The organism is Citrobacter sp. 21OH12SH02A-Citro, assembly GCF_027919895.1.
GTDB classification, from domain to species: Bacteria; Pseudomonadota; Gammaproteobacteria; order Enterobacterales; family Enterobacteriaceae; genus Citrobacter; species Citrobacter braakii.
In genome coordinates this window covers 3104892-3218481 of record NZ_CP114801.1, presented here as the reverse complement: position 1 = coordinate 3218481, position 113590 = coordinate 3104892, and the positions used below count along the sequence as shown (strand labels likewise).

The following is a 113590-nucleotide window of genomic DNA, read 5'->3' as shown; positions in this document are numbered from 1 at the left end:
ACAAAGCGCATCACGCCAAAAATATCACGGACGACCATATCAGCGACAATAAGCTGGTGACTTTGCTGGGCTTCTTTGCGTTTATAATTGGCATATGTCATCAGGCACATGCCGATAATGGCAAGCACAACAATCATTTCAAGAAGGGTGACGCCTGCCTGACGTTCGTAAATATTAGCGTTGCGCTTACTTATCATCTATTAAATCCATTTAGCAAAACTGCCCCCTTCAGGGGGCAGAACAAGTACAACATAAAATATAAGCGTATTAGCGACTGCCCAGGATTAAAGCATTATCTGATTCACCGGCATCACAGAAACCTTCGGCAGATATGGTTGTCGGACTCAAAGTGTTTCCTGCAAGGCTTTTCAGAATTGAGGCACTAGTGCCCTCGGCCATGTCGAGAGGATCAGCCGAACCCAGTTGTGCGCCCGCTGCTGCCGTACCACTTGCAACGTAATCCCATTGTGCACCTACCTGTGATGCAAGGTTACGACAGTCTTCTATTTCCAGTCCGTTAATAACAATATAGAAACCTTTATTTACAGTAGCGCCGGCAGTGATGGTTGATGGGCCGATTTCAAAAGCATCGCTGGAAATTCCGTTAAAAGCTTCAGATACGTCAATTTTACCCATTCTCACCAGGTTAACAATTGGCGCATCATTGCCTGTTGTGCCGGCGATATTTGCTTTCGTCAAATCAACAATACTACCTGTCGGGACCGGATAACTAGCCTCGTCTTTATACGCTTCGGTCATTGCAACACGAACGGAGTTCGTATTTTCAATGACATTAGAAATATCCTGCGCTTTAAACGCACGCTGTGCCAAAACAACCACGCCTGCGGCAATAATACCAATAATGCCCAGTACAATGATAATTTCAAGCAGCGTTACGCCTTTCTGCTTTTTCAATTCACGATACTGTGCTGCCTTTTTTTTCCATGAATGAATCATGCTTTTCATGTCTATCAATCCTTAGATATTGCTGGTTACTGAAAAATTAAAAAATTAACCCCGCACACATTGTGCCAAAACATTATATGCGGCATTTTTAAGAAAGCACCAGAAGCTAAAAGTTGTGATGGGATAATTAGGAAAAAGGGTGACTGGTCAGATGAGTTGTTTTTGAATCATTTTTCCATATATATATTTTATATATAACAAATATCATAAGGTTTTTTTGAGTTGTTTTTAGATAACGTTACGGTAATTTCCCTTTTCCAGAGAGTAAAATATATTGATGGGGTTAATATATTAAAATTAATATGGATTGGCTTTTATCTATTTTGGGTTAAAAATTGAGTTTAGCGGCAGAATAATATTTATCAAGTTAATCGTTTCTGTAACTTACTTATGTAAGCGCCTGGGCTTGCCTTCATACAACTCGAATTATTTTGGCTATAAATAGATTGATTCACGCGATCAATTTAAACCTGCGTTGGTGAAAATATTACCTGTGTGAAGAAAAGACGTTGAAAGCGGTGAAGGGGGCTGGCGGGAGTGTTCCCGCCAGCGGTTTGATGGCTGTGATTACTGCTTCGGTTCGGCAACCACTTTGCTACCGATACCGCGGTTGTTGTATTCCCACATGCGGTTGAAGTTGGTGTCGTTCAGGTTGCGCTGGATTTCACCTTTGTCATCTTGTGCACCGGTATTACCGGCAAAAGGACGCTTCGAGATAACACTGTCAGCCCATGGTTTTGCCATGTTAAAGCCTTCGTTGATCACGCTGTCGCGGATAACGACCTGACCGTTTGTGTTCGAATCAACATCCAGCGAGCGGCCCAACTGTGCCACGCCATCACCACTCGCCGTGAAGCGGCTATTTGTGGCGAGGAAGCCGTAGTAGATGTTTGACAGCGTCGCTGGTGCAAACACATAGGCTTCCTGCTGCGTACGGGAGTTCACAACGCGGAAATCGGTGTTATCGAACACCACGGCGCCGCGACCGGAAACAATATCCACATCCCCTTCAATGTAGCTGTTGGTTACCAAAGTACGCGGTTGACGATCGTTTTCCAGACGGTTTTGTACGCCGCTGTTAGTCACGAAAAACGTATTCTGGCGACCGAGGATGTTGACCTTATTGATCTGCACTTTATCGCCATCGGTACGTAGCGCAACGGCCGGGTGATTACCCGCATCAACGCTGTCACCCAGATTGTTTTCGATGGTCAGGTTCTGCAATTGCAGACCGTTATTTTGCGACCAGACGACGGCAGAACACATCACGCCAATATTTGTGCCGCGCTTGTTCTGGCAATTATCAAACATATACCACGCCGGTTTACCCGGCATGTATTTACCGCCCGGGTTCACCGTACGACGCCAGTCTGCGGTGCTCATGTCACCATCAATAGCCTGGCCAATTTTTACATCCAGCGGTTTTTCGCCCATGCCGTACAGCGTCAGACTTCCCGTTGCTGCCGGGATATATACCGTGCCCTGATACTCGCCCGGCATAATCGCAATGTACTGACGTTTGTTAGTACGTTTGATGATTGCCGCATCAACCGCAGCCTGAATGCTGGTATGGGTGACGCCCTGAGTCCCAGCCGGGCCAACCACGAAGTCAGGCTGTGCAGGCAGAGAAATAGCAGAAGGGCTCCACGGCGCGGTGTTTGGCGTCAGCGCGGAAAAATAGTGCGCAGCAACGAAGTTTTTCGCTTCATTGGCCGACAAGATCGGGCGCGAAGAGGTACCTGGCGCGGTCTGATCGGAAGGAATTTGATCGGGCGGCGTAGAGCTACAGGCGGTCAGCGTCACGCCAAAAGCCATTGCCAGCGCCAGACGGGAAACTGATGATATGTTCACAGGTTGCTCCGGGCTTTGAAAGTTATCCATTGAAGCCTGCTTTTTTATACTAAGTTGAGCGAAACGGGAAGGTTAAAAGGTAAAAAGTTGTTTTTATCGCCGCAATGCCCGGCGCGGAGAGTCCTTATATCACAAATACATAACAATTACGGTCCTTCAGGTTGACAACATCCGTATAATCAAAAATAAATGTCTATACAACCTATGACAAGTGGTGAGTCGAATGCAGCAATTCTTCCCTGATGATGTTATCTGGCGCAATGTTCGTCTGGCGACCATGGATCCCGAACGTAACACCCCGTATGGGCTGGTGGAGGGTCATGCGCTGATCGTCCGTCAGGGGAAGATTCGCGATATCGTCCCGGAATCATCGCTCTATCTCACACATGACAATACCTTTGATATGCAGGGCAGGCTAATTACACCTGGCCTGATTGACTGTCATACGCATCTGGTCTTTGGTGGAAACCGCGCAGGTGAATGGGAGCAGCGGCTAAACGGTGTCTCCTACCAGCAGATAAGCGCCCAGGGCGGGGGTATCAATGCCACGGTATCAGCAACCCGCAGCGCCAGTGATGAGCAACTCTTACATCTAGCGCATCAGCGTATGGAACAGCTGATCAAAGAAGGCGTTACGTTGCTGGAAATAAAATCCGGTTACGGCCTGGATTTGCAGACAGAAGAGAAAATATTGCGCGTGGCAGCGGCGCTGGCGGCGGAGAATATCATTGAAATAAGCCCCACGCTGTTGGCTGCCCATGCGACTCCAGCAGAATACCGGGATGATCCTGACGGCTATATTACGCTGGTGTGCGAGACCATTTTGCCCCAGCTGTGGGAACAAGGGCTGTTCGAGACCGTCGATCTGTTTTGTGAAAGCGTGGGTTTTTCGTTGACGCAGAGCGAGCGGGTGTTTCAGGCCGCGCAGGCGTTGGGCATCCCGATTAAAGGCCATGTTGAACAGCTGTCATTGTTGGGTGGCGCACAGCTGGTAAGCCGCTACCACGGGTTATCCGCCGATCATATTGAATATCTCGATGAAGCGGGCGTAGCGGCGATGAGCCAAAGCGGTACGGTCGGCGTGCTGCTGCCCGGCGCATTCTATTTCCTTAAAGAGCAACAGCTTCCGCCGGTGGCGTTGCTGCGTCAGTATCAGGTACCGATGGCGGTGGCGACAGATTTTAACCCAGGTACCAGCCCGTTTATCAGCCTGCACTGGGCGATGAATATGGCCTGCGTTCAGTTTGGCTTAACGCCGGAAGAAGCATGGGCGGGCGTCACCCGTCATGCGGCCCGGGCGCTGGGACGTCATGCCACTCATGGTCAATTGAAGGCCGGGTTTGTGGCCGATTTTGTGGTGTGGGATGCAACTCTCCCGGTCGAGATCCTGTATGAACCGGGGCGTAACCCGCTCTACCAACGCGTATTCAAAGGACAAATAGTATGACTCACTGGCAACCTGTTTCACCTGCGCTGTGGCAGGGACGTGATGATCGCGCCGAATCGCCGAATGCGCTGCGCCTGTTTCAGACTATCACGCTGAGCCCGACATTTAGCCCAGAAATGTATCGCGAGAAGATAGCGCTGCTTGGGTTTGCCTGCGACGAAGGCGTGAAACGTAATCAGGGCCGGACGGGAGCCGCCGGAGCACCTGATGTGCTGCGCAAGGCGCTGGCGAATTTAGCCAGCCACGATGGGCATCATCGGCTGGTGGATCTGGGAAATATTGTGGCCCAGGCCCCCGACCTTGAGGGCGCGCAGCAGGCGCTACGCAATGCGGTGCAGCGCTGTCAGCAGGAGAATATACGTACCTTTGTTCTGGGAGGAGGACACGAAACCGCATTTGCGCACGGCGCAGGCGTGCTGGATGTGTTCCCGCAGGCGAAAGTGGGGATTGTCAACTTCGATGCGCACCTCGATTTGCGCCATGCCGAGCAGGCTACTTCCGGTACACCGTTTCGCCAACTGGCGCAGCTTTGCGATGAACAGCAGCGGGAATTTCACTATGCCTGTATCGGTGTCAGTCGGGCGGCAAACACCCTGGCGTTATGGGATGAGGCGCAGCGGCTCGGTGTGACCGTGGTTGAGGATCTGTACTGTGCAAAGGCGCAGGCGCAGGCGCAGTTAGCGCAGTTTGTCGCCAACCTGGATGTTATCTATCTGACTATCGATCTCGACGTGCTGCCGGTGTGGGAAATGCCCGGCGTGTCGGCACCCGCTGCGCTGGGCGTACCGTTGGCGACGCTGCTGAGTCTGATTGAACCCCTGTGTCGTAGCGGTAAACTGCAGGCGGTGGATATGGTTGAATTTAATCCACGCTTTGACGATGATGGCAGAGCGGCGCGCGTTGCGGCGCGATTAGGTTGGCAAATCGCGCACTGGTGGCACTGATATACCTGATGGCGTTGCGCTTATCAGGTTCGGGTAATGTCTGTAAACTGTACCCACTCACATTCTCAGCTTAAGGAAGGCTTACGCATGCTCCCATCCCGTTCTGCTCCGGCACCTTTTTACGAAAAGGTCAAACAGGAGATCAGCGAAAAGATTGCCAGCGGTATCTGGCAACCTCACGATCGCATTCCCTCTGAGGCGGAGCTGGTGGCGCAGTATGGTTTCAGCCGCATGACCATCAACCGGGCGCTGCGTGAGTTAACGGATGAAGGGTTACTGGTTCGTTTGCAGGGCGTAGGGACGTTTGTCGCCGAGCCGAAGGGCCAGTCTGCGCTGTTTGAAATTCGCAGCATCGCGGATGAAATCAACGCCCGTCAGCATCAGCACCGCTGCGAGGTGATCACGCTGGAACGAACCCAGGCAAGCGCGCAGCAGGCTTTGGTGTTAAACGTCAAAGAAGGCACCTCCATTTTTCACTCTGTCATGGTGCACTACGAGAACGAACTGCCGGTGCAGATTGAAGATCGCTGCGTGAATGCCGAAATTGTGCCAGCGTATCTGGCGCAGGATTACAGCCAGACTACGCCGCACGCTTATCTGTCGCTGATAGCCCCTTTAACGGAAGGCGAGCATATTGTTGAAGCGGTCCGCGCCAGTGCCGAAGAGTGCGCGCTGCTGAATATCAAAGAACACGATCCCTGCCTGTTGATCCGCCGTAAAACCTGGTCTGCGTCATCCATTGTCTCTCATGCCCGTTTGCTCTTCCCGGGTTCCCGCTATCGCCTGCAAGGGCGGTTTATGTCCTGAAAAGCGTGATTGCTGCCGCAGTATAATAAAATTGTATCTTTTTTGTTAAAAGCACGCTTGCGACAGCTTGTATAGACAAGTATATGTTACTTATCTGTCCGATCGTTCGCGAGGAGTGCTCTACCATGTCTCATAGCAAGTACCGTCAGCAGGATATTCGTGCCCCACGCGGCACCACCTTAACGGCCAAAAGCTGGCTGACCGAAGCGCCGCTGCGCATGTTAATGAACAACCTGGATCCCGATGTGGCGGAAAATCCGCATGAGCTGGTGGTATACGGCGGGATTGGTCGCGCCGCGCGGGACTGGGAATGTTATGACGCCATCGTCAACGCGCTGACCAAACTGGAGACCGATGAGACCCTGCTGGTCCAGTCCGGTAAACCGGTTGGCGTTTTCAAAACCCATGACAATGCGCCGCGCGTACTGATTGCCAACTCCAACCTGGTGCCACATTGGGCTACCTGGGAACACTTCAACGAGCTGGACGCCAAAGGGCTGGCGATGTATGGCCAGATGACCGCCGGGAGCTGGATCTACATCGGCAGCCAGGGCATCGTGCAGGGGACTTATGAAACCTTCGTTGAGGCCGGGCGTCAGCATTATCAGGGTAACCTGAGCGGACGCTGGGTGCTGACCGCCGGGCTGGGCGGCATGGGTGGGGCGCAACCGTTAGCCGCAACGCTGGCAGGTGCTTGCTCGCTGAATATTGAATGCCAGCAAAGCCGGATCGATTTCCGTCTGCGTACCCGCTACGTGGATGAGCAGGCGACATCGCTTGACGACGCGCTGGCGCGTATCGAAAAGTACACCCGTGAGGGTAAAGCGGTCTCCATTGCGCTATGCGCTAACGCCGCCGACGTTGTGCCGGAACTGGTGAGGCGCGGTGTGCGCCCGGATATGGTCACTGACCAGACCAGCGCCCACGATCCGCTGCATGGTTATCTGCCGTCCGGCTGGAGCTGGGAAGCGTATCAGGAGAAAGCGGTGTCCGATCCGCAGGGCACGGTACAGGCGGCGAAACGCTCAATGGCAACGCACGTCGAGGCAATGCTGGCGTTCAGCAAAATGGGCGTGCCGACGTTTGATTACGGCAACAACATTCGCCAGATGGCCAAAGAGATGGGCGTGGAAAACGCCTTTGATTTCCCCGGTTTCGTCCCTGCTTATATTCGCCCTCTGTTCTGCCGCGGCATTGGCCCATTCCGTTGGGTGGCGCTTTCCGGCGATCCGCAGGATATTTATAAAACGGATGCCAAAGTGAAAGAGATCGTGGCTGACGATAAACATCTGCACCACTGGCTGGATATGGCGCGTGAGCGGATTAACTTCCAGGGATTACCGGCGCGTATCTGCTGGGTCGGTCTGGAATGGCGTCAAAAACTGGGGCTGGCGTTTAATGAAATGGTGCGCAGCGGCGAAGTGTCTGCGCCGATTGTTATTGGCCGTGACCATCTGGATTCCGGCTCCGTCGCCAGCCCGAACCGCGAAACCGAAGCCATGCGCGACGGTTCTGATGCAGTATCCGACTGGCCGCTGCTGAACGCGCTGCTTAACACCGCCAGCGGTGCAACCTGGGTGTCACTGCATCACGGTGGCGGGGTAGGAATGGGCTTCTCCCAGCATGCCGGGATGGTGATTGTTTGCGATGGCACTGATGAAGCCGCAGCGCGTATCGCCCGGGTATTACATAACGATCCGGCTACCGGGGTGATGCGCCACGCCGACGCCGGGTATGACATTGCGGTGGAATGCGCCGTCGAAGAAGGGCTGAATTTGCCGATGGTCGCGGCGACGCAGGAGAAACGCTGATATGAACACCATGACATTAACGCCGGGTCATCTGAGCTTTGCGCAACTACGCGACATCTGGCAGCAGCCGGTCAAACTGAGCCTGGATGCCGGGGCGATTGATGCTATCAACGCAAGCGTCGCCTGCGTCAATAATATTGTCGCTGAAGGCCGTACGGCGTATGGCATTAATACCGGCTTTGGCCTACTGGCTCAGACCCGTATCGCCACGGAAGATTTGCAGAATTTACAGCGTTCGCTGGTGCTTTCCCATGCGGCAGGCGTTGGTGAGGCGCTCGATGACGCGATGGTTCGCCTGATTATGGTGCTGAAAATCAACAGCCTGGCGCGGGGTTTTTCGGGTATTCGTCTCAGCGTGATTGAAGCGCTGATTGCGCTGGTGAATGCCGAGGTGTATCCGCTGATCCCGGCGAAAGGGTCAGTGGGCGCATCGGGCGACCTGGCACCGCTGGCGCATATGTCTCTGACGCTGCTGGGCGAAGGTAAAGCGCGCTGGCAGGGGGAATGGCTTCCGGCGACCGAAGCGCTGAAAAAGGCCGGGCTGGAGCCGATTACGCTGGAGGCGAAAGAAGGGCTGGCGCTGCTCAACGGTACCCAGGCTTCCACAGCCTTTGCGCTGCGCGGGTTAATTGAAGCCCAGGAGCTGTTCGCGTCTGCGACGGTGTGTGGGGCGCTGACCACCGAAGCCGTTTTAGGCTCTCGTCGTCCGTTTGATGCCCGTATTCATGCCGCACGAGGACAGCGTGGGCAGATTGATGCCGCAACGCTGTACCGCCACGTGTTGACCGACACCAGCGCGCTTTCCCAGTCGCATCATAACTGTGAAAAAGTGCAGGATCCGTATTCTTTGCGCTGTCAGCCGCAGGTGATGGGGGCGTGCCTGACGCAAATGCGTCAGGTAATGGAGGTCTTGCTGGTAGAAGCCAACGCGGTTTCCGACAACCCGCTGGTGTTTGCCGAAGAGGGCGATGTCATTTCCGGCGGCAACTTCCATGCTGAACCGGTGGCGATGGCGGCAGATAATCTGGCGCTGGCGATTGCGGAAATCGGGGCGTTATCAGAGCGACGCATTGCGCTGATGATGGACAAACATATGTCGCAGTTGCCGCCGTTCCTGGTGAAAAACGGCGGGGTGAACTCCGGCTTTATGATTGCTCAGGTAACCGCGGCCGCGCTGGCGAGCGAGAACAAAGCGCTGGCGCATCCGCACAGCGTGGACAGCTTGCCGACCTCCGCCAACCAGGAAGATCATGTGTCTATGGCGCCGGCAGCGGGCCGCAGGTTGTGGGAGATGGCGGCGAATACGCGCGGCGTGATTGCCGTGGAGTGGCTGGCGGCGTGTCAGGGGATTGACCTGCGTGAAGGGTTAACCTCAAGCCCGCTGCTGGAGCAGGCGCGCCAGGCTCTGCGCGAGCAGGTTGCCCACTATACGCAGGATCGCTTTTTTGCTCCGGATATTGAATGTGCAACCGAACTGTTAGCCCAGGGGACGTTGTTGAAATTGTTGCCTGAATTTCTGTAGAGAAGCCTTGTTTAGTAGGCCGGATGCGGCGAAACCGACATCCGGCACAACACAGCTTAACTGAACATTGCCGTAATCGAGGCGCTGGCGAGCGAGTGGAAGTGAACGTTAAAGCCAACCATCGCGCCGCTGGCGTCCTCATCGACATCAATACGCTCCACATCCAGCGCGTGAACCGTAAAGATATAGCGATGGGTTTCCCCCTTCGGCGGCGCAGCACCGCCATAACCTGCTTTCCCAAAATCCGTACGGGTCTGAATCACCCCATCCGGCAGCGCAACCAGCCCGGAGCCGAAGCCTTGCGTGAGTACGCGGGTATCTGCTGGCAGATTTACCACCACCCAGTGCCACCAGCCGGAGCCGGTTGGTGCATCAGGATCGTAGCAGGTCACGACAAAGCTTTTAGTCCCTGCGGGCACGTCATCCCACGCCAGATGCGGGGAAATATTATCCCCGTCATATCCCATGCCGTTAAAGACGTGGCGATGCGCAAGCTTTTCGCCATCGCGCAGATCGTTACTGATTAGTTTCATGCTGACTCCTCTCGTTAGCCAAAAAGTGTAGCCAGGAACCGTATGTAGCGTGGCGAAATATTCTGGACTGTTTTGCGTTCAATCAAGGGGGGCAAATCCGGTCTCGTGCAAACCAAGGTATGTGAGAATGTCGGCAATAGCGTTCTTGCTGATAATGTCACGACCAACAGAAGTTAAATCAGCCAGCGCTGCCTTATCCTCTCCGGGAAGTCGGGTACTTTATTCGCACTGGTGACCAGTCCAGCCAGTTCGGCATCGAGTAAACTCCAGATACTCCTTCTCGGCGGTGTCAGGGAAAATCTGGCGAATAATCCAGCCCTGATAGGCGTAGAGACCGTCCGCCACGCCTGATACAGCATTAGCCCGGACGGCGTAGTCGCTGTCGCTGCTGGTGTCGACGTTCTCATCGGGTAGCGCGTTCTGAATATCGCGTAACTGGCGGTCGGTACTTTCCGCAACGGTCGGGACGGGAAATGTCATTAAATAATCCTTACTGGGTGCCGGAACGTGTGCGGGGTGCCGGTGCTGTCGGTTAAACCCACTGCATGAGCGGTTATTGTGTGGTGTTGAGTATTCAGGGAGCGGCTGCGGCACGAAAAATCAAAGGGAAGCGGAGGAAAGGACCCGGCCATATTGACCGGGTTAATTATCTTACTTAACCTGACGGGCGTTGTCTGCTTTCCATTCCTCATATGTTGCTTCGAGGAACCACAAGCAGCGAGCGCCCTTATCAGTGCTTAACAACGCAGGACGTGTCCGCTGATAAAAATCCTCAACGGTTGCTGGAGCTTCAACAGGCACTCCGCAGACAATATCAGTCCCGATCATGTGCGGCCATTTTCCCGCGTCAATGACGCTGAGCGCATCAAGAGCGCCGGTTGTATTTGCTGTTAGGGCAGCAGATAAAGCATCTTCCAGTTTAATGGCCTGCTTAACATCTGCCGCAGCCGCGAGTTCTGGCGTTTTATTCAGCCACGCTTGATCGCCCGCAGCCACGCCTTTCAGCGCATCGGGCCAGTTCACTTCGCCAGCTGCTGAAGTGGCCACAATAAACGGAAGTAGTAGCAATAATGCGAGCCGTTTCATCGTACAACCTCAAGCGGGCCGTCTTCACGTCCATGAACATCGACGGAACCTTTGATATCAGCGCCGCCGTCATCTTTGAGCCATAAATAAGCTGGAATAGCCATTTTCTTAAAACTCCATTTAAGGAAAATCTCATAAAATCCTTTCAATTTAATCACTTACGTGACAAATTCACGCTATCGCTTACTAAAACACCCGTCAATTTTTGCTCAGCATCGACATAAAACGATTTGCAATTTCTTTGATGCAAATAAAAAAAGGCCGGAATAATCCGGCCTTCATGTCTAAATATTGTTACTTCATCAGTCATCGAATAATCCGGGCTGTTTCACTTTTCCACGTCCGGACCGGGCGCTGATTACTCGCTAAAAAATGTTGCACTGCGCACAGCCTCGTTTACGGCCTGGGTCAGACGACGCAACTGATCGGGCTGAATAATGTACGGCGGCATCAGATAGATCAGTTTGCCAAACGGTCGTACCCACACGCCCTGTTCAACAAAGAACTTCTGTAACGCCGCCATATTCACCGGATGCGTGGTTTCGATCACGCCGATGGCGCCGAGTACGCGCACGTCGGCTACCCAACTGGAGTCTGCCGCCGGGGCGAGTTCTGTCCGCAGTTGCGCTTCAATAGTCGCTACCTGTGAGCGCCACTCGCCGGTTTCGAGTAACGACAGGCTGGCGGAGGCGACGGCGCAGGCCAGCGGATTACCCATAAAGGTTGGACCGTGCATGAAGCATCCGGCTTCACCGTTGCTGATGGTTTCCGCGACCTGACGCGTGGTCAGGGTGGCGGAAAGGGTCATCGTTCCGCCGGTTAACGCTTTGCCGAGGCACAAAATGTCCGGAGTTATGTTGGCGTGTTCACAGGCAAAAAGCTTGCCTGTACGACCAAATCCGGTGGCGATTTCATCGGCAATCAGCAGGATACCTTCACGGTCGCACATCTTACGGATGCGCTTTAACCATTCGGGATGATACATGCGCATGCCACCAGCGCCCTGCACAATCGGCTCAAGGATCACCGCCGCAATCTCGTGGCGATGCGCGGCCATCAGGCGGGCAAAAGGCACCATATCCAGTTCGTCCCACTCGCCGTCCATGCGGCTTTGCGGGGCGGGCGCAAACAGGTTCTCCGGCAGATAACCCTTCCACAGACTGTGCATCGAGTTGTCGGGATCGCAGACCGACATCGCGCCGAAGGTATCGCCGTGATAACCGTTTCGAAATGTCAGGAAACGCTGACGGGATTCGCCTTTGGCTTGCCAGTATTGCAGCGCCATTTTCATTGCTACTTCTACGGCGACCGAACCTGAATCCGCGAGAAAAACGCACTCCAGCGCCTCTGGCGTCATCGCCACCAACTGGCGGCACAGCGCAATGGCCGGGGCATGGGTAATGCCGCCAAACATCACATGTGACATGGCATCAATCTGCGTTTTCATCGCGGCGTTCAGCTGTGGGTGATTGTAACCGTGGATCGCCGCCCACCAGGACGACATGCCGTCTATCAGCCTCTCACCGCTGGCTAAAATCAGTTCGCAACCTTCGGCACGCGCCACCGGATAAACCGGTAACGGGGAGGTCATGGAGGTGTAAGGGTGCCAGATATGGCGTTGGTCAAACGCAAGATCGTCCGTTGTCATAATCGACTTGTAAACCAAATTAAAAAGATTTAGGTTTACGAGTCTACACCAAACTCATAACGAAACGTATACCAATATGGCTCATTCTTCTCGCTGGACAATGTCGCAAGTCACCGAATTATTTGAAAAACCGCTGTTGGATCTGCTGTTTGAAGCGCAGCAGGTTCACCGTCAGCACTTCGATCCGCGGCAGGTTCAGGTCAGTACGCTGCTGTCGATTAAGACCGGTGCCTGCCCGGAAGACTGCAAATACTGCCCACAAAGCTCCCGCTATAAAACCGGTCTGGAAACGGAACGTTTGATGGAGGTTGAACAGGTACTGGACTCTGCGCGTAAAGCGAAACAGGCCGGTTCAACGCGGTTTTGCATGGGCGCGGCGTGGAAGAATCCACACGAACGCGACATGCCTTACCTGGAACAGATGGTTCAGGGCGTAAAAGAACTGGGGCTAGAAGCGTGTATGACGCTGGGTACGCTGAACGAAAATCAGGCCCAGCGGCTGGCCAATGCGGGTCTGGACTACTACAACCATAACCTCGACACCTCGCCGGAATTCTACGGCAATATCATCACAACCCGGTCGTACCAGGAGCGTCTGGATACGCTGGATAAAGTGCGTGAGGCGGGCATTAAAGTTTGCTCCGGCGGGATTGTGGGACTGGGGGAAACGGTGACCGACCGCGCGGGTCTGTTGCTGCAATTAGCGAATCTGCCAACGCCGCCAGAAAGCGTGCCGATCAACATGCTGGTGAAAGTGAAAGGCACGCCGCTTGCCGATAACGACGATGTGGATGCCTTTGATTTTATTCGTACTATCGCCGTGGCGCGGATCATGATGCCGACTTCATATGTCCGTCTTTCAGCCGGACGCGAGCAAATGAACGAACAAACCCAGGCGATGTGCTTTATGGCCGGGGCTAACTCGATTTTCTACGGCTGCAAACTGCTGACCACGCCGAATCCGAACGAAGATAAGGATTTGCTGTTGTTTCGCAAGCTGGGTCTCAATCCGCAGCAAACGGCGGTGCTGGCGGGCGATAACGAACAGCAGCAACGCCTGGAACAGGCGCTGCGTACCCCAGATACCGACGAATACTACAACGCGGCAACCGTATGACCTGGCAGCAAAAAATAGACGATGCGTTAACGGCGCGTCGTCGTGCTGATGCGTTGCGTCGGCGCTATGCGGTGACGCAGGGCGCCGGTCGCTGGCTGCAGGCCGACGGTCGCCAGTATCTGAACTTTTCCAGCAACGACTACCTTGGCTTAAGCCACCATCCGCATATTATCTGCGCGTGGCAGCAAGGCGCTGAGCGTTTTGGCGTCGGCAGCGGCGGCTCGGGTCATGTCAGCGGTTATTCCGTTGCTCATCAGGCGCTGGAAGATGAGCTGGCGCAATGGCTCGGCTATTCACGGGCGCTGTTGTTTATCTCCGGTTTTGCCGCTAATCAGGCGGTCATTGCCGCGCTGATGGGCAAAGAGGACCGGATTGTTGCTGACCGGCTCAGCCATGCCTCACTGCTGGAGGCTGCCAGCCTTAGCCCTGCCGTGCTACGTCGCTTTACCCATAACGATCCGCAACATCTGGAACGTCTGCTGACCACCCCCTGTCCGGGGCAACAACTCGTGGTCACTGAAGGTGTGTTCAGCATGGATGGCGATAGCGCACCGCTGGCAGAAATTCACGCGGTAGCAGAGCGGCATGGCGCGTGGTTGCTGGTGGATGATGCGCACGGGATTGGCGTCAGCGGAGAGGAAGGGCGCGGTTCGTGCTCCCGACAGCAGGTGAAACCCGAGCTGTTAGTGGTGACGTTTGGCAAAGGGTTTGGCGTCAGCGGCGCGGCAATCTTGTGCTCAGACAGCGTGGCCGATTATCTGCTGCAGTTTGCCCGTCATCTGATCTACAGCACCAGTATGCCTCCGGCCCAGGCCCAGGCCTTGCGCGCCGCGCTGGAGGTGATCCGCAGCCGCGAAGGCGATGAGCGCAGAGAAAAACTGGCGATGCTGATCCAGCGTTTTCGCGCAGGGGTGAATATGCCGGACTTAACGCTGGCGCAGTCAGACAGCGCCATTCAGCCGCTGATCGTGGGCGACAATCATAAAGCCTTGCAGCTGGCGGAGGCATTGCGTCAACAGGGATGCTGGGTGACGGCTATTCGCCCACCGACGGTGCCGGTTGGTACGGCCAGGCTGCGGCTCACGCTGACCCAGGCGCATGAAGTCCAGGATATCGATCGCTTACTGGAGGTGCTGCATGGCGCAGGTCAATAAGCAGGCGATTGCTGCCGCGTTTGGTCGCGCAGCTACTCACTATGAGCAACACGCGGAACTCCAGCGTCAGAGCGCCGATGCGTTACTGGCGCGACTCGATGGTCGGGCATTCTCTCAGGTTTTAGATGCGGGCTGCGGACCCGGGCGTATGAGCCGTTACTGGCGGGAGCAGGGGAGCGAGGTCTGCGCGCTGGATCTGTCGGCGCAAATGCTGACTGAAGCGCAGCGTCACGATGTCGCCCACCGCTATTTGCTGGCGGATATTGAAGCCATTCCGCAGGCTGCTGCTACTTTCGACCTGGCCTGGAGCAATCTGGCCGTACAGTGGTGCAGCGATCTGCGCGGCGCGTTACGCGAGCTTTACCGGGTGGTGCGTCCTGGCGGGACGGTGGCGTTTAGTACCCTGGCGCAGGGGTCAATGCCGGAACTTCGTCAGGCGTGGCGAGCGGTTGATGAGCGGGAGCACGCCAATCGTTTTTTGCCCGTGGAGCAACTGGAAAACGCCCTGCATGGGTGGGACGTTGAATACCAGTCTCATGCCGTCACGCTGTGGTTTGACGATGCGCTGAGCGCCATGCGCTCGCTGAAGGGCATTGGCGCGACGCATTTGCATGATGGCCGCGAGCCGCGCGTCCTCACCCGCTCACAGTTGCGCCAGCTACAGCTAGCCTGGCCCTGCCAGCAGGGGAAATATCCGCTGACCTATCATCTATTTTTGGGAGTGATTCAACGTGACTAACACTTTTTTTGTCACCGGGACGGATACTGAAGTGGGGAAAACTATCGCCAGCTGCGCGTTGCTGCAGGCGGCGGGGCAGAGGGGATTGCGAACCGTCGGCTATAAGCCAGTGGCGTCGGGCAGTGAAATGACGGTTGAAGGTCTGCGTAACAGCGATGCCCTGGCATTACAGCGCAACAGCGTTGTGACGGTGGACTATGCGGCTATCAACCCCTATACCTTCGCGGAACCTACCTCACCGCATATCATCAGCGCGGACGAAGGTCGCCCCATTCAGGCCTCTGTAATGTCTGCGGGTTTACGCGCGCTGGAACAACAGGCTGACTGGGTGCTGGTGGAAGGTGCCGGCGGGTGGTTTACGCCGCTTTCGCCAACGCTGAGTTTTGCTGACTGGGTAAAAACAGAGCAGTTGCCGGTTATTCTGGTGGTTGGCGTTAAGCTCGGCTGCATCAACCACGCTATGCTGACCGCACAGGCGGTGCAGCAGGCCGGACTGACGCTTGCCGGATGGGTCGCCAATGATGTGACGCCACCTGGCAAGCGTCATGCTGAATATATGGCAACGCTCAGGCGTGTGCTTGCGGCTCCGCTGCTGGGGGAAATTCCCTGGCTGGCTGAAGAGCCAGAGCGGGCATCGACAGGACGTTATATCGATCTTAGCGTTTTGTCTGTAGCGTCCCCCAGTCGGTGATTAGCGGGTTGCTGAGCTGTGTGATTTGCCCCTGAGCCACGTTGCGCCCGCGGTGTAACAGGCAGTAGCAGTCAGCGACCCGACGAATAAACGGCAGGCTCTGCTCCGCGAGCATTATGGCGATGCCGAGCTCCTGGCTTAACCTTACCACCAAGTTCCCCAGCTTGTGGATATATGCCTGGCCACTTCCCCGCGTGGGCTCATCGAGGATCAGCAGGCGTGGGCGTGTGACCAGCGCGCTGGCGAGCGCAAGCTGGTGCTGATCATCTTCCGATAATGCCGCCCCTTTGGCCTGACGCAGTACGAACAACTGTGGAAACAGGCGGTAAATATCACTGCTGTTCATCGTTTCGCTTTCCTCAACCGCCTGGCGCGCAATATGCAGATTTTCCTCTACCGTCAATTGCGAAAAAATCCGTCTCTCTTGTGAAACGTAGTTAATGCCCAGCGCGATGCGATTTGCCGCCGGAATGGGACTCAGGTCGCGCGGCGGCGCGCCAGCCTGATGCCAGAACATGGTGCCGCTTTCGATCGGTAAATTGCCGATAATGCAATTGGTCAGCGTAGTCTTTCCCATTCCTGGAAGCCCCAGCACACCGGTACATTTACCGGGCAGCAGGTCGAGATCCACATCCCATAGGGAGTGTTGATTACCGTAATAATGATTCACTGCGCGAAGACTCAACATAGATTCCTCCAGCATGATGCTATCCGCCCCACGTACAGGTCGTCGGAAGAAAATTGCAATTCTCTTGCCAGAAGAGGGATTGGGGTCAAAAAACAGCAGGAGAGTATGCTGCGCAGGCGGTGATGTCTGGCTGGCCTGAGTGCTGGCGTTGTTTTGTGCACATTGCCAGTGCCTGTCGGTGTCGTAATGGTGCAGGCAAGAAAATGATGAAAATGCGAGCAAGATCCCGGCCATTCCAGGCCGCTTCGTTAGCTGATAAATATCAAAAAATAGCGATAAATTTTTTTTACCCCTCCGGAAAAGGGAGTGAGGGCGTTTTTGCCAGGCTACAGTCCATACGGGCTGGAGGCAGTTATCCACTATTCCTGTGGATAACCTTGTGTATTAGAGTTAGAAAACACAATGTAAGCGAGAGAAGACGCGGCCTGCGACTAAATTGATGCGAAAGACGGCTCGGGAGAATAGTCATTAAATTACAGAATGTTAGATAAAATCAATGGCTGTCGCAGAAGTGTCATGCGTTGCCACAAAACTTTCATCGGGCAGCTTGACAAATGTTAAAAAAGTCATTGCTTTGGGGATAACACGTTTTTGCTGGTGTTTTATCTTGTCTGAGGCCAAATTTTAGCCTGCGGTCACGGTCATTCTGATGGCGTATCAGAAATATTCTGGTGCGTTACTGTTTTTTCATCCAGTATATTTTACTGGCAAAATATACGACTGCGAGTAAAATTACACACCTGCCCGCCCATTGCTTCAGGTAGCTGCTCATGAGTAAACCGTTCAAACTAAATTCCGCTTTTAAACCCTCTGGCGATCAGCCTGAGGCTATTCGCCGTCTGGAAGAAGGGCTGGAGGATGGTCTGGCGCATCAGACGCTGCTGGGGGTGACGGGCTCGGGGAAGACATTCACCATCGCTAACGTAATTGCGGACTTGCAGCGGCCTACCATGGTGCTGGCTCCCAATAAGACGCTGGCCGCGCAGTTGTACGGTGAGATGAAAGAGTTCTTCCCGGATAACGCGGTGGAGTATTTCGTCTCCTACTACGACTATTATCAACCGGAAGCCTACGTACCAAGTTCTGATACCTTCATCGAGAAGGATGCCTCGGTTAACGAACATATTGAGCAAATGCGTCTGTCGGCGACCAAAGCGCTGCTGGAACGTCGGGATGTCGTTGTCGTCGCGTCAGTTTCCGCTATCTATGGTTTGGGCGATCCGGATCTGTATCTGAAAATGATGCTGCACCTGACGGTGGGGATGATTATCGACCAGCGTGCGATCCTGCGCCGCCTGGCGGAACTGCAATATACCCGCAACGATCAGGCATTTCAGCGCGGAACCTTCCGCGTGCGTGGTGAAGTGATCGACATTTTCCCGGCTGAATCCGACGATATCGCGCTGCGCGTGGAACTGTTTGATGAAGAGGTCGAACGTTTATCGCTGTTTGACCCGCTTACCGGGCAGGTTGAATCCACGATTTCGCGCTACACCATCTATCCTAAAACGCACTACGTGACGCCGCGCGAACGTATCGTGCAGGCGATGGAAGAAATCAAAGTGGAGCTGGCAGAGCGGCGTAAGGTCCTGCTGGCAAATAACAAACTGCTGGAAGAACAGCGGCTAAGTCAGCGTACGCAGTTCGATCTGGAAATGATGAATGAGCTGGGTTACTGCTCGGGGATTGAAAACTACTCCCGCTATCTGTCCGGGCGTGGCCCCGGCGAGCCGCCGCCGACGTTGTTTGATTACCTGCCTGCCGACGGCCTGCTGGTGGTGGATGAATCCCACGTCACTATCCCGCAAATTGGCGGTATGTATCGTGGTGACCGGGCGCGTAAAGAGACTCTGGTCGAATACGGATTCCGTCTGCCGTCGGCGCTGGATAACCGTCCGCTTAAATTTGAAGAGTTTGAAGCGCTGGCCCCGCAGACCATCTACGTCTCAGCGACGCCGGGCAACTATGAGCTGGAGAAATCCGGTGATGACGTCGTCGATCAGGTAGTACGACCGACCGGCCTGCTGGATCCGATCATTGAGGTACGCCCGGTGGCGACGCAGGTTGACGATCTGCTGTCTGAGATCCGCATCCGTGCGGCGATTAACGAACGTGTGCTGGTCACTACGCTCACGAAACGGATGGCAGAGGATCTCACCGAATACCTCGAAGAGCACGGTGAGCGGGTGCGCTATCTGCACTCAGACATCGATACCGTGGAACGTATGGAAATCATTCGTGACCTGCGTCTGGGCGAGTTTGACGTGCTGGTGGGTATCAACCTGTTACGTGAGGGTCTGGACATGCCTGAGGTCTCACTGGTGGCGATTCTGGACGCAGACAAAGAAGGGTTCCTGCGTTCTGAACGTTCGCTTATTCAGACCATCGGTCGTGCGGCGCGTAATATCAACGGGAAGGCTATTCTCTACGGCGACAAAATTACCGCCTCAATGGCTAAGGCGATAGGGGAAACTGAACGCCGTCGTGAGAAACAGCAGCTCTACAACGAAGAACACGGTATTACGCCGCAGGGGCTGAACAAGAAAGTGGTCGATATTCTGGCGCTGGGTCAGAATATTGCGAAGACTAAGGCGAAAGGCAAAGGGAAGTCACGCGCAGGCGCGAAGTCTGAAATTGTCGAACTGGATATGACGCCAAAAGCGCTGCAGCAGAAGATTCATGAGCTGGAAGGGCAGATGATGCAGCATGCGCAGAATCTTGAATTTGAAGAGGCTGCGACAATCCGCGACCAGTTGCATCAGCTGCGCGAGTTGTTTATCGCGGCATCGTAAGATTGTTTCCACTTTCCAATTCGCCATCGCGTAAATGCCATGGCGATTGGAAAAATACAGAATGTATTATCACTTATAATTATATTATTCGTTTTTCTATTGCCATTTATTATTCTTAAAATTAATGCACTCACTCTAATTGATTCTTTGCTGAATTGATTTTTGTTTTTCCACTTTGTGAACCTCATCGTTTTATTCTTTACATTTCTGACGATTCTTTCAGCATTTTGGCAGCAAGCAAAAGGCTGTCATTGTTCCTTTTTTTTATAATTGTCCTGTTATAGAAATTTCCCTGACGAAAATATAAAGGAAAATTATGAAAGAGATAATATGCAATTACGCTGAGAATGATTATGCCGTTCAGGACGCCATGATATGTTCTGGAGTTGGTGAACAACACCAGAAAAATTTTGGTGCAGTCAGCCCTCCGTTAGTAAAAACCAGTCTGTTTGTGCAGCAGAGCTATCAGCAATACTGTGATGATATGCAACACGAAGCTGAACGTTACATCTATTCCCGGGGGCTTAACCCAACAACGGAACTTTTAGAACATAAACTGGCAGCGTTGGAGCGTGGAGCGGCCTGCAAAGTTTTTGGATCGGGCATGGGCGCGATAAGTGCAACATTGTTTGGCCTGCTGAAAAGTGGCGACCATATTATTCTGGTGAATAATGTTTATGGACCAACAGTTGTGCTGGTTAAGCAAATGCAACAACGCTTTGGTATTGACTATGACATTGTTCTCGGTGGCGATGTCGAGGATATTCGGCAGAAAATAAAGCCGAATACTCGCATGATATACACGGAATCCCCAGGAACAATGACCATGCGAGTTGTGGATCTGCAGATGATAGCAGGGTTGGCGAAAGAGAATAATATTATTACTGCCATTGATAATACATGGGCTACGCCACTCTTCCAAAAGCCATTGACTCTTGGTTTCGATTTAGTGCTCCACTCTTGTACTAAATATATCGGCGGTCACAGTGATTTAACGGCGGGTGCTGTGGTAGGCGCAAAAGTCTATCTTGATATTATTCGTGATTTTTCACATCAGCTTCTTGGCGCAGTGCTGGCCCCAGATAGTGCATGGTTAGTGATTCGCGGTTTACGAACGTTGCCGCTGCGCATGAGACAACATCAGAATAATACCTATGCAATTCTGACTTTTCTCAATAGCAGAGCAGAGGTTGAGAATATCTGTCACCCTCTTATGGCAGATGCAAAACAACGTGAAATTGTTTCACAACAAATGTTTGGTACTTCTGGTCTCATTAGTTTTGAACTTAAAGATGGCAGTTTTGAAAAAGTTAAAGCCATTATTGATAGTTGTAGAATTTTTAAACCGGGGTGCAGTTGGGGGGGATATGAAAGCCTGATTATTTCTCCAAATCGCGGTTATAACCAGGATGTAATATGCAAAGATGGGATGGCACCTGGTTTAATTAGGATTTCAATTGGCCAGGAATCTCCAGAGATGTTAATCGCGGACTTAGAGAATGCGTTTGATTCTATAAAAACATATTAATAGCGGAAAAATAACATGGTAAGCACAAATAAGCAACCGAGCTTTTATGCAGCATTGATGTTATTAGTGGCTATTTTTCTGGTTTTCTTTATAGGTATTGGGATTTTAAATTATCCAGTTGAATTTATCTTAATTGTTATTACGATTATTACAGGTTTTTTTGCCAGATACTATGGCGCGGGCTGGAAGGAAATTCTCCAGACTTTTATAGAAAAAATAAAAGATGCCGTCCCTGCAATGTTAATTCTACTGTCGATCGGTATGTTGATTGGATGCTGGATGGTTAGTGGTACCATTCCGTTAATGGTCTATTATGGCCTGGAAATTATCAACCCAGCTTACTTATATCTTACAGCTTTTTTAGTGACGGTTTGCATCTCGACATTTACAGGCACTTCATGGGGTTCCGCAGGAACAATTGGTGTGGCGTTGGTTGCCGTTGCTGCGGCGATGAATGTGTCATTGCCGATTACTGCTGGAGCCGTTATCTCCGGTGCCTATTTTGGTGATAAATTATCTCCTTTATCAGATACCACAAACATGGCCGCGTTAGCTGCGGGGGCTGAGCTTTATCAAAGTATTAGAAATATGTTGTATACATCGGTTCCTGCTTTTTTGTTTGCCTGCCTGGGGTTTTATATCGCGGGGTTAGATTTAAATGTGGTAAATTCAATCCAACTAGATACTATCCCGGTCATGAAAAAAGCGCTAAACTCATTATTCTGGCTTAACCCTTTATTAATATTACCGACATTGCTGGTCTTTATTGGTGCGATAAAAAAATGGGATACCATTATTGTTTTGATCGCATCTTCTTTTTTTGCTCTGGCAATATGCGCAATTTTTCAGCCGTTTACCATGATGGACCTCGTTCAAGCATCGATTAATGGCTTTAATACCAATATGATCAGCAATTTTTCAGATGTCGCGATGAATGAATCTACGACTAAAAATATTAATATATTGCTTAATCGTGGCGGTATGTATTCAATGGTTAGCCCAATTGTGGTTATGCTTTGTGCATTTATGTTCGCTTCGGCACTTGATGTTTCTGGTGGCCTTAATGTACTGCTTGGGCGACTGGTTCAGAAATTAAAAACGGTGACCAGTATTTTGTTGGCGACAATGTTCACAAGTTCTTTATTAGTTGCCTGCACTGGCAATGCAGTCATCAGTTTCTTTCTGGTGAAGAATATTTATGATCCTTGTTTTAAAAACAAAAAATTGCATATGGTTAATATGTCCCGATCAATGGAGTCTGGAGCCACGCTACTTGAAGGGCTTTTCCCTTGGACAATATCTGGTATGTTCATGGCGAAAACGCTGGGGGTGGCGACGCTGGATTATGCACCCTGGGTTTTGTTCAATTTAAGTTGCCTGGTTATGGCCGTATTCTTTGCCATTCTTGCCCGGTGGTCTAATTTTGGCACAAGATACGAAGAGCCAATATCCGCCGAGCAGGTACCTGTGCTGAGAGGTTAATGCAGTAAGCTACAATCCTCATTACGATGAGGATTGTATGCTAATCACGCACTTGGGATTACCCCAGCGCCTGTACCGCTTTCTCCAGCGCGTAATGCAATAGCTGGCGGTCATGGCGGTAGGGAATGTCGCTGGCTTCCAGCACTTCCTGAATAACAACGCGGTCGGTAACGGTGGATACATCTACTTTCGGGCCCACAACCACCGCATCAATCACTTTCCTGCCAACGTACTGTTCAATGATTGCCAGCTTATCGTTAAGCGTCAGGCTGGCTGCTGGCAGGCTTAATTCACGACCCAGATTGCCGATGTAGACCATCGGGGCAGGTGTGCGACGTAATGCCTGCGCCAATTCGTCGAGTAGCAGGAGCGGCATCAGGCTGGTGTAAAAACTGCCGGGTCCGATCAAAATCAAATCCGCTTCGGCGATAGCTTCAACTGCCTCCCGCGTGGTGGGGACTTTTGGCGACAGCATCAGTTCCTGAGGCGGGATGGTGAGCTGATCGATATTCACTTCGCCATAGACTTCATGTCCCTGATCGTCGATAGCCATCAGATCCACCGGCAGCTCCGACATCGGAATTAAATGCGCGTCAACTTTCAGCAGATTACGAATTAAATTGATGGCTTCCAGAGGCCGCACACTGAGGTGATCGAGCGCCTTTAACATCAGATTTCCGAGGTTATGCCCGGAAAGCTCACCATTACCGCCAAAACGATACTCAAACATGGCGGATGCAACGCTGGGTTGAGTAATTAACTGGTTCAGACAGTTACGCATGTCTCCCCAGGCAATTCCTCCTTCAGAGCGACGAATACGACCTGTCGACCCGCCGTTATCGGTCGTGGTGACGATCCCCGTCAGGCGTGAGCCTAAAGGGGAAAGAGAGGAGAGAACGCGTCCCAGTCCATGCCCTCCGCCGAGAGCGACAACGCGGTCCAGATCTGCCAGCGTGCGAGTGCGCATATATTTTCCTGATATCAATTGATCGGCGCTACAGTAACGTAAATAGTGTGTTTTCAGCAATTATCCAGGCGGAATCTGGCGTAATTTTTTTCTGCGATCTACTCCTTTCTGACGAGATTCACCTGCCGGCAAGATGATGTATATCAATGCAAAACTGTGGTTTTTGCTTATTCTGTAGCGAAATTGCACGATTATGTCGCTATGTATGTGTTTATACAGCGAAAGTGTACATGGCAAAAGCGTCATTTACACGCTAGTATCGGCATAACCACAATGTACTCTGAATAATTTGAGTTGCAGGAAGGCAGTGAGGGAGAGAATCCCCCGTAAGCGGACATAAGTACGTGACTGGGGTGAATGAACAAAGCCCACGCTTCTGCAATTTGAAGTATGACGAGAATAAACACTCTAGCCTCTGCACCTGGGTCAAATGATACGGTGCTTTGGCCGTGACAATACTTGAATAAGTTTGTCACCAGGGCGTAGGAAGAAATGACTACGTCTCCCGTATTTGGAAAGGTGTACATGGGCTCTCAACTTACCGATGCTTTCGCACGTAAGTTTTACTACTTACGTTTGTCGATTACCGATGTGTGTAACTTTCGTTGCACCTACTGCCTGCCGGATGGCTATAAGCCCGGCGGTGTCACCAATAACGGCTTTTTGACCGTTGATGAAATTCGCCGCGTCACGCGCGCGTTCGCCAGTCTGGGAACGGAAAAAGTGCGTCTGACAGGGGGCGAACCTTCATTGCGTCGCGACTTTACCGACATTATCGCCGCCGTGCGCGAAAACCACGCCATCCGTCAGATTGCGGTGACCACTAATGGTTATCGTCTGGCGCGTGATGCCGCTGCCTGGCGCGATGCCGGACTGACCGCACTTAACGTCAGCGTCGACAGCCTCGATGCCCGTCAGTTTCACGCCATTACCGGGCAGGACAAATTTCAGCAGGTGATGGCAGGCATTGACGCCGCCTTTGATGCGGGTTTTGAAAAAGTGAAAGTCAATACCGTGCTGATGCGCGACGTAAACCATCATCAACTGGACACCTTCCTGGCGTGGGTTCAGCCCCGTCCTATCCAACTACGCTTTATTGAACTGATGGAAACGGGCGAGGGCAGCTCTCTCTTCCGTAAACACCATATCTCAGGCCAGGTCCTGCGCGATGAGCTGCTGCGTCGCGGCTGGATCCACCAGATCCGACAGCGCAGCGACGGCCCGGCTCAGGTTTTCTGTCATCCTGACTATGCTGGTGAAATTGGTCTGATCATGCCTTATGAGAAAGACTTCTGCGCCACCTGCAACCGTCTGCGCGTTTCCTCTGTCGGCAAGCTGCATCTGTGTTTATTTGGTGAAGGCGGCGTAAGCCTGCGTGATTTGCTGGAAGATGACGCTCAGCAGTCGGCGCTGGAAGAACGCATTTCAGCCGCGCTGCTGGAGAAAAAGCAGACTCATTTCCTGCATCAGAACAATACCGGTATTACGCAAAACTTATCTTACATTGGCGGCTGATCGCTAAAAGGAGTTTTTCATGAGTCAGGTAAGCGCTGAATTTATCCCGACACGCATTGCTATTCTTACTGTTTCCAACCGTCGCGGCGAAGAAGATGACACCTCCGGCCATTATCTGCGTGACTCGGCGCAAGAGGCGGGTCATCAGATTGTCGACAAGGCGATCGTCAAAGAGAACCGCTACGCCATTCGCGCCCAGGTTTCTGCATGGATTGCCAGTGAGGATGTGCAGGTTGTGCTCATTACAGGCGGCACGGGCTTAACCGAAGGGGACCAGGCGCCAGAAGCGCTGCAACCGCTGTTCGACAGAGAAGTCGAAGGGTTTGGTGAAGTATTCCGTATGCTGTCGTTTGAAGAGATTGGCACCGCGACGCTGCAATCCCGGGCGATTGCCGGAGTGGCCAACAAAACGCTGATTTTCGCCATGCCGGGGTCGACTAAAGCGTGTCGTACCGCATGGGAAAATATCATTGCGCCGCAGCTCGATGCCCGTACGCGTCCGTGTAATTTCCACCCACATTTGAAGAAATAAGTATGTCGCAACTGACTCATATTAACGCCGCTGGCGAAGCGCATATGGTGGATGTCTCCGCCAAAGCGGAAACCGTACGCGAGGCGCGTGCAGAAGCATTCGTGACCATGCGTAGCGAAACGCTGGCGATGATTATCGACGGCAGCCACCATAAGGGCGACGTTTTCGCCACGGCGCGTATTGCCGGTATTCAGGCCGCCAAACGGACCTGGGATCTTATCCCGCTGTGCCATCCGCTGATGTTGAGCAAGGTTGAAGTTAATCTGCACGCCGAGCCGGAACACAACCGCGTACGCATTGAAACGCTGTGTCGCCTGACCGGGAAAACCGGCGTCGAAATGGAAGCGTTAACGGCGGCCTCCGTGGCGGCGTTGACCATCTACGATATGTGCAAAGCGGTGCAAAAGGATATGGTGATTGGTCCGGTGCGTCTGCTGGCTAAAAGCGGCGGCAAATCGGGAGATTTTAAGGTGGATGCGCATGATTAAGATTCTTTTCTTTGCTCAGGTACGGGAATTGGTGAACACGGATGCGATAGAAGTCGCCGCTGAGTTTGCAACGGTAGAAGCGCTGCGCCGGAGTCTTGCGGCAAAAAGCGATCGCTGGGCGTTGGCGCTGGAAGACGGCAAGCTGCTGGCAGCGGTAAACCAGACGCTGGTCAGTTTTGACCATCCCCTTAATGCGGGTGACGAAGTGGCTTTCTTCCCACCGGTAACCGGAGGCTAAGATGGCTGAAACGCGAATTGTTGTTGGTCATGCGCCGTTCAGCGTCGGGGAAGAGTATCCCTGGCTGGCCGAACGCGATGAAGATGGCGCGGTGGTCACTTTCACCGGTAAAGTCCGCAATCACAATCTCGGCGATAGCGTGCAGGCGTTAACGCTGGAACACTATCCGGGAATGACCGAAAAAGCGCTGGCGGAGATTGTCGACGAAGCACGTGCGCGCTGGCCGCTGGGACGAGTAACGGTCATTCATCGCATTGGCGAACTGTGGCCGGGTGACGAAATCGTTTTTGTTGGCGTGACCAGTGCGCATCGCAGCAGCGCGTTTGATGCCGGGCAGTTCATTATGGATTATCTGAAAACCCGCGCACCGTTCTGGAAGCGCGAGGCCACGCCAGAAGGTGAGCGCTGGGTTGATGCCCGCGACAGCGATAAGCTAGCAGCAAAACGCTGGTAGAGTACAATTGGTGTAGGCTCATACTGATTCAGGAGATTGTCATGGACCGATTCCCACGATCCGATTCTATTGTACAGGCCCGTTCCGGCCTGCAAACGTATATGGCGCAGGTGTACGGCTGGATGACCTGCGGACTGTTGCTGACGGCGTTTATCGCCTGGTATGCGGCAAATACGCCCGCGGTGATGATGTTTGTCTTCTCCAGCAAAATCACCTTCTTTGGACTGATCATCGCCCAGCTAGCGCTGGTGTTCGTCCTGTCCGGCATGGTGCAAAGGCTCAGCGCGGGAATGGCGACCACGCTGTTTATGCTCTATTCGGCATTAACCGGGCTGACGCTATCAAGCATTTTTATCGTCTATACCTACTCGTCTATCGCCAGCACCTTCGTGGTCACCGGCGGGATGTTCGGGATCATGAGTTTGTACGGCTACACCACCAAACGCGATCTCAGCGGTTTCGGCAATATGCTGTTTATGGCGCTGATCGGTATTGTGCTGGCCTCGCTGGTTAACTTCTGGTTGAAGAGCGAAGCGCTGATGTGGGCGGTGACCTATATTGGGGTGATTGTGTTTGTCGGCCTGACCGCTTATGACACGCAGAAGCTGAAAAATATCGGTGAGCAGATCGACCTGCGTGACAGCTCCAATCTGCGTAAATACGCGATTCTTGGGGCCTTAACGCTGTATCTGGACTTCATCAACCTGTTCCTGATGCTGCTGCGTATCTTCGGCAATCGTCGTTAATTCTCTGTTGCCGGATGGCGTAAGCCGCCATCCGGTGAATCATTTCGCCATCGCCTTCTCGTTTTTTACCCGCAACTTTTTCGCCCGACTCTCCAGCAGCAAATAGCACATCAGCGCCAGCAGCAGCGGAATAAAATAGTACAGCACGCGATACGCGAGCAGGGCGGCAATGATTGTCCCCTGAGAGGTATTCTCTCCTGCCAGCAGCGCCATAAAGACCGCCTCCAGCACACCAATCCCCGCCGGAATATGCACGATAACACCGGCAATACTGCTCACCAGTAGTACGCCCAGCACGAAGAAATAGTTGATATTCTGACCCAGCAACAGCCAGATAATCGCCCCCATTACCATCCAGTTAGTACCGGATATCGCCATTTGCGCGAGGGCAAATTTCCAGGAGGGCAGTACCAGTTTTTGGCCCTTGATGGTGATGTGGCGATGTTTCGCGAAAGCGCAAAACCACAGATAAACAACAATCATCAGCAGCAGCGCAATGCCTAAGAGGCGTAGCGTACCTTCATCGATATACCAGTGCGCGGGCAGTTCAACAACGCCGAAAGTGAAAATAAAACCGCCCAGCAGAATATAGCCCAGCCAGTTGGTGGTAATGCTCAGTGAAAAAATTCGCGTAATTGTGCTCCCCGGTAATCCGAGACGCGAGTAGAGACGATAACGCATCCCTATACCGCCCACCCATGTGCTTAACGTCAGGTTGAAGGCGTAACAGATAAACGACACCAGCATGACCTGGCGTTTTGCCAGCTTGTGCCCGCAGTAGTAGCGCCCGAGCAAGTCATAGCAGCCGTAAAGTAAATAACTGACGATCACCAGCCCTACGGCGCTGAGCAGGGCGATCCGATTGTAATCGCGAATTACCGTCCACACTTCCTGCCAGTTGACCTTACTGGCATAAACGACCAGCAATACGATGACCGCAATAAAAAATAGCCATGTGAGGATCTTTTTCGCTAAGCGCCAGCGTCGGTGGTTTTTTGGCATCAGGTTTCCCCTCCTGCATCCTCAGTTGGAATACGATCCTGGGTTTCCAGAGTTGGCTGTGCGGGGGGGGCTACCTCGGCCAGATGCGGGGTATGCGCCGGTAGCCAGCCGACCAGCGCCGGGAAGTGGCGTAAAAAGTGGAAGGCCAGCACGCTTTTGGTCAGGTTCCACCAGGTGCGTTTTGGCAGCATTGATTCATCAACTCGCTTGCAGTCCTGCGCAATAATGGGGTTCAGGTTGTCACGCAGGGTCTGGTTAAACGTGCGGTCATGAATAATAAGATTTGCCTCCAGATTGAGCGACAGACTGAGCGGGTCGAGATTGCTGGAACCTACCGTCGCCCAATGATCGTCCATTAGCGCGACTTTACCATGCAGGGGCTTACGCCGGTATTCATAGACATGGACGCCGCCTTTAACCAGATAGTTATACAGCAGGCGGGCACCCACTTTCACAATCGGCATATCCGGTTCACCCTGGACGATGAGTTTTACCCGAACGCCGCGTCGCGCAGCTTTTCGTAGGGCATGCAGCAGGCGATAACCCGGAAAGAAATAGGCATTGGCAATGATCACTTCCCGCCGGGCCTGGGTCAGCATTTTCAAATAGTGGCGTTCAATATCATCGCGATGCTCTTCGTTATCGCGCCAGACAAACAGCGCCTGCGCTTCGCCTGGCCGATGATTCTCAATTGCCCGGTGATGACGTCGCCACCAGCGTCGTACGGCGCTCTGTCCCGGTAAGTTATCCAGCACGAATTTCAGGATGTCGGCCACGACAGGACCTTCCACGCGAACGGCATAATCCTGCTTGGCCTCGGGACCGTAATCAGACATGTGTTCAGCGGAATAATTAATACCGCCGACAAAGGCAACACGATCATCAATGACCACAATTTTGCGATGCATACGGCGAAAGAGATTGGTGCGCATACCGAACAGACGCGGGCGCGGATCGTAGTAGCGGAAAACAACGCCTGCTACGGTCAACTCTTCGACAAAACTGTCGCTAAGATCCGGCGAGCCGTAACCGTCCAGCAGCACCTCTGCTTGGATTCCGCGCTGGGCGGCTCCGAGCAAGGCGGCATGCAGCTGTTTTCCGACCGCATCTTCAAACCAGATAAAGGTCTCAAGGATAATTTTTTGCTGTGCCTGTGCAATGGCGTCAAAGACGGCGGGATAGTATTGATCGCCATTTTCCAGCAGTTGAATTTGATTGCCTTCACGCCAGCCATTTTTCATAAATGAATCTCCGCACTCAGGGGGGCATGATCGGACAAATGTCGCCAGTGACGCAGCGCCAGCGTCGTTGGGGTACTGGCATTCGCGTTTTTCACATAGATCCTGTCCAGACGCAGCAGGGGAAACTGCACCGGAAACGTCCGCGCCGGGCGACCGTGGGCGCGGGTAAAAATCTCGTCAAGGCCGGCCCTGGCTTTCAACGGGTGATTGGCCGTTTGCCGCCAGTCGTTAAAATCTCCGGCGATCACCACGGGCTCCGCGTCGGGCAGGGCATTGACCCAGTCAGCCAGCATAGCGAGCTGGGCCTGACGGTGTGCTTCACGCAAACCGAGATGCACGCACATGACATGGATTGGGTGCGAGAGCATTGGCGGCACGATGCGGCAGTAGAGGACCCCGCGCTTTTCACTCGCGCCGACGGACACATCGCGATTTTCATAATGTTCAATGGGATAACGCGACAGCACCGCGTTACCGTGATGCCCTTGCGGGTACACGGCGTTACGCCCGTAGGCGAAGTCGCTCCACATGGTGTCCGCCAGAAATTCGTAGTGGGTGGTATCCGGCCAGTTCTCAATCTGCAGCGAGTGAGCATCGTGCGCGCCCATAACTTCCTGTAGGCACACAATGTCTGCACCGACCGTTCTGACAGCCTCCCGTAGCTCAGGCAAAATAAAACGCCGGTTGAAGGCGGTGAACCCTTTGTGAGTATTAATGGTGAGCACATTGAATGAAAATTGAACTCCCGATCCGCTCATGAGCCTCCCGTTGGCGTCACTTCCTAAATAAAATAGTGTAGTCGTCGTCACAAAAAGATGCGGTGTTGCGGAATTTTCCGTAAAGTCCGGTACTCTGAATAATTAGTTGAAAATCCTTCAGGAGAAAAGCCATGAGGTGGCAACAACGTGTTCGTGTCGCAACGGGTCTAAGTTGCTGGCAGATTGTGTTGCATTTACTGGTAGTGGCGTTGCTGGTAATGGGCTGGATGAGCGGTACGCTGGTGCGCGTCGGCCTGGGATTATGCGTCGTTTACGGCGTAACGGTTTTATTAATGCTGGCCTTGCAACGTCACCATGAACAGCGCTGGCGCGACGTAGCTGATGTGCTGGAAGAACTGACTACCACGTGGTATTTCGGTGCCGCGATGATCGTACTGTGGTTGCTGTCGCGCGTGCTGCAAAACAACGTCTTGCTGGCCCTGGCGGGGCTGGTGATCCTTGCCGGACCCGCCGTGGTCTCGCTGTTGGCGAAAGACAAAAAGCTACATCACCTTGCGTCTAAACATCGCATACGCCGCTGAGCCGGTCGTGGCCGCTATCACCAACAGCGGCCACAAACTTCCCCACACAATCTGCAGACTCGCATCCTTCAGGTAAATCTGTTTCGTGATGTCCGTAAAATGGCGGATTGGGTTTATCCACGTCAGATTCTGTAGCCAGACCGGCATATTTTCGACCGGCGAGACGTAGCCTGAAAGTAAAATCGCCGGCATCATAAACACAAACACGCCGATAAACGCCTGCTGCTGGGTGGCACACAGTGATGAAATCAGCAGACCAAAGCCGACCAGCGACAGCCCGTAAATCACCATCGTGAAATAGAACAACCCCAGTGAACCGGCAAACGGAATGTGATAAGCCCAGATGCCGATCGCCAGCACAATGGTGGCCTGAAACGTTGCCACAATTAACGCGGGCACCGCTTTACCGATGAATATCTGCCAGGTGGTAAGCGGGGAGACCAGCAGCTGATCCAGCGTGCCTTGCTCGCGCTCGCGGGCAACCGAGAGCGAAGTGACGATCATGACGCCGATGGTGGTGATCATGGCGATCAGCGACGGAACCACAAACCATTTGTAATCCAGATTCGGGTTATACCAGTTACGCACCACCAGCTCGCTGTTGTTCGGTTTCGGCTTGCCGTCCATCAGCTCCTGCTGATACTCCTTAACGATCTGCTGCAGATAATTCGCGGCAATTTGCGCACTGTTAGAGTTACGCCCGTCGAGAATAATCTGCATGGGAGCCTGCTTGAAGGTATCCAGATTACGCGAAAAGTTGGCCGGGAAGCGCACCAGCAACAGGGCTTTTTGCGTGTCGATGGTGGGCTGGATCTCCTGCGGGCTTTTCAGCAGCAGAACGTGCGTAAAGGCGCTGGCGCGAGCGAAGCGCTGGGTTAGTTCCACCGAATGTTTACCGTTGTCTTCGTTATAGATAGCGATAGTGGCGTTGGTGACTTCCAGCGTGGCCGCGAACGGGAACAGAATAACCTGAATCAGCACCGGTAAAATCAGAATGGCTCGCGTCTGCGGTTCACGTAACAGCGATTGCAGCTCTTTACGAATTAATGTCCATAAGCGATGAAACATGCCCGTCCCCTTAATCCAGCCGACGTTTGGTTTTAAGCCACGTCAGGCCAATAAACATCACCGCCGAAGCGATTAAAAACAGCACGTTGATAATCAGCACCACCGGAATATTTCCCGCCAGAAACAGGCTTTGTAGGGTGCTGACGAAATAACGAGCCGGAATAATATAGGTTACTGCCCGGATAATCGCCGGCATGCTGTCTATCTGAAAGATAAAACCCGACAGCATAATCGAGGGCAGGAAGGCGGCGTTTAGCGCGACCTGCGCGGCGTTAAACTGATTGCGGGTGATGGTGGAGATAAGCAACCCCATGCCGAGCGTGCTGAGCAGAAACAGGCTGGTAATGAAAAACAGGATCAGCAACGAACCGCGATAGGGCACGCCGAGAATAAACACCGACACCAGCATACACAGCAGCATCGCCAGCATGCCCAGAAAGTAATAGGGGATCAGTTTGCACAGCAGCAGTTCGACGCGGGTGACTTCGGTAGACAACAGCGCTTCCATGGTTCCGCGCTCCCATTCGCGCGCCACCACTAATGAGGTGAGGATAGCGCCAATAACCGTCATGATGATGGTTACCGCCCCGGGAATAATAAAATGTTGGCTGATGGCCGCCGGGTTAAACCAGTAGCGGGTCTGCACGTCGATCAAAGGTTCAAATGATTCTCCGCGATCTTCCGCCCGCTGTTGTTGCCAAATCTGCCAGATGCCTTCGACATAACCCTGCACAAAGTTAGCGGTATTCGGTTCACTGCCGTCGGTGATCACCTGAATCGGCGCCACGTCGTTGGGTCGCGCCATCTGCTGGGCGAAATCCACCGGGATCACCACCAGCCCGCGAATGCGCCCGGCCTGCATTTTCTCAATCAATTCCTGACGGTTATCGCTGATGGTGGCGTCAATATACGGTGAACCGGTCATGGTATGGGTAAAATCCAGTGCCTCTTCGCTTTGCTGTTCGAGCAGAATCCCTACCCGCAGCTTGCTGGAGTCGAGGTTGATCCCGTAGCCGAAGATAAACAGCAGCAGCAGCGGGATCACCACCGCAATCAGCCAACTGCTGGGATCGCGGACGATCTGGCGCGTCTCTTTCACGCACAGCGCGCGTACGCGACGCCAGGAGAGAACGGAGTTACTCATGCGTATGCTCCTTATCCCAGTCATTGATTAGCGTGATAAACGCCTGTTCCATGGTCGGGTCTGGCGTCTCACTGTCAGCAGCCTGAGCTTTCAGGTCGTCCGGCGTACCGCTGGCAATCAGTTTGCCGCGATACACCAGCCCGATGCGATCGCAGTATTCTGCCTCATCCATAAAGTGGGTGGTCACCATCACCGTGACGCCTTTTTCCACCATGCTGTTGATATGTAACCAGAACTCCCGACGGGTGAGCGGATCGACCCCGGAAGTGGGTTCATCGAGGAACAGAATGTCGGGTTCATGCATCAGCGAACAGGCCAGCGCCAGGCGCTGTTTAAAGCCCAGCGGCAGTTCGTCGGTGGCGTGGGAGGCGATACTCTTCAGGCCGAATGCCTCGCTCATCCGCTCGATTTTCTCCTTCTGCGCCCGACCGCGCAGGCCGTAGACGCCGGAGAAAAAGCGCAGATTCTGTTCAACCGTCAGGTTGCCATACAGGGAGAATTTCTGTGCCATATAACCCAGATGCTGACGCGCTTTACCGGAGCTGACCTTCAGGTCCATGTCCAGCACCAGCGCTTTACCCGAGGTGGGGACCAGCAGGCCGCACATCATTTTAAAGGTGGTGGATTTGCCCGCGCCGTTGGGTCCTAACAAACCAAAAATCTCGCCGCGCTGCACGGCAAAGTCTACGTGGTCGGTAGCGGCAAAATCGCCAAATTTTTTGGTCAGCGCTTTGGCTTCGATCACCGTTTCACCTGGCGTGCCTTCCACGGTATGCAGGATAGCGCCCAGCGGTGACTCCGATGTTCCGGCCCCGCCGAGTAAATCGATAAAGGCATCCTCGAAGCGGGGGGCGGTTTCGTGGATGGTTATCTCCGGCATGCCGTCAGCGTTTTGAATCTGCTGGGCCGTCGCTTCTTTTTTCAGGATTAAGCGGACGGATTTCCCCTGAATCATCCCGTCGCTAACCTGCGGCAGTTTTAACGTGCGTTGCAGCAGTCGGCGGTTATTTTCCTGCGAACTGCTCATCAGGAAGCTGCGACCCGACATGGTTTGCGTAAGCTGAGTGGGATCGCCCTGATACAGCAATTCACCTTCGTTCATCAGCAGCACATCACGGCATTGTTCAGCTTCATCCAGATACGAAGTGCTCCAGAGGATCAGCATGCCGTCCCCGGCCAGCTCATGAACCATTTGCCACAGTTCGCGACGGGAAATAGGGTCGACGCCCACGCCAGGCTCATCCAGCAGTAACACGCTGGGTTCACCGACCAGCGTACAGGCAAGTCCGAGCTTCTGCTTCATGCCGCCGGAAAGCTTGCCGGCCAGTCGTCCGGTAAACGGCCCCAGCGAGGTAAATTCCAGTAGTCGGGCAAAGGTTTTTTCTCGCGCTTCACCGGTAACGCTACGTAAATCTGCATAGAGATTAAGGTTCTCCATGACGGTCAAATCTTCATACAGACCAAATTTCTGCGGCATGTAACCCAGTACCGCATGCAGCGCGCTGTCGTCTTTGATGGGATCAAAACCAATTACCGTTGCGCTACCGGCGTCGGGTTTCAACAGCCCTGCCAGCATTCGCATCAGCGTGGTTTTGCCAGCACCATCCGGCCCGACCAGCCCGGTCACGTAGCCCGCATGAACGGTACAGTCGAGCGGGGCGACGGCCGGTTTATCCATTCCGGCAAAGTTTTTCGTCAGTCCATTCAGCGTAATGACGGCGTCATTCATGCCGTGCCTCATCGCTGAACTTTATCGTTACCGGCATTCCCTGGCGCAGCGCATCGTCCGCGTCGGTCACCACAATACGCAGGCGATAAACCAGGTCGGTGCGCAGGTCAGGGGTCTCGACTGTTTTTGGGGTAAACTCGGCGGTGGGCGACACGAAGCCGATTTTACCGTGATACGGTTTGTCCGGACGGCCATCGGTGTAAAGCAGGATTTCGCGTCCTGGCTGCGCCTGGCTCAGATTTCGTTCGTCAACGTAGGCACGAACCCATACCGGACGCGTGAGTGACAGCGTCAGTACCGTGCCCCCTTCGTTCAACATGCTGCCGGGTTCGACCGCACGGGTGAGTAACGTGCCGTCAGACGGCGAGGTCAGCGTGGTGTCATGCAAATTAAGCTCTGCCTGGGCCAGCTCGGCCTGAGCTTGTTCGAGCGTGGCTTTCGCCTGCTCGATGTCCTGCACACGATTACCGCTGCGGTATTGGCTGAGTTTATCCTGTGCGGATTTCAGAGAGGCCAGCGCCTGATCGCGTGATGAACGGGCGTTTTCCAGATCGTTGGCGGAGATAGTGCGGCTTTTCCACAATCCCACCTGCCGATTGTAAAAGTTTTGCGCGTAATCATAGGCTGCCTGCGCCTGTTTGACTGCCGCTGCGGTTTGCGCGATCTCCTCTTCACGATACCCTGCCAGCATCAGATCGTATTGCGCCTGGGCGGCGGCAACATTCGCTTTTGCCTGCATTAATGCGTTTTCATACGGTGCTCGGTCCAGTTCACCCAGCACCTGACCGGCGGTAATGGCATCGCCTTCGTCAACCGCCAGCGAGGCCAGCCTGCCGCCGACGCGAAAACTCAGGTTGACGCTACGGATATCGACATTGCCGTACAGCGTCAGACCGTTATCTTGCCGACTTTGATACCACCACGTTCCACCGGCAATCACGGCAACGAGGGCCGCGATGACCAGCCCGAGAACGACAGGTTTTTTCATGACTCCAGACTCCTTTGCGTTAAACCTTGCAGAATAAGATCGATGTGACAGGTGATCGTTTGGTCAATCAGCGCGGTTTTATCCTCATCAAATTGTGACCAGCCCGTACGCAACAGAATGGTTTCTTTCCCCAGACGAAAGGCCAGTACCTCGCCGAGTAGGGCGTGGGTGTGCAGGATCATTTGGGTATCGTTGGCATCGCCGCCGGTATAGGCAGCAATCAGGCGCGTCAGGTGAGTATGTAGCGGATTGATAACCTGGTCGTGCACCAGTTGATAAGCCGCGGTGGGGGAAAGCTGTTCGCGCGAAATAAATTTGCTCAGGTTAACGGTATCGTCCTGGGTTAACAGCATGATCATATTTTTGCAGGCGCGGAGGATCTGTTCGCGCATCGCGCCACGATCCGGTTCCGGCTGAGCAAACAGACGCTCGGCTTCTTCAGCATGCGGGCGAAACTGTGAGCCGATAAAATCCGCAATCCACTGGGCGCAGGCGAGATATAAATCCTCTTTTGAGCCAAAATAGTAGGTGATGGCAGCAATATTTTGCCCGGCCTGCGCGGCGATATCGCGAGTAGTGGCGTGCAGACCATACTCGCCAAACTGCGCCAGCGCGGCGGCAATAAGCTGATTTTTCGCCTGTTCACCTTTGGTTGTCATGGTGGGTGTATTCATAGCACGACTCAGATCTTAATCAATCGATTGATTAAGATTATGACTGATGTGTAACCTTGTCCAGTCCGGACCGTTATTTTTCAGCGCAGGGATAATTTATGCGGCACATCACAAAAACTGCTACACTCCGCCCCTTCATGACATTGTGGTTTTTGTCATCTTTATTATATGTATCTCCCTGAAAACGACACCGGTAACGGTCAGGGTGGTTCGGAGTTGTTATGTCTTTTGATTCCCTTGGTTTAAACCCTGATATTTTACGTGCCGTTGCCGAGCAGGGTTACCGTGAACCTACCCCTATTCAGCAGCAGGCGATCCCTGCCGTGCTGGAAGGCCGCGATCTGATGGCTAGCGCCCAGACCGGTACGGGGAAAACGGCAGGTTTTACCCTGCCGCTGTTGCAGCACCTGATTACCCATCAGCCGCATGGCAAAAGCCGTCGTCCGGTGCGTGCGCTGATCCTCACGCCAACCCGCGAACTGGCGGCCCAGATTGGCGAAAACGTACGTGATTATAGTAAGTATCTGAATATTCGCTCGCTGGTGGTCTTCGGCGGCGTGAGCATTAACCCGCAGATGATGAAGCTGCGCGGCGGTGTGGATGTGCTGATCGCCACGCCTGGTCGTTTGCTCGATCTGGAACACCAGAATGCGGTGAAACTGGATCAGGTTGAGATTCTGGTACTGGATGAAGCTGACCGCATGCTGGATATGGGCTTTATTCATGATATCCGTCGCGTTCTGGCGAAACTGCCGGCAAAACGCCAGAACCTGCTGTTCTCAGCAACGTTCTCTGATGATATTAAGTCGCTGGCCGAAAAGCTGCTGCACAATCCGCTGGAAATCGAAGTGGCGCGCCGTAATACCGCGTCAGAGCAGGTGACTCAGCACGTTCATTTTGTTGATAAAAAGCGTAAACGTGAACTGTTGTCGCAGATGATCGGTCAGGGCAACTGGCAGCAGGTGCTGGTGTTTACCCGTACCAAACATGGTGCGAACCATCTGGCGGAACAGCTGAATAAAGACGGCATTCGCAGCGCGGCGATCCACGGTAATAAATCTCAGGGGGCGCGTACGCGTGCGCTGGCTGATTTTAAATCCGGTGATATTCGTGTGCTGGTGGCGACCGATATTGCCGCGCGCGGTCTGGATATTGAAGAGCTGCCGCACGTCGTGAACTACGAGCTGCCAAATGTCCCGGAAGATTATGTGCACCGTATTGGTCGTACCGGTCGTGCGGCCGCTACCGGCGAAGCGTTGTCTCTGGTGTGCGTTGATGAACACAAGCTGCTGCGTGACATCGAGAAGCTGCTGAAAAAAGAGATCCCGCGAATTGCGATGCCAGGCTACGAGCCGGACCCGTCCATCAAAGCCGAGCCGATCCAGAATGGTCGCCAGCAGCGTGGCGGCGGTGGTCGCGGTCAGGGTGGCGCAGGGCGTGGCCAGCAGCCGCGTCGTCAGGATGGCGGTGCGCCAAAAGCGAAACCGCGTAGCGGCGAAGGCAAACCGGCGGGCGATAAGCCTCGTCCACCGCGCCGTCCGCGCAAACCGTCTTCAGCGCAGTAATTGCGAGCCCGGCCGAAAGGTCGGGCTTTTCTTTTTGCGACACGTATCAGAAAGTGCCACAATAGTGGCTGTTTATACAGTATTTCAGGTTTTCTCATGGCACTAACGGCTGCGCTAAAAGCGCAAATTGCCGCCTGGTATAAGGCGCTTCAGGAACAGATCCCCGACTTTATTCCCCGTGCGCCGCAGCGGCAGATGATTGCTGACGTCGCGAAAACGCTCACTGGGGAAGAAGGGCGGCATCTGGCAATTGAAGCGCCGACCGGGGTGGGGAAAACGCTGTCGTACCTGATTCCCGGTATTGCCATAGCGCGTGAAGAACAAAAAACGCTGGTGGTCAGTACCGCCAACGTTGCTTTACAGGATCAGATCTACAGCAAAGATTTACCGCTGCTGCGCAAAATTATCCCCGATCTGCGTTTTACCGCCGCGTTTGGTCGCGGGCGTTATGTCTGCCCGCGTAATTTAGCGGCGCTGGCCAGTAGCGAACCCAATCAGCAGGATCTGTTGGCCTTTCTCGACGATGACCTGACGCCCAACAACCAGGAAGAACAAAAGCGCTGCGCCAGGCTAAAAGGCGATCTCGATAGCTACAAGTGGGACGGGCTGCGCGATCACACGGATATCGCTATCGACGACGGACTCTGGCAGCGCCTGAGCACTGATAAAGCCAGCTGTTTGAATCGTAACTGTCACTACTATCGTGAATGCCCCTTTTTTGTCGCCCGCCGTGAGATTCAGGAAGCCGAAGTGGTGGTGGCTAACCACGCGCTGGTGATGGCAGCCATGGAAAGCGAAGCTGTTTTGCCGGAGCCGAAGAACCTGCTGCTGGTTCTTGATGAAGGTCACCATTTGCCGGACGTCGCGCGCGATGCGCTGGAGATGAGCGCAGAAATCAGCGCCCCCTGGTATCGACTGCAGTTGGATCTGTTTTGCAAATTAGTGGCCACCTGCCTGGAACAGTTTCGTCCAAAAACCACGCCGCCGCTGGCGAATGCCGAGCGTCTGAACGGTCACTGTGAGGAACTGTATGAGCTGATTTCATCGCTCAATAACATTCTTAATCTGTACATGCCTGCGACCCAGGAGGCGGAACACCGCTTCGCGATGGGCGAACTGCCTGCGGAAGTGATGGAGATTTGTCAGCGTCTGGCGAAGCTAACAGAAATGCTGCGCGGTCTGGCGGAACTGTTCCTCAACGATCTCAGCGAAAAAACCGGCACCCACGATATTGTGCGTCTGCATCGGGTTATTTTGCAGATGAATCGGGCGTTGGGCATGTTTGAGGCGCAAAGCAAACTGTGGCGGCTGGCTTCGCTCGCGCAGTCGTCAGGCGCGCCGGTGAGTAAATGGGCGACGCGCGAAGTGCGTGACGGGCAGATCCACGTCTGGTTCCACTGTGTGGGGATCCGCGTGAGCGATCAGCTTGAACGACTGCTGTGGCGCAGCGTACCGCATATTATCGTGACCTCCGCCACGCTGCGTTCGCTCAACAGCTTCTCGCGTTTGCAGGAGATGAGCGGGCTGAAAGAAAAAGCAGGGGACCGGTTTATCGCGCTGGATTCACCGTTTAATCACGTTGAGCAAGGCAAAATCGTCATTCCGCAGATGCGCTACGAACCGTCAATTGATAACGAAGAGCAGCATATCGCGGAAATGGCCGCCTATTTCCGCGAACAGCTGGAAAGTAAAAAGCATCAGGGCATGCTGGTACTCTTTGCCAGCGGTCGGGCAATGCAGCGTTTTCTTGAGCACGTTACCGATCTGCGTCTGCTGTTGCTGGTACAGGGCGACCAGCCGCGCTATCGACTGGTGGAGCTGCACCGCAAGCGGGTGACCAACGGCGAGCGTAGCGTACTGATTGGGCTGCAATCTTTTGCCGAAGGGCTGGATTTGAAAGGCGACTTGCTGACCCAGGTGCATATTCACAAAATTGCTTTTCCGCCTATCGACAGCCCGGTGGTGATCACCGAGGGCGAGTGGCTGAAAAGCCTGAACCGCTACCCCTTTGAGGTGCAGAGCTTGCCCGCGGCATCGTTCAATTTGATCCAGCAGGTTGGGCGACTCATTCGTAGCCACGGCTGCTGGGGAGAAGTGGTTATTTATGACAAGCGTTTATTGACCAAAAGCTATGGCAAGCGTTTACTGAACGCATTACCCATATTTCCGATAGAGCAACCTGCTGTGCCAGACGTTATAGTAAAACCAAAAGAAAAAGCGAAACCCACGCGTCGCCGTCGGCGTTAACGATGCGAGCAACAGGCAAGGAGTTATCGATGGATTACCGCAAAATCATCAAAGAGATTGGGCGAGGAAAAAATCACGCGCGTGACCTGGATAAGGATACTGCTCGCGGACTGTATACCCATATGATGAACGGCGAGGTGCCCGATCTTGAGATGGGCGGTGTACTGATTGCGCTGCGTATTAAAGGCGAAGGCGAAGCGGAGATGCTGGGCTTTTACGAAGCGATGCAGAACCACACCATTCGCCTGACTCCGCCAGTGGCCAAACCCATGCCGATTGTCATTCCCAGCTACAATGGCGCGCGCAAGCAGGCAAATTTGACTCCGCTGCTGGCGATTTTACTGCATAAACTGGGCTTCCCGGTGGTGGTGCACGGTGTCAGCGAGGATCCAACCCGCGTGCTGACTGAAACCATTTTCGAACTGATGGGGATTGCGCCGACGCTGCATGCCGGGCAGGCGCAGGCAAAGCTGGATGGTCATGAGCCGGTGTTTATCCCGGTGAGTGCGCTGTGTCCTCCGCTGGAAAAACAGCTGGCGATGCGCTGGCGAATGGGCGTGCGTAACAGTGCGCATACGCTGGCTAAATTAGCCACGCCGTTTGCCGAAGATGCCGCGCTGCGTCTTTCCAGCGTTTCCCACCCGGAATACGTATCGCGCGTGGCGAAATTTTTCGGCGATATCGGTGGGCGTGCCCTGTTGATGCACGGTACCGAGGGTGAAGTGTACGCCAACCCGCAGCGCTGCCCGCAGATAAGCCTGATAGATTCGTCCGGCGTGCGAGTGCTACAGGACCGGCAGAGCGAGATGCCCGATGAGCCGGTCCCACTGCCGGTGGCTAAAGACCCGGAAACTACCGCGCGCTGGATTGAGCGTTGTCTGGCGGGCAGTGAGCCGGTTCCGGCATCGCTGAAGATCCAGATGGCCTGCTGCCTGGTAGCAACCGGTGAATCCGCGACGCTGGCTGAAGGACTTGGCCGCGTCGAGCAAAGCTTCTGATTTTTCTTTCTCTCGACGGGTCATTTGCCTGGCCCGTCGCTTCACGCCTTCCGGCAACGTGAAATTTCTGCACGTTTATTGATCTCCTGAGCGCTGTGGCGCAGCATAGTTTGTTGAAAAATAAGAACCACAATCAACACGCGACACAACAGGAGATAACAATGAACAGTGGACATCGCTTCCATGCGCCAACACTGCACGCCTTTATCCAGGCCGTTTTTCACCAGATGGGAAGCAATGAGCTGGAGGCGCGGCTGGTGGCCGATCATCTGATAGCCTCTAACCTCGCCGGCCACGACTCCCACGGTATCGGCATGATCCCAAGTTATATTCGCTCATTTTCGCAGGGACACCTGCAGATCAACCGCCATGCCAAAGTGGTCAACGATGCGGGAGCGGTGATTACGCTTGACGGCGACTGCGCATTTGGTCAGGTGGCGGCCCACGAGGCAATTACGCTTGGGATCGAAAAAGCGCGCCAGTACGGTATCGCTGCCGTGGCATTACATAATTCGCACCATATTGGACGCATTGGCTACTGGGCGGAGCAATGTGCGGCGGCGGGTTTTGTTTCGGTGCACTTTGTGAATGTGGTAGGGATCCCGATGGTCGCACCGTTTCATGGCCGCGATAGTCGATTTGGCACCAACCCCTTCTGTGTGGTGTTCCCACGTAAAAATACGTTCCCGTTGTTGCTGGACTATGCAACCAGCGCCATCGCGTTTGGCAAAACCCGCGTGGCATGGCACAAGGGTGAGCCGGTGGCTCCGGGATGCCTGATTGATGCTAATGGGGTACCCACAACCGATCCTGCCGTAATGCAGGTCTCTCCGCTGGGGTCGTTGCTGACCTTCGCCCAACACAAAGGTTATGCGCTGGCGGCAATGTGCGAAATTATGGGGGGAGCGCTTTCTGGTGGTAAAACCACACATGAAGAGAGCCTGCAGACCAGCGCGGATGCCATCATTAACTGTATGACGACCATCATTATGAATCCGGAACTGTTTGGCGCGCCGGACTGCGACAACCAGGTCGCGGCATTTGCTAAGTGGGTGAAAGCGTCCCCCCATGCTGAAGATGCCCCGATCCTGTTGCCAGGGGAGTGGGAGGTGAATACTCGTGAAGAACGGCTGGAGCAAGGTATTCCGCTGGATGCCGGAAGCTGGCAGGCGATTTGCGAGGCGGCGTTGCAAATAGGGATGCCAGACGCCGTGTTGCAGGAATTCCGTCAACGACTGGAACACTAAGCAAAAAAAAAGCCCGTCCAGTGGCGGACGGGCAAACAAAGGGTAACAAACAGGGTCAATGAGGGTTGGAGCATTGGGTCGTACAGGTAATCTTTCGGTTATTTATAGATAACCGCGGTGCCGCTCATTTTGTCTTTGCCGATAGCGGAAGTGATGCTGTAACCCGTTGCGCCAGCAGCCGTCGCTTTTTCAGCCAGTTTTGCTTCCAGGCCGTCCAGCGTGGTGGCGCCGTCAGCAGATACCACACCAATTTTGTTCATGTTTTGCGCCTGAGTAGAGGAAACTGGCTCGGCAGCGAAAACGCCAAATGACAGGGTAGACAGAGCGATGGCGGCAACAGCAAATTTGATATTTTTCATGATTAATTTCTCGCAGGTTTGTTCTGTTAGTCAGTGTTCTTTAAGAAGACGTTGTTTCGTCGATGTGAGAAGTATCACGTTTTTTTATGCGAGATAAAATCGAATAGAATTGACGACATCAATCAAAAAAATTGAATGACAAATAACTTATTGAATATTAATAAATTCGAAAGAGGGATTTACAGTTCTTGTCATTGCGCTTTACAGAGAAACCGACAACGGCACATTTTGCTACACAGAGTGCAAAAAAGCGTGCTCGTAAAGGAAATCGTATGCGCTGAAACTTTCGGTAAAGATAAGTCAACGTAGCTGGCTGTCTTTCGAACCTCTGCGATTATATCCTGAAAATGCTGCGCTATGTGAATCTTTATCCTGCTGGCATGTGATGCACAAGCGTACGCCGGGCACGGCCTCCCGTCTGGCCTGAGGGATTGGATTGCCACATTCTTCGCATTCATACAGACTTTCCCCCGTCGGTAACTCACCGCGGGCGCGGGCAACAGCATCTTCAATAGTATTGTTGATCTGTTCGTTAACAGCGTCGTCATTTGCCCATCCGGATGCCATACCTACCTCCTGCTGATGTCTACAGAATAAGTATAGCGAATGTGATGGCTGAAAAACGACCACGTGTCAGCGGTATCAGATTTCAGACCATTCGCGCAGCAGGTTATGGTAGAGATTGAGAAGCGACAGGATCTCGCTACTCTCCCCATGACGTGTCTTCAGGGACTGGATGTTTTTATCCAGTTCAAAAAGCATGGCGCGATTTTTGTCGTCCCGGATCATCGACTGGATCCACATAAAGGATGCCACCCGAACCCCACGGGTCACCGGCGTAACGCAGTGCAGGCTGCTGGAAGGGTAAAGTACCAGATCGCCTGCCGGAAGTTTTACCGCATGCTGGCCGTAGGTGTCATTGACCAGCAGCTCTCCTCCCTCATAATCGTCGGGATTACTCAGGAATAAGGTGGCGGAAAGATCTGTGCGCATCCAGCCGTTTTGCGGATGACTACGCACCGCGCCGTCAACGTGAAAACCGTAGGTCTCGTTGTGCTGGTAGCGATTGAACAGCGGTGTGGAAAGCGTTTTCGGTAATGCAGCGGCGAAGAATAACGCGCTGTTGTTCACCGCGTTTTGTACCGCCTGTTGTAAAACGCCGTAACGTTCACTTTGCGTATTCACCTGCTGGTTGTTTTTAACCTGCGCGCCCTGAGCGCCGGTGGTTGCGCGGCCATCAACCCAGTCGGCAGCGTCCAGTTGTTCGCGAAACCAGGCGACATCCTGCGCCGACAGAATGCCGGGAATGTGATACATCATCAGTGTTTCTCCTGAAAGTGGGGCTTACGCCCCACGTAAAAGATCAGAAATGCATATTTGCCGTGAGCAGGAAGGTTCTTGGCTCACCCGGATGGTAACGGTATCCGCTCTTGTTAATGGAGGATACATAATCGGTGTCGAACAGGTTATAGACGTTCAACTGGAAATCGAGATTGCGATTCACGCGATAACCCAGTTTCGCGTCGGCGACCCAGTAACCTTCGGTGTAGGATGGCGTACCCACGGCCCCGTCGGAACCGCGATGCATACTGCCCACGTAGCGAGCGCCCGCGCCAACGGAAATATTATCGGTAGCCTGGTACTGGTTCCACAGCGTGAACGCATGTTCTGGCGTATACGGCAGAGATGAAGAACCATCCTGAGCAACGTTTTTGCCGCTGTGGATCGTCGCGCGCTGCTGGGTGTAACCCCCAATAACCTGCCATGCGGGAGTGATGTTCCCTGCTACCGAGAGTTCGTAACCTTCAACGCGCTTCTCCCCGTACTGGGAATATGTGCCGTCGTCGTTCTGCTCAACTTCGTTCTCAATATCCGTACGGAAAATCGCGGCAGTTAACAGCAGGCGCTTATCCAGCACCTCCCATTTGGTGCCGATCTCGCTGGTTTTCGCTTTCTGCGGTTTGAAATCGGTACGGTTCGCACTGTTACCGCTTCCGCCCTGAGCGAGGGCAAAGTTGCTGCCGCCCGGCGGTTGCTGAGAAACGGCGTAGTTAATGTAAACGTTACCGTTATCGGTCAGGTGATACAGCGCGCCCGCTTTCCAGTTCACCAGATTGCCTGATTTGGCAGTATCCACGGTGGTGACCGGAGAACCTTTCGCCGCGCCTGTCGGACACGCGACCGCGCCGCGACCAGAAGCGCCGCAAGCGGTGGCGCTGTCATATTCCGTGCGGTAATTGTCGAGGCGAATACCACCGTTTAGTTCAAACTCACGGGTAATCTGTAGCGTATCAAAGGCGTATACACCGAAGGTATCGGTTTGCCCGTTAGCATTAGCGCCGTTACGAGACAATCCGCCGATATTCACATTGCTGTCGGGATGATAGATATTTACCGACGGCGGGGTGATCGGGTTTACACCATAGTTGGTTTGCGTTTCACGCGTTAGCTCCACGCCGGTGCTGATGTCGTGACCGATGGCTCCCGTGTAAAATTTTGAGGTCAGGTTGGTCTGGTTGGTCAGGATCTTATTGCTGACATCTTTGGTATTTGCCAGGCGTGACCAGGTCCAGGTGTCGACGCTGCTGGTGGGTTGAGTGATGTTAGTCGCGCCGCCCATCACCGCCGTCATCAGATAATCCTGCTTAATGCGTGACCAGCGGGTGGTGTTGCGAATAGTGGTGCTGTCGTTCAGGTCATGTTCAAAACGCATCGTTGCGGTATCGGTCGTCGAATCGTCGTAATCCGAGTTGGTACCGTAGAAGTTATGCGTATCCACTTTTCCTGACTGATTCAGTGCAGCAGTCCCCGCGGAAGGCGCGGAATATCCCGGCAGACCGATGGTGGGGACACCGCCATCCGGAGTGTTGTGCTGGGTGACATGCAGATAGTTCAGATACAGTCGGTTCTCAGTGCCTAAGCCAAAGGCGAGAGAGGGGGCCACACCATAACGTTCATTCTTAACGTTATCGCGACCGGCATCATGCGTTTTTTCACCCATCAGGTTTAACCGTGCAGCGGTGGTCTCGCCGATGACCTGGTTAATGTCCAGCGTACCACGGCGGAACCAGGCGCTACCGACGCTGGCCGAGGCATCGATCCCTGAGTCGGTGCGCGGCTGTTTGCTGATCATATTGATGGAGCCCGTTGGTGCGCTACGGCCATAGTCGGTGCCGGAGGGGCCTTTGATCACTTCAACCTGTTCGGTATTGAAAGTGTCGCGCGTAACGCTGCCAATATCACGGATACCGTCGATATAAATACTGTTCGAGGTATCCGCACCACGCATGTATACCGCGTCACCGGTAGTGGAGTTGCCGTTCTCACCGGCGAAAAACGCGCCAACGCCCGGTACGTTTTTCAGCGCATCGGTCAGATTGGTTGCGCCTTGATCCTTAATCACCTGCTCAGAAATCACTGTCATGGTGCGAGTTGTATCCGCTACCGGGCGGGAGAACTTAGGGTCGGCAGACTGCGTTGGGGCGTATAGAGAAGGTTTGGCCGCTTCAACAACCAGCGTATCTTCTTGTTTTTTATCTTGATCGTCCGCGGCGACAGCCTGAGCTACCGGAGACAGGCCAATACACAGACCGGCAAAAAAAGTCAGTGAATGAAAACTACTGGCAGGCAAATTGCGATTTTTATCCATGTTAGTGAGTGACTTATTATTTTTTGAGTAGACGGTTTCACTCGCGCGAAGGGACATCTCTGTGGATGTTATACCCTGCAGGCCTCGCGGGAGTGAGTGTGTAATTGATAATGATTTTGATAAGCATTACTAATCAGTGCGACGTTTTAGCATTCATTAATTCAAAAATAAATACATTTATTTACATTGGATTCAAAATTGCTACACGATGATTACAATTTGAGCGGTGAACGACGTGAACAGCAGGTAGCAAACTGCATTCGGGGTGAATGCAGTTGGGCTAAGGTGAGGGACTACTTATAGATAGTTGCGCTGCCGTACATCTGGTTTTTACCGCCCGCAGAATTGACGACAAAGCCTTTTGCGCCTTGCTCTTTCGCTTTCTCTGCCAGCTTGTCTTCGAGATCGCTCAGGTTAGAAGCTCCGGTAGCGAAAACAGTGCCGGAAGCTTGTAGCTGGCCGGTTTGAGGGCTGGTGTAGGGCTGTGCAGCAAAGGACGCAAATGTCATGCCGGTCAGTACGGTAGCGGCAAGGAATGTGAGGCATTTCTTCATGGTGATATCCTCTGAGAAACAACAGGTCGTGCCTGATAAGTTTAGGCCGTCAGTGGATAACATTTACCGCAAAAAACTGGTGATGAGATGTCTGTTTTTTGAACAATCAGCAAGCCATCAAATAGGTATAAAAAAAGCAAATTTCCTTGCTGTGTGTTTACCGCGTGGCGTTATGCGGGTATCTTACGCCGCTGTTAAAAGGAGAATGCTATGTCCCCCCAGAAACCGGGATTACACCCACGCAACCGCCACAATGGCCGTTATGATCTTGCGACTTTATGCCAGGTTACACCCGAGTTGACGCAATTTCTCACCCTCACGCCAGGCGGCGAGCAGAGTGTTGATTTCGCGAATCCGCAGGCAGTGAAGGCGCTCAATAAAGCACTGCTGGCGCATTTTTATGCGGTGAAAAACTGGGATATTCCAGACGGTTTTCTGTGCCCGCCGGTTCCTGGTCGCGCTGACTACATTCACCATCTGGCCGACCTGTTAGGTGAAACCAGCGGAACCATTCCGGCAAATGCGAGCGTGCTGGACGTGGGAGTTGGGGCAAACTGTATTTATCCGTTGATCGGCGTGCATGAATATGGCTGGCGATTCACCGGTAGTGAGACCAGTAGCGAAGCGTTTAACAGCGCTCAGGCGATCGTAAATGCCAATCCGGGGTTAACTCGTGCTATTCGTCTGCGTCGCCAGAAAGATGCTACGGCAATCTTCAACGGTATCATTCACAAGAATGAGCAATATGAAGCCACATTGTGTAACCCGCCGTTCCATGATTCTGCGGCTTCAGCCCGCGCCGGAAGCGAGCGCAAACGTCGTAATCTGGGGCAGGATAAAGATGATGCGCTGAACTTTGGCGGGCAGCAGCAGGAGCTGTGGTGTGAAGGTGGTGAAGTGGCGTTCATCAAAAAAATGATCGCCGAAAGCCAGGCCTTTGGCCGTCAGGTGATGTGGTTCACCACGCTGGTTTCGCGCGGTGAGAATTTGCCTCCGCTGTACCACGCGTTAACGGATGCGGGCGCGGTGAAAGTGGTTAAGAAAGAGATGGCCCAGGGGCAAAAGCAGAGTCGCTTTATTGCCTGGACCTTTATGGATAACGATCAGCGTCGCCGTTTTATGGCGCGTAAACGCTAAAGCGTTGGCTCGGTTGGCGGCAGCGGTTCGCTTGCTGCCGACGCAGGGCCATTCACCGGTGCAGGCAAAACCTGATACGTCTGTACCGGCGCGCGTACGTTGGCCAGATCGAAGTATTTCTTCACCTGGCTGTCGAGCGCGAAACGTACCGTCCACTGTTTCAGCGGTAATGTGGTAAATGATACCCGTAGCGTGAAGGCCGTATTGGTTAACCCCACAATCCCGGCAAACGACGGCTCGCCAATAATCAGCCCGCGAATATCGTCCTGTTCCATCACTGCAGCCACAGCGTCTTTCAACGCCTGATTCGCTTTATCCGCATCCTCATGGCGGTCTACGTCGTAATTGGCGACGACCGATCCAATCCCGCGCACAAAGTTGGCGAAGGTCGTTATCGATGACCAGGGAATGATATGGTACGCCCCGGTGTCCTGACGGACGCCCACAGAGCGGATGGACATCCGTTCAACCGTACCGGTGAGTGGACCGATGGTCACCAGGTCGCCGGTGTTCATGCCATTTTCGAACTGAATAAAGATCCCGGTAATAATATCTTTTACCAGCGTTTGCGAGCCGAAAGAGATAGCCAGCCCCAGCGCCCCGGCCCCGGCCAGTAAGGGCGCGATATTGACGCCAATTTCGGATAGCACAATCATGATGGTGATCGTGCTGATGATCACCGCCAGCGCGTTGCGAAACAGCGTCAGCAGGGTGCGGGTACGGGCGCTGGGGAGCGGGCGGCCGTGAATATCGGAAGCCAGACGATTTTCAATCAGGCTGGCAAGGATCGTCCAGCCGATGGCGGAGAAGAATAAAATCAGCGCGATACGGATCAGGATATCCACCGTTTTTTCTCCTGCGCCGTAATGCAGCCAGTTCCAGAAGTCGAACAATCCCCAGGCATTCAGTAGCAGCATTACCGCGACGCACACCGTCAGGATCCTGGCCACGCTTAACGCCGTCGACAGCCAGCCATTCAACCGTTTTTGTAATTCCGGATAGCTGCGCTGGGTGTGTGGAGAAAGGGTAATGGTCTTGGCTATCCAGCGGGAAAGCATACCGGAAACAAAAGCGGCGATCCCGATGATCACCAGGCTGCGCAGCGTAGCGCCCATCATGAATTTCAGGCTGTTGCCAGGATCAAACAGCGAGAAGAAAAACAGCACAATGAAGTAGGCGCTGGCCAGCCAATGCCATACCAGCGCAAAGGCGCGGATAAACAGGCTGAAAAACGCTAACGATCTTTCCGCCAGATTCAGCAAATGCTGCGTTATCTCTTTCTTGTTTCTGAAAATCAGGTACAGCGCCCATAGGGTGATACACAGCATGATGATGACGTTGGCCATCGCGCCGACCTGCACGTTGACCTGATTCGAGATAATGGGAACGGCAACGATAAGTCCGTATCCAATCAGGCTGCTCAATGAACTTAAACGGCGATTCCAGTAGCGCGCACCGGCATCCTGAATGTTAAACGGGCGCAGTTCGGCCACCGTTGGGCAAAATATCAGGCGTAGAATGGCTTTGAAGAACTCAATCAACGCAAAGGCATTGAGAAACAGACTTTGCTGAAAGGCGATAGTGCGGCTACCGGCGTTCATTCTGTCGCTCAGTATCTGCCCGACAAACAAAGTCAGCGCCAACAGAAGCAAATCGATAATGAATGCGCCGATGATCATCGTCGGAAGCTGGAGCCAGTTGCTGCGTTCGCGGTTTTTCCGTCGTGCCCATTGCCCCATTTTGCGATACAGCGGCAGCGCGCACAGGCGAAGCAGCCAGAAAAAACCGAACACTGACGCCGCCAGCATTAAAAAATGGGTCAGGGCATTGGTGAACGTTTGCGGGTTAAAGGTCTTGTGTGGTGCATCGGTAATATTGCGGTAAAGCTGAGCAAAGCGGCTGGAGAGCGCCTCACCGTAGTGGCGGGTGACATCCGTGACGTTTTCCAGCACCGTTTTTTCTTCCGTTAACGTGGGCGGAACAATGGTTGGCACCGGCTCGGCAGGGGGCGCTGTCGCCACTTTGCGTAACTGACCGATCAGTTCCTGGCGCGAGGCGTCATTTTCCAGCACATCAGCCAGTGCGCCGTAGGCCGCTTTCTTCTGTTCAACATCCGGCTCTTTCGCCGGCGCGGTTTGCGCGTTGGTTGACGTTGGCGTAGTGACGCCAGGTATCGTCACCGCCTGAGTCGGGAGACTCACCAGACAAACAAAGATGAACAGGATCCAGCGCATGACTCCTCCCATGAGAAAATAAATTCAAAAGGATAAGTATAGATGTCAGGGCGGGGGAGAAATGAAATGAGAGGATTCTGGTGAAAAACCTCCCTTCAGGCGAAGGGAGGGAGAGCTATCAGGAAACGTGCTGCAAGAATTCCTGTAAACGTTGGCTGGGCGGATTTTCAATCAGGGCCTGCGGATTACCGTCTTCGGCAATACGTCCCTTATCAATGAAAATCAGGCGTGAAGCCACTTTTTCGGCAAAGCCGATTTCGTGGGTCACAATCACCATGGTCATCCCTTCCTCCGCCAGATCCTGCATAACTTTCAGAACTTCGTGGCGCAGTTCCGGGTCCAGCGCTGAGGTTGGCTCATCAAACAGCATCATTTTCGGCTTCACCGCCAGCGCTCGGGCGATCGCCACACGCTGCTGTTGACCGCCAGACAGCTCAGAAGGGTAGTGATGCGCACGCTCGGCCAGACCTACTTTCGCCAGCAGCTCTTTAGCCAGTTTCTCGGCCTGTTCTTTATTCGCCCCGCGTACGCGCTGCGGTCCGAACATGACGTTTTCCAGCGCCGTCAGATGCGGGAACAGGTAGAACTGCTGAAACACCATCCCGGCTTCCTGGCGGATTAACCGCTCGTCTACCTTTGGATCGTTTACCTTCAGACCGTCGACGATCAGATCGCCAGAGGTTATCTCTTCCAGTTTGTTAATGCAGCGCAGCAGGGTTGATTTGCCGGACCCGGATGGCCCGATAATTACCACCACTTCGCCCTGCTGAATGTTCAGGTCAATATTGTGCAGCACCTGGGTTGGGCCAAAGTGCTTAGAAACGTTTTTAAATTCAATCACAGGATTTTCATCCTTCTTTCCAGACGACGCAGAATGAAGCTCAGCACCAGCGTAATGATCAGATAGAACACCGCAACGGCGCTCCAGATTTCCAGTGCGCGGAAGTTACCAGCAATGATTTCCTGGCCCTGACGGGTCAGTTCAGCGACGCCAATGACAATAAACAGCGAGGTATCTTTAATGCTGATGATCCACTGGTTGCCCAGCGGTGGCAGCATACGACGCAGCGCGAGAGGTAAAATAACGTGGCGGATAGTCTCTGTACGTGAAAGCCCAAGCGCCAGTCCGGCTTCGCTGAATCCTTTATGGATTGAGAGCACCGCGCCGCGGGTGATTTCCGCAATATAGGCGCCGGAGTTGATCATGATGGTGACAACGGCGGCGCTAAAGGGATCAATGCGTAAATCGTTAAATGCCATTGGCAGGGCAAAGTAAATAAACATCACCTGCACAACGATTGGCGTACCGCGAATGACTTCGATAAACACCAGCGCTACGTGGTTGGCTATCCAACCGCCGAAAGTACGCGCAAACCCTGCTGCAAGCCCGATTATCAGACCGCCTGCCAGACCGAGGACCGAGATCCACAGGGTCATTTTGGCGCCTTCAATCAAAAGCGGGATGGCGGGCCAGATGGCACTCCAGTCAAACTGCATATTTCGTTCCTGTTACCGTGGTGAGAAAAGTAATGAGCCATAACGCGATGACTCAAAATTGCAGGCCCGGCGGCGCTGGCGCTACCGGGCGTTACAGAACGTTCTTGTTATTTAGGTTCGGTGCCGAACCATTTTTTGTAGATTTCGTTGTATGTGCCGTTCTCTTTCAGCGTTTTCAGCGCGCCGTTCACTTTCTCACGCAGTTCATCGCTGCCTTTCGGGAAGGCGATACCGTACTGCTGGGCTTCCAGGGATTCGCCTACAGCTTTGAACTGACCGTTGCCAGCGGTTTTGATGAAGTAAAGAATGTTTGGCGTGTCGTGCAGTACGGCGTCTGCGCGGTTGGTGCCCAGTTCCATATATGCGTTATCGATATTCGGGAACTGACGCAGATCTTTGGTTTTGATGTTAGCTTTCGCGTAATCAACGGAACCCGTGCCGCTCTTCACAGCGACGACTTTACCATCCAGATCTTTCACGCTTTTCACGTCGTTATTATTCGCTTTGACCATCACTAACAGACCGCTTTTGTAGTAGCCGTCAGAGAAGTCGATCGCTTTCTTACGCTCATCAGTGATGGTGATACCCGCCAGCGCCAGGTCGATATTCTTGGTTTGCAGAGCCGGGATGATGCCGCTGAAATCCATTGGTTTCAGTTCATAATCCAGCTTCAGTTCTTTGGCCACGGCAGCCCACAGATCCACATCAAAACCAACGTATTTGTCACCCTGTTTGAATTCGAACGGTACAAATGCGGTGTCGGTTGCGACAACCAGTTTCTTATCTGCGGCATGGGAGGACACCGCAAAAGCCAGGGTAAGTGCAGCCAGTGAGACTTTTAATACAGACTTCATAGGATTTCCTTTTATATCCACGGGGCGATCCCCTGCGAGAACATATGGCTTAATGAAAAAATCGTGCCAGTTTTGCAACTCATTGTTTTAACAAGAGGGTGTCTCGTTTCTCTGCACAATAAGTAGGGCAAAGTGGGCAATCTGCACTGTTTTGGGGCACTCATTTGGTGCGTACCTGACACAGTGCAAACGGTATGACTATTTAGCGTAAAAATTGTTGATAAAACAATCTTTCGTTAACGATTGTGTGAAGTGATTATTACAAATAATTTACTTTGGAGTGACGAACGATCAATGTCATGCACCATAGATGTGCAAAACCCCCGCCAGGGCGAGGGTTATATAGGTAATTCTTATGTCTGCTGTTATTCAATGTTGGCTTCGATAAACCACAGGAATTTGTCGAGGTCGCGTGAAGCGGCGGTGAAGATATCTGCTGTATCTTCGTCTTTTGCTTCGCTAATGGCTTTACGGACGCTGTTAGCGACGACGGCATAACGATCGGCCAGCTCTTTTAAGTGGTCCTGTACGCTATGGATATCCAGCGGATAGCTTTTCAGAGGCGTTTTGCTATTAATAACCTGGGTGGTACCCAATGCCACACCGCCTAACTGTACGGCGCGCTCAGCCATGGTATCGAGGTGGTCGGTCAGGGCAGTACGGAAGCCATCGAGCATTTCATGCACAGCAATGAAGTTCGCGCCGCGCATGTTCCAGTGAGCCTGTTTGGTGATCAAAGACAGGTCGATGAACTGGATCACTTGCTGATTCAGCAGCTCTACGGTCGCTTTCTTTTCGCTATCTGTTACATCGTTGCGGGTATAAAGGAGGGCAGATGCTTTTGTTTTTACCAGTTTTGCGGTACTCATATTTTCATATCCTCTTGATAATTATGTCCCAGCTCTTCAACGGGAATAAGTATAGCGTGAATTTTGGATTTATTTTTCTGGTGTTACCTATCACTTTAATAGCGAAGAGAGGGGTGGATATGAAATAACTAATAAAATCATATGGATATAGTGGTTATTAATGGAGGCGTGTTATTTTTATGTTAATGTAAAAATTTCAAGAAATATGCAGATGAGAAAATTATATTTATTAGAATAATTATCACGCAGATTTACAATTGGATATTCTGCATGATTATGCAAACCATGCAGAATATTAAGTGGTTAATTCACGTCAACTTGCTTAATTTGTGGTTCTTTGCGAATAGTGAGCGTCGAACCCATTGATGCGACAATAATGGCGCCCAGAGCGAGCGTCTGGACAAGCGTCAGCGTTTCACCGAGGAAGATCATTCCTGAAACCGCAGCCAGTGCAGGTTCCATACTCATCAGAGTACCAAAAGTGCGTGTTGGCAGCCGCGTCAACGCAATCATCTCCAGCGAGTAGGGAAGCGCAGTGGAGAGGACCGCAATGGCCAGGCCTAACGGCAGAATGGACCAGTGCCACAAGGCATCCCCAGCCTGGAGCGCGCCGATGGGTACAAAAATCAGCGCCGCAATTAATGACCCTACCGCAACGGTCGCCGGACCATGTTCCGCGCCGGCACGCTGCCCGGTAAGAATATAGATTGCCCAGCAGGCGCCAGCGCCCAGCGCCAGCGCAGCACCGGTTAAATCCACGTGAGAAACGTCCTGACCTAACGGCAGCAGGAACCAAAGCCCGAGTACAGCCAGTGCAACCCAAATGAAATCCACCGGACGTCGGGATGAAAACAGTGCTACCGCGAGCGGGCCGGTGAACTCCAGCGCTACGGCAATTCCCAGCGGGACGGTCTGGATTGACAGATAGAAGAGATAGTTCATCCCGCCCAGAGACAGACCATAAAACAGCAGCGGCAGGCGTTGTTCTTTGGCGAATCGCAAACGCCAGGGTTTAAAGAAGGCAATAAGGATGAGGGTGCCCAGCGCAAGGCGCAATGCGGTAACGCCCGGCGCACCGACGAGTGGGAATAGCGATTTTGCCAGAGATGCTCCGCTTTGAATGGAGGACATAGCAATAAGCAAAACCAAAATAGGCAACCAGACTGGCGCTTTACGTGACGACCCCGGCATCCTTTCTCCTGTCAAATGATAATTACACGCCTTCATCTGCGCGACGTTGCAAATTTGCTACGACACGGATGACGTGATGTATAGAAAAGTAAAACAGCGAGTGTAATGGAAATACGCACCGCTGGTTGAGTATTCGTTGAAAAAAAAATTGCTCAGTTCCGTACAATGGCATGAAAGTGATGGATTAATAATCTGTGTGATTAGGAATATTCTGGATGAATGTGCCATATTGTGCGCGCAATAATGGCATTTTTGGTTAGAAAAGTGATGTTAATTGAAAGAGATAGCGGGTTTCTGAAACGTTCTGTTACATGAAAGACCCTGTTAGACATCGCGAATCGCAAAGAGTTTCCCATCAATTTTTGGTATATTTAAAACTTAGGATTTACTTGAAGCACATTTGAGGTGGTTATGAAAAAAATTGCATGTCTTTCAGCACTGGCCGCTGTTCTGGCTTTCTCCGCAGGTACTGCTGTAGCTGCGACTTCTACCGTTACCGGTGGTTACGCTCAGAGCGATGCTCAGGGCGCAGCGAACAAAATGAACGGTTTTAACCTGAAGTATCGCTACGAGCAGGACAGCAACCCGCTGGGTGTTATCGGTTCCTTCACTTACACTGAAAAAGATCGTACCGATGCGTCTGGCGACTACAACAAAACCCAGTACTACGGCATCACTGCTGGCCCGGCTTACCGTCTGAACGACTGGGCAAGCATCTACGGTGTAGTGGGTGTTGGCTACGGTAAATTCCAGAACGCTGCATCCCCGGCTGATAACCACACCACCAGTGACTACGGTTTCTCTTACGGTGCTGGTCTGCAGTTCAACCCGATCGAAAACGTTGCTCTGGACTTCTCCTACGAGCAGAGCCGTATTCGTAGCGTTGACGTTGGCACCTGGATCGCTGGCGTGGGTTACCGCTTCTAATCACTTCGGTGATACAAAAAATCCGCCTCTCGGGGCGGATTTTTTTTGTGCGCAATTCAGAGATTAACGAGATTTGGTCTCAAAGATGTCGGTACCCAGATGGTTGTAGTCCACCTTCTGCAATTTGAAGTTGGTGATGTACACCGGGCCAGCCTTTTTCTCTGAAATAAAGCGATAGCTGTTGGTGATTTCCTTCGCGCTTATCCCCGTCCACTGCGAGAAAAAGCTGAGGAAATCATTGGCGGAGCGACGGGCTTTAATCACCCGGTGCGCTTTATCATCGCTCGACAGCACCATAAATGGTACCTGGAAATTCTGCTGGAACTGATCGTCATGCGCCAGGTACTGCACCTCTTTCCCCCGCTCTTTAAACGCGAGGCCATGATCGGAGAAATAGACCATCGAGAAGCTGTTACCGCTGTTACGTAACTGATCGTAAAGCTGGCGCAGCAGGTCATCCGTCTGCGTCATGGTGTACAGATAGCAAGATGTTTCTTTCGACTGGACGAAAGTCTCGTATTTACCCTGCGTACGGTCGCAGGCCTGCGGATGCGAGCCCATTAAATGCAGCACGATAAGCTGTGGCTGAGTGCGCTCGGTTGCCAGCACCTGGGCGGTCATCTTCAACAACGCTTCGTCACGGGTATTTTTATCCGCTTCGAAATCACCGCTTTTGAGGAACTGAACTTCATCAGCTCGCTTCGCAATGCTGGCGATGGCCGTATCGTATTCACCAATCTGTCCCTGATTGGAGAACCACCACGTCTGGAATCCCGCGCGGTTGGCCAGAGTGACAAAGTTATCCTGGAACTGGGGTTTATTGTCGACCACCCGATTTAGCGTCAGGCCGAGTGATTTTTGTGTCGAACCGCTTGCCGCAATGTAATCCGCGAAGATGTAGCCGTTAACGGAACTGGCAAACGGCGTGTTATCCCAGTGACCACCAAAAGCGCCTAACGCATCGCGGCGGGCGCTTTCGCCGATGACCACCACGTAGGTATGATACTTCGGCTTCACGGCGGTTACCGTCCAGCTGTCTTTCACGCTCGCCAGCTTCGCCATACGCTCTTGTTCGTCGAGCACTTCGTTGTTATTAACGATAACGTCCTTGGCAAAGCGGAAAACCGGATAGCCAGTGTCTTTCAGCTTGAACACGCCGCCCCAGGCCAGGTTTTGCACCGGGGTTACAAAGAACGCGACAACGCTGAACAGCAAACAAATGCTGTCGAACTTGTTCCAGCTACGCTGCTGCACCTCTTTTTTACGGCGTACGGCGATAACACCGAGGGCGAAAATAAACACCCCCACCAGATAACTGTACCAGGGGAAGATGGTCAGGATTTCAGTAGACTCTTCCATATTGGTTGAGTGCAGCGCCAGCAAGGTATTGAAGTTCGGCGAACCGTAAGCCTGGCCAAACGGGAAGTACATTGCCGCTACCAGCGAGCAAATGCCAATCAGCACTTTCTGCGCACGCGGCGCGCTGCGCCACAGCAGCATCAATATACAGGTGAAAGCAACGCTATAGAGCAGGCTAAGCGGATAGCCCAGCGCAAGGTTGATCAGCAGAGACTGTAAGAAATAGAGGCCAGTCCACGGACTAATCGCCCGGCTACGAGCAATGATTGAATCTTTGAGGGTTAAATTCATATGCCACTGTTACAAAAACGCCATGTGCTTACCCTGGCGCTAAGGGTCATTGCCTGCCTGAGAGAGCGAGAAGGGGGATAGGGTCCGCATCCGCGAGCCGCAATATATGCAGGGCTGCGAAAAGATAGAGTGTGTGCAAGAGAAGGTCAACTACTACTAAGAAATTGTTTTGCGAGGGGCGTGGCAAAACTGACAAAAAGAAGGGTTATTGGCACGAAAACGATCACCGTATCCGAGTTACGGCAGGAAAATGAAGCGGCGTGCCGCGACGCCGCATTATTTATCTGCAGGTTTATCCTGCTCTGGTTTGCTGTTAATCATGTCGCACAGCATAGAGATCAGCATTAACCGTACTTTAAAGGGAGAGTGGCTAAACACGCGTATACACCTCTTAAATTCATTCATATAAACCTCCTGACTTCACGATCCCATCAGTCCTTGAGGGATGTCTTTATTATATACAGATATAGCACAGGCTATATTATATAGCTATTGCTAAAACGTTAATTTTTTGTGCCCACGCAACTCTGGTTTACAATGAGCGTTCTCTAATCAGATGCCGTTAACGCGTCACAGTAACGAGGAAGCAGAATGAGTCGTCGCGCAGGTATGCCAACAACAAAAAAAGTGACGCAATTGGTGAATGTCGAAGAACACGTTGAAGGATTTCGTCAGGTCCGGGAGGCACATCGCCGTGAGCTGATTGATGACTACGTAGAGCTGATTTCCGATCTCATTATTGAGGTGGGTGAAGCGCGCCAGGTAGATATGGCAGCACGGCTTGGGGTTTCCCAGCCGACGGTTGCTAAAATGCTTAAGCGTCTTGCTTCAGTTGGGTTGATTGAAATGATCCCCTGGCGGGGCGTGTTTTTAACCGCAGAAGGTGAACGACTGGCTCAGGAGAGTCGGGAGCGTCACCAGATTGTGGAGAATTTCCTGCTGATGTTAGGTATCAGCCCGGAAATTGCCCGTCGCGACGCGGAGGGAATGGAGCATCACGTCAGTAAGGAAACGCTGGAGGCTTTTAGCCGGTTTACGCAACAGCAAGGTGCTGGCTCTGAATGAGTTTTCCTTTACTACGCGCCTTACAGCGCGATCGCTTTTTTCAGCTGTTAATCATCGTCGGGGTTGTACTGAGCCTGTTCGTGCCATTTACGCCACGGTCGTGGCCGGGGGCGATAGACTGGCACACGATTATTACGCTTAGCGGCCTGATGTTACTGACCAAAGGCGTGGAGCTAAGCGGTTACTTCGATGTGTTAGGGCGCAAGATGACCCGGCGCTTTAACACCGAACGTCAATTGGCGATATTTATGGTGCTGGCGGCGGCGCTGCTGTCGACGTTTCTGACCAACGATGTTGCGCTGTTTATTGTTGTTCCGCTGACGATCACCCTGAAAAAATTGTGTGCCATTCCTGTAAATCGCCTGATTATCTTTGAGGCGCTGGCGGTAAACGCCGGATCGTTGCTCACGCCAATAGGTAATCCGCAAAACATTCTGATGTGGGGACGCTCCGGCTTATCGTTTACCGCGTTTACCTGGCAGATGGCGCCGCTTGCGGGGACCATGATGCTGACGCTGGTGGTGCTGTGCTGGTTGAGTTTCCCGCATAAAGCATTGCATTATCATACCGGTACGCGCGCGCCTGACTGGCAACCGCGCCTGGTGTGGAGCTGTCTGGGGCTGTATATCATTTTCCTGGCGGCACTGGAGTTAAAACAAGAGCTGTGGGGCCTGGCGATCGTTGCGGCAGGATTCATGGTGCTGGCTCGCCGCGTGATCCTCAGCGTGGATTGGACACTGCTGTTGGTGTTTATGGCGATGTTCATTGATGTGCACTTGCTGACGCAACTCCCGGCCTTGCAGGAGATTACCCACCAGATTGGCACGCTGTCAGCACCGGGGCTTTGGTTGACGGCCATTGGCCTGTCGCAGTTTATCAGTAATGTTCCCAGCACGATTTTGCTGCTGAACTACGTCCCGCCAACGCTGCTGCTGGCCTGGGCGGTCAATGTGGGCGGTTTTGGGTTGTTGCCGGGATCGCTGGCGAATCTTATTGCTTTACGGATGGCAAACGATCGACGGATCTGGTGGCGTTTTCATTGGTATTCGGTGCCGATGCTGATATGGGCGGCGCTGGTAGGGTATGGTTTATTGCAGGTGATGTGAGGATTGTGCCCGATGGGGCTGGCGCTTATCGGGCCTACAGGTTAAGTAGGCCCGATAAGGCGAAGGGACAGTTTTGATGCTTAGTTCAGACGAACCGGCATACCTGAACGGTTCTGTACCGCCTGCTCAACGACGGCCTGATCGACGTCAGACTGACCGGTGATGCTGGTAATGCTCTTGTTCAGCGTAATCGGTACGATTTCCCCGCCTTCGAACTGTGCTTCAGTGGTGGACAGTGGGTTGTGTACCTCGATGTAACGGCTGCCGTCTGGTTCAGTCGTGGCTTTTACCGGCTCATCGATAAACTGTACGCGGGTGCCGACCGGCACATTTTCAAACAGGAATTTGATGTCGTCGTTACGCAGACGCACGCAACCGTGGCTGACGCGTAAGCCGACGCCGAAGTTAGCATTGGTGCCGTGGATGGCGTACAGGCGACCGATATACAGCGCGTACAGGCCCATCGGGTTATCCGGACCTGCCGGAACAACAGCTGGCAGCGGTTCGCCCGCAGCGCGGTATTCCGCATGCATTTTTGCCGTTGGCGTCCAGGTTGGGCCCGCTTTTTTACGTTCTACTTTGGTGGTCCAGTTGATTGGCGTGTCTTTGCCCAACTGGCCAATACCGATCGGCAGAACAATAACGGTGTTGGTGCCTTTCGGGTAGTAGTACAGACGCATTTCAGCGCTGTTAATAACAATACCTTCATGCACGGTATCCGGCAGGATCAATTGCTGAGGTATGTTCAGGACGGTGCCGCCCTTCGGCAGGAAGGTATCCACGCCCGGGTTGGCTTCCAGCATATTAGACAGACCCATCTGATACTCCGCCGCAAAATACTCCAGCGGTTGGGTGTTGCCTTCAGGAATAGTGATGACCTGGTTTTGGCCGATCAAACGGCTGCCATCGGTAGGCAGCGGGTACGTGACGGCAGAAGCGGTGTTACAAAAACCAACTATTGCGAGTGCCGCCGCGAAAAGCGTTGTTAATTTCATATTCATGTTCATGTATGCGAGATTCAGTGCCAGGCAGGCTAGTGGGTTGAGATTTATGTAGTGTTGGGCACGCATTATATGTGCAATCTGAGCAACAAGGAATTCGGATGTGTACTAAATCACATTTTTTTCCTTTTGCTTTCACTTTATCCCTTCAGCATCAAGGCGCGATCTTATTGCAGACTTATGGCATAATAAGCGGTTCGTCACATATTTCTTTCTCTTTCAGGATACGCCAGTGTTAGTTTCCAGCAACGTCACCATGCAGTTCGGCAGTAAGCCGCTGTTTGAAAATATTTCCGTCAAATTTGGCGGCGGCAACCGTTACGGCCTGATTGGCGCGAACGGTAGCGGTAAATCCACTTTTATGAAAATTCTCGGCGGCGACCTCGAACCGACGCTGGGCAACGTTTCCCTCGATCCGAACGAGCGTATTGGTAAGCTGCGTCAGGATCAGTTCGCCTTTGAAGAGTTCACCGTGCTTGACACCGTGATCATGGGTCATGGTGAACTGTGGGAAGTAAAGCAGGAGCGCGATCGCATTTACGCCCTGGCCGAAATGAGCGAAGAAGACGGCTATAAAGTTGCTGACCTTGAAGTTCAGTATGGCGAAATGGACGGCTACTCTGCGGAAGCGCGTGCGGGTGAACTGCTGCTGGGCGTAGGTATTCCGGTAGAACAGCATTATGGCCCGATGAGCGAAGTCGCCCCCGGCTGGAAGCTGCGTGTGCTTCTGGCACAGGCGCTGTTCTCTAACCCGGACATTCTGCTGCTCGACGAACCAACGAACAACCTGGATATCGACACCATCCGCTGGCTGGAGCAGACGCTGAACGAGCGTGACAGCACCATGATCATCATTTCGCACGACCGTCACTTCCTGAACATGGTCTGTACGCACATGGCTGATCTGGACTACGGCGAACTGCGTGTTTATCCGGGTAACTACGACGAATATATGACGGCGGCAACCCAGGCGCGTGAACGTCTGCTGGCTGATAACGCCAAGAAAAAAGCGCAGATTGCCGATCTGCAATCCTTCGTCAGCCGCTTTAGCGCCAACGCATCTAAATCTCGTCAGGCGACTTCTCGTGCGCGTCAGATTGATAAAATCAAGCTTGACGAAGTGAAGGCGTCCAGCCGTCAGAACCCGTTCATCCGCTTCGAACAGGATAAGAAACTGTTCCGTAACGCGCTGGAAGTGGAAGCGCTGACGAAAGGGTTTGATGAAGGTCCGTTGTTTAAAAACTTTAACCTGCTGCTGGAAGTTGGCGAGAAAATTGCCATTCTTGGTGCCAACGGCGTGGGTAAATCAACCATGCTGAAAACGCTGGTCGGCGAATTACAGCCGGATAACGGTACCGTGAAATGGTCTGAAAACGCCCAGGTTGGTTACTACGCTCAGGATCATGAGTACGAATTCGAAAACGATTTGACGGTCTTCGAGTGGATGAGTCAGTGGAAACAGGAAGGCGACGATGAGCAGGTAGTACGTAGCTTCCTTGGTCGCTTGCTGTTCAGCCAGGACGATATCAAGAAACCTGCTAAAGTGCTGTCCGGTGGTGAAAAAGGACGCATGCTGTTCGGTAAGCTGATGATGCAGAAACCGAATATCCTGGTAATGGATGAACCGACCAACCACCTGGATATGGAATCTATCGAATCGCTGAACATGGCGCTGGAAATGTACCAGGGCACGCTGATCTTCGTTTCTCACGACCGTGAGTTCGTCAGTTCGTTGGCAACCCGCGTGATTGAAATTACGCCGGAACGCGTAATCGACTTCACCGGTAACTACGAAGATTATCTGCGTAGCAAGGGCGTCGAATAATTTTCCCGTCGTCTTTCGTGTTACAGGTGTGTTGGCTGCACCTGTACACCCCGGTCACTTACTTGTGTAAGCTTGCGGGGATTTACAGGCTGGCCGCCTTCCTGTAACGCGAAATACTTAGGGAAACTTGTGTAAGTTACAGATTAAATAATCCCCAGCGCACGCTTGCCATGGATATTCAAATCATCCAGCGTGAAGCGTCCTTCCCAGTGAGTTTCATAATCCTCGCGTGGGAAATCACCCGGCGATACGCCTTTTTCCAGCGCGGCCTTCACTTTATGGGCGTAGGCCAGATTCTTTTCGCACATCGGTGCGGCAGGGATGTACATCACGTTGCCCCAACCCTGCTGATTTTCTACCGGCGCGACGGAGTGGATCACATCGCAATGCCACCAGACGGAGTCTCCGGCGTCCAGTTGCGGAATGCTGGTTAACGCTTCAATCAGTAGCGGATGCCATTGCGCAGAAATCGGCAGAACTCTGCCGGGCGCAACGCCGCAAAGTTCATCTTCCGGCACATCGTCAAGCAATGGACGTAACAGTACCCAGGCCATCGCTTCAGGGATAGGGACCACGTGCAACAACCCCTGACCTGGCAGCATATCAGAGAGAGCAGTCCAGCCCTGGAAGGTACGGAATACTGAACATTTGGTGGTGTTATCCACCGTGTACTCTTCTACTTCAGTGCGATGCGCGGCCTGCCACGGGTCGTAGTCTTCCAGCTTGCCATTGAAAACATTAGCAAAGACCTGCTGATATGCCGGCAGAAGCCAGCGTTCCAGCGCACCGGAATCCGTATGCGCGCCCAGCCCTTTGGACGTCGTTCCCGGTGGACGACGGCGTATGCGGTCGGGGTAGATAACGCTGACATCCGGGTTAAACCATTGCTTACCTTCGCCTGCAAATGTCCAAAGACGGTTGAGAAATGACTGCGCATTTGCCATTTCTTCACTCTGACGGGCCTGCATCTGCGCCTGGGACCAGTAGATGGGGTAGATTTCAGGTCGCGACGCGCTCAGGGTACCAAAGAAATTATCGCCCGGTCCTTTGTAAATGTCGTCAAAATGGTTGTGGTCCAGATAGTCCAGCATTGACCTATCCCAATCGAGGGCTTGTTCGCGAGAGAAATGGCCTTTAATGACCGCGCATCCGCGACGCTTAATTTCTTCACGCTGCTCAGCACTCACGCGACCCGCCTTGATATCCGCATAGGACAACACAGGCCATACCGGAGAGCCTTGCGCTTTGAGGGCGTTGATTTCCGCCACGCGATTGGCAATGGCCTCGCTCAACTGATTGAAAATCAACTGAACATCTCCAAGCTGTTCACGCAATTGCTTTTTCATCTGCCGGATTGCCGCTTTGTGATCGGTGGGCAACGTGTCGCTGGTAAAAGTAAAAGCCATATCCACCTCGCATTAACTTTCATTCGAAACTGATTTAACTTACAGGTGATAATATAAGTTAAAATTTAGTTAACGCAAGTTTAAAATTTGATGGTGTGAGAAACATGAAAAAGCGTGGAAACCGGGGCAAGGGGATACCCCGGTTGGGCAGGATTAGCAATTAAAAGGGGAAGTGTTATCCAGCACCGCCTGAATCACGTTCAGCGCGCCCTGATGGTTATTGTCGTCGGTCTGATAGCGGGCAATCGATTTGATACTCTCTGCCGCGTTGGCCATGGCGAAAGAGTAGCGCGCCATTTTCAGCATTTCTGCGTCATTGCCGCTATCGCCAATGGCGACCACGTTTTGCGGGGATAGGTTCCAGCGCTTTAGCAGACGGCTGATTCCGTTGGCTTTATGCAAGCCTGGAATGATCAGGTCAATAAACCCAAAGCCGCTGGTGACGGGTTTCATTATACCGTCAAGGGCAGAATGAAGGTGATCGATCACTAATGGGATTTGTTGGTCCGGTAAATTCAGCGAGAACTTAAACAGCACATCATCGATGTCCTGATAATCCTTCACGGGTTTCAGGCGATGGTAGTGTTTTGACATCAATGCGACAAAGGACTCGGGGGCATTTTCGCTAACGTAGGCGCTTTGCAGGCCGCAAGCCACAAAGTTGAGATGCGTATCTTTGAGCAGTTCGCCAATGACAATGCGGGATTCGTGGCGGGTCAGCTCACCGTGAAACAGCTGTTTGCCATGTTCAAAGACTAACGCCCCGTTCTCGGCAACAAAAGAGATCTCATCTTTGAGTTCCGGGAAAAAGGAGATCAGTTGGTAATACTGATTGCCGCTGGCCACGACAAATTCAATATCTCGTTTTTTCAGTTCCTGATACTGCGCCATAAAACGTGCATGATCGTATTTTTTGGCGTCGTCGAGAAAAGTTCCGTCCATATCAGTGACGATAACTTTGATGGTCATACTTGCTCCTGGCTCATAACTGCGACCAGAAACATTTTAATAACAATGTGAGCTAAAGCACAAATTTATTTCATTCGAAAGAAGAATACCCGGCAAGCGAAATGCCGCCGGGTAAGGGGGATTACAGCATATGTTCAGTACGTGCGATGATATCGTCCTGCGCATCTGGAGACAGCGCGGTGAAGAAGGCCGAATAACCTGCTACACGGACCACCAGGTCACGATACTGATCCGGGTGCTTTTTGGCTTCCAGCAGCGTTTCACGGGAGACAATGTTGTACTGAATATGCCAGCCTTTGTGCTCTTCAAAGAAGGTACGCAGCAGGATCATCAGCTTCTGCTTATCGGATTCATTCTCCAGCGTGGCCGGGTTCAGCTTCTGGTTTAACAACACGCCGCCGAGGATTGAACCGGTCGGCAGTTTACCCACCGAGCCAATTACCGCTGTTGGGCCGAGATGGTCCGTTCCGGAAGCCGGGCTTGCGCCTTCTGCCAGCGGAGTGTGCGCCTTACGACCATCCGGTGTGGCCATCGTTGCCGCGCCAAACGGTACGTTTGCGGAGATCGATGAGGTACCCGCGTAGTAATTGCCGCCAACCGGGCCACGTCCGTAACGCGGATTATGATACTGTTTCAACTCATTGATATAGGTCTGATAAGCGCGGGCCAGCAGCGTATCAACGCTATCGTCATCGTTGCCGTATTTCGGTGCGCCGTTGATCAGCCGCTGGCGTAATTGTTCGTGGGTCAGACCGTCAAAATCGTCGGCCAGCGCGGCGGCCAGCTGTTGCTGACCGATAGCGCCTTGTTCAAAGACCAGTTTCTTCACCGCAGCCAGGCTGTTGCCGAGGTTGGCAATACCCACCTGCAAACCCGATACCCAGTCGTATTTCGCACCGCCTTGCTTAATGCTTTTCGCGCGTTCAATACAGTCATCTACCAGCGCAGAGCACAGAATATCGTGTACGTTCTCTTCCAGCATGGTGTCGACAACATACTCAATTTCGATAGATTTACGCGTGTAGTAGCGAATCTGCGCATCCCAGGCGTCCATCACTTCGTCGAAATTGTTGAAGTTACCAGCCGAGAGTGCTTTTTCCTGTGGCAGAAATACTTTACCGCTGGTGGCATCGCGACCACCTTCCAGCGCTGCCAGCATCACGCGGGCAAAGTTAATAAAGCTCATACCGGTACAGCGGTAGCCCCATTTGCCGCCAACGGCGGTTTCGATGCAACCAATGGCCGCATAGTCATAGGCGTCCTGCGGTTCAATGCCAAGCTTAATGAATTCAGGTATGACGATTTCGTCGTTATTAAAGGCAGGCATCCCGAAGCCGCAGCGGATCACCTGTACACAGGCATCCAGGAAATCATTACTCATCCCTGCATGATAACGCACGCTCAGGTTTGGCTGAGTAGAACGCAGGCGACCGCAGGATTCCAGAATGGCGTAGGAGAGCGGATTGACAGCATCCATTGCCTGACCGTTGACCAGGTTTTGGCCACCAATGGTCACATTTTGATACAGCGGGCTACCCGCCGAGGCTTTCGAATGGGAGCCAGAGCGGATTTTGTTCACTTCCAGCAGTTTCAGCCAGCAGCTGTGTAGCAGCTCAATGGCGTGCTCACGATCGAGGCTCTGGTTCAGTTCTACGTCACGACGGTAGAACGGATAGAGGTACTGATCCATGCGACCAAACGACACTGAGTGACCATTCGATTCAATTTGCAGGATCAACTGGATGAAATAGCACAACTGCAGCGCCTGCCAGAACGTTTTTGGCGGCTCATGGGCGATAACATCGCAGTTGTCCGCCATGGTCAGCAGTTCATCACGACGACTGGCGCGAGTTTCCGTGGCCGCCATTTTACGTGCCAGCGCGGCAAAGCGCTCAATGTGCAGACTGACGGCCTCCAGCACGATATCAATCGCTTTCAGAAACTGATCGCCATGAAGGTCTTCCAGACATGTCAGATTGATGCGGGAACGACGTTCATCAACTTTGTGGCGCAGGCCGTCGAGACCTTTTTCCAGCAGCAGCGGGAAGTTTACCGCCAGGTGTGCATCACCAGAGGTCATGTTACCTTCGGCTTTGATAATGCCGGTTTCCAGCAGCCCTTTCTGCTCGTCCGTAAACATCCCGTAGCAGCGATCCTGCACGGTCTGACCACGCCACCATGGACACACCTCGTGCAATACGCGTTTGTTCTCTTCGCTTACCGCAAAGCCCGCGCCCGGCCTGTCGGCGAGGTCATCGATCTCTTTTTCAATCCACGACACGGTGTATTCCGGGAAGATTGGCGCGGCACGCACTTCGCTTGCCTGGTTACCAATGATCAGTTCGTCATGCTTGATCCAGATGGTGCGTTCCGCCAGATGATGGGCCAGCGCCAGCGCGCGGCGGACCGGGATAGGTTTATCCAGATGCTGTTGATACATCTCGGTATAGTGCTGGGCGCGCTCGGTACAAACCGGCGGCTTCACGATGTGGATCAGGGCCGTTTTATGCGCTTTGATACGTTCGCTGAGTGTGTCCAGTTTCAGAGTGGTCATGGCGATTATCCTCGTAGGGTCGCGGTTAAACCTTTCAGGCTGGCGTACTGCTGGGCAAATTCGAGCAGTGCAGGCGCATCAAGCGGTTTATCCGGTGCGTTGTAGGGTTGACTGAGTAAGTGGTATTTGTTGATGCCCAACGTGTGGTAGGGCAAAAAATGGATCTCATCGACGTGAAGCTCGTCGGCAGCAAAGTCGGTAATGGCCTGAATAGCGGCTTCGTCAGCGTTGAACCCCTGAATCAGGGGGACGCGGATAACCATTTTTTTACCGGCGGCGGCCAGTTTTTTCAGATTTTCCAGTACGCGAGAGGCGCTGCCATCGGTCCACTGTTTAAACGGCGCGTCGGCGACATGTTTTAAATCGGCCAGGAACAGGTCGACGTCAGGTAATGACGGTTCAATATACTTCCACGGGACATGCAGACAGGTTTCAACCGCTGTATGAATACCTGCATCGTGGCTGGCTTTGAGCAGCGCTGCCGCCAGTTCTGGCTGCATAAAGGGTTCACCGCCAGACAGGGTGAGGCCCCCGCCGCTGCGATCGTAAAACGGTTTATCACGCACTACGGTCGCCATGATGTCGTCCACGCTTTTTTCCTCTCCGCAGACGGTCAGCGCCTGGGTTGGACAGCAGTGGGTCAGCGCCGTGAGCGCATCATCGGTCAGTTTTTCGCGATGAATCAGCAATCCGCTCAGCGCGCGTTCAATCACCTTCGGTGCAGCCTGAGCACAGAGATCGCAACCGTCGAGGCACAAACGTGCGTCATAGAGCAGATCCTGCGTGCGGGCGCGGCTTTCCGGATTCTGGCACCACCGACAGCCCAGTGAGCATCCCTTAAGGAACACCACAGTACGGATACCGGGACCATCATGTGTGGAATAGCGCTGGATATTGAAAATCATAAGCGGCCTCTCGTCTTTCGTATAAAGATTAAATTACTTTCGAATGAAAGTTATATTGACGTACGTCAACTAACCGTGAGGTTTCGCCGTGCTACCTTTTATTCATGCTAATTATTCGTTTGAGGAAAGGTTATGGAACTCTATTTAGATACGTCTGACGTTGACGCGGTAAAAGCTCTGGCGCGGGTTTTTCCGCTGGCAGGGGTGACCACTAACCCAAGCATTGTGGCGGCAGGTAAGCAGACGCTGGACGTGTTACTGCCGCAACTGCAGGAAGCGATGGGAGGGCAAGGACGCCTGTTTGCTCAGGTAATGGCGACCACCGCCGAAGGCATGGTCAGAGATGCGCGTAAGCTGCGGGCAATCATTGCGGATATCGTGGTCAAAGTGCCGGTCACGGCAGAAGGTCTGACGGCCATTAAATTGCTGAAAGAAGAAGGGATCCCGACGTTGGGTACCGCGGTATACGGCGCTGCTCAAGGGCTATTAGCTGCGCTTGCGGGGGCCGAATACGTTGCGCCATACGTTAACCGTGTGGATGCGCAGGGGGGGGACGGCATTCAGACGGTGACCGATCTGCAGACCTTACTGAAAATGCATGCCCCGCACGCCAAAGTACTGGCCGCCAGTTTTAAAACGCCGCGTCAGGCGCTGGATTGCCTGCTGGCAGGCTGCGAGTCCATCACGCTGCCGCTGGATGTCGCTCAGCAGATGATTAGCTCTCCGGCCGTTGATGCTGCCGTAGCGAAGTTCGAGCACGACTGGCAGAGCGCATTTGGACGCACTTCTCTGTAAGTCTGTTTAGCCGGATGGCGGCTGACACCTTTTCCGGCCTACACAATGCGCTGTTGTAGGCCTGATTGGAGGCATTAGCATCGCCCTCTGGCAATAGTGTGGTGCCGACGATTTCTCTGCTAACTCCCGCAGACCTCACAGGTGGGATTGCGCATCAGCTTCATTTCGCGAAACTGGCAGGTCATGGCGTCGTACATGACGATTTTTCCTGAAGCCGGTTTACCGTAGTTAGCCAGCAGCTTAATGGCTTCCATCGCCTGTAACGAGCCGATCACGCCGATCAGCGGGGCCATCACTCCGGCCTCTACGCAGGTCAGGGCGTTTTCACCGAACAGACGGCTCAGGCAACGGTAGCAGGGCTCTCCTTCCTGGTAGGTAAATACGGTAATTTGTCCTTCCATGCGAATTGCCGCACCGGAAACCAGCGGAATCCTGGCGGCGAAGCATCCGGCATTCAACTGATTGCGGATGCTGACATTATCCGTACAGTCCAGCACCAAATCGTGTTCGGTAATAAGCGTGTGAATCTCGCTCTCGTCCAGCAGGGCATTCACCGGCGTAATGGCGATATAAGGGTTAATCCGCGCCAGTGCGTCGCGGGCGGATAGCACTTTTGGCTGTCCAACGGTCGCATCGCTGTGCAGCGTCTGGCGCTGGAGGTTCGACACGGAGACTGTGTCAAAGTCGAGCAAGGTTAAATGCCCGACGCCAGCGCCTGCAAGGTACTGAGTTGCTGCGCATCCCAGTCCCCCCACACCAACGACCAGTACCCGCGCGTCCTTGAGCGCTTCCTGACCTTCGAAATCGAAGCCGCGCAGAATGATTTGCCGGTTATAGCGCATCATCTCCTGGTCGCTGAGTTCTGCCATTACAGGCCTCCAAACAGTGCGTTAAACGGCTCGACCTCAACCCATTCGCCGGCTTCGACGTTACCGCGATCGCGCTCCAGCACGATAAAACAGTTACCCTGGCTAAAAGAGCTAAAAATATGCGAGCCCTGGTGCCCGGTCGTGGTGACTTCCAGTTCGCCTTCAGCGGTACGCTGCAATACGCCGCGCTGAAAATCCAGACGGCCAGGTGTTTTCTTCAGGCGTGAGGCGGTGCGCACGCGCTGGCGAGGCGGCAGTCCACAGGCGGTGTTGCCGCTGAGTTTCGCCAGGAGCGGTTGTACCAGTTGATAAAAGGTGAGGGCCGCAGACACTGGATTACCCGGCAGACCGCAAAACCAGCTGTTGCTCAGTTTGCCAAACGCGAACGGTTTGCCCGGTTTGATGGCCAGCTTCCAGAAGGCAATTTCTCCCAGCTCTTCCAGAATAGTTTTAGTGTAATCCGCTTCGCCTACTGAAACGCCGCCGGAGCTGATGACGACATCGGCCTGGCTGTCGGCTTCGATAAACGCGGCACGCAGCGCGTTGGGATCGTCGCGAATAATCCCCAGGTTGATCACTTCGCAGCCCAACTGTTGCAGCATCAGGTGAACGGTCAGACGGTTAGTGTCATAAATCTGCCCGTCTCCCAGCGGCTGACCTGGTAACTGCAGTTCATCACCGGTAGAGAACAGCGCCACGCGGACTTTGCGTACAACGGGAGCATCGGCAACACCGAGCGAAGCCAGAACGGGAAGCTCGGCGGTTGTCAGCCGAGTCCCGGCGGGAAACACCACCGCGCCGTTTGCAATATCTTCACCGCGCAGACGAATATTTTGCCCGCGGCGGACTTCGGCGGTAAAACGCACCCCGTCCTCAGTTTGTTCCGTTTGCTCCTGCATCACCACCGCTTCACAACCAGCAGGCACTGGGGCGCCGGTCATAATACGGATGCAGGTTCCCGCAGGCCACTCGCCATGGAAAGGCTGACCGGCAAAGGCTTTACCCGCCACAGCAAGCGGCTGATCAGATTGTAAATCGGCTAATCGTACCGCATAGCCATCCATTGCTGAGTTATCGAATCCCGGTACATCAATGGGGGAGACAACGTCGGTGGCCAGAATACGGCCAAAGCATTGAACCAGCGGCAGCGTTTCGACGGCGGTGAGCGGGGTAATACGCGAAAGCATCTGAGAGAGAGCCGTTTCAAGCGGCATCAGTCCGGCGGTAAATTCCATGAGAAGACTCCTGCGGGGCAAAATCGAATCTGCTCATTATGTCAGAAAATGGACGCGGGCAGTATGCTACCTCAGGCTTAGAATCAGATCTGGTAAAGGTTTTGTGCCAGGGATAGCGCTGCAAGAAGAATGCAGTATAGACTCAATATTTCCGCTCATTTTTCCCTGGGGGCTAAATGGCTAATATTATTCCAGACGCAATTCGACGACAGGTGGAGGCCGCCAGTGCGTGCATCCGCCAGATTTTCGCGGGGAATCTCATTGCCCTTCATTTGTATGGCTCTGCGGTTGAAGGCGGCTTAAAACCCCAAAGCGACATTGATTTATTGGTCACCCTGCGTGAACCAATAAATGCCCGACAAAGAAAAAAACTGATGCAGGATTTGCTGACCATTTCAGCGCCTCCCGGCACCTCCGGGCCATATCGTGCGCTGGAAGTGACCGTGGTTCTGCACTCGCAGATCGTGCCGTGGCGATTCCCACCGGCGAGAGAAATGCAGTTTGGCGAATGGTTGCGTGATGATATTCGTGCTGGCGTGTTTGAACCGGCAATGGTGGATGCTGATCTTTCTATTCTGCTGACCCAGGCCCGGCGCGCCAGCGTACCGCTGTTCGGTGAACCGGCTGAGACGTTATTTAACGTCATTCCGTTTAGCGATGTATTGCAAACATTTCGGCATATCCTTGAGATGTGGCAGAAACCGGCTGATTTAGAGGGGGACGAGCGTAATATCATCCTTGCTCTGGCACGTATCTGGTATAGCGTGGTTACGGGTAATATTGTCGCTAAAGATGAGGCCGCATCCTGGCTTCTGCCGCAATTACCCGCTGAGCATGCTGATTTGCTGCAAGCGGCGCGTGCCGAATATCTGGGGTTAACCAAACATAACTGGGCAGCGTGTATGCCGTTTGTAGAACGCTTTGTGTTTTATGCAAAAAAACAGATTACCGATCGGCTTGAATAATTTAGCACCAACGTCGAGAGATCTCCTTTCCGTTAAACACATCTGAATGGCCTGATGAGACGGGGTGTGAGGTGCGAGCCTTTACCTTTACATGACGTCTGCATCTTTCTATATTCAAAAATCGAATCAATAAGTCACCGAAATTCTGATATTTATAACCCCCCGGTACCCGCCACCTAATGGACGAATAAAATGGGTAAAGCAGTCATTGCAATTCACGGCGGCGCAGGGGCTATCACCCGCGCGCTACTGAGCCAGGAGCAAGAATTGCGTTATATACAGGCGCTGTCGGATATCGTTGAAACCGGCCAGCGGATGCTTGAAGACGGTCGTAGCGCACTGGATGTGGTCACCGAAGCCGTGCGTTTGTTGGAAGAGTGTCCGTTGTTTAATGCCGGAATTGGCGCGGTGTATACCCGTGATGAAACCCATGAACTGGACGCCTGTGTGATGGACGGTAATACGCTAAACGCGGGAGCCGTCGCCGGGGTTAGCCATCTGCGCAACCCAATTCTCGCGGCTCGCCTGGTGATGGAGCACAGTCCCCACGTCATGATGATAGGTGAAGGGGCTGAAAACTTTGCCATTGCGCAGGGTATGGAGCGCGTTTCGGCGGATATTTTCTCGACGCCAGAACGCTACGCTCAACTGCTGGCAGCGCAATCGGCGGGTGAAACGGTGCTGGATCATAGCGCGACCCCGCTGGATGAAAACAACAAAATGGGTACTGTGGGTGCGGTCGCGCTGGATATGTTTGGCAATCTGGCGGCGGCAACATCGACCGGCGGGATGACCAACAAATTACCGGGTCGGGTAGGTGACAGTCCGCTGGTCGGCGCTGGCTGTTATGCCAATAACGCAAGTGTGGCCGTTTCCTGCACCGGAACCGGTGAAGTCTTTATTCGTGCGCTGGCGGCCTATGACATTGCGGCGTTGATGGACTATGGCGGCCTGAGTTTATCGGAGGCGTGCGAACGCGTAGTAATGGAAAAATTACCGGCGCTCGGCGGTAGCGGCGGTTTAATTGCCGTCGATCACGAGGGCAACGTCGCCTTGCCGTTTAACAGCGAAGGCATGTACCGTGCCTGGGGATATGCAGGCGATACGCCAACCACCGGTATTTATCGGGAAAAAGGAGATACCGTTGCCACACAGTGATGAGCTTGACGCCAGCGACGTGCTGGCAGTCAGCAACCTGAACATTGCCTTTGAGCAGGAGCAGCAGCGCATCAGTGCGGTGCGTAATCTGTCATTTCGTCTGAAGCGTGGTGAAACGCTGGCGATAGTGGGCGAATCCGGTTCAGGAAAGTCGGTAACAGCCTTGTCGCTGATGCGTTTGATTGAACAGTCAGGCGGCGAGGTGAGCTGCGATGAAATGCTCCTTCGACGCCGTAACCGACAGGTTATTGAGCTGGGTGAACAGAGCGCGTCGCGGATGCGTCACGTGCGTGGCGCGGATATCGCCATGATCTTCCAGGAGCCCATGACATCGCTTAATCCGGTATTTACCGTGGGTGAGCAGATTGCTGAGTCAATCCGTTTGCATCAGGGGGCCAGCCACGAAGAGGCGATGGTGGAAGCGAAACGGATGCTCGACCAGGTGCGTATCCCCGAGGCGAAGGCTATTTTATCGCGCTATCCGCACCAGCTTTCTGGCGGCATGCGCCAGCGGGTAATGATCGCCATGGCGCTATCGTGTCGCCCTGCGGTTTTAATTGCCGATGAACCGACTACCGCGCTGGATGTCACTATTCAGGCACAGATCCTGCAACTGATAAAAGTGTTGCAGCAGGATATGTCGATGGGAGTGATCTTTATTACCCACGATATGGGCGTCGTGGCGGATATTGCCGATCGCGTGCTGGTGATGTATCAGGGCGAGGCGGTAGAAACCGGCAGCGTTGAGCAGATTTTTCACGCTCCCCAGCATCCTTACACCAAAGCGCTGCTGGCAGCCGTGCCGCAGCTTGGGGCGATGACCGGACAAGCGTACCCGCGCCGGTTTCCTCTCATTTCGTTACACGATCCCAGTCATGTAGAACCACAGACTGAACAGGATACCGTGGTTGAAGGCGAGCCTATTTTGCAGGTACGTAATCTGGTGACGCGTTTTCCGCTGCGCAGCGGCATTCTTAATCGGGTGACCCGCGAGGTGCATGCGGTGGAAAACGTCAGCTTTGACCTGTGGCCCGGAGAGACGCTCTCGCTGGTGGGGGAGTCAGGCTGCGGGAAATCCACCACCGGTCGGGCGCTGCTACGTCTGGTCGAGTCTCAACGCGGGGAGATTGTTTTCAACGGACAGCGTATCGATACCCTGGCCGCCAGTAAGCTACAGCCGCTGCGTCGGGATATTCAATTTATCTTTCAGGACCCCTATGCTTCGCTCGATCCGCGTCAGACCGTGGGATATTCCATTTTAGAACCGCTGCGGGTGCATGGGCTACTGCAAGGCGATGCGGCGGCAAAACGGGTTGCATGGCTGCTGGAACGCGTAGGATTGCTCCCTGAGCATGCCTGGCGCTATCCGCATGAGTTTTCCGGTGGGCAGCGTCAGCGGATCTGTATTGCCCGGGCGCTGGCGCTCAATCCCAAGGTGATTATTGCCGATGAGTCAGTTTCGGCGCTGGATGTCTCAATTCGCGGGCAAATTATCAACCTGTTGCTCGACCTCCAACGAGAAATGGGGATTGCGTACCTGTTTATTTCCCACGATATGGCGGTGGTGGAGCGGATCAGTCATCGGGTGGCGGTGATGTACCTTGGGCAAATCGTCGAGATCGGCACCCGACGCGCGGTGTTTGAAAATCCGCAGCATCCGTACACCCGCAAACTGATGGCGGCAGTCCCGGTCGCCGATCCCTCACATCACCGGCCCCAGCGCGTGCTGCTGTCGGATGATATCCCCAGTAATATCCGCAAACGCGGTGAAGAGATTTCCCCCGTTTCACTCCAGCAAGTTGGCCCGGGGCATTATGTTGCGCGTGGGCAACCAGAAAATGCGCTTTCGCGTTTATAACAGGCAGGCAGGGTTTAAGGAGAATAACATGACAAAAATTGTTGCTCGAAAATGGCTGGTTGCTGTGGGAGTGGCCTCTGCGCTGGCCGTCACACCTGGCTGGGCCGCCAAAGATGTAGTAGTGGCGGTAGGATCCAATTTCACCACCCTCGATCCCTACGACGCAAACGACACGTTGTCGCAGGCGGTAGCGAAGTCCTTTTACCAGGGGCTGTTTGGCCTTGATAAAGAGATGAAGCTGAAAAATGTACTGGCGGAGAGTTATACGGTTTCTGATGATGGCCTGACTTATACCCTTAAGCTGCGACAGGGTGTGAAGTTTCAGGACGGCACCGACTTCAACGCCGATGCGGTTAAAGCTAACCTCGACCGGGCCAGCAACCCGGAAAACCATCTGAAACGCTACAACCTGTATAAGAATATCGATAAAACCGAGGTCGTCGATCCGTCGACGGTGAAGATAACGCTGAAGCAGCCGTTCTCTGCATTTATCAATATTCTGGCGCACCCGGCTACGGCGATGATCTCTCCCGCCGCGCTGGAGAAATACGGCAAGGAGATCGGTTTCCATCCCGTGGGGACCGGGCCCTATCAGCTTGAGACCTGGAATCAGACGGATTTTGTAAAGGTTAAGAAGTTCGCGGGTTACTGGCAGCAAGGGCTGCCAAAGCTGGATACGATTACCTGGCGTCCGGTGACCGACAACAACACGCGTGCGGCAATGCTGCAGACCGGGGAAGCGCAGTTTGCCTTCCCGATCCCTTACGAGCAGGCGGCGCTACTGGCGAAGAATAAAAACCTGGAACTGGTGGCCAGTCCGTCTATTATGCAGCGTTACATCAGCATGAACGTCACGCAAAAACCGTTCGATAACCCGAAGGTGCGTGAAGCGCTGAATTATGCCATCAACCGTCAGGCGCTGGTGAAAGTGGCGTTTGCCGGTTACGCGACGCCAGCAACCGGCGTTCTCCCACCGTCGATCGCCTATGCGCAAAGCTATACGCCATGGCCATACGACCCGGCAAAAGCGCGCGAACTGCTGAAAGAAGCGGGTTATCCGAACGGTTTTACCACCACGCTATGGTCTTCTCATAACCATAGTACCGCGCAAAAAGTGCTGCAATTTACCCAGCAGCAACTGGCTCAGGTGGGCGTTAAGGCTCAGGTGACGGCGATGGATGCCGGTCAGCGCGCGGCGCAAGTCGAAGGTAAAGCGCAGAAAGAGAGCGGGGTACGCATGTTCTACACCGGCTGGTCTGCCTCTACGGGTGAAGCAGACTGGGCGCTGTCACCGCTGTTTGCATCTCAAAACTGGCCGCCAACGCTGTTTAATACGGCGTTCTACAGCAATAAGCAGGTGGACAGTGATTTAGCGGCAGCGTTGCAAACCAACGATCCGGCCCAGAAAGCGAAGCTGTACAAGGATGCGCAGGATATTATCTGGAAAGAGTCGCCGTGGATCCCACTGGTAGTGGAACAACTGATTTCGGCGCACAACACCAGATTGACCGGGTTCTGGATCATGCCGGATACCGGATTTAGCTTTGATGATGCGGATTTAAAATAAGCTATTCATCCGGCCCCGCCACGCAGGGGCCGGCGAAGGGAGTGTGATGCTTAACTATGTTTTCAAGCGCCTGCTGGGGTTGATTCCAACTCTGTTGATCGTAGCGGTGCTGGTATTTTTATTTGTTCACCTGCTACCCGGCGATCCGGCCCGGCTGATTGCCGGACCGGAGGCTGATGCTGAGGTGATCGAACTGGTGCGTCAGCAGTTGGGTCTGGACCAGCCGCTGCATATTCAGTTCTGGCATTACATTACTAACGTGTTGCAAGGCGATTTTGGAACCTCAATGGTTTCTCGTCGCCCGGTCTCCGAAGAGATAGCCAGTCGTTTTATGCCATCGCTATGGCTGACCATTGCCAGCATGGCGTGGGCGGTGTTATTCGGCATGACGGCAGGGATCATTGCTGCTGTATGGCGCAATCGTTGGCCGGACAGATTGAGTATGACGCTCGCCGTCACCGGGATCTCTTTCCCGGCGTTTGCGCTCGGCATGCTGCTCATGCAGATATTCTCCGTTGAGCTTGGCTGGTTGCCCACCGTTGGCGCTGATACCTGGCGGCACTATATCCTCCCGTCTATTACCCTGGGTGCGGCGGTGGCTGCGGTGTTAGCCCGGTTTACCCGCGCTTCGTTTGTCGATGTGCTCAGTGAAGACTATATGCGTACCGCGCGGGCCAAAGGGGTGAGTGAAACCTGGGTGGTGTTAAAACATGGTTTGCGTAATGCGATGATCCCGGTGGTCACCATGATGGGGCTACAGTTTGGCTTTTTGCTTGGCGGCTCGATTGTGGTTGAAAAGGTGTTTAACTGGCCAGGGCTTGGGCGGCTGTTGGTGGACTCAGTCGAAATGCGCGACTACCCGGTGATTCAGGCCGAGGTGCTGTTGTTTTCTCTGGAGTTTATTCTTATTAACTTAGTGGTGGATGTGCTCTATGCCGCCATTAATCCGGCAATCAGGTACAAGTAAGGATGCGATTTTTTAACTGGCGCCGACAGGCGATTTTAAATGCGATGCCCCTTGTTAAGCCTGAGCAGATACGCACGCCGTGGCATGAATTCTGGCGTCGTTTCCGTCGCCAGCGCATGGCGATGTTAGCGGGGTTATTTGTCGTGCTGCTGATAATGGTGGCGATTTTTGCTCGCTGGTTAACGCCATTTGATGCCGAGAATTACTTCGATTATGACCGTCTGAATGACGGACCGTCGATGCTGCACTGGTTCGGCGTTGACTCGCTGGGGCGGGATATTTTTAGCCGCGTGCTGGTGGGGGCGCAAATCTCGCTGGCGGCGGGGGTCTTTGCCGTATTTATTGGCGCAGCGATTGGCACCGTGCTGGGTCTGCTGGCGGGATACTACGAAGGCTGGTGGGATCGACTGATTATGCGTATCTGCGATGTGCTGTTCGCCTTTCCGGGTATTTTGCTGGCGATAGCCGTGGTCGCTGTGCTGGGCAGCGGCATTGCAAACGTGATTATTGCCGTGGCCATTTTCTCCATTCCGGCCTTCGCGCGGCTGGTGCGCGCAAATACGTTGGTGCTAAAGCAGCAGACCTTTATTGAATCCGCGCGCAGTATTGGCGCCAGCGATGCGACCATCATCTTCAACCATATCTTGCCGGGTACGGTTTCATCGATCGTGGTCTTTTTTACCATGCGAATTGGCACGTCGATTATCTCTGCCGCGAGCCTGTCATTTCTGGGATTGGGTGCGCAGCCGCCGACCCCGGAGTGGGGGGCAATGCTCAATGAAGCCCGCGCTGATATGGTGATCGCGCCGCACGTGGCGATTTTCCCGGCGGTGGCGATATTCCTGACGGTGCTGGCGTTTAACTTACTCGGAGATGGTCTGCGCGACGCGCTGGACCCGAAAATTAAAGGATAAATCACAGGGCCGGATAAGAGGTAACGCTTATCCGGCCTACAGTTGGGTTGCGCTTATTTAAACGCGGGTGCCCCACAGATCGTATTCATCAGCGTTTTCGACCTTCACGCGGATGATATCGCCAGGTTTCACCTTGGTTTCGCCATTCAGGTATACCGCGCCGTCGATTTCCGGGGCGTCAGCCATGCTGCGTCCAATCGCGCCTTCTTCGTCAACTTCATCAACGATAACCAGAATTTCGCGGCCCACTTTTTCCTGCAAACGTTCAGCGGAGATTTGCTGTTGCAATTGCATAAAGCGGTTCCAGCGTTTCTCTTTCACCTCTTCCGGGATTTGGTCCGGCAGGTCATTGGCGCCAGCGCCTTCTACCGGGCTGTATTTAAAGCAGCCCACGCGGTCCAGACGTGCTTCCTTCAGGAAGTCGAGCAGCATCTGGAAGTCTTCTTCCGTTTCACCCGGGAAACCGACAATGAAGGTTGAGCGCAGCGTCAGTTCAGGGCAGATTTCACGCCACTGCTTGATGCGTGCCAGTTGTCTGTCCACGGAGCCTGGGCGTTTCATCAGCTTAAGAATACGCGGGCTGGCATGCTGCAGCGGGATGTCCAGATACGGCAGGATTTTCCCTTCCGCCATCAGTGGGATCACGTCATCAACGTGCGGGTAGGGATAGACGTAATGCAGACGAGTCCAGATCCCCAGTTTTGATAACTGCTCGCACAGATCAACCATGCTGGTTTTGACCGGCTCGCCGTTATGGAAACCGGTGCGATGCTTCACATCCACGCCGTACGCGGAAGTATCCTGAGAAATAACCAGTATCTCTTTTACGCCCGCATCCACCAGACGTTTGGCTTCGCTGAGGACGTCGCCAATCGGACGGCTCACCAGATCGCCACGCATCGACGGAATAATGCAGAACGTGCAGCGGTGGTTGCAGCCTTCAGAAATTTTCAGATAGGCATAATGACGCGGAGTGAGCTTGACGCCCTGTTCAGGAACCAGGCTCAGGAACGGGTTGTGCTTTGGTTTGGGCACATAGTGGTGAACGTGCTCCAGAACCTGTTCGTAGCTATGCGGCCCGGTGATTTCCAGCACCTTCGGGTGGACTTCACGGATCTGATCGACTTTCGCGCCCAGACAGCCGGTGACGATCACCTTGCCGTTTTCGTTCAGCGCTTCGCCGATTGCTTCCAGCGACTCCTGAACCGCGCTGTCGATAAAGCCACAGGTGTTAACGATAACCATATCCGCGTCGTCGTAGCTTGGCACAACATCATAGCCTTCGGTACGAAGTTCGGTCAGGATGCGTTCAGAATCGACGAGGTTTTTCGGGCAGCCGAGGGAGACAAAGCCGATTTTCGGCTGGTGGGTTACATTGCTCGTAGCGTAAAAATTGTTCAGTTATTGGAATATTCAGGGCACGGATTCTACAGAGTTCTGAATAAAAATTGTATCGCAATCTCATACCATCAGTCGCCACGCCCGGCGTGGAATTAAAGATTATTTGTAAATTATGTTAATTTTCGGTGATGGATTGATCCTGGACACGACTTTGTTCAAAAAATGACCATACTATTAAGTTGCACCATAGTTGGAAAGAGGAGGAACAAAGTATGGTTGTTGACAGACTGAGAACCGATCTTCTCAACAAATTGATAAACGCCCGTGTCGAACTTGCCGCTTATCTGCTGTTGAGAAAAGCGAAAGGCTACATGTCAGTCAGCGAGAGCGATCGTCTGCGTGATAATTTTTTTGCACTGAATCGCGAATTGCACGAGCAATCACAGCTTCACGGTATGCATCTTGATCAGGAAGAGTGGAATGCCCTTCATCGTGCTGAAGGGGCGTTAGCCGCCGCCGCTGTTTGTCTTATGAGTGGACATCACGATTGTCCAACCTTTATCGCCGTTAACGCAGAGAAACTGGAAAACTGCCTGACAACGCTGACGCTAAGTATCCAGTGTTTGCAATCTTATTCAACGCTGGAACACGTCTGAATCAGGGGGAGGGCGCTCCCCCTTTTCGTTAAGATTATGTAAATGTGGCGGGATAATTCCCCTTGCTGGCTACGCTTTATGCAGAGCCATTAAGGAGGTGTTATGCGTCGACTCTTTCTCTGTGCTGTCCCACTCGCGCTATTTTCCTCTTATGCCGCCGCGGTAGAGGTGGAAGTGCTGCAAACTAAACTCGATCATCCGTGGTCGCTGGCGTTTTTACCCGACAATCGCGGTATGATCATTACGCTCAAAGGCGGCCAGCTTCGACTTTGGCAATCTGGAAAGGGGCTTTCCGACCCGCTAACCGGCGTACCCAAAGTCTGGGCGAATGGTCAGGGGGGATTGCTTGATGTGGCATTAGCACCGGATTTTAAACAATCTCGCCGGGTGTGGCTTAGTTTTGCTGAAGCTGACGGTGAAGGTAACGCCGGGACAGCGGTTGGCTACGGACGATTGAGCGACGATCTTAAACATCTGCAAGGGTTCCAGACCATTTTTCGCCAACAGCCGAAGCTTTCCAGCGGAAACCATTTTGGCGGACGTATGGTTTTTGATGGCAACAGTTATCTGTTTATTGGTCTTGGTGAAAATAATCAACGTTCTACCGCACAGGATCTGGATAAGCTGCAGGGCAAGGTCGTACGACTGACCGATGAGGGAAAAATTCCGCCGGATAATCCGTTTGTGAAGCGGGCAGGAGCACGGGCAGAGATTTGGTCATATGGTATCCGCAACCCGCAAGGGATGGCGATGAATCCCTGGAGCGATACGCTGTGGCTTAATGAGCATGGTCCACGCGGGGGCGATGAAATCAATATCCCGGAGAAAGGGAAAAACTACGGCTGGCCGCTTGCGACCTGGGGCGTTAACTACAGTGGTCTTAAAATCCCCGAAGCAAAAGGCCCAATTGTTGCTGGAACAGAGCAACCCATCTTTTACTGGGAAAAGTCACCGGCGGTCAGCGGAATGGCTTTTTATAATAGCGATACCTTCCCACAGTGGCGGCAGAAGTTGTTCATTGGCGCGTTGAAAGATAAAGAAGTGATCGTGTTGAGCGTCAAAGGGAATGCCGTCACCGAAGAGGGGCGTCTGTTGCAGGAAAGAGGGCAACGGATCCGTGATGTGCGCGTCGGACCAGACGGGTACTTATACGTACTAACCGACGAGTCCGACGGGGAATTACTGAAAGTGAGTCCCTGATTTAGTTAGCTGACCGGGATCATCACGACTTTTTGAAACGCCGGACGTTCGGTCAGTTGCTGATACCAATTCTCCAGATGTGGGCGCGGGGTCCAGCTCAGGCCAACGTTGAACAGGTTATAGATAAACGGCGCAACGGCGATATCGGCAGTGCCAAATTCAGCCCCGGAGAACCATGGCTGGTCCGCCAGCGCGTTATCCAGAATGGCAAACAGGTTATCGCACACCTGACTACCCGCCTCGATTGCCGCCATGTCGCGTTTCTCGGCAGGGGTTCTGACCAGGCCAAACAAGATAACCCGATGCGCAGGACTTAGCGTCTGGTTTGCCCAGTCCATCCATTTTTCACCGACGGCGCGCGCGGCCGGGGCGTCAATCCACAAACGCTTTTGTCCGTACTGAGCTGCCAGATAGCGGACAATGGTATTGGATTCCCACAGAACAACGTCCGTTTCATCATCACGTAGTAGCGGGACCAGTCCGTTCGGGTTGAGTGCCAGATAGTCGGCATCGCGGTTACCGCCATGCTGTCCGCCCGCCAGAATTTGGTTATACGGCAGTTCCAGTTCCTCGAGCGTCCACAATACTTTCTTTACGTTGGTCGAGTTATTGCGACCCCACAGTGTAATCATAGTAACCCCGCAAATTAATTGAGCAGCTTTATGGCTGCAGATGCCATCTGACTAGCCCACATGGTGGGGTAAACCTAATATTTACGCAACAAAGTCTAAAAAAATCGTGCCGGGAGCAGCGCAGCGCGGTGTTATTGCATAAACTTTAAAAACTTTACCAACTTACGGTTTCTTTAAGCTCGTTAGTGCGTTATTACTCACCGCACTTATTTTACACGTCATCCATCAGACCTTTTCTGCATGGGTTGGCCAGGGTCGCCTGGCCGGTTTTGTGTAAACACGGTGTGGTATGACGTGGTTTTTTGGAATGGATACTCGGGTGGCATTTATGACGCAATACTTCTCTTCACTTCGCAGCTTTGCTGCAGGTTCTGCACTCTTAATCCTTTTGGCGCCGAGCGTACAGGCGGCGGAGCAACCAACGGCCCCGCCGAGCGTCGACGCGCGCGCGTGGATCCTAATGGATTACGCCAGCGGTAAGGTTCTGGCGGAAGGTAATGCTGATGAGAAACTGGATCCTGCCAGTCTGACCAAGATCATGACCAGCTATGTAGTCGGTCAGGCGCTGAAGGCCGGGAAAATTAACCTCAACGACATGGTCACCGTGGGCAAAGACGCCTGGGCGACCGGTAATCCGGCCCTGCGCGGTTCGTCGGTTATGTTCCTCAAACCTGGCGATCAGGTTGCAGTGTCCGATCTGAACAAAGGCGTTATCATCCAGTCTGGTAACGATGCCTGTATCGCACTGGCTGATTACGTTGCCGGCAGCCAGGAATCCTTCATTGGTCTGATGAACGGCTACGCGAAAAAACTGGGGCTGACCAATACCACTTTCCAGACCGTGCATGGCCTGGATGCGGCAGGACAGTTCAGTACCGCACGTGATATGGCCCTGCTCGGGAAGGCGCTAATCCACGATGTACCGGAAGAGTACGCTATCCACAAAGAGAAAGAATTTACCTTTAATAAAATCCGCCAGCCGAACCGCAACCGTTTGTTGTGGAGCACCAACCTGAACGTGGACGGTATGAAAACCGGTACCACGGCCGGGGCGGGATACAACCTGGTCGCTTCCGCGACCCAGGGGGATATGCGCCTGATTTCCGTGGTGTTGGGGGCGAAAACCGACCGCATTCGTTTTAATGAGTCAGAAAAGCTGCTGACCTGGGGCTTCCGCTTCTTTGAAACCGTTACGCCGATTAAACCGGATGCCACTTTCGTGACGCAGCGCGTCTGGTTTGGCGATAAGAGTGAAGTTAATTTGGGTGCCGGAGAAGCGGGCTCGGTGACTATCCCGCGTGGTCAGCTCAAAAACCTGAAGGCCAGCTTTACCCTGACCGAACCACAGTTAACCGCGCCGCTGAAGAAAGGCCAGGTTGTGGGGACTATCGACTTCCAGTTGAACGGGAAATCCATCGAGCAGCGTCCACTGATGGTGATGGAGGCCGTGGAAGAGGGGGGATTCTTTAGTCGCATGTGGGACTTTGTGATGATGAAATTCCACCAGTGGTTTGGCGGCTGGTTCTCTTAAGCTTAGCGTTTGCCGGATGACGCTATCGCCATCCGGCAGTATCGCTTAATACATCAGTTTGATACGTTGCGCTTTCGCGTGCTCAACAAACGCCTCGTCAGGACGGCTATCGCTGACGATGGTATTAAAGCGTTTTACTTCACCCATCCGCGCAGGACGCACCTTACCAAATTTGCTGTGATCGACCACCAGCACGTGATGCTGCGCCATCGACATCGCCCAGTGTTTCACCGGTAGCTCTTCCAGGTTAAAACAGGTCGCGCCTTTCTCAATATGAACGCCAGCTGCGGAATAAAAAGCGATATCCGGGCACAGGTTGTTCAGCGTTTCCTGGAAATCAAGCGGTTTGAAAATTGCGTTGCTGGCATGGAATTCGCCACCACACAGAATGACGCGGCACTGCGGTTTTTCCTGTAGCACCAGAAACGTATTCAGCGAGTAGCAGATTGCGGTGAAAGGCAATTCATTGTCGATAGCCTCAATGATCCACGGCGTGGTGGTACCACAGTCGAAAAAGATAGTCTGGTGTGCCTGCACGAGGCTTGCCGCCATCTGGGCGGCACGGCGCTTTTCATCAACCAGTCGGGATTTTTGATCGCTGATTAAATAGTGATTGGCGCTGCGGGGTTCCAGAACAATATAGCCCCCGAGCAAGACGACGGGAGCATCGTGATTATTCAGGTCGCGACGAATGGTCATCTCAGATACGCCCAGCAGCGTCGCGGCTTCTTTGAGGTGTAATTTATCGCTGCGTTTCAGCGCCTGCAGTAATTGACCAATACGCTCGTCGCGTCGAGTTTCCATAGTTCCCCTGGAGAGTAGAATAAGTGCTCAGTATCGCGCTTAATACTACTCTTTTTACCGTGGGTTAGTCACGCACCCAGCCTTTACGGATGGGCAGAGCGAAGCAGGCGCGATAGCCATTTTGCAAGCCGAGGTACAGGGGCGTGCCAAACCGCTGCCAGATCATCTGGGCGCTCAGGCAGCCAATCAGTCCGGCGAGTAATCCTCCCAGCATATCCAGCGGCCAGTGTACGCCAAGGTAGACCCGCGACCAGGCAATCGCCACAGCAACGACCATCAGCAGAGCGCCCGTCCACAGGCGATGCCAGAACAGGAAAGCCAGTGCAAAGGTAAAGATAACCGTACCGTGATCGCTCGGGAAAGAGTCATCCGCCGCATGATGCAGGAAGTTGTAACCGATGTGGTTAACAAACGGACGATCGTGAGGGAACAGATGCCCCATCAGCCATGAAATCGTCAGACCGACGATCAGCGCAATCGCCATTTTTATAACTAACTGGCGCTGGAGAGTAACCTGGGCCCGCGGCCCCCAAAGCCAAAGCACAACGGCTAATAGCGGTACGATGTTAATCAGGTCTTTGGCAATAAAAATGGCAAGCGATATCATCCATTGCGCAGAGTCCGGCGTGGCATTGATGAGATAAAAAAGTGAGTTGTTCAGATTTTCCAGCATAACGTCCAGACTCAGTGTAATCGTTAAAAAGGCCCAAGAGGGGAGAGCATAAAATTGCTTTCACGGGATAAAAAGCGGTCTTGTCTTATTTGTCTGTTAAATGACTATTTTTCAGACAATTAATGAGACTTATTGAACATGATAGCGGCCTCAACTTAAATTAACCTTAACGCAAAATGTTCCTGAGCAAATGAGTGTAAAAATGTGCGCAATTTGCTTTCAAATCACATAATTCACTATCACCAGTACGGCGCATTTATTACACTTTGCGCGATTTTTCTATAGTTAAGAGACTGCATGCAGAACCGTTTATCTTCAGGCGCCCGTTTGGGGCGTCAGGCATTACTTTTCCCTCTCTGTCTGGTGCTTTACGAATTCTCTACTTATATCGGCAACGATATGATCCAGCCCGGAATGTTGGCGGTGGTGGAGCAATATAATGCCGGATTAGATTGGGTGCCCACATCCATGACCGCCTATCTGGCTGGCGGCATGTTTTTGCAGTGGTTATTAGGACCGCTGTCGGATCGAATTGGACGTCGCCCGGTGATGTTAACCGGCGTGCTCTGGTTCATTGTGACCTGCCTTGCAACCCTGCTTGCGCAGAATATTGAGCAATTTACCTTCCTGCGTTTTTTACAAGGGATAAGCCTGTGCTTTATTGGCGCGGTGGGTTACGCCGCAATTCAGGAATCCTTTGAAGAAGCGGTGTGCATAAAAATTACCGCGCTGATGGCAAACGTAGCGTTGATTGCGCCCCTGCTGGGGCCGTTGGTCGGCGCAGCCTGGGTACATGTTCTGCCGTGGGAAGGGATGTTTATCCTGTTTGCCGCCCTGGCCGCCATCTCTTTTTTTGGTCTGCAACGCGCGATGCCGGAGACGGCAACCCGGCTTGGTGAAAAGCTGTCGATTAAAGAGCTGGGCAAAGATTATAGGCTGGTGCTGAGGAACGTGCGCTTTGTTGCAGGCGCGCTGGCATTGGGTTTTGTCAGCCTGCCGTTACTGGCGTGGATTGCGCAGTCCCCGATTATTATCATCAGCGGTGAACATCTCAGCAGCTACGAATATGGCCTGTTGCAGGTGCCGATTTTTGGCGCGTTGATTGCCGGTAACCTGGTACTGGCGCGCCTGACCTCGCGAAAAACCGTACGTTCGCTGATTATCATGGGCGGCTGGCCAATCGCCGTCGGGCTGGTGATTGCCGCTGCGGCCACGGTGGTGTCATCCCATGCGTATCTATGGATGACGGCGGGTTTAAGCATCTATGCGTTTGGTATTGGCGTGGCGAATGCTGGACTGGTACGTCTCACGCTGTTTGCCAGTGAAATGAGTAAGGGCACGGTTTCTGCCGCCATGGGTATGTTGCAGATGCTGATTTTTACCGTCGGTATTGAGCTGAGTAAACACGCTTATCTGCTCGGAGGAAACGGCTTGTTCAGCCTGTTCAATCTGGCAAGCGGCGTACTGTGGGTGATTCTGATGGTTATCTTCCTGAAAGATAAACGGGTAGGGGATTCACGGGAAGGTTAAAGCCCGGTTGCCCGGGCCAGGCAAAAACTTAGTGGTGATCGTCAATCTGGTGTTCGATGATCATTCCTTCACCGACGCTTGCAACATGTCGCGCATAAGGATGTGCGCGATAGACAGGCGCCGGAGCAACATACACCGTTTGTGGCGCTGTGGTAACGCTCACCGCCTGCGGAACGCTGACGGAAGAGGGCACTACCACCACCTTATAACCGCTTGGTACATCAACGGTAACGCTTTGCGCAAATGTTGTCCCCGCAAAACCCAGCAACAATGTCGCTATCAGTACACTTTTCTTCATAATCCGCTCGTCTGAATATTCACTGGAGGTAATAATCCAGCGGGTTAATTTGAGGCGGATTATGAATAGATCATGCCATCATTTTGTTGCCGTCTGTGCTGAGGCGTTATTGCGTAAACGGTGCTTCATTCTTTAACACGCGGTCGATAATATCCAGCACGCCCTCTTCGTTGTTCGACCCTGCGCGATATTTTGCCGCCTGGATAACCGGCTCATGGGCGTTCGCCATTGCAAAACTAAATCCTGCCTGACGCAGCATCTCAATATCATTGCCGCCATCGCCAAACACAACAACCTCATCGTCGGTAATATTCCAGCGTTGTTGCAGCAGACGCAGCCCGTTTGCCTTATGCACACCGGGTATAATTAAATCGATGCTGCCGTAGCCGGTATGTACCGGCACCATAATGTCGCCAATCGCCTCATGGAGGTCAGCCTGCACCTGGGGGATACGATCGTCTGAGATATTTAGCCCGAACTTGAAGAAAATGTCGTTGAGGTTGTCAAAATTATCCACAAATTCAAGACGATGATAATACATGGCGGAGACCGTCTTATGCTCATCGCTGTACCGCTTCAGGGTATAGGCGCTATTTTTACCGCAGGCGATAATGTCGATGTCCGTACGTGTCAGCAGATGTTCCACAATGGCCTGGAAATCGTCTTTTGCCAGCTCGCCGTTAAAGACATCTTCCCCTTCACTGACCACCCATCCGCCGTTTTCGGCGACAAATGAGATTTCACTGGCCAGTTCAGGGAAAAAGGAGATGAGCTGGTAATACTGGTTGCCGCTGGCGACCACAAAGCGGATCCCTTGTTCTTTCATCTGACGGTATTGCGCCATAAAGCGCTCACGATTATAGGTTTTTTGGTCGCTTAAAAATGTGCCGTCCATGTCGACTGCAATCAGTTTGATACGCATTAGCTGTTCTCCATCACAGTGGTGTTTTTGAGATCCGGTTTTGCCACCGCTTTCGCGACGATGGCGGCGACAAGCACCAGCGCCAGCACCACCAGCATAGCGCTACGCAGGCCGTAGTGTTCACCCAGGTAGCCCAGCAGCGGTGGTCCAACCAGGAACGCCAGATAGCCGGTAGTGGCGACAACGCTGACGCGGGTTGGCGCATCGGGACCGGTGTCGCTGGCAGCCGAAATGGTCAGTGGGAAGCCCAGTGATGCGCCGAGTCCCCACAAAATAACGGAAACGCCCGCCACCCAAGTGCTGTCGACAAAAATAATCAGGCTAATCCCAAGAGCACCCATTAGCGCACTGGCGCGTACTACCGCGACGCGGCTGTAGCGGTCGATGAACCAGCCGCCAGTAAATCGTCCAACGGTCATGCCCAGCGTAAATCCGGCATAAATCAGCGAGCCTGATGTCGGGCTAAATCCATGTCCGTCCACCATCAGCAGCGGAAGCCAGTCGTTGGCGGAACCTTCAGCAAATGCCATTGCGAGCACCACGACGCCAATCAGCAATAGCTGAATATCGCGATAAAAAGGCAGTCCTTTTTCGCCGGAATGAGACCCGTCAGCGGCATTTTTACCCGTGCCGTCAGGAATGGCTTTGATGGCGATGAAGATAGGGGTGATAGCCACCATCGCCGCCAGCAAGATATGCGCGGTCGCCGGTACGCTGAAGGCGGTAAGCATCATCCCGACTCCGGCACCCGCCAGCGTTCCCAGGCTGTAAAAACCGTGCATCATCGGCAGTACGGTTTTATTCATTTCGCGCTCAACAGCCGCACCTTCGACGTTGATGGCAACTTCTGCTGCGCCAAAGCTGGCGCCGAACACGCCCAGACCAAATGCGAAAAGCCATGCGGAATGCAGCCAGAGCGCCACGCTGAGGAGTGCCATTCCGAGGACTGCGCAAGACATGGTGGTGCGGATCACTTTACGTGTGCCAAATCGTTTCACCAGCCAGGCCGAACAAAGAATACCACTCATCGAACCAATTGAAAGTCCAAACAGCACCGCGCCCATTTCGGCGGTTGAGATGGAGAGGATATCTCTGATGGCAGGGGTACGCGTTGCCCAGGAGGCCATTAATAATCCTGGTAAAAAGAAGAACGTGAACAGTGCCCAGGTGCGACGTCTTAAGGCTTTGCGTGATGAGATGCCAGTCATGAATTCGAGCCAAAGAAAAGAGGAAAGAAGACAACCTTAGCAAGGTTGTGTACATTTGTACACAAATGCAAGAAGAGGTAATGCAGTGCGACGTGCGAACGATCCGCAGCGGCGGGAAAAAATAGTTCAGGCGACTCTGGATGCGGTAATAGCCCATGGTATTCATGCGGTTACACATCGGAAGATTGCGACAATTGCTCAGGTGCCCTTGGGTTCTATGACCTATTACTTTTCGGGAATTGATGAGCTTTTAATGGAGGCGTTTGAGCGTTTTACTGACAGGATGATGCTGCAGTATCAGGCTTTTTTTGCCGACGTTGCGGATGCGTCGCAGGCTTGCCATGCGATTACCGATATGATTTACAGCTCCCAGGTCACGACACCCGATAACATGGAACTCATGTATCAGCTGTATGCCTTCGCCAGCCGTAAACCGGCATTAAAAACGGTGATGCAAAACTGGATGTTACGCAGCCAACAAACGCTGGAGCAGTGGTTTGCTCCGGTTACGGCGCGGGCGCTGGATGCGTTTATTGAAGGGATGACGCTGCATTTTGTCACGGACAAAAAACCGCTGCGGCGAGAAGATATCTTGCTGATGGTGGCGCGTATTGCGGGGTTGCCCGCGACGGTCAGTTGTGCGTAGCGCCGCCGGTAATATTCACCACCGTTGCGGTGATTGCTCCGGCATGGTCTGAAGCCAGAAAGGTCATTACTTCAGCGATTTGTGTAAGCGTAGGCAGGCGCCCGAGCATGGTACTTTGCGCCGCACCACCTAACCATTGTGCGACGGTAATACCCATTGACTGCGCTTTAGCGGTAAAAATCTCCCCGGTATAGGAACCGGCCTGAACGGCATCCACAATCGCATGCGAGCGCACGCCGACGACCCGAATATTCGCCGGCCCCAGTTCGCTGGCAAGCGCTTTAATAAAGGCCTCTGTTCCCGCACAGCCAACGATGTGTCCCAGATGTCCAGGTATCGCCATCGGGGCCGCGGGCGCAACAACGGTGAGAATGACGCCCGCACGATTGCCGCCCATGTGTGGTGTTACGGCTTTTGCGATATTGAACTGCGCTGAGAGGAAAGGGGTGATACCGCTCATAAACTCAGAAAGGGATAACGCCTCGATGCGTTTGCCCTGTTCATGCATAAAGCCGGTTGCGTTAACCACCACATCTATTCCACCGGTTTGCTGCGCAAGGTGAGTAACTTGTTTTGAGGTACCGTATTCGTCGAGGACATCGGTGACAAAGGTTTCGACGGCACCGCCCTCGGTTCGAATGCTACTGGCCGCCCAATCCAGCTTTTCCTGACTGCGCGCGCCCAGATACACATGAGCGCCTTCACGCGCCATAGCATGCGCAACTGCACTGCCTATAGCGCCGCTGCCTCCGAAGATTACCGCGACTTTGCCTGCGAGTAACATAGCAACCACCTATTACCATTTAGCTCTGACTAAAAGTATGTGTCATAACCAGCATGCTGCAAATGTGACAGAGAGTTTCGGGGGAGGGAGTCAGCGATCGCAAAATTCAGGCAACAAAAAACCCATCAACCTTGAACCAAAACGGCGGGGTTGATGGGCTCCACAAATTGGGGACATCAAAGAAAAGCAGTGGCAATAGTTATGACTGACGTCTTGAAGAAAAGTTCTGCTTACCTGCAAAAAATTTTCGTTTAAGAGTAAATTTCAGCGCTAACCAAGCCCAGGCCAGACAATGACGATGAGTGTCCCCGCTAATGTCAGCAGTACGTTGGCAATTGCGTAGGTCCCGGCATAGCCTAATGCGGGGATGTTGCTGCGTGCCGTATCGCTGATGATTTCCATTGCCGGAGCGCAGGTACGCGCGCCCATCATGGCGCCAAAAAGCAGGGCGCGGTTCATGCGCAATACGTAAGCACCGAATAAGAAACAGATGACAACCGGCACCAGGCTGACAACCAGGCCGGCAATCAGCATTTGACCACCCACGGCGCCAAGGCCATTGCCAATGCCGCTGCCCGCGCTTAAACCGACGCCTGCCATAAATACCATCAGGCCAAACTCTTTGACCATGTTCAGCGCCCCCTGTGGGATATAGCCAAACGTTGGATGGTTGGCACGCAGGAAGCCCAGCATGATCCCAGCGAACAGCAGTCCAGCCGCATTCCCGATGCCGAAGCTGAAATTACTGAACTGGAAGGTGATCATCCCGATCATCAGACCGATGATAAAGAAGGCGCAGAAGGCCAGCAGATCGGTCACCTGACTGTGAATGGAAATGAAGCCGATACGATCGGCAATGGTTTTGACGCGGCGAGCATCCCCACTGACCTGCAGCACGTCGCCTTTATTAAGCACGACGTTATCATCGATAGGCATTTCAATCTGGCTACGGATCACGCGGTTGAGAAAACAGCCGTGATCGGTCAGCTTCAACTGGGCCAGGCGGCGGCCAACGGCATTGTGGTTTTTCACCACAATCTCTTCAGTGACGATGCGCATATCGAGCAGATCGCGATCGAACACCTCTTTACCATTACGGAAGCTGGGATCGAGGCGGGCATGTGCATCAGGATAACCCACTAGGGCTATCTCATCGCCCATTTGCAGTACCGCGTCGCCATCCGGATTGGCCAGAATGCCGTTGCGACGGATGCGTTCAATGTAACAACCGGTCTGGCGATAGATACCCAGCTCGCGCAGATTTTTGCCATCGGCCCATGCCACCAGTTCCGGGCCAACGCGATAGGCACGAATTACCGGCAGATAAACCTTACGGTTGGCATCAGTGTCCAGACCTCGTTCACGTGCGATTTGTTGGGCGCTGGTTTGCAGATCCTGATGCTGAAGTTTCGGCAGGTAGCGCGCGCCAACAATCAGACTGACCAAACCAATCAAATAGGTGAGCGCATAACCGAGGCTCAGGTTATCGAGGGCGGTTGAAAGCGATGTCCCCGACATTCCGGAATGGCGCAAGGTGTCACCCGCGCCGACCAGCACCGGCGTTGAGGTCATCGAGCCGGCCAGCATACCTGCCGTCAGGCCGATGTCCCAGCCAAATAGCTTACCCAGCCCCAGGGCGATCAGCATGGCGCTGCCGACCATCACCAGAGCAAGCATTAGATAATTTTTCCCATCGCGAAAAAAAATCGAAAAAAAGTTGGGACCGGCTTCGACGCCGACACAAAAAATAAACAGCATAAAGCCGAGATTTAATGCATCGGTGTTAATACTAAAGTGCTGTTGACCTAATAATAGGGACACCACTAAAACGCCAATGGAATTACCGAGTTGGACTGAACCCAGACGTAATTTACCCAGACACAGGCCCAGTGCCAGGACCACAAATAATAACAGGATGTAATTCCCATTTAACAAATCTGCGACGTTTATATTCACGGAGACTAACTTCTTGTTTACTAGTAAGCTATTGAAAGAAATGGCAATTTACGCTAATGTTTTTGCCAGAAATTAAGGGGCGACAGCTTCGTACACAGCCCCAAATAATGCAGCATAACAATATATGCGGTTAGTTTAATCTCATTACGTATCAACGGCTATAAGAATCGTGTGAGTGTGTTTTTGGCATGGAATGCCTGGTTACTTTATCTGACTGGACGCCTGCGGGCGAAAAGAGTGTTCGATAGAGAATGTGTCAGGAGGAACAATTGAAACATAAGCAAAGTTGGGCGGGTGCGGTCTGCTGCTTTGTGCTCTTTATTGTGGTGTGTCTTTCATTAACGCTGAACGTGAAAGGGGCATTCAGAGCGGCAGGGCATCCTGAGGTCGGATTGTTGTTTTTTATCCTGCCTGGTGCTGCAGCAAGCTTTTTCTCCCATCGTCGGGAGGTGCTCAAACCCCTTCTTGGTGCCATGTTGGCGGCGCCGTGCTGTCTGTTACTGATGCGGTTCGTTTTTATGCCGACGCGTTCATTGTGGCAAGAGCTGGCGTGGTTGTTTAGTGCGGTGTTTTGGTGCGCGCTTGGCGCATTGTGTTTTTTGTTTATCAGCAACTTGTTCAATCAGCATCATCGACGGAAAAAGAACTGAAGACGCCCTCCAGAGGAGGGCGTAGAAACGGCGATCAGGCGAACAGATTCATGTTCTCTTTTGCCCACGCTTCAAAATCCGTGCAGCCGCCGATGTGTTTTTGATCAACAAAAATCTGCGGAACGGTTTCAACTGGCTTACCTACCGTCTTTTCCAGATCGGCTTTCGTAATACCTTCGGCATGGATATCAATGTAGCGGAAGTTAAAATCGTCATGCTCATTGCTTAATTTTTCTGCTAATTCTTTTGCGCGCACGCAATACGGGCACCCTGGACGACCAAAAATAACGGCAAACATCTCTCTCTCCTCGAACTTATCAGGCCGGATGGCAATACTTGTTATGATGCCGCGATTTGTGACGGATGAAAAGCAGGTTCAGCCTGTTGCTTTGATATCCTCAAGCTATAACTGTTAAACACGTCAAGCCGGAACGTTTTATAATGAAAGCCATTTCGCCGGGAGGCCGCTTATGCGCACAATTGGTGCATTACCCAAAAGCGTATTGATGCTGGAAATAATCGGGATGGTTTTGTTATCGCTGGCGCTGCTATCGCTTAACGATTACCTCACTTTACCCGCACCGCTTGGCAGTCCGTTAGCCTGCGTGGTGATGATATTTCTGGGGGTGCTTCTGATGCTTCCCGCCGCGGTGGTATTAACGTGGCGTATTGCTCAACTGGTTGCGCCGCAGCTGATGTCACGAACCCCCGGTGATTCTTCACGTTCAGACAGAGAAAAAAGAGATGACGCCAACCATTGATTTACTTCGTAGCCACCGTTCCATTCGCCATTTCACCGATGATGCCATTTCGGATGCGCAGCGGGAGGCGATTATTGCCGCCGCTCAGGGGACCTCAAGCTCCAGTTTTTTACAATGCACAACCATCGTTCGAATAACGGATAACGCCCTGCGTGAATCACTGGCTACTTTATCCGGCGGACAAAAACATGTGGCGCAGGCCGCCGAGTTCTGGGTGTTTTGCGCTGACTTTAATCGTCATTTGCAGATTTGCCCTGACGCGCAACTCGGGCTGGCGGAACAACTGCTACTGGGCGTTGTTGATACCGCGATGATGGCGCAAAATGCGCTGACGGCGGCAGAGTCTTTGGGACTTGGCGGCGTGTTTATTGGCGGTCTGCGAAATAATATTGAGCCGGTCACTGAACTTCTGAAGCTTCCGCAACATGTTCTGCCGTTGTTTGGGCTGTGCCTCGGCTGGCCTGCTGATAACCCGGATATCAAGCCGCGACTGCCAGCGTCGCTTGTGGTGCACGAAAATCAGTATCAGCCACTCAACAAAGACGTTTTGTCGCAATATGATGAGCAGCTCGCGCAGTACTATCTGACCCGCGGGAGCAATACGCGTCGTGACACCTGGAGCGACCATATTCGCCGCACCATCATTAAAGAAAGTCGTCCCTTTATCCTGGAATATTTGCATAAACAGGGATGGGCTACGCGCTAAAGATTTTAACGCAGTGTATGATACGCCAGCTTTTACCAGGTCATTCAGAGAGGTGCAGGGTGAAAATTGCCATTTTGTCCCGGGACGGAACGCTCTATTCTTGTAAGCGCCTGCGTGAAGCGGCGATGCAGCGTGGTCACCTGGTTGAAATTATCGATCCCCTTTCTTGCTATATGAACATCAGCCCGGCGGCGTCCTCTATTCATTATAAGGGCCGCCAGCTTCCTCATTTCGATGCAGTGATCCCAAGGATTGGTTCAGCGATTACCTTTTACGGTACCGCGGCGTTGCGCCAGTTTGAGATGCTGGGTAGCTATCCGCTGAATGAGTCGGTAGCGATTACGCGTGCGCGCGATAAGCTGCGTTCGCTGCAGCTGCTGGCGCGTCAGGGAATCGATTTACCCATCACCGGGATTGCTCACTCTCCGGACGATACCAGCGACATGATTGACATGGTTGGCGGCGCGCCGCTGGTGGTGAAACTGGTTGAAGGTACGCAGGGGATCGGCGTGGTACTGGCGGAAACGCGCCAGGCCGCAGAAAGCGTGGTGGATGCCTTTCGTGGGTTGAATGCCCATATTCTGGTTCAGGAATATATCAAAGAAGCGAAAGGGCGAGATATTCGCTGTTTCGTGGTGGGTGACGAGGTGGTGGCCGCCATTGAGCGCCGGGCCAAAGAAGGTGATTTTCGTTCTAATCTCCATCGCGGTGGGGTTGCCACTATTGCGAATATCACGCCGCGCGAAAGGGAAATTGCGCTCAAAGCCGCTCAGACAATGGGTCTGGACGTTGCTGGCGTTGATATTCTGCGTGCTGAACGTGGGCCGCTGGTCATGGAGGTCAACGCTTCTCCTGGCCTGGAAGGGGTGGAGAAAACCACCGGAATAGACATTGCCGGCAAGATGATCCAGTGGATTGAGCGTCACGCTACGCCTGAATTTTGCCTTAAAATCGGCGGCTAAGCACAATATCGATTGCGATCGTAGTATGACACGCTCTTTTTGCGTAAGCTGTGCCGGTATTTTTTTCATCAATAGAGGTCGCACATTATTATGACATCACTGGTCGTTCCCACTCTGGATACGTTGCGTCAATGGCTCGACGACCTGGGCATGAGTTTTTTTGAATGCGATACCTGTCAGGCGCTGCATTTGCCGCACATGCAGAATTTTGACGGCATCTTTGATGCAAAAGTTGATTTGGTCGATAACGTCATTCTGTTTTCCGCGATGGCAGAAGTCAGACCTTCTGCACTACTGCCGCTGGCCGCCGATCTGTCTGCGATTAACGCCAGTTCACTGACGGTGAAAGCCTTTCTGGATATGCAGGATGATAATCTGCCAAAGCTGGTGGTCTGCCAGTCTTTATCCGTTATCCCGGGCGTGACGTTTGAGCAGTTCGAATATTTTGTTCGCCAGAGTGAAGAGCAAATATCGATGGTGATCCTCGAGGCCGGTGCGCATCAGCTGTTATTTAACGCTGAAGAAGATGCGCAAAACAGCAACGCCGAAGTTCATTTCCTCCATTAATTCTTCCTGAATCTGGACATATATTGCGCAGCCGCTGCCAAAGCGGTTGCGTATTGCCTGTTTTTATTCTGCATTTAACCGTTCATTAAAGAATTATTCACCTCCATTCAGCGCCTTCCGCTGTATGTCATAGACAATTCATGCATAAAAAATTGATAAAAGACGTTTTTTAATCTGGGCTATATCCACAAATCCTGGCTAAAGTTATTCTTGCGAAGCTTATCAACGTCATCATTCAAACAGCCCCTTGTGGCCTGACCTGTGGCCACAATGCATATTGAATGCATGGGCGGATAACAGCGCGCAATAGCGGCGTGAGGAGAGGCCTCTCTTTTCACTGGTGCCGCTTGAAAGAATATGCACGTTTCTTGCATATCATTAGAGTGTGACATTTTTGTTCGTTTGTTAACGAACTTTCAGAAGGAAAGAGATTATGACCGCCTTAAATAAACGATGGTTACCAGGCCTGGCTGCGGGTGCTCTGATGGCCATCTCTGCTGGCACGCTCGCTGCTGAACAAAAAACGCTGCATATTTATAACTGGTCTGATTATATTGCCCCGGATACGGTGGCTAATTTTGAAAAAGAGACCGGAATTAAAGTTATCTATGACGTATTTGATTCCAATGAAGTGCTGGAAGGTAAACTCATGGCTGGCAGTACCGGCTTTGACCTTGTCGTTCCATCCGCCAGTTTCCTTGAGCGTCAACTGACCGCGGGCGTCTTCCAGCCGCTGGATAAGAGCAAATTGCCTGGCTGGAAAAACCTCGATCCTGAATTGCTGAAGCTGGTGGGTAAACACGATCCGGACAACAAGTTTGCGATGCCGTATATGTGGGCAACAACCGGTATTGGCTATAACGTGGATAAAGTGAAAGCGGTACTGGGGCCGGATGCGCCGGTTAATAGCTGGGATTTGATCCTCAAGCCAGAAAATCTGGAAAAACTCAAAAGCTGCGGCGTCTCTTTCCTCGACGCGCCCGAAGAAGTGTTTGCCACCGTGCTGAATTATTTGGGTAAAGATCCAAACAGTACCAAAGCGGATGATTACACCGGACCGGCAACCGATCTGCTGTTGAAACTGCGCCCAAATATTCGCTACTTCCACTCCTCGCAGTACATTAACGACCTGGCAAACGGTGATACCTGCGTGGCGATTGGCTGGGCCGGGGATGTATGGCAGGCGGCAAACCGGGCGAAAGAAGCGAAAAATGGCGTCAATATTTCCTTCTCAATTCCTAAGGAAGGTGCGATGGCCTTCTTTGATGTGTTCGCGATGCCAGCCGATGCGAAAAACAAAGACGAAGCCTATCAGTTCCTCAACTACCTGCTGCGCCCTGATGTAATTGCGCATATTTCTGACCACGTGTTCTATGCCAATGCCAACAAAGAAGCGACAGCACTGGTCAGCCAGGACGTGCGCGACAACCCGGGCATTTACCCGCCAGCGGATGTTCGCGCCAAGCTGTTCACGCTGAAAGTACAGGATCCGAAGATCGATCGTGTACGTACTCGCGCCTGGACGAAGGTAAAAAGCGGGAAATAACCCGATGTACGGGACGTGACCCGGCAGGATTTACGCCTGCCGGGCAGTGTTGATCCCGGACACATATAACCCGGCAATACGCACCACCGTGGTGCGTTATTTGCACCGTTTCTTTGTTTTATGCCGGAGAGCGCCTAATTGAATGATGCAACCCCACGCCCACAAGCGAAAATCCGCAAGGCGCTGACCCCGCTGCTTGAAATTCGCAACCTGACCAAGTCCTTTGACGGTCAGCACGCCGTTGATGACGTCAATCTAACTATCTATAAAGGCGAAATATTTGCTCTGCTCGGGGCGTCCGGCTGCGGTAAATCGACCCTGTTGCGGATGCTGGCGGGATTTGAACAGCCAACAACCGGGCAAATTATGCTTGATGGCGTCGATTTAGCTCATGTTCCGCCTTATCTGCGTCCGATTAATATGATGTTTCAGTCCTATGCCTTGTTTCCGCACATGACGGTAGAGCAGAACATTGCCTTTGGTCTCAAGCAGGACAAGCTGCCAAAGGCTGAAATCGCCAGCCGGGTGAGTGAGATGCTGGGCCTCGTGCATATGCAGGAGTTCGCCAAACGTAAGCCGCATCAGCTTTCTGGCGGTCAGCGTCAGCGCGTGGCGTTGGCGCGTAGCCTGGCGAAACGCCCGAAGCTGCTGCTGCTGGATGAACCGATGGGGGCGCTGGATAAAAAGCTCCGTGACCGCATGCAACTGGAAGTGGTGGATATCCTTGAACGTGTCGGCGTGACCTGCGTGATGGTGACGCACGATCAGGAAGAAGCCATGACGATGGCGGGCCGCATTGCGATCATGAACCGTGGCAAATTTGTCCAGATCGGCGAGCCTGAAGAGATCTACGAGCATCCGACTACGCGTTACAGTGCAGAATTTATCGGTTCGGTTAACGTCTTTGAGGGGCTGCTGAAAGAACGTCAGGAAGATGGTCTGGTTATTGAGTCTCCAGGACTGGTACATCCGCTGAAAGTGGACGCAGACGCTTCCGTTGTCGATAACGTCCCGGTGTATGTTGCGCTGCGCCCGGAAAAAATCATGCTCTGCGAAGCCCCTCCGCCAGAGGGATATAACTTCGCGGTAGGCGAAGTGGTGCACATTGCCTATCTGGGTGATTTGTCGGTGTACCACGTACGTTTGAAAAGCGGCCAGATGCTGAGCGCTCAGCTACAAAATGAACATCGTTATCGCAAGGGATTACCCACCTGGGGTGACGAAGTCCGTTTATGTTGGGATGCGGACAGCTGTGTGGTGTTGACGGTTTAAGGAGCGAAGATGAGTACACTTGAACCTCCGGCGCGCGTGGATAACGTGGGGCGTTTCACGCTGTTTATGTCGCGGCTGCAAATGAAGCACGGTCGCAAGCTGGTCATCGCGCTGCCGTATGTGTGGCTGATGCTCCTGTTTCTGCTGCCATTTCTGATCGTCTTCAAAATCAGTTTGGCTGAAATGGCGCGGGCTATTCCGCCGTATACCGACCTCATTTCATGGGCTGACGACCAGTTATCCATCACCCTCAATTTAGGCAATTTCCTGCAACTGACGGACGATCCGCTCTATTTTGATGCGTACCTGCAATCTTTGCAGGTAGCGGGGATTTCGACTGTCTGTTGCCTGTTGTTGGGATATCCGCTGGCATGGGCGGTCGCGCACAGCAAACCCTCGACACGCAATATTCTGTTGCTGCTGGTGATCCTGCCGTCCTGGACGTCATTTTTGATTCGCGTATACGCCTGGATGGGGATCCTGAAAAATAACGGTGTCCTGAACAACGTTCTGATGTGGCTGGGCGTTATCGACCAACCGTTGACGATTCTGCACACCAATCTGGCGGTCTATATCGGTATTGTTTACGCCTATTTGCCCTTTATGGTGCTGCCGATTTATACCGCGCTGACGCGTATTGATTACTCGCTGGTGGAAGCGGCACTGGATTTAGGCGCCCGACCGTTAAAAACCTTCTTTAGCGTGATCGTGCCGTTGACCAAGGGCGGGATTATTGCCGGGTCAATGCTGGTGTTTATCCCGGCGGTTGGGGAGTTTGTGATCCCGGAACTGCTGGGCGGCCCGGACAGCATCATGATTGGGCGTGTGCTTTGGCAGGAGTTTTTCAATAACCGTGACTGGCCGGTGGCTTCTGCCGTCGCCATTATTATGCTGCTGTTACTGATTGTGCCGATCATGTGGTTCCATAAATATCAGCAAAAAAGCGTGGGGGAACACGGATGAATAACTTACCGGTCGTTCGCTCGCCGTGGCGTATTTTTATCCTGGTACTGGGTTTTACCTTCCTGTACGCGCCGATGCTGATGTTGGTTATCTATTCGTTTAACAGCTCCAAGCTGGTGACGGTCTGGGCGGGGTGGTCAACGCGTTGGTATGGTGAGCTTTTCCACGATAGCGCGATGATAAGCGCCGTGGGCATGAGCTTAACGATTGCCGCCTGCGCTGCGACGATGGCGGCAATTCTCGGTACCATCGCCGCCGTGGTGATGGTGCGCTTTGGTCGTTTTCGTGGATCAAATGGTTTCGCCTTTATGATTACCGCACCGCTGGTGATGCCGGATGTCATTACCGGTTTGTCGCTGCTGCTGCTGTTTGTGGCTTTGGCGCACGCCATCGGCTGGCCAGCGGATCGCGGTATGTTGACCATCTGGCTGGCGCACGTCACATTCTGTACAGCGTACGTGGCGGTAGTGATTTCCTCGCGTTTACGCGAACTGGATCACTCCATTGAGGAAGCGGCGATGGATCTTGGCGCCACGCCGCTGAAGGTCTTTTTCGTCATCACGCTGCCGATGATTATGCCGGCGGTGATCTCAGGGTGGTTACTGGCCTTTACGCTGTCGCTCGATGACCTGGTCATTGCCAGTTTTGTCTCTGGTCCTGGCGCCACAACGTTACCCATGCTGGTGTTCTCCAGCGTACGTATGGGGGTCAATCCGGAGATCAACGCGCTGGCGACGTTGATACTTGGCGTAGTAGGAATTATCGGATTTATCGCGTGGTATCTGATGGCGCGAACAGAAAAACAACGGATTCGCGATATCCAACGTGCAAGACGCGGCTGAAAAAACTAAAATCTGCCAACCTGTCTATACGGCGCAGCTGCGGTGGCTGCGCCGTTTTCATGGAAGACGACGCGTTGGGATTTTTTAAGAAATCATCCACATCACATGCCCGTTTAAACGTCCCTACTTTAGTGCAGGTGGCGGCGCTGGCTATTATCATGATCCGCTGTCTCGATCTGTTGATGATTTTTAATACGCTCGGGTTTCGCGGAACCAGCGAGTTTATTCATCGCAGCGTCCAGACCTGGAATTTGACGCTGGTGTTTCTGGGTAGCCTGGTGCTGCTGTTTATCGAAATTTACTGCGCATTTTCGCTGGTTAAAGGTCGGAACTGGGCACGCTGGGTCTATCTACTGACCCAGATTATCGCCAGCGTCTATCTGTGGGCGGCCTCATTGGGCTATGGATATCCGGAACTGTTCAGTATTGCGGGAGAGTCCAGACGTGAAATCCTGCATACGCTGGTAATGCAAAAATTACCGGATATGCTGGTGTTGCTACTGCTGTTTGTTCCTGCGTCCAGCAGGCGGTTCTTCCGCTTGCAATAACGTGTATAATCTTCGCCCCCTGTTAATTTTTAGGTTTTTGTATGCAGTGCGCACTTTATGACGCCGAACGCTGCCGCTCTTGTCAGTGGATAACGCAGCCTGTCGCCGATCAACTCTTCGCCAAAACAGCCGATCTGCAGAATCTGCTGGCCGCTTATCCGGTCGGAGAATGGTGCGCGCCGGTCAGCGGCCCGGAGAGCGCTTTTCGTAATAAAGCCAAAATGGTGGTCAGCGGCAGCGTGGAAAAACCGTTGCTGGGGATGTTGCATCGTGACGGTACGCCGGAGGATTTGTGCGAGTGTCCGCTCTATCCTGAGTCTTTTGCGCCGGTGTTTGCCGCACTTAAACCGTTTATCGCCCGTGCGGGGTTGACGCCCTATAACGTGGCGCGCAAACGCGGGGAGCTGAAATATCTGCTGTTAACGGAAAGCCGGTTTGATGGCGGTATGATGCTGCGTTTTGTTCTGCGCTCCGATGCGAAACTGGCACAACTGCGTACGGCGCTGCCATGGTTACAGGCGCAGCTTCCGCAGTTAAAAGTGATCACCGCCAATATTCAACCTGTGCATATGGCGATTATGGAAGGGGAGAGCGAAATCTTCCTGACGGAACAACAGGCGCTGGCTGAACGCTTTAACGATGTGCCATTGTGGATACGCCCACAGAGCTTCTTCCAGACCAACCCAGTCGTGGCTGGGCATTTATATGCCACGGCGCGCGACTGGGTTCGTCAGCTTCCGGTTAATCACATGTGGGATCTGTTTTGCGGCGTCGGGGGTTTTGGTTTGCACTGCGCCACGCCGCAGATGAAACTGACGGGTATTGAAATTGCGCCAGAGGCCATTACCTGTGCGAAACAGTCGGCGCAGGAGCTTGGGTTGCAGAATCTGCATTTTCAGGCGCTGGATTCAACCCAGTTTGCTACCGCGCAGGGAGAAGTGCCGGACCTGGTGCTGGTGAATCCGCCTCGTCGGGGGATTGGGAAGCCGCTGTGCGATTTTCTTTCCCGCATGGCGCCGCGTTTTATCGTTTACTCCAGCTGTAATGCACAAACCATGGCAAAGGATATCCGCGAGTTGCCTGGTTATCGCATTGAACGCGTCCAACTTTTTGATATGTTCCCACATACCGCGCATTACGAAGTGTTAACTCTGCTCAGCCGACAATAACCGACATGCCTGATAGCGTGACGCTTATCAGGCAAATGCAACATGCGAAAAAAAAGCCCGTACTTACGTACGAGCTCTTTCTCGAATATGGCGGTGAGGGGGGGATTGACTCGCTTCGCTCGCCCTTCGGGCAGTCTGTTCGCTGCGCTCTCAGTCTGTCCAACTGGCTGCGCCAGTGGTCGAACCCCGGTCGGGGCTTCTCATCCCCCCGCAGGCGTGCAACATGCGAAAAAAAGCCCGTACTTGCGTACGAGCTCTTTCTCGAATATGGCGGTGAGGGGGGGATTGACTCGCTTCGCTCGCCCTTCGGGCAGCCCGTTCGCTGCGCTCTCAGTCTGTCCAACTGGCTGCGCCAGTTGTCGACCCCCGGTCGGGGCTTCTCATCCCCCCGCAGGCGTGCAACATGCGAAAAAAAATCCCGTACTTACGTACGAGCTCTTTCTCGAATATGGCGGTGAGGGGGGGATTCGAACCCCCGATACGTTGCCGTATACACACTTTCCAGGCGTGCTCCTTCAGCCACTCGGACACCTCACCATATTGTATTGCTGCCTGACCGCTTGGGGGGCAACGGGGCGCTACTATAGGGAGTTGCGCTAAAACGGTCAAGCAGAATTTACGTGTTAACTCTCGTTTGGTTACGCAATGTACATATTCCTCCGCCCGGACAGGCGCGGAGAATATGATTAGCGCTGAGAGTCCAGTTTTTCGCCGTTGGTCACGACTTCCTGGGCCTTGCTATAGCTCTCGATCAGCAACTGATAAGCCGGGAAGATTTTGGTATACACTTCCGCCCATTCAGCGGCGTCTTCACGGTTCCATGTCCCCTGAATTTCAGAAGCGACGGCGGCGGTATCCATCGGTATCACACCAGCCTGAACAACACGTGCCAGGGTGATTTCCTGCGCCATTTTGCTGTAAGTACCGGAAGCATCGATCACTGCGAAGACCTTGTAGCCCTCAGCAACCGCGCTGATGGCCGGGAAAGCCATGCACACGCTGGTGATCGTACCGGCGATAATCAGCGTCTTACGACCCGTAGCTTTGACCGCTTTCACGAAGTCTTCGTTATCCCAGGCGTTGATTTCGCCTTTACGTGCTACGTATTGGGCATGTGGCGCATTGGCATGGATCTCTGGGATCAACGGGCCGTTAGGCCCCTGCGGTACCGACGCCGTGGTAATTACCGGCATCTTCGCCAGGGTTGCAATTTTAGCCAGCGCGGCGGCACGCGCACGCAGTTCCGGCATTGGCATATCGCCGACGGTCTGGAACAGCCCACTCTGATGATCGATAAGCAGCATGACGGAATCATTCACATCGATGACCGGGCGTGAACCATTAAAGTTTGCAGGACTGGACATATTCTTCTCCTTCGATTCAGATTTGGCCAAAGCGGCCGGAGTTAAAATCGCGGACGGCTTCAGCGATTTCTTGTTTCGTATTCATCACAAACGGACCGTAACCTACAATCGGCTCGTTCAACGGTTCGCCAGACAGCAGCAGCACGCTGGCGTCGCTGGTGGCTTCAATGTGTAGCGTTTTTCCCTGCTGGCTTAGCACTACCAGTTGTGCTTCGCTGGCAGGTGTGGTGCCGTTTACGGTGATATTCCCTTTTAATACCACCAGAGCGGTGCTCCACCCTTCAGACTGGGACAACGTCAGCGGATGATTACGTTGCAGGCGCATATCCCAGACGTTCAGCGGTGAAAAGGTGTGTGCCGGGCCTTTCGTATCCTGATAGCTGCCCGCGATCACGCGAACACTGCCTGCATCATCGGGCAAGGCGACGGTGGGAATAACATCGCTGCTGATGCCCTGATAACCCGGTACGGCCATTTTGTCTTTTGCCGGCAGATTGACCCACAGTTGCACCATTTCCAGTTCACCGCCCTGACGGGTAAATTCCGGGGAGTGGAACTCTTCGTGTAATATTCCTGCACCAGCGGTCATCCACTGCACATCGCCAGGGCCGATAATGCCGCCGCGACCGGTTGAATCACGGTGTTCAACTTCGCCGCTGTAAACGATAGTCACCGTCTCAAAACCGCGGTGAGGGTGTTCACCTACGCCGCGTTTTTCGTTACCCGGCGTAAACGTATGCGGACCCGCGTAATCAAGCAGCAGGAACGGGCTTAATTGCTCAGCATGAGACTGGTAAGAGAACATCGAGCGAACCGGAAATCCATCGCCAACCCAGTGTGGGCGAGGTGCGGTGTAGACGCCTGTTACTTGTTTCATATGTGTCTCCTCAGTGGCGTTGTTTTGATGTAAATAAGCTTATATTCATGACAGCGAGCTGAGTAGTAGCTAAAATAGCTCTCACTGTCTCAAAAATAGGACAATGAAATGGCAAGGCCGGATCTCAATGATTTTGCATGGTTTGTGCATGTTGTAGAGGAAGGGGGATTCGCGGCGGCGGGTCGGGCGCTTGATGAACCAAAATCAAAACTGAGCCGACGAATAGCGCAACTTGAAGAGAGACTGGGGGTACGACTGATTCAGCGAACCACCCGGCAATTTAACGTGACTGAAGTCGGGCAAACCTTTTACGAACACTGTAAGGCGATGCTGGTGGAGGCGCAGGCGGCGCAGGATGCCATTGCCGCGCTACAGGTTGAACCGCGTGGCGTTGTGAAGCTGACTTGTCCTGTTACGTTGCTGCATGTGCATATCGGGCCAATGCTTGCCCGTTTTATGGCACGTTATCCTGACGTATCAGTACAACTGGAGGCCACTAACCGTCGTGTTGACGTCGTTGGAGAAGGTCTGGATGTGGCGATTCGCGTCAGACCTCGGCCATTTGAGGATAGCGACCTGGTGATGCGCGTCCTGGCGGACAGAGGACATCGCTTGTATGCCAGCCCACAGTTAATTGAGCAGATGGGGGCGCTACACTCTCCGGCAGAGCTGACCCGTTGGCCAGGTTTGAGTCTGGCCTCTGGTAAACATGTGCATCGTTGGGAATTATTCGGCCCGCAGGGCGCGCGGGCGGAGGTGCATTTCACGCCGCGTATGATCACCACCGATATGCTGGCGTTACGCGAAGCCGCAGTCGCCGGCGTAGGTGTTGTTCAACTTCCACAGTTAATGGTAAAAGATCAATTAGCTGCGGGTGAGTTGGTGGCGTTGCTCGACGGTTGGGAACCTAAGCGAGAAATTATTCACGCAGTCTTTCCATCACGCAGGGGATTATTACCGTCAGTGCGCGCATTAGTGGATTTCTTAACGGAAGAATATGCGCGGATGATTGAGGATTAAATACCAGGCCTCAGTCCACAAAAAAGGCCGGTTAAACCGACCTTTTATTATCTGGACGCCATTCGGGCGTTAAAAACAATCAGCGACTACGGAAGACAATGCGGCCTTTGCTCAGGTCGTACGGGGTCAGCTCAACAGTCACTTTGTCGCCCGTCAGGATGCGGATATAGTTTTTACGCATTTTACCGGAGATGTGTGCAGTAACCACGTGACCGTTTTCTAACTCTACGCGGAACATGGTATTAGGTAACGTATCGAGAACGGTACCCTGCATTTCAATATTGTCTTCTTTGGCCATCTAATCCTCTGGGGTATCACTACCGTAATTTGAACCGGCAAGATAATGCCGAAGTTCTTTTAATAAGTAAAGATTTGTGCGTTTAAAACACAGCAAATCGGGTTTGGCGCATTACTCTATCCACACACGGCAAAGCCGCACTTAAAGCGCAACGTGTAAGGGAACGAGGAGATAAACGATAGGCGTTGCCTGACGCGAACTGTTCCTTAACGGCGGCGGGGTAATGGGCTAAACCAACTCTGCGCGACAATTATAACACCCCGACAAAAAATGTGCCGAAAACATTCACTCCTGAGGTGAAAATAACGTCCTGGGAATCCAGAAATGGCTCGGTAGCCGCTGCTGGCGCAGTCTGCTCAGGTGCTCAAGGTACTCCCGACGCGGTGTTTCGACGGCGCCCAGCGAGGCTGTGTGGCTATTTAATACCTGGCAGTCGATTAATTTTCCGCCCTGACGGATAAATTCAGCGCAAAAAACAAGCAGTGCGGTTTTGGACGCATTTTCCTGACGGCTGAACATCGATTCGCCACAAAACAGCGTACCTTGCGCCACGCCATACATACCGCCCACTAATTCATTTTGTCGCCACACCTCAATTGAGTGGGCATGCCCCAGTTCGTGCAGCCGATGGTAAGCATCCACTACATCATGCGTTATCCAGGTGCCTTCTTCCCGGTCATTCGCGCAGCCTTCAATCACCTGACCAAACGCGTAATTGAGCGTCACGCGATAAGGCGAATTTTTATGAAAGCGTTTCATGCTGCGGCTGAGGTGAAATTTCTCGGGCCAAAGAATGGCGCGCGGATCGGGCGACCACCAAAGGATGGGGTCGCCAGGTGAAAACCATGGGAAAATACCGCGCTGATAAGCCATCAGCAGGCGGGCAGGGCTGAGATCGCCGCCAAGCGCCAATAAACCGTTAGGCTCGCGTAAAGCGCCTTCCGGTGAAGGGAAGGCTATGGAATGGCGGGACAGTTGCACCAGGCGCATGACAGCGAAACTCCACTACGCGAGTTTGATCGTTCAATAATAGCTTACAGACGTTGCTTAAACTGGTAATAACGCCCCTGCATGGCTAACAGATCTGCGTGATTACCTTGCTCAATAATTTGTCCGTTGTCCATTACTATTATTTGATCAAAACGTGACAGCCCACGCAGACGATGTGTAACCATTAATACGGTTTTGTTGCGCATGACATCGCTAATTAATTCAAGCATTTGACTTTCCGTTGTGGCATCCAACCCTTCGGTGGGTTCATCCAGCAGCATCAGCGGAGCATCGTGCAATAAGGCGCGGGCGATAGCCAGACGACGGAGCTCGCCGCCAGAAAGCTGACGACCGCCTTCGCCCAGCCATGCGTTGAGTCCATCATCCTCAAGCAGTTTGTCCAGACCGACGCGGCGCAACATCGCGGCTAATGCGTCATCGCCGGTGTGCGGTGCCGCCAGTAACAGGTTATCGCGAAGCGTAGCGCTGAACAGATGCACGCGCTGTGGCACGACGCTGATACTCTGGCGCAGTGTGGCTTCACTAAGGGTCGCAATCGGCTGTTCGTTAATCAGGAGCTCGCCACTCTGCGGATCCCATGCGCGGGTTAGCAATTGCAATAATGTTGACTTACCACAGCCGGTGCGACCGAGAATCGCAATGTGTTCACCGGGGTTGGCCTGCAGGGAAAGTGTATCGAGCGCCTTTTGCGCCTGTCCTGGATAGCTGAATGATACATCGCGTAGCGTAAGGGTTACCTGCTCTGAAACCGAGGAACCCGCATCCGGGAAGGTCACTTCTGGTTGCTGTTCGGTCAGTTCGGTGATGCGCAGCGCAGAGGCAATAACCTGGCCGAGATGTTGAAATGCGCCGGTGACAGGCGCTAACGCTTCGAACGCGGCTAGGGCACAGAAGACAAACAGCGCGATCAGTGCGCCTGGCTGGGTGTTACCGCCCACGCCGCCTGAGGCCATCCATAGCATCATAATCACTGCCAGCGCGCCGACTAACAGCATGACCGCCTGCGACAACGCCGTTAATTCAGACTGGCGTCTCTGGGCTTCGTGCCATTGCAGCTCGGTGGCTTCCATTTGAGCGCGGTAGCGTTCACTGGCGCCAAAAATGGTCAATTCAGCCTGGCCCTGTAGCCAGGAGGTTAACTGCTGACGATATTGCCCACGCAGATGCGTCAGACTTTGTCCGGTGCTTTTGCCTGCCTGATAAAAGAGTGGGGGCAGAATAAATAAGGTCAGCAGCATAATACCGCCGAGGGTGATAGCCAGCGTGAAATCGAGAACGCTTAGACCCAGCGTGACCACCATGATGACGACAAAAGCCCCCACCAGCGGGGAGATCACGCGCAAGTACAGATGATCGAGCGTGTCGACATCAGCCACCACGCGGTTAAGTAATTCACCCTGTCCATAACGGGACAGGCCCGCAGGGGAGAGCGGCAGCAGTTTGCTGAAGGTATAAATACGCAAATGCTGCAGCACACGGAATGTTGCGTCATGGCTGACCAGTCGTTCGAAATAACGCCCCGCGGTGCGGGTGATCGCCGCGCCGCGTACGCCTGCGGCAGGGAGCATATAGTTAAAGCTGTAAATCCCGGTGACGCCAACCACCGCAGAAGCCGACAGGAACCACCCTGAAAGCGTCAGCAAACCAATACTTGCCAGCAGCGTGACGATCGCCAGAACGATCCCCAGCGTTAACATCCATTTGTGACGTTTATACAGCGTCAGATAAGGTAGCAAAGCGCGCATTTAGATGTCCTCCTGACGATGAGCCAGTAATGTCGCAAAAGCCCCGTTGGCTGAGCTAAGTTCGGTCCAGGTACCTTGTTCAACGATCTGTCCGTCCTGCATCACCCAGATAGCGTCCCAGTCAGCAAGATCTTCCAACTGGTGCGTCACCATCAGCGTGGTCTGGCGGCGAGATGCCGCGTTCAACGCCTGCATCACGCGTTGTTCGCTGTGCGCATCAAGGCTGGCGGCGGGTTCGTCCAGAAGCAGTAACTGACAGGGATTGAGTAAGGCGCGAGCGACGGCAACGCGCTGCGCTTGCCCGACGGAAAGTCGGGCCGCCTGATCGCCGACTGGCGTATCCACGCCCTGCGGCAGCAGCGGTAAAAACTCGCTGACCCATGCGCTGTCGAGTGCGGCTTGTAGCTGTTCTTCGCTGGCATCGGGGCGAGCCAGCAGAACGTTTTCGCGTAACGTGGCGGCAGGAAGTTGCGGATTTTGCCCGACCCATGACAGTTGTTTACGCCAGGAATCAGGTGACAGGTCGCGAAGTTCAAAGCCGTTAATTCGCAGCGATCCCCGATAAGAGAGGAAACCGGACAGGACATTAAGCAGCGAACTTTTACCGGAACCGCTGCGTCCAACCAGCACTGCGCGATGACCGGCTGCCAGGGTAAAGTTGAGCGGGCCGGCCAGCACTTTACCTTCCGGCGAAGTGATAATCAGATCGTGTGCCTCAAGTGAAACGGCGTCTTTCGTCGCCAGCTCAATGTCGCCACGCTCTGGATGAGCCAGCGGGGTTTCCATGAAAGTTTTCAGACTATCAGCTGCACCAACGGCTTGCGCTTTGGCGTGATAAAACGTGCCCAGATCGCGCAGGGGCTGGAAAAACTCCGGCGCCAGAATGAGCGCGAGGAAGCCTGCCGCCAGCGTGACGCCCGTCCCGTAGTGGCCGAAATCGAGCTCTCCGAGGTAGGAAAAACCGAAGTAAACCGCCACCAGCGCAATAGACAGAGAGGTAAAGAACTCAAGGACACCGGATGACAGGAACGCCAGGCGCAGGACTTCCATGGTGCGCTGGCGGAAATCTTGCGACGCAGCGCGGATGCTTTCCGTTTCGGCTTCACCGCGACCAAATATTCTTAGCGTTTCCATACCCCGCAGACGATCGAGGAAATGACCGCTGAGGCGGGCAAGAGCCTGAAAATTGCGGCGGTTAGCATCGGCAGCGCCCATACCGACCATTGCCATAAATAACGGGATCAGCGGGGCTGTTCCGAGCAGAATAAGGGCGGCTACCCAGTTTGACGGGAATACCGCCGCCACAATCAATAATGGGACGCATACGGCCAGCGCCATTTGCGGCAGATAACGTGCATAGTAATCATGCATATCGTCAATCTGTTCCAGGATCAGCGTGGCCCAGCTCCCGGCCGGTTTGCCCTGTATCCAGGCCGGACCAGCCTGTTGCAGACGGTCAAGCACCTGGCGGCGAATTTCAAAGCGAATATGTTGCCCTGCGTGAAACCCGACCCGTTCGCGTAACCAGACGACCCATGCCCGCAGGATGAAAATCAATACCAGCACGATGAACGGAAGCAGTAGCGCCTCTCGGGGAATATTGGCCATGATCATATGGTCCAGAATGCGGGCCATGAGCCAGGCCTGAGCGACGATTAACAGACCACTCACGAACCCCAACAGGCGTGAAATGTTCAGCCATCGTTGGGAAATTACACTTTGCTGTTTTAACCAGCGGGTCAGCTCTTTTTGACGGGTTTTATTCATTGCACGCTTAGCAGGTGAGTTATTGGAATTTTTGGGCAGGGCAATGTTACAACGAGGCAAAAATAAAGGCGACTTATAGTCGCCTTTTTTACTTTTGTTACTGATTTGTAAAACTTATTTGCAAGCGTCCGCCAGACCGTCGAGATAACGTTCTGCATCAAGCGCGGCCATACAGCCTGTGCCCGCAGAGGTGATCGCCTGGCGATAAATATGATCCATCACGTCACCGGCTGCGAAGACCCCCGGAATGCTGGTTTGTGTGGCATTACCGTGAATACCGGACTGAACTTTGATGTAGCCGTTTTCCAGTTCAAGCTGACCGTCGAAAATGGCAGTATTCGGGCTGTGACCGATAGCGACAAACAATCCGGCAACGTCAAGTGACTCCACATTGTCAGTGTTTTGCGTATCGCGCAGGCGCAGCCCGGTTACGCCCATTTGATCACCGGTTACTTCTTCCAGCGTGCGGTGGGTGTGCAGCACGATGTTGCCGTTTTCAACTTTATCCATCAAACGCTTGATGAGAATTTTCTCAGCGCGGAAACTGTCGCGACGGTGAATCAAATGCACTTCAGATGCGATATTCGCCAGATACAGCGCTTCTTCAACCGCAGTGTTGCCACCGCCAATCACCGCAACTTTTTGGTTACGGTAGAAGAAACCGTCGCAGGTTGCGCAGGCGGAAACGCCGCGGCCTTTGAATGCTTCTTCTGAAGGCAGGCCCAGGTAACGTGCTGATGCGCCGGTAGCGATGATCAGTGCGTCACAGGTGTACTCTCCGCTATCGCCGGTCAGACGGAAAGGGCGGTTTTGCAGATCAACTTTGCTGATGTGATCAAAAATGATTTCTGTATCAAATTTGGTCGCATGTTCGTGCATACGCTCCATCAGCAGCGGGCCAGTGAGATCGTGCGGATCGCCAGGCCAGTTTTCCACTTCTGTTGTTGTGGTCAGTTGACCACCTTTTTCCATACCGGTAATCAGTACCGGTTGCAGGTTAGCGCGTGCAGCGTAGACCGCAGCGGTATATCCCGCAGGGCCTGAGCCCAGAATAAGAAGTTTACTGTGTTTGGTTGCGCCCATGAGATCCCCATAGTTGTTGGCAGGCAATGAGCAGGATTGTAGGGAATTTACAGGCGTAAAAAAAGAGTATGGCGATTTTGTTAACAATATGTGTAATAGCAGAAACCGATGAGCGGGGGAATAAGTCGTAATACTATAACGATTTCTACTAAAAATCGGTCAGTTATAAGGTGATAAAATGACGATTTTCCATCACTGCGAATGAATAACTGGCATGTTGTACTAAAAATCGATGTTTTGCTTTGACAATCACCTGCTGTTTTGCGAAAACAGTCAAGGAAGAAAAAAAATGTGTCATGTATGTGCTGCATAATCATGCATGTAGATACCATGTTTACCGTGTTAGCGAAATCTACGCATGGTGTGGACAGATGCCATTCGTGATGTCGATAGCCGCCGACAGGCAACGGTCTTCTCACCATAAGCCCAGGCATTACAAACCGAAAATCCCTCTGGGTTGCGGTTTATTTTGATGGGTAGCGACTCTGAACAGTGATGTTGGTAGAGTCAGGCAGGAGTAGGGAAGGAATACAGAGAGACAATAATAATGGTAGATAGTAAGAAGCGCCCTGGCAAAGATCTCGACCGTATCGATCGTAACATTCTTAATGAGCTGCAAAAGGATGGGCGTATTTCTAACGTCGAGCTTTCTAAACGTGTGGGACTTTCACCAACGCCCTGCCTTGAGCGTGTGCGTCGGTTGGAAAGACAGGGTTTTATTCAGGGCTATACAGCGCTGTTAAACCCGCATTATCTGGATGCATCACTTCTGGTTTTTGTTGAGATTACTCTGAATCGTGGCGCCCCGGATGTGTTTGAGCAATTTAACTCTGCAGTACAAAAACTTGAAGAAATTCAAGAGTGTCATTTGGTTTCCGGTGATTTCGACTATTTGTTGAAAACACGCGTACCGGATATGTCGGCGTACCGTAAGCTGTTGGGGGAAACCCTGCTGCGTCTGCCGGGCGTGAATGACACACGTACTTATGTCGTAATGGAAGAAGTCAAACAGAGCAATCGTCTGGTAATTAAGACGCGCTAACACGGAACAGGTGCAAAATCGACGCAGTTTGATTACACTCCTGTTAATCCATACAGCAACAGTGCCGGGGCAACCCGGTGCTGTTGTCCGTTTTAGCATCGGGCAGGAAAAGCCTGAAACCTGGAGAGCCGTTTTTGAGCCAGGAATACACTGAAGACAAAGACGTCACATTGACGAAGTTAAGCAG

Annotated in this window: 109 protein-coding genes, 1 tRNA gene, 1 other RNA gene, 1 pseudogene and 1 riboswitch (2 of these 113 only partly in view); of the genes and pseudogenes, 54 read left to right on the top strand and 58 right to left on the bottom strand. The window is 53.1% G+C overall.

Features of this window, described 5'->3' with window-relative positions:
• The 3 genes from O6D90_RS15680 to O6D90_RS15670 all read right to left on the bottom strand — a co-directional run.
• Positions 1–197: the 5' end (the start) of a pilus assembly FimT family protein gene (locus O6D90_RS15680; RefSeq protein ID WP_088583126.1), read on the bottom strand. It extends 1969 nt beyond the left edge of the window; only the first 197 of its 2166 coding nucleotides appear in the window; the start codon lies at positions 195–197; its stop codon lies off the left edge, out of view.
• A 70-nt stretch (positions 198–267) separates the two neighbouring features.
• Positions 268–966 (bottom strand): type IV pilus major pilin, encoded by a 699-nt coding sequence (locus O6D90_RS15675; protein ID WP_075846961.1) that lies wholly within the window; start codon positions 964–966, stop codon positions 268–270.
• Positions 967–1533: 567 nt separating this feature from the next.
• On the bottom strand, positions 1534–2817 hold the full coding sequence (locus O6D90_RS15670; protein ID WP_029139460.1) for a putative acyl-CoA thioester hydrolase: 1284 nt from the start codon (positions 2815–2817) through the stop codon (positions 1534–1536).
• Positions 2818–3040: 223 nt separating this feature from the next.
• On the opposite strand from O6D90_RS15670, the gene hutI reads away from it, so the two are divergent.
• From hutI to hutH, 5 genes are all read left to right on the top strand, one after another.
• A complete protein-coding gene (hutI, locus tag O6D90_RS15665; RefSeq protein ID WP_088583127.1) occupies positions 3041–4264 on the top strand; it encodes an imidazolonepropionase in 1224 nt (407 codons plus the stop codon).
• On the top strand, positions 4261–5208 hold the full coding sequence (hutG, locus tag O6D90_RS15660) for a formimidoylglutamase (RefSeq protein WP_016156040.1): 948 nt from the start codon (positions 4261–4263) through the stop codon (positions 5206–5208). Before hutI ends, hutG begins: the two co-directional genes overlap by 4 nt.
• Before the next feature lie 87 nt (positions 5209–5295).
• The gene (locus O6D90_RS15655; protein WP_016152334.1) at positions 5296–6015 is read left to right on the top strand and encodes a histidine utilization repressor; all 720 of its coding nucleotides are present in this window, start codon (positions 5296–5298) and stop codon (positions 6013–6015) included.
• A gap of 125 nt (positions 6016–6140) precedes the next feature.
• On the top strand, positions 6141–7826 hold the full coding sequence (gene hutU, locus O6D90_RS15650) for a urocanate hydratase (RefSeq protein WP_016156041.1): 1686 nt from the start codon (positions 6141–6143) through the stop codon (positions 7824–7826).
• A 1-nt stretch (position 7827) separates the two neighbouring features.
• Positions 7828–9348, top strand: a complete 1521-nt coding sequence (hutH, locus tag O6D90_RS15645; protein ID WP_016156042.1) for a histidine ammonia-lyase — start codon at positions 7828–7830, stop codon at positions 9346–9348.
• A 56-nt stretch (positions 9349–9404) separates the two neighbouring features.
• Here hutH and O6D90_RS15640 read toward each other — a convergent pair whose 3' ends face one another.
• The 6 genes and pseudogenes from O6D90_RS15640 to bioA all read right to left on the bottom strand — a co-directional run bounded on the left by O6D90_RS15640 (position 9405) and on the right by bioA (position 12615).
• Positions 9405–9881 carry a kinase inhibitor gene (locus tag O6D90_RS15640; protein ID WP_016156043.1) on the bottom strand — a complete coding sequence of 159 codons (477 nt, stop codon included), beginning with the start codon at positions 9879–9881 and terminating at the stop codon, positions 9405–9407.
• Positions 9882–9980: 99 nt separating this feature from the next.
• Positions 9981–10129: pseudogene (locus tag O6D90_RS15635) on the bottom strand (gp53-like domain-containing protein); the annotation flags it as partial.
• Complete coding sequence (locus O6D90_RS15630) at positions 10101–10361, bottom strand: hypothetical protein (RefSeq protein ID WP_016156044.1); 261 nt, start codon at positions 10359–10361, stop codon at positions 10101–10103. The pseudogene O6D90_RS15635 and the gene O6D90_RS15630, both read right to left, overlap by 29 nt.
• Before the next feature lie 171 nt (positions 10362–10532).
• Complete coding sequence (locus O6D90_RS15625) at positions 10533–10967, bottom strand: hypothetical protein (protein WP_016156045.1); 435 nt, start codon at positions 10965–10967, stop codon at positions 10533–10535.
• Positions 10968–11121: 154 nt separating this feature from the next.
• Positions 11122–11277, bottom strand: coding sequence for a hypothetical protein (locus O6D90_RS15620; RefSeq protein WP_155553748.1), 156 nt, complete (start codon positions 11275–11277; stop codon positions 11122–11124).
• A gap of 48 nt (positions 11278–11325) precedes the next feature.
• Positions 11326–12615, bottom strand: coding sequence for an adenosylmethionine--8-amino-7-oxononanoate transaminase (gene bioA, locus O6D90_RS15615; RefSeq protein WP_088583128.1), 1290 nt, complete (start codon positions 12613–12615; stop codon positions 11326–11328).
• Positions 12616–12691: 76 nt separating this feature from the next.
• Here bioA and bioB point away from each other — a divergent pair, with 76 nt between their 5' ends.
• From bioB to bioD, 4 genes are read left to right on the top strand one after another with little or no spacing between them, the layout of a single operon-like run.
• Positions 12692–13732 (top strand): biotin synthase BioB, encoded by a 1041-nt coding sequence (gene bioB, locus O6D90_RS15610; RefSeq protein ID WP_029139462.1) that lies wholly within the window; start codon positions 12692–12694, stop codon positions 13730–13732.
• Entirely contained in the window at positions 13729–14886 is a 1158-nt protein-coding gene (gene bioF / locus O6D90_RS15605; protein ID WP_016156048.1) for an 8-amino-7-oxononanoate synthase, read from the top strand. Before bioB ends, bioF begins: the two co-directional genes overlap by 4 nt.
• Complete coding sequence (gene bioC, locus O6D90_RS15600; RefSeq protein WP_016156049.1) at positions 14870–15625, top strand: malonyl-ACP O-methyltransferase BioC; 756 nt, start codon at positions 14870–14872, stop codon at positions 15623–15625. Before bioF ends, bioC begins: the two co-directional genes overlap by 17 nt.
• The gene (gene bioD, locus O6D90_RS15595) at positions 15618–16316 is read left to right on the top strand and encodes a dethiobiotin synthase (RefSeq protein ID WP_016156050.1); all 699 of its coding nucleotides are present in this window, start codon (positions 15618–15620) and stop codon (positions 16314–16316) included. Before bioC ends, bioD begins: the two co-directional genes overlap by 8 nt.
• On the opposite strand, the gene O6D90_RS15590 is transcribed toward bioD, so the two are convergent.
• Positions 16282–17004 carry an ATP-binding cassette domain-containing protein gene (locus O6D90_RS15590; RefSeq protein ID WP_016156051.1) on the bottom strand — a complete coding sequence of 241 codons (723 nt, stop codon included), beginning with the start codon at positions 17002–17004 and terminating at the stop codon, positions 16282–16284. The two genes, bioD and O6D90_RS15590, sit on opposite strands and share 35 nt — an antisense overlap.
• A gap of 770 nt (positions 17005–17774) precedes the next feature.
• On the opposite strand from O6D90_RS15590, the gene uvrB reads away from it, so the two are divergent.
• From uvrB to nhaC, 3 genes are all read left to right on the top strand, one after another.
• Positions 17775–19796, top strand: a complete 2022-nt coding sequence (uvrB, locus tag O6D90_RS15585) for an excinuclease ABC subunit UvrB (protein WP_016152344.1) — start codon at positions 17775–17777, stop codon at positions 19794–19796.
• Positions 19797–20112: 316 nt separating this feature from the next.
• Positions 20113–21324 (top strand): trans-sulfuration enzyme family protein, encoded by a 1212-nt coding sequence (locus tag O6D90_RS15580; protein WP_016156052.1) that lies wholly within the window; start codon positions 20113–20115, stop codon positions 21322–21324.
• 15 nt (positions 21325–21339) lie between these two features.
• A complete protein-coding gene (gene nhaC / locus O6D90_RS15575) occupies positions 21340–22806 on the top strand; it encodes a Na+/H+ antiporter NhaC (protein ID WP_016156053.1) in 1467 nt (488 codons plus the stop codon).
• Positions 22807–22864: 58 nt separating this feature from the next.
• Here the strand turns inward: nhaC and yvcK are convergent, their stop codons facing one another.
• On the bottom strand, positions 22865–23773 hold the full coding sequence (gene yvcK / locus O6D90_RS15570) for a uridine diphosphate-N-acetylglucosamine-binding protein YvcK (RefSeq protein ID WP_016156054.1): 909 nt from the start codon (positions 23771–23773) through the stop codon (positions 22865–22867).
• 392 nt (positions 23774–24165) lie between these two features.
• A riboswitch (molybdenum cofactor riboswitch) is annotated at positions 24166–24311 on the top strand.
• On the opposite strand from yvcK, the gene moaA reads away from it, so the two are divergent.
• The 6 genes from moaA to O6D90_RS15540 all read left to right on the top strand — a co-directional run bounded on the left by moaA (position 24299) and on the right by O6D90_RS15540 (position 27746).
• Positions 24299–25288: a GTP 3',8-cyclase MoaA gene (gene moaA / locus O6D90_RS15565; protein WP_016152346.1), complete on the top strand. Its 990-nt coding sequence runs from the start codon at positions 24299–24301 to the stop codon at positions 25286–25288. Its footprint overlaps the riboswitch before it by 13 nt.
• A gap of 19 nt (positions 25289–25307) precedes the next feature.
• The gene (moaB, locus tag O6D90_RS15560; RefSeq protein ID WP_016152347.1) at positions 25308–25820 is read left to right on the top strand and encodes a molybdenum cofactor biosynthesis protein B; all 513 of its coding nucleotides are present in this window, start codon (positions 25308–25310) and stop codon (positions 25818–25820) included.
• 2 nt (positions 25821–25822) lie between these two features.
• Positions 25823–26308 (top strand): cyclic pyranopterin monophosphate synthase MoaC, encoded by a 486-nt coding sequence (moaC, locus tag O6D90_RS15555; RefSeq protein WP_003035188.1) that lies wholly within the window; start codon positions 25823–25825, stop codon positions 26306–26308.
• Positions 26301–26546, top strand: coding sequence for a molybdopterin synthase sulfur carrier subunit (gene moaD, locus O6D90_RS15550; RefSeq protein ID WP_271143128.1), 246 nt, complete (start codon positions 26301–26303; stop codon positions 26544–26546). Before moaC ends, moaD begins: the two co-directional genes overlap by 8 nt.
• Before the next feature lies 1 nt (position 26547).
• On the top strand, positions 26548–27000 hold the full coding sequence (gene moaE, locus O6D90_RS15545; RefSeq protein ID WP_016152349.1) for a molybdopterin synthase catalytic subunit MoaE: 453 nt from the start codon (positions 26548–26550) through the stop codon (positions 26998–27000).
• Positions 27001–27041: 41 nt separating this feature from the next.
• Positions 27042–27746, top strand: coding sequence for a Bax inhibitor-1/YccA family protein (locus O6D90_RS15540; protein ID WP_003831536.1), 705 nt, complete (start codon positions 27042–27044; stop codon positions 27744–27746).
• A 39-nt stretch (positions 27747–27785) separates the two neighbouring features.
• Here O6D90_RS15540 and O6D90_RS15535 read toward each other — a convergent pair whose 3' ends face one another.
• From O6D90_RS15535 to O6D90_RS15525, 3 genes are read right to left on the bottom strand one after another with little or no spacing between them, the layout of a single operon-like run.
• Positions 27786–28748, bottom strand: a complete 963-nt coding sequence (locus O6D90_RS15535) for a lysylphosphatidylglycerol synthase domain-containing protein (RefSeq protein WP_016152350.1) — start codon at positions 28746–28748, stop codon at positions 27786–27788.
• Positions 28748–29989 carry a cardiolipin synthase ClsB gene (clsB, locus tag O6D90_RS15530; protein WP_016156056.1) on the bottom strand — a complete coding sequence of 414 codons (1242 nt, stop codon included), beginning with the start codon at positions 29987–29989 and terminating at the stop codon, positions 28748–28750. Before clsB ends, O6D90_RS15535 begins: the two co-directional genes overlap by 1 nt.
• Positions 29986–30747 (bottom strand): endonuclease/exonuclease/phosphatase family protein, encoded by a 762-nt coding sequence (locus tag O6D90_RS15525; RefSeq protein ID WP_016156057.1) that lies wholly within the window; start codon positions 30745–30747, stop codon positions 29986–29988. The genes clsB and O6D90_RS15525 overlap by 4 nt, the downstream gene beginning before the upstream one ends.
• Positions 30748–30878: 131 nt before the next feature.
• Between O6D90_RS15525 and O6D90_RS15520 the strand changes: the two genes are divergently transcribed.
• Positions 30879–31289 (top strand): YbhQ family protein, encoded by a 411-nt coding sequence (locus tag O6D90_RS15520; protein WP_016152353.1) that lies wholly within the window; start codon positions 30879–30881, stop codon positions 31287–31289.
• Here the strand turns inward: O6D90_RS15520 and O6D90_RS15515 are convergent.
• From O6D90_RS15515 to cecR, 5 genes are read right to left on the bottom strand one after another with little or no spacing between them, the layout of a single operon-like run.
• On the bottom strand, positions 31251–32357 hold the full coding sequence (locus O6D90_RS15515) for an ABC transporter permease (protein ID WP_016156058.1): 1107 nt from the start codon (positions 32355–32357) through the stop codon (positions 31251–31253). The genes O6D90_RS15520 and O6D90_RS15515 overlap by 39 nt on opposite strands.
• A 10-nt stretch (positions 32358–32367) precedes the next feature.
• Positions 32368–33501 carry an ABC transporter permease gene (locus O6D90_RS15510; RefSeq protein ID WP_016156059.1) on the bottom strand — a complete coding sequence of 378 codons (1134 nt, stop codon included), beginning with the start codon at positions 33499–33501 and terminating at the stop codon, positions 32368–32370.
• On the bottom strand, positions 33494–35230 hold the full coding sequence (locus tag O6D90_RS15505) for an ATP-binding cassette domain-containing protein (protein ID WP_016156060.1): 1737 nt from the start codon (positions 35228–35230) through the stop codon (positions 33494–33496). Before O6D90_RS15505 ends, O6D90_RS15510 begins: the two co-directional genes overlap by 8 nt.
• Entirely contained in the window at positions 35223–36218 is a 996-nt protein-coding gene (hlyD, locus tag O6D90_RS15500; protein WP_016156061.1) for a secretion protein HlyD, read from the bottom strand. Before hlyD ends, O6D90_RS15505 begins: the two co-directional genes overlap by 8 nt.
• A complete protein-coding gene (gene cecR, locus O6D90_RS15495) occupies positions 36215–36892 on the bottom strand; it encodes a transcriptional regulator CecR (RefSeq protein WP_271143127.1) in 678 nt (225 codons plus the stop codon). Before cecR ends, hlyD begins: the two co-directional genes overlap by 4 nt.
• 221 nt (positions 36893–37113) lie before the next feature.
• Here cecR and rhlE point away from each other — a divergent pair, with 221 nt between their 5' ends.
• The 4 genes from rhlE (at position 37114) to O6D90_RS15475 (ending at position 42949) form a co-directional block, all read left to right on the top strand.
• The gene (gene rhlE / locus O6D90_RS15490) at positions 37114–38457 is read left to right on the top strand and encodes an ATP-dependent RNA helicase RhlE (protein ID WP_016152359.1); all 1344 of its coding nucleotides are present in this window, start codon (positions 37114–37116) and stop codon (positions 38455–38457) included.
• 96 nt (positions 38458–38553) lie between these two features.
• On the top strand, positions 38554–40704 hold the full coding sequence (gene dinG, locus O6D90_RS15485; RefSeq protein ID WP_046274637.1) for an ATP-dependent DNA helicase DinG: 2151 nt from the start codon (positions 38554–38556) through the stop codon (positions 40702–40704).
• A gap of 29 nt (positions 40705–40733) precedes the next feature.
• Positions 40734–41702: a DNA-binding protein YbiB gene (gene ybiB / locus O6D90_RS15480; RefSeq protein WP_016156063.1), complete on the top strand. Its 969-nt coding sequence runs from the start codon at positions 40734–40736 to the stop codon at positions 41700–41702.
• Between the two features lie 161 nt (positions 41703–41863).
• Positions 41864–42949 carry a malate/lactate/ureidoglycolate dehydrogenase gene (locus tag O6D90_RS15475; RefSeq protein WP_016156064.1) on the top strand — a complete coding sequence of 362 codons (1086 nt, stop codon included), beginning with the start codon at positions 41864–41866 and terminating at the stop codon, positions 42947–42949.
• Between the two features lie 98 nt (positions 42950–43047).
• Here the strand turns inward: O6D90_RS15475 and ybiJ are convergent, their stop codons facing one another.
• The 5 genes from ybiJ to mcbA form a co-directional block, all read right to left on the bottom strand.
• On the bottom strand, positions 43048–43308 hold the full coding sequence (gene ybiJ / locus O6D90_RS15470) for a DUF1471 family protein YbiJ (RefSeq protein WP_016152363.1): 261 nt from the start codon (positions 43306–43308) through the stop codon (positions 43048–43050).
• Positions 43309–43608: 300 nt separating this feature from the next.
• Positions 43609–43875: a DksA/TraR family C4-type zinc finger protein gene (locus O6D90_RS15465; protein ID WP_003035233.1), complete on the bottom strand. Its 267-nt coding sequence runs from the start codon at positions 43873–43875 to the stop codon at positions 43609–43611.
• A gap of 75 nt (positions 43876–43950) precedes the next feature.
• Positions 43951–44628 (bottom strand): PKHD-type hydroxylase YbiX, encoded by a 678-nt coding sequence (ybiX, locus tag O6D90_RS15460; protein WP_016156066.1) that lies wholly within the window; start codon positions 44626–44628, stop codon positions 43951–43953.
• Positions 44629–44671: 43 nt separating this feature from the next.
• Positions 44672–46957, bottom strand: coding sequence for a catecholate siderophore receptor Fiu (locus O6D90_RS15455; protein ID WP_016156067.1), 2286 nt, complete (start codon positions 46955–46957; stop codon positions 44672–44674).
• Positions 46958–47250: 293 nt separating this feature from the next.
• Entirely contained in the window at positions 47251–47511 is a 261-nt protein-coding gene (gene mcbA, locus O6D90_RS15450; protein ID WP_016152367.1) for a DUF1471 family periplasmic protein McbA, read from the bottom strand.
• 210 nt (positions 47512–47721) lie between these two features.
• Here mcbA and rlmF point away from each other — a divergent pair, with 210 nt between their 5' ends.
• Positions 47722–48648: a 23S rRNA (adenine(1618)-N(6))-methyltransferase RlmF gene (gene rlmF / locus O6D90_RS15445; protein ID WP_016152368.1), complete on the top strand. Its 927-nt coding sequence runs from the start codon at positions 47722–47724 to the stop codon at positions 48646–48648.
• Here the strand turns inward: rlmF and ybiO are convergent.
• From ybiO to rhtA, 6 genes are all read right to left on the bottom strand, one after another.
• The gene (gene ybiO / locus O6D90_RS15440) at positions 48645–50882 is read right to left on the bottom strand and encodes a mechanosensitive channel protein (RefSeq protein WP_016156068.1); all 2238 of its coding nucleotides are present in this window, start codon (positions 50880–50882) and stop codon (positions 48645–48647) included. The genes rlmF and ybiO overlap by 4 nt on opposite strands.
• A 118-nt stretch (positions 50883–51000) precedes the next feature.
• Positions 51001–51723 (bottom strand): glutamine ABC transporter ATP-binding protein GlnQ, encoded by a 723-nt coding sequence (glnQ, locus tag O6D90_RS15435; protein WP_003035246.1) that lies wholly within the window; start codon positions 51721–51723, stop codon positions 51001–51003.
• Positions 51720–52379, bottom strand: coding sequence for a glutamine ABC transporter permease GlnP (gene glnP, locus O6D90_RS15430; RefSeq protein WP_003035248.1), 660 nt, complete (start codon positions 52377–52379; stop codon positions 51720–51722). The genes glnQ and glnP overlap by 4 nt, the downstream gene beginning before the upstream one ends.
• Positions 52380–52486: 107 nt before the next feature.
• Complete coding sequence (gene glnH / locus O6D90_RS15425; RefSeq protein WP_016152370.1) at positions 52487–53233, bottom strand: glutamine ABC transporter substrate-binding protein GlnH; 747 nt, start codon at positions 53231–53233, stop codon at positions 52487–52489.
• A 365-nt stretch (positions 53234–53598) separates the two neighbouring features.
• Complete coding sequence (dps, locus tag O6D90_RS15420) at positions 53599–54102, bottom strand: DNA starvation/stationary phase protection protein Dps (protein ID WP_006685362.1); 504 nt, start codon at positions 54100–54102, stop codon at positions 53599–53601.
• 303 nt (positions 54103–54405) lie between these two features.
• Positions 54406–55293, bottom strand: a complete 888-nt coding sequence (gene rhtA, locus O6D90_RS15415) for a threonine/homoserine exporter RhtA (RefSeq protein WP_016156069.1) — start codon at positions 55291–55293, stop codon at positions 54406–54408.
• Positions 55294–55704: 411 nt separating this feature from the next.
• On the opposite strand from rhtA, the gene ompX reads away from it, so the two are divergent.
• Positions 55705–56220, top strand: a complete 516-nt coding sequence (gene ompX / locus O6D90_RS15410; protein ID WP_016152372.1) for an outer membrane protein OmpX — start codon at positions 55705–55707, stop codon at positions 56218–56220.
• A 63-nt stretch (positions 56221–56283) separates the two neighbouring features.
• Here ompX and O6D90_RS15405 read toward each other — a convergent pair whose 3' ends face one another.
• Positions 56284–57870, bottom strand: coding sequence for a phosphoethanolamine transferase (locus tag O6D90_RS15405; RefSeq protein WP_016156070.1), 1587 nt, complete (start codon positions 57868–57870; stop codon positions 56284–56286).
• Between the two features lie 276 nt (positions 57871–58146).
• Positions 58147–58275: a manganase accumulation protein MntS gene (mntS, locus tag O6D90_RS15400; RefSeq protein WP_016152374.1), complete on the bottom strand. Its 129-nt coding sequence runs from the start codon at positions 58273–58275 to the stop codon at positions 58147–58149.
• A gap of 186 nt (positions 58276–58461) precedes the next feature.
• Here mntS and mntR point away from each other — a divergent pair, with 186 nt between their 5' ends.
• Together mntR and O6D90_RS15390 are read left to right on the top strand one after the other, a co-directional pair.
• Positions 58462–58935, top strand: coding sequence for a manganese-binding transcriptional regulator MntR (gene mntR, locus O6D90_RS15395; RefSeq protein WP_016156071.1), 474 nt, complete (start codon positions 58462–58464; stop codon positions 58933–58935).
• Complete coding sequence (locus tag O6D90_RS15390) at positions 58932–60041, top strand: anion transporter (protein ID WP_016156072.1); 1110 nt, start codon at positions 58932–58934, stop codon at positions 60039–60041. Before mntR ends, O6D90_RS15390 begins: the two co-directional genes overlap by 4 nt.
• Before the next feature lie 80 nt (positions 60042–60121).
• On the opposite strand, the gene ldtB is transcribed toward O6D90_RS15390, so the two are convergent.
• On the bottom strand, positions 60122–61042 hold the full coding sequence (gene ldtB / locus O6D90_RS15385; protein ID WP_003035268.1) for a L,D-transpeptidase: 921 nt from the start codon (positions 61040–61042) through the stop codon (positions 60122–60124).
• 232 nt (positions 61043–61274) lie between these two features.
• On the opposite strand from ldtB, the gene O6D90_RS15380 reads away from it, so the two are divergent.
• Complete coding sequence (locus O6D90_RS15380) at positions 61275–62867, top strand: ABC-F family ATPase (RefSeq protein WP_016156073.1); 1593 nt, start codon at positions 61275–61277, stop codon at positions 62865–62867.
• 143 nt (positions 62868–63010) lie between these two features.
• Here O6D90_RS15380 and O6D90_RS15375 read toward each other — a convergent pair whose 3' ends face one another.
• The 4 genes from O6D90_RS15375 to O6D90_RS15360 all read right to left on the bottom strand — a co-directional run bounded on the left by O6D90_RS15375 (position 63011) and on the right by O6D90_RS15360 (position 68701).
• Positions 63011–64273, bottom strand: a complete 1263-nt coding sequence (locus O6D90_RS15375) for a DUF1479 domain-containing protein (RefSeq protein WP_016156074.1) — start codon at positions 64271–64273, stop codon at positions 63011–63013.
• A 153-nt stretch (positions 64274–64426) separates the two neighbouring features.
• Positions 64427–65242 carry a Cof-type HAD-IIB family hydrolase gene (locus O6D90_RS15370; protein ID WP_016156075.1) on the bottom strand — a complete coding sequence of 272 codons (816 nt, stop codon included), beginning with the start codon at positions 65240–65242 and terminating at the stop codon, positions 64427–64429.
• Between the two features lie 121 nt (positions 65243–65363).
• On the bottom strand, positions 65364–67796 hold the full coding sequence (locus O6D90_RS15365; RefSeq protein WP_016156076.1) for a glycyl radical protein: 2433 nt from the start codon (positions 67794–67796) through the stop codon (positions 65364–65366).
• Positions 67797–67801: 5 nt separating this feature from the next.
• Positions 67802–68701, bottom strand: coding sequence for a glycyl-radical enzyme activating protein (locus O6D90_RS15360; protein ID WP_016152383.1), 900 nt, complete (start codon positions 68699–68701; stop codon positions 67802–67804).
• A gap of 132 nt (positions 68702–68833) precedes the next feature.
• Here O6D90_RS15360 and fsa point away from each other — a divergent pair, with 132 nt between their 5' ends.
• Complete coding sequence (gene fsa, locus O6D90_RS15355; protein WP_016156077.1) at positions 68834–69496, top strand: fructose-6-phosphate aldolase; 663 nt, start codon at positions 68834–68836, stop codon at positions 69494–69496.
• A 119-nt stretch (positions 69497–69615) separates the two neighbouring features.
• Here fsa and moeB read toward each other — a convergent pair whose 3' ends face one another.
• Together moeB and moeA are read right to left on the bottom strand one after the other, a co-directional pair.
• Positions 69616–70365, bottom strand: a complete 750-nt coding sequence (moeB, locus tag O6D90_RS15350; RefSeq protein WP_016156078.1) for a molybdopterin-synthase adenylyltransferase MoeB — start codon at positions 70363–70365, stop codon at positions 69616–69618.
• Positions 70365–71600: a molybdopterin molybdotransferase MoeA gene (gene moeA, locus O6D90_RS15345; protein ID WP_016156079.1), complete on the bottom strand. Its 1236-nt coding sequence runs from the start codon at positions 71598–71600 to the stop codon at positions 70365–70367. The genes moeB and moeA overlap by 1 nt, the downstream gene beginning before the upstream one ends.
• Before the next feature lie 176 nt (positions 71601–71776).
• On the opposite strand from moeA, the gene O6D90_RS15340 reads away from it, so the two are divergent.
• From O6D90_RS15340 to gsiD, 6 genes are all read left to right on the top strand, one after another.
• Positions 71777–72565 (top strand): aminoglycoside nucleotidyltransferase ANT9, encoded by a 789-nt coding sequence (locus O6D90_RS15340; protein ID WP_016156080.1) that lies wholly within the window; start codon positions 71777–71779, stop codon positions 72563–72565.
• Between the two features lie 192 nt (positions 72566–72757).
• Positions 72758–73723, top strand: a complete 966-nt coding sequence (iaaA, locus tag O6D90_RS15335; RefSeq protein WP_016156081.1) for a beta-aspartyl-peptidase — start codon at positions 72758–72760, stop codon at positions 73721–73723.
• On the top strand, positions 73710–75581 hold the full coding sequence (gene gsiA, locus O6D90_RS15330; protein ID WP_016152389.1) for a glutathione ABC transporter ATP-binding protein GsiA: 1872 nt from the start codon (positions 73710–73712) through the stop codon (positions 75579–75581). The genes iaaA and gsiA overlap by 14 nt, the downstream gene beginning before the upstream one ends.
• Positions 75582–75609: 28 nt before the next feature.
• Positions 75610–77148, top strand: a complete 1539-nt coding sequence (gsiB, locus tag O6D90_RS15325) for a glutathione ABC transporter substrate-binding protein GsiB (RefSeq protein ID WP_016156083.1) — start codon at positions 75610–75612, stop codon at positions 77146–77148.
• Positions 77149–77194: 46 nt separating this feature from the next.
• Positions 77195–78115: a glutathione ABC transporter permease GsiC gene (gene gsiC, locus O6D90_RS15320; protein ID WP_016152391.1), complete on the top strand. Its 921-nt coding sequence runs from the start codon at positions 77195–77197 to the stop codon at positions 78113–78115.
• Positions 78116–78117: 2 nt separating this feature from the next.
• Positions 78118–79029: a glutathione ABC transporter permease GsiD gene (gene gsiD, locus O6D90_RS15315; RefSeq protein WP_016156084.1), complete on the top strand. Its 912-nt coding sequence runs from the start codon at positions 78118–78120 to the stop codon at positions 79027–79029.
• Between the two features lie 57 nt (positions 79030–79086).
• On the opposite strand, the gene rimO is transcribed toward gsiD, so the two are convergent.
• On the bottom strand, positions 79087–80430 hold the full coding sequence (gene rimO / locus O6D90_RS15310; RefSeq protein WP_271143317.1) for a 30S ribosomal protein S12 methylthiotransferase RimO: 1344 nt from the start codon (positions 80428–80430) through the stop codon (positions 79087–79089).
• A gap of 212 nt (positions 80431–80642) precedes the next feature.
• Between rimO and bssR the strand changes: the two genes are divergently transcribed.
• Both bssR and O6D90_RS15300 read left to right on the top strand, forming a co-directional pair.
• The gene (bssR, locus tag O6D90_RS15305; protein ID WP_016156086.1) at positions 80643–81026 is read left to right on the top strand and encodes a biofilm formation regulator BssR; all 384 of its coding nucleotides are present in this window, start codon (positions 80643–80645) and stop codon (positions 81024–81026) included.
• Positions 81027–81128: 102 nt separating this feature from the next.
• The gene (locus tag O6D90_RS15300) at positions 81129–82226 is read left to right on the top strand and encodes a PQQ-dependent sugar dehydrogenase (protein WP_016156087.1); all 1098 of its coding nucleotides are present in this window, start codon (positions 81129–81131) and stop codon (positions 82224–82226) included.
• Between the two features lie 5 nt (positions 82227–82231).
• Here O6D90_RS15300 and O6D90_RS15295 read toward each other — a convergent pair whose 3' ends face one another.
• Complete coding sequence (locus O6D90_RS15295; protein ID WP_016156088.1) at positions 82232–82858, bottom strand: glutathione S-transferase family protein; 627 nt, start codon at positions 82856–82858, stop codon at positions 82232–82234.
• A 328-nt stretch (positions 82859–83186) separates the two neighbouring features.
• On the opposite strand from O6D90_RS15295, the gene dacC reads away from it, so the two are divergent.
• Entirely contained in the window at positions 83187–84389 is a 1203-nt protein-coding gene (gene dacC, locus O6D90_RS15290; RefSeq protein ID WP_016156089.1) for a serine-type D-Ala-D-Ala carboxypeptidase, read from the top strand.
• Positions 84390–84434: 45 nt separating this feature from the next.
• On the opposite strand, the gene deoR is transcribed toward dacC, so the two are convergent.
• A complete protein-coding gene (gene deoR / locus O6D90_RS15285; protein ID WP_016156090.1) occupies positions 84435–85193 on the bottom strand; it encodes a DNA-binding transcriptional repressor DeoR in 759 nt (252 codons plus the stop codon).
• 64 nt (positions 85194–85257) lie between these two features.
• On the bottom strand, positions 85258–85866 hold the full coding sequence (gene ybjG / locus O6D90_RS15280; protein ID WP_016156091.1) for an undecaprenyl-diphosphate phosphatase: 609 nt from the start codon (positions 85864–85866) through the stop codon (positions 85258–85260).
• A 297-nt stretch (positions 85867–86163) separates the two neighbouring features.
• On the opposite strand from ybjG, the gene O6D90_RS15275 reads away from it, so the two are divergent.
• The gene (locus tag O6D90_RS15275; protein WP_016156092.1) at positions 86164–87396 is read left to right on the top strand and encodes an MFS transporter; all 1233 of its coding nucleotides are present in this window, start codon (positions 86164–86166) and stop codon (positions 87394–87396) included.
• Positions 87397–87424: 28 nt separating this feature from the next.
• Here the strand turns inward: O6D90_RS15275 and O6D90_RS15270 are convergent, their stop codons facing one another.
• From O6D90_RS15270 to O6D90_RS15260, 3 genes are all read right to left on the bottom strand, one after another.
• A complete protein-coding gene (locus tag O6D90_RS15270; protein WP_016156093.1) occupies positions 87425–87694 on the bottom strand; it encodes a hypothetical protein in 270 nt (89 codons plus the stop codon).
• 106 nt (positions 87695–87800) lie between these two features.
• Positions 87801–88616: a Cof-type HAD-IIB family hydrolase gene (locus O6D90_RS15265; RefSeq protein ID WP_016156094.1), complete on the bottom strand. Its 816-nt coding sequence runs from the start codon at positions 88614–88616 to the stop codon at positions 87801–87803.
• On the bottom strand, positions 88616–89824 hold the full coding sequence (locus O6D90_RS15260; RefSeq protein ID WP_032931121.1) for an MFS transporter: 1209 nt from the start codon (positions 89822–89824) through the stop codon (positions 88616–88618). Before O6D90_RS15260 ends, O6D90_RS15265 begins: the two co-directional genes overlap by 1 nt.
• Before the next feature lie 85 nt (positions 89825–89909).
• Here O6D90_RS15260 and O6D90_RS15255 point away from each other — a divergent pair, with 85 nt between their 5' ends.
• Positions 89910–90470, top strand: coding sequence for a TetR/AcrR family transcriptional regulator (locus tag O6D90_RS15255; protein ID WP_016156096.1), 561 nt, complete (start codon positions 89910–89912; stop codon positions 90468–90470).
• Here the strand turns inward: O6D90_RS15255 and O6D90_RS15250 are convergent.
• Both O6D90_RS15250 and O6D90_RS15245 read right to left on the bottom strand, forming a co-directional pair.
• The gene (locus O6D90_RS15250; RefSeq protein WP_016156097.1) at positions 90457–91254 is read right to left on the bottom strand and encodes an SDR family NAD(P)-dependent oxidoreductase; all 798 of its coding nucleotides are present in this window, start codon (positions 91252–91254) and stop codon (positions 90457–90459) included. The two genes, O6D90_RS15255 and O6D90_RS15250, sit on opposite strands and share 14 nt — an antisense overlap.
• A 270-nt stretch (positions 91255–91524) precedes the next feature.
• Positions 91525–93210, bottom strand: coding sequence for an aspartate:alanine antiporter (locus O6D90_RS15245; RefSeq protein ID WP_016152406.1), 1686 nt, complete (start codon positions 93208–93210; stop codon positions 91525–91527).
• Between the two features lie 269 nt (positions 93211–93479).
• Here O6D90_RS15245 and O6D90_RS15240 point away from each other — a divergent pair, with 269 nt between their 5' ends.
• Positions 93480–93860: an inner membrane protein YbjM gene (locus O6D90_RS15240; RefSeq protein WP_016152407.1), complete on the top strand. Its 381-nt coding sequence runs from the start codon at positions 93480–93482 to the stop codon at positions 93858–93860.
• A gap of 34 nt (positions 93861–93894) precedes the next feature.
• Here O6D90_RS15240 and O6D90_RS15235 read toward each other — a convergent pair whose 3' ends face one another.
• On the bottom strand, positions 93895–94158 hold the full coding sequence (locus O6D90_RS15235; RefSeq protein WP_016152408.1) for a GrxA family glutaredoxin: 264 nt from the start codon (positions 94156–94158) through the stop codon (positions 93895–93897).
• Between the two features lie 172 nt (positions 94159–94330).
• Here O6D90_RS15235 and O6D90_RS15230 point away from each other — a divergent pair, with 172 nt between their 5' ends.
• The 10 genes from O6D90_RS15230 to rlmC all read left to right on the top strand — a co-directional run bounded on the left by O6D90_RS15230 (position 94331) and on the right by rlmC (position 103196).
• Positions 94331–94621: a YbjC family protein gene (locus O6D90_RS15230; RefSeq protein WP_016152409.1), complete on the top strand. Its 291-nt coding sequence runs from the start codon at positions 94331–94333 to the stop codon at positions 94619–94621.
• Entirely contained in the window at positions 94605–95327 is a 723-nt protein-coding gene (gene nfsA, locus O6D90_RS15225; protein WP_016156098.1) for a nitroreductase NfsA, read from the top strand. The genes O6D90_RS15230 and nfsA overlap by 17 nt, the downstream gene beginning before the upstream one ends.
• A gap of 59 nt (positions 95328–95386) precedes the next feature.
• The gene (gene rimK, locus O6D90_RS15220; RefSeq protein ID WP_016152412.1) at positions 95387–96289 is read left to right on the top strand and encodes a 30S ribosomal protein S6--L-glutamate ligase; all 903 of its coding nucleotides are present in this window, start codon (positions 95387–95389) and stop codon (positions 96287–96289) included.
• A 90-nt stretch (positions 96290–96379) separates the two neighbouring features.
• A complete protein-coding gene (locus O6D90_RS15215) occupies positions 96380–96856 on the top strand; it encodes a YbjN domain-containing protein (RefSeq protein WP_016152413.1) in 477 nt (158 codons plus the stop codon).
• Positions 96857–97289: 433 nt separating this feature from the next.
• Positions 97290–98402 (top strand): spermidine/putrescine ABC transporter substrate-binding protein PotF, encoded by a 1113-nt coding sequence (gene potF / locus O6D90_RS15210; RefSeq protein ID WP_016156099.1) that lies wholly within the window; start codon positions 97290–97292, stop codon positions 98400–98402.
• A 138-nt stretch (positions 98403–98540) separates the two neighbouring features.
• Complete coding sequence (gene potG, locus O6D90_RS15205) at positions 98541–99674, top strand: putrescine ABC transporter ATP-binding subunit PotG (RefSeq protein ID WP_016152415.1); 1134 nt, start codon at positions 98541–98543, stop codon at positions 99672–99674.
• A gap of 9 nt (positions 99675–99683) precedes the next feature.
• Positions 99684–100637: a putrescine ABC transporter permease PotH gene (gene potH / locus O6D90_RS15200; protein WP_016152416.1), complete on the top strand. Its 954-nt coding sequence runs from the start codon at positions 99684–99686 to the stop codon at positions 100635–100637.
• The gene (gene potI, locus O6D90_RS15195) at positions 100634–101479 is read left to right on the top strand and encodes a putrescine ABC transporter permease PotI (RefSeq protein WP_016152417.1); all 846 of its coding nucleotides are present in this window, start codon (positions 100634–100636) and stop codon (positions 101477–101479) included. Before potH ends, potI begins: the two co-directional genes overlap by 4 nt.
• Positions 101480–101538: 59 nt before the next feature.
• Positions 101539–102027, top strand: a complete 489-nt coding sequence (locus tag O6D90_RS15190; RefSeq protein WP_016152418.1) for a YbjO family protein — start codon at positions 101539–101541, stop codon at positions 102025–102027.
• A 41-nt stretch (positions 102028–102068) separates the two neighbouring features.
• A complete protein-coding gene (gene rlmC, locus O6D90_RS15185; RefSeq protein WP_016156100.1) occupies positions 102069–103196 on the top strand; it encodes a 23S rRNA (uracil(747)-C(5))-methyltransferase RlmC in 1128 nt (375 codons plus the stop codon).
• An 88-nt stretch (positions 103197–103284) separates the two neighbouring features.
• Here the strand turns inward: rlmC and O6D90_RS15180 are convergent.
• The 4 genes from O6D90_RS15180 to O6D90_RS15165 all read right to left on the bottom strand — a co-directional run bounded on the left by O6D90_RS15180 (position 103285) and on the right by O6D90_RS15165 (position 105437).
• Positions 103285–103421, bottom strand: a non-coding RNA gene (locus O6D90_RS15180) — RtT sRNA.
• A gap of 224 nt (positions 103422–103645) precedes the next feature.
• Positions 103646–103733, bottom strand: a tRNA-Ser gene (locus tag O6D90_RS15175).
• A gap of 149 nt (positions 103734–103882) precedes the next feature.
• Positions 103883–104560: an isochorismatase family protein gene (locus O6D90_RS15170; protein WP_016156101.1), complete on the bottom strand. Its 678-nt coding sequence runs from the start codon at positions 104558–104560 to the stop codon at positions 103883–103885.
• A 16-nt stretch (positions 104561–104576) separates the two neighbouring features.
• Positions 104577–105437, bottom strand: a complete 861-nt coding sequence (locus tag O6D90_RS15165; protein WP_016156102.1) for a pirin family protein — start codon at positions 105435–105437, stop codon at positions 104577–104579.
• Between the two features lie 108 nt (positions 105438–105545).
• Here O6D90_RS15165 and O6D90_RS15160 point away from each other — a divergent pair, with 108 nt between their 5' ends.
• The gene (locus tag O6D90_RS15160) at positions 105546–106457 is read left to right on the top strand and encodes a LysR family transcriptional regulator (protein WP_016156103.1); all 912 of its coding nucleotides are present in this window, start codon (positions 105546–105548) and stop codon (positions 106455–106457) included.
• A gap of 79 nt (positions 106458–106536) precedes the next feature.
• Here the strand turns inward: O6D90_RS15160 and infA are convergent, their stop codons facing one another.
• From infA to trxB, 5 genes are all read right to left on the bottom strand, one after another.
• Positions 106537–106755: a translation initiation factor IF-1 gene (gene infA, locus O6D90_RS15155; protein ID WP_002211347.1), complete on the bottom strand. Its 219-nt coding sequence runs from the start codon at positions 106753–106755 to the stop codon at positions 106537–106539.
• A 285-nt stretch (positions 106756–107040) separates the two neighbouring features.
• The gene (gene aat, locus O6D90_RS15145) at positions 107041–107745 is read right to left on the bottom strand and encodes a leucyl/phenylalanyl-tRNA--protein transferase (RefSeq protein WP_016152424.1); all 705 of its coding nucleotides are present in this window, start codon (positions 107743–107745) and stop codon (positions 107041–107043) included.
• 44 nt (positions 107746–107789) lie between these two features.
• Complete coding sequence (gene cydC, locus O6D90_RS15140) at positions 107790–109511, bottom strand: heme ABC transporter ATP-binding protein/permease CydC (RefSeq protein WP_016156104.1); 1722 nt, start codon at positions 109509–109511, stop codon at positions 107790–107792.
• Positions 109512–111278: a heme ABC transporter permease/ATP-binding protein CydD gene (cydD, locus tag O6D90_RS15135; protein ID WP_016156105.1), complete on the bottom strand. Its 1767-nt coding sequence runs from the start codon at positions 111276–111278 to the stop codon at positions 109512–109514.
• Between the two features lie 114 nt (positions 111279–111392).
• Positions 111393–112361 carry a thioredoxin-disulfide reductase gene (gene trxB / locus O6D90_RS15130; RefSeq protein ID WP_016152427.1) on the bottom strand — a complete coding sequence of 323 codons (969 nt, stop codon included), beginning with the start codon at positions 112359–112361 and terminating at the stop codon, positions 111393–111395.
• Positions 112362–112908: 547 nt separating this feature from the next.
• Here trxB and lrp point away from each other — a divergent pair.
• Positions 112909–113403 (top strand): leucine-responsive transcriptional regulator Lrp, encoded by a 495-nt coding sequence (gene lrp / locus O6D90_RS15125; protein ID WP_002439523.1) that lies wholly within the window; start codon positions 112909–112911, stop codon positions 113401–113403.
• A 134-nt stretch (positions 113404–113537) separates the two neighbouring features.
• On the top strand, positions 113538–113590 hold the 5' portion of the coding sequence (gene ftsK, locus O6D90_RS15120; RefSeq protein WP_016156106.1) for a DNA translocase FtsK. Its footprint extends 3850 nt past the window's final position; only the first 53 of its 3903 coding nucleotides appear in the window; the start codon lies at positions 113538–113540; its stop codon lies off the right edge, out of view.

What these genes read in the sequence shown, in the direction of transcription:
- potF (WP_016156099.1), top strand. Translation starts at nt 97,290, where the DNA reads ATGACCGCCTTAAATAAACGATGGTTACCAGGCCTGGCTGCGGGTGCT.
- O6D90_RS15475 (WP_016156064.1), top strand. Translation starts at nt 41,864, where the DNA reads ATGAACAGTGGACATCGCTTCCATGCGCCAACACTGCACGCCTTTATC.
- O6D90_RS15640 (WP_016156043.1), bottom strand. Translation starts at nt 9,881, where the DNA reads ATGAAACTAATCAGTAACGATCTGCGCGATGGCGAAAAGCTTGCGCAT.
- bioC (WP_016156049.1), top strand. Translation starts at nt 14,870, where the DNA reads ATGGCGCAGGTCAATAAGCAGGCGATTGCTGCCGCGTTTGGTCGCGCA.
- ybiO (WP_016156068.1), bottom strand. Translation starts at nt 50,882, where the DNA reads ATGCGCTGGATCCTGTTCATCTTTGTTTGTCTGGTGAGTCTCCCGACT.
- fsa (WP_016156077.1), top strand. Translation starts at nt 68,834, where the DNA reads ATGGAACTCTATTTAGATACGTCTGACGTTGACGCGGTAAAAGCTCTG.
- O6D90_RS15520 (WP_016152353.1), top strand. Translation starts at nt 30,879, where the DNA reads ATGAGGTGGCAACAACGTGTTCGTGTCGCAACGGGTCTAAGTTGCTGG.
- ldtB (WP_003035268.1), bottom strand. Translation starts at nt 61,042, where the DNA reads ATGAATATGAAATTAACAACGCTTTTCGCGGCGGCACTCGCAATAGTT.
- moeA (WP_016156079.1), bottom strand. Translation starts at nt 71,600, where the DNA reads ATGGAATTTACCGCCGGACTGATGCCGCTTGAAACGGCTCTCTCTCAG.
- O6D90_RS15360 (WP_016152383.1), bottom strand. Translation starts at nt 68,701, where the DNA reads ATGATTTTCAATATCCAGCGCTATTCCACACATGATGGTCCCGGTATC.
- gsiD (WP_016156084.1), top strand. Translation starts at nt 78,118, where the DNA reads ATGCGATTTTTTAACTGGCGCCGACAGGCGATTTTAAATGCGATGCCC.
- rhlE (WP_016152359.1), top strand. Translation starts at nt 37,114, where the DNA reads ATGTCTTTTGATTCCCTTGGTTTAAACCCTGATATTTTACGTGCCGTT.
- dacC (WP_016156089.1), top strand. Translation starts at nt 83,187, where the DNA reads ATGACGCAATACTTCTCTTCACTTCGCAGCTTTGCTGCAGGTTCTGCA.
- hutU (WP_016156041.1), top strand. Translation starts at nt 6,141, where the DNA reads ATGTCTCATAGCAAGTACCGTCAGCAGGATATTCGTGCCCCACGCGGC.
- hutI (WP_088583127.1), top strand. Translation starts at nt 3,041, where the DNA reads ATGCAGCAATTCTTCCCTGATGATGTTATCTGGCGCAATGTTCGTCTG.
- bioF (WP_016156048.1), top strand. Translation starts at nt 13,729, where the DNA reads ATGACCTGGCAGCAAAAAATAGACGATGCGTTAACGGCGCGTCGTCGT.
- rlmF (WP_016152368.1), top strand. Translation starts at nt 47,722, where the DNA reads ATGTCCCCCCAGAAACCGGGATTACACCCACGCAACCGCCACAATGGC.
- O6D90_RS15540 (WP_003831536.1), top strand. Translation starts at nt 27,042, where the DNA reads ATGGACCGATTCCCACGATCCGATTCTATTGTACAGGCCCGTTCCGGC.
- O6D90_RS15405 (WP_016156070.1), bottom strand. Translation starts at nt 57,870, where the DNA reads ATGAATTTAACCCTCAAAGATTCAATCATTGCTCGTAGCCGGGCGATT.
- O6D90_RS15295 (WP_016156088.1), bottom strand. Translation starts at nt 82,858, where the DNA reads ATGATTACACTGTGGGGTCGCAATAACTCGACCAACGTAAAGAAAGTA.
- O6D90_RS15580 (WP_016156052.1), top strand. Translation starts at nt 20,113, where the DNA reads ATGAAAGAGATAATATGCAATTACGCTGAGAATGATTATGCCGTTCAG.
- O6D90_RS15375 (WP_016156074.1), bottom strand. Translation starts at nt 64,273, where the DNA reads ATGGCTTTTACTTTTACCAGCGACACGTTGCCCACCGATCACAAAGCG.
- O6D90_RS15300 (WP_016156087.1), top strand. Translation starts at nt 81,129, where the DNA reads ATGCGTCGACTCTTTCTCTGTGCTGTCCCACTCGCGCTATTTTCCTCT.
- O6D90_RS15510 (WP_016156059.1), bottom strand. Translation starts at nt 33,501, where the DNA reads ATGAGTAACTCCGTTCTCTCCTGGCGTCGCGTACGCGCGCTGTGCGTG.
- O6D90_RS15230 (WP_016152409.1), top strand. Translation starts at nt 94,331, where the DNA reads ATGCGCACAATTGGTGCATTACCCAAAAGCGTATTGATGCTGGAAATA.
- O6D90_RS15505 (WP_016156060.1), bottom strand. Translation starts at nt 35,230, where the DNA reads ATGAATGACGCCGTCATTACGCTGAATGGACTGACGAAAAACTTTGCC.
- hutG (WP_016156040.1), top strand. Translation starts at nt 4,261, where the DNA reads ATGACTCACTGGCAACCTGTTTCACCTGCGCTGTGGCAGGGACGTGAT.
- moaC (WP_003035188.1), top strand. Translation starts at nt 25,823, where the DNA reads ATGTCGCAACTGACTCATATTAACGCCGCTGGCGAAGCGCATATGGTG.
- O6D90_RS15535 (WP_016152350.1), bottom strand. Translation starts at nt 28,748, where the DNA reads ATGCCAAAAAACCACCGACGCTGGCGCTTAGCGAAAAAGATCCTCACA.
- cecR (WP_271143127.1), bottom strand. Translation starts at nt 36,892, where the DNA reads ATGAATACACCCACCATGACAACCAAAGGTGAACAGGCGAAAAATCAG.
- ybiB (WP_016156063.1), top strand. Translation starts at nt 40,734, where the DNA reads ATGGATTACCGCAAAATCATCAAAGAGATTGGGCGAGGAAAAAATCAC.
- moaB (WP_016152347.1), top strand. Translation starts at nt 25,308, where the DNA reads ATGAGTCAGGTAAGCGCTGAATTTATCCCGACACGCATTGCTATTCTT.
- O6D90_RS15190 (WP_016152418.1), top strand. Translation starts at nt 101,539, where the DNA reads ATGGAAGACGACGCGTTGGGATTTTTTAAGAAATCATCCACATCACAT.
- O6D90_RS15625 (WP_016156045.1), bottom strand. Translation starts at nt 10,967, where the DNA reads ATGAAACGGCTCGCATTATTGCTACTACTTCCGTTTATTGTGGCCACT.
- mcbA (WP_016152367.1), bottom strand. Translation starts at nt 47,511, where the DNA reads ATGAAGAAATGCCTCACATTCCTTGCCGCTACCGTACTGACCGGCATG.
- lrp (WP_002439523.1), top strand. Translation starts at nt 112,909, where the DNA reads ATGGTAGATAGTAAGAAGCGCCCTGGCAAAGATCTCGACCGTATCGAT.
- O6D90_RS15275 (WP_016156092.1), top strand. Translation starts at nt 86,164, where the DNA reads ATGCAGAACCGTTTATCTTCAGGCGCCCGTTTGGGGCGTCAGGCATTA.
- infA (WP_002211347.1), bottom strand. Translation starts at nt 106,755, where the DNA reads ATGGCCAAAGAAGACAATATTGAAATGCAGGGTACCGTTCTCGATACG.
- O6D90_RS15455 (WP_016156067.1), bottom strand. Translation starts at nt 46,957, where the DNA reads ATGGATAAAAATCGCAATTTGCCTGCCAGTAGTTTTCATTCACTGACT.
- ybiX (WP_016156066.1), bottom strand. Translation starts at nt 44,628, where the DNA reads ATGATGTATCACATTCCCGGCATTCTGTCGGCGCAGGATGTCGCCTGG.
- dinG (WP_046274637.1), top strand. Translation starts at nt 38,554, where the DNA reads ATGGCACTAACGGCTGCGCTAAAAGCGCAAATTGCCGCCTGGTATAAG.
- gsiC (WP_016152391.1), top strand. Translation starts at nt 77,195, where the DNA reads ATGCTTAACTATGTTTTCAAGCGCCTGCTGGGGTTGATTCCAACTCTG.
- O6D90_RS15515 (WP_016156058.1), bottom strand. Translation starts at nt 32,357, where the DNA reads ATGTTTCATCGCTTATGGACATTAATTCGTAAAGAGCTGCAATCGCTG.
- moeB (WP_016156078.1), bottom strand. Translation starts at nt 70,365, where the DNA reads ATGGCAGAACTCAGCGACCAGGAGATGATGCGCTATAACCGGCAAATC.
- moaE (WP_016152349.1), top strand. Translation starts at nt 26,548, where the DNA reads ATGGCTGAAACGCGAATTGTTGTTGGTCATGCGCCGTTCAGCGTCGGG.
- mntR (WP_016156071.1), top strand. Translation starts at nt 58,462, where the DNA reads ATGAGTCGTCGCGCAGGTATGCCAACAACAAAAAAAGTGACGCAATTG.
- O6D90_RS15170 (WP_016156101.1), bottom strand. Translation starts at nt 104,560, where the DNA reads ATGTCCAGTCCTGCAAACTTTAATGGTTCACGCCCGGTCATCGATGTG.
- glnP (WP_003035248.1), bottom strand. Translation starts at nt 52,379, where the DNA reads ATGCAGTTTGACTGGAGTGCCATCTGGCCCGCCATCCCGCTTTTGATT.
- bssR (WP_016156086.1), top strand. Translation starts at nt 80,643, where the DNA reads ATGGTTGTTGACAGACTGAGAACCGATCTTCTCAACAAATTGATAAAC.
- O6D90_RS15465 (WP_003035233.1), bottom strand. Translation starts at nt 43,875, where the DNA reads ATGGCATCCGGATGGGCAAATGACGACGCTGTTAACGAACAGATCAAC.
- O6D90_RS15265 (WP_016156094.1), bottom strand. Translation starts at nt 88,616, where the DNA reads ATGCGTATCAAACTGATTGCAGTCGACATGGACGGCACATTTTTAAGC.
- O6D90_RS15340 (WP_016156080.1), top strand. Translation starts at nt 71,777, where the DNA reads ATGGCTAATATTATTCCAGACGCAATTCGACGACAGGTGGAGGCCGCC.
- O6D90_RS15365 (WP_016156076.1), bottom strand. Translation starts at nt 67,796, where the DNA reads ATGACCACTCTGAAACTGGACACACTCAGCGAACGTATCAAAGCGCAT.
- bioB (WP_029139462.1), top strand. Translation starts at nt 12,692, where the DNA reads ATGGCTCATTCTTCTCGCTGGACAATGTCGCAAGTCACCGAATTATTT.
- mntS (WP_016152374.1), bottom strand. Translation starts at nt 58,275, where the DNA reads ATGAATGAATTTAAGAGGTGTATACGCGTGTTTAGCCACTCTCCCTTT.
- cydD (WP_016156105.1), bottom strand. Translation starts at nt 111,278, where the DNA reads ATGAATAAAACCCGTCAAAAAGAGCTGACCCGCTGGTTAAAACAGCAA.
- ybjG (WP_016156091.1), bottom strand. Translation starts at nt 85,866, where the DNA reads ATGCTGGAAAATCTGAACAACTCACTTTTTTATCTCATCAATGCCACG.
- O6D90_RS15160 (WP_016156103.1), top strand. Translation starts at nt 105,546, where the DNA reads ATGGCAAGGCCGGATCTCAATGATTTTGCATGGTTTGTGCATGTTGTA.
- potI (WP_016152417.1), top strand. Translation starts at nt 100,634, where the DNA reads ATGAATAACTTACCGGTCGTTCGCTCGCCGTGGCGTATTTTTATCCTG.
- deoR (WP_016156090.1), bottom strand. Translation starts at nt 85,193, where the DNA reads ATGGAAACTCGACGCGACGAGCGTATTGGTCAATTACTGCAGGCGCTG.
- hlyD (WP_016156061.1), bottom strand. Translation starts at nt 36,218, where the DNA reads ATGAAAAAACCTGTCGTTCTCGGGCTGGTCATCGCGGCCCTCGTTGCC.
- trxB (WP_016152427.1), bottom strand. Translation starts at nt 112,361, where the DNA reads ATGGGCGCAACCAAACACAGTAAACTTCTTATTCTGGGCTCAGGCCCT.
- O6D90_RS15165 (WP_016156102.1), bottom strand. Translation starts at nt 105,437, where the DNA reads ATGAAACAAGTAACAGGCGTCTACACCGCACCTCGCCCACACTGGGTT.
- moaA (WP_016152346.1), top strand. Translation starts at nt 24,299, where the DNA reads ATGGGCTCTCAACTTACCGATGCTTTCGCACGTAAGTTTTACTACTTA.
- O6D90_RS15235 (WP_016152408.1), bottom strand. Translation starts at nt 94,158, where the DNA reads ATGTTTGCCGTTATTTTTGGTCGTCCAGGGTGCCCGTATTGCGTGCGC.
- O6D90_RS15215 (WP_016152413.1), top strand. Translation starts at nt 96,380, where the DNA reads ATGACATCACTGGTCGTTCCCACTCTGGATACGTTGCGTCAATGGCTC.
- rhtA (WP_016156069.1), bottom strand. Translation starts at nt 55,293, where the DNA reads ATGCCGGGGTCGTCACGTAAAGCGCCAGTCTGGTTGCCTATTTTGGTT.
- O6D90_RS15590 (WP_016156051.1), bottom strand. Translation starts at nt 17,004, where the DNA reads ATGTTGAGTCTTCGCGCAGTGAATCATTATTACGGTAATCAACACTCC.
- nhaC (WP_016156053.1), top strand. Translation starts at nt 21,340, where the DNA reads ATGGTAAGCACAAATAAGCAACCGAGCTTTTATGCAGCATTGATGTTA.
- O6D90_RS15620 (WP_155553748.1), bottom strand. Translation starts at nt 11,277, where the DNA reads ATGACTGATGAAGTAACAATATTTAGACATGAAGGCCGGATTATTCCG.
- O6D90_RS15370 (WP_016156075.1), bottom strand. Translation starts at nt 65,242, where the DNA reads ATGACCATCAAAGTTATCGTCACTGATATGGACGGAACTTTTCTCGAC.
- hutH (WP_016156042.1), top strand. Translation starts at nt 7,828, where the DNA reads ATGAACACCATGACATTAACGCCGGGTCATCTGAGCTTTGCGCAACTA.
- O6D90_RS15655 (WP_016152334.1), top strand. Translation starts at nt 5,296, where the DNA reads ATGCTCCCATCCCGTTCTGCTCCGGCACCTTTTTACGAAAAGGTCAAA.
- O6D90_RS15260 (WP_032931121.1), bottom strand. Translation starts at nt 89,824, where the DNA reads ATGACTGGCATCTCATCACGCAAAGCCTTAAGACGTCGCACCTGGGCA.
- O6D90_RS15250 (WP_016156097.1), bottom strand. Translation starts at nt 91,254, where the DNA reads ATGTTACTCGCAGGCAAAGTCGCGGTAATCTTCGGAGGCAGCGGCGCT.
- ybiJ (WP_016152363.1), bottom strand. Translation starts at nt 43,308, where the DNA reads ATGAAAAATATCAAATTTGCTGTTGCCGCCATCGCTCTGTCTACCCTG.
- aat (WP_016152424.1), bottom strand. Translation starts at nt 107,745, where the DNA reads ATGCGCCTGGTGCAACTGTCCCGCCATTCCATAGCCTTCCCTTCACCG.
- O6D90_RS15270 (WP_016156093.1), bottom strand. Translation starts at nt 87,694, where the DNA reads ATGAAGAAAAGTGTACTGATAGCGACATTGTTGCTGGGTTTTGCGGGG.
- potH (WP_016152416.1), top strand. Translation starts at nt 99,684, where the DNA reads ATGAGTACACTTGAACCTCCGGCGCGCGTGGATAACGTGGGGCGTTTC.
- dps (WP_006685362.1), bottom strand. Translation starts at nt 54,102, where the DNA reads ATGAGTACCGCAAAACTGGTAAAAACAAAAGCATCTGCCCTCCTTTAT.
- iaaA (WP_016156081.1), top strand. Translation starts at nt 72,758, where the DNA reads ATGGGTAAAGCAGTCATTGCAATTCACGGCGGCGCAGGGGCTATCACC.
- cydC (WP_016156104.1), bottom strand. Translation starts at nt 109,511, where the DNA reads ATGCGCGCTTTGCTACCTTATCTGACGCTGTATAAACGTCACAAATGG.
- glnH (WP_016152370.1), bottom strand. Translation starts at nt 53,233, where the DNA reads ATGAAGTCTGTATTAAAAGTCTCACTGGCTGCACTTACCCTGGCTTTT.
- uvrB (WP_016152344.1), top strand. Translation starts at nt 17,775, where the DNA reads ATGAGTAAACCGTTCAAACTAAATTCCGCTTTTAAACCCTCTGGCGAT.
- ompX (WP_016152372.1), top strand. Translation starts at nt 55,705, where the DNA reads ATGAAAAAAATTGCATGTCTTTCAGCACTGGCCGCTGTTCTGGCTTTC.
- O6D90_RS15390 (WP_016156072.1), top strand. Translation starts at nt 58,932, where the DNA reads ATGAGTTTTCCTTTACTACGCGCCTTACAGCGCGATCGCTTTTTTCAG.
- bioA (WP_088583128.1), bottom strand. Translation starts at nt 12,615, where the DNA reads ATGACAACGGACGATCTTGCGTTTGACCAACGCCATATCTGGCACCCT.
- O6D90_RS15630 (WP_016156044.1), bottom strand. Translation starts at nt 10,361, where the DNA reads ATGACATTTCCCGTCCCGACCGTTGCGGAAAGTACCGACCGCCAGTTA.
- O6D90_RS15675 (WP_075846961.1), bottom strand. Translation starts at nt 966, where the DNA reads ATGAAAAGCATGATTCATTCATGGAAAAAAAAGGCAGCACAGTATCGT.
- rlmC (WP_016156100.1), top strand. Translation starts at nt 102,069, where the DNA reads ATGCAGTGCGCACTTTATGACGCCGAACGCTGCCGCTCTTGTCAGTGG.
- yvcK (WP_016156054.1), bottom strand. Translation starts at nt 23,773, where the DNA reads ATGCGCACTCGCACGCTGGCAGATCTGGACCGCGTTGTCGCTCTCGGC.
- gsiB (WP_016156083.1), top strand. Translation starts at nt 75,610, where the DNA reads ATGACAAAAATTGTTGCTCGAAAATGGCTGGTTGCTGTGGGAGTGGCC.
- O6D90_RS15525 (WP_016156057.1), bottom strand. Translation starts at nt 30,747, where the DNA reads ATGAGCGGATCGGGAGTTCAATTTTCATTCAATGTGCTCACCATTAAT.
- clsB (WP_016156056.1), bottom strand. Translation starts at nt 29,989, where the DNA reads ATGAAAAATGGCTGGCGTGAAGGCAATCAAATTCAACTGCTGGAAAAT.
- nfsA (WP_016156098.1), top strand. Translation starts at nt 94,605, where the DNA reads ATGACGCCAACCATTGATTTACTTCGTAGCCACCGTTCCATTCGCCAT.
- moaD (WP_271143128.1), top strand. Translation starts at nt 26,301, where the DNA reads ATGATTAAGATTCTTTTCTTTGCTCAGGTACGGGAATTGGTGAACACG.